Origin of the sequence: Citrobacter telavivensis, from assembly GCA_009363175.1 — a bacterium.
GTDB classification, from domain to species: Bacteria; Pseudomonadota; Gammaproteobacteria; order Enterobacterales; family Enterobacteriaceae; genus Citrobacter_A; species Citrobacter_A telavivensis.
The window spans coordinates 4,718,226-4,833,568 of record CP045205.1; the positions used below are offsets into that span (position 1 = coordinate 4,718,226).

103 protein-coding genes, 1 pseudogene and 1 riboswitch (1 of these 105 only partly in view) are annotated in these 115,343 nt (G+C 54.7%); of the genes and pseudogenes, 44 read left to right on the forward strand and 60 right to left on the reverse strand.

Annotated elements, in window-relative coordinates:
- Window positions 1-32, reverse strand: partial view of a dGTPase gene (locus tag GBC03_25015; protein ID QFS73233.1) — the beginning only. Its footprint begins 1,486 nt before the window's first position; 32 of the gene's 1,518 nt are visible here — the first part of the coding sequence; the start codon lies at window positions 30-32; the stop codon falls past the left edge of the window.
- Between the two features lie 82 nt (window positions 33-114).
- On the opposite strand from GBC03_25015, the gene mtnN reads away from it, so the two are divergent.
- Genes mtnN through GBC03_25030 form a run of 3 tightly spaced genes read left to right on the forward strand, consistent with a single transcriptional unit; the run spans window position 115 to window position 2,267 of the window.
- Window positions 115-813 (forward strand): 5'-methylthioadenosine/S-adenosylhomocysteine nucleosidase, encoded by a 699-nt coding sequence (gene mtnN / locus GBC03_25020; GenBank protein ID QFS73234.1) that lies wholly within the window; start codon window positions 115-117, stop codon window positions 811-813.
- Complete coding sequence (gene btuF / locus GBC03_25025) at window positions 806-1,606, forward strand: vitamin B12 ABC transporter substrate-binding protein BtuF (GenBank protein ID QFS73235.1); 801 nt, start codon at window positions 806-808, stop codon at window positions 1,604-1,606. Before mtnN ends, btuF begins: the two co-directional genes overlap by 8 nt.
- A 37-nt stretch (window positions 1,607-1,643) precedes the next feature.
- A complete protein-coding gene (locus GBC03_25030; GenBank protein QFS73236.1) occupies window positions 1,644-2,267 on the forward strand; it encodes a hypothetical protein in 624 nt (207 codons plus the stop codon).
- A gap of 102 nt (window positions 2,268-2,369) precedes the next feature.
- Here the strand turns inward: GBC03_25030 and erpA are convergent, their stop codons facing one another.
- Window positions 2,370-2,714, reverse strand: coding sequence for an iron-sulfur cluster insertion protein ErpA (gene erpA, locus GBC03_25035; protein ID QFS73237.1), 345 nt, complete (start codon window positions 2,712-2,714; stop codon window positions 2,370-2,372).
- Between the two features lie 81 nt (window positions 2,715-2,795).
- Window positions 2,796-4,217: a H(+)/Cl(-) exchange transporter ClcA gene (clcA, locus tag GBC03_25040; protein ID QFS73238.1), complete on the reverse strand. Its 1,422-nt coding sequence runs from the start codon at window positions 4,215-4,217 to the stop codon at window positions 2,796-2,798.
- 168 nt (window positions 4,218-4,385) lie between these two features.
- Here clcA and hemL point away from each other — a divergent pair, with 168 nt between their 5' ends.
- Window positions 4,386-5,666, forward strand: coding sequence for a glutamate-1-semialdehyde 2,1-aminomutase (gene hemL / locus GBC03_25045; protein QFS73239.1), 1,281 nt, complete (start codon window positions 4,386-4,388; stop codon window positions 5,664-5,666).
- Between the two features lie 111 nt (window positions 5,667-5,777).
- Here hemL and fhuB read toward each other — a convergent pair whose 3' ends face one another.
- The 6 genes from fhuB to hrpB form a co-directional block, all read right to left on the reverse strand.
- Window positions 5,778-7,760, reverse strand: a complete 1,983-nt coding sequence (fhuB, locus tag GBC03_25050; GenBank protein ID QFS73240.1) for a Fe(3+)-hydroxamate ABC transporter permease FhuB — start codon at window positions 7,758-7,760, stop codon at window positions 5,778-5,780.
- Complete coding sequence (gene fhuD, locus GBC03_25055; GenBank protein ID QFS73241.1) at window positions 7,757-8,647, reverse strand: Fe(3+)-hydroxamate ABC transporter substrate-binding protein FhuD; 891 nt, start codon at window positions 8,645-8,647, stop codon at window positions 7,757-7,759. Before fhuD ends, fhuB begins: the two co-directional genes overlap by 4 nt.
- Window positions 8,647-9,444: a Fe3+-hydroxamate ABC transporter ATP-binding protein FhuC gene (gene fhuC, locus GBC03_25060; protein ID QFS73242.1), complete on the reverse strand. Its 798-nt coding sequence runs from the start codon at window positions 9,442-9,444 to the stop codon at window positions 8,647-8,649. The genes fhuD and fhuC overlap by 1 nt, the downstream gene beginning before the upstream one ends.
- 47 nt (window positions 9,445-9,491) lie before the next feature.
- Window positions 9,492-11,669: a ferrichrome porin FhuA gene (gene fhuA / locus GBC03_25065; protein ID QFS73243.1), complete on the reverse strand. Its 2,178-nt coding sequence runs from the start codon at window positions 11,667-11,669 to the stop codon at window positions 9,492-9,494.
- A gap of 283 nt (window positions 11,670-11,952) precedes the next feature.
- Window positions 11,953-14,481, reverse strand: coding sequence for a bifunctional glycosyl transferase/transpeptidase (gene mrcB / locus GBC03_25070; protein ID QFS73244.1), 2,529 nt, complete (start codon window positions 14,479-14,481; stop codon window positions 11,953-11,955).
- 124 nt (window positions 14,482-14,605) lie between these two features.
- A complete protein-coding gene (gene hrpB, locus GBC03_25075) occupies window positions 14,606-17,080 on the reverse strand; it encodes an ATP-dependent helicase HrpB (GenBank protein ID QFS73245.1) in 2,475 nt (824 codons plus the stop codon).
- A gap of 28 nt (window positions 17,081-17,108) precedes the next feature.
- On the opposite strand from hrpB, the gene thpR reads away from it, so the two are divergent.
- The 9 genes from thpR (at window position 17,109) to panD (ending at window position 24,216) form a co-directional block, all read left to right on the forward strand.
- A complete protein-coding gene (gene thpR, locus GBC03_25080; GenBank protein ID QFS73246.1) occupies window positions 17,109-17,639 on the forward strand; it encodes an RNA 2',3'-cyclic phosphodiesterase in 531 nt (176 codons plus the stop codon).
- A gap of 15 nt (window positions 17,640-17,654) precedes the next feature.
- On the forward strand, window positions 17,655-18,359 hold the full coding sequence (sfsA, locus tag GBC03_25085) for a DNA/RNA nuclease SfsA (GenBank protein QFS73247.1): 705 nt from the start codon (window positions 17,655-17,657) through the stop codon (window positions 18,357-18,359).
- 177 nt (window positions 18,360-18,536) lie between these two features.
- The gene (dksA, locus tag GBC03_25090) at window positions 18,537-18,992 is read left to right on the forward strand and encodes an RNA polymerase-binding protein DksA (protein QFS73248.1); all 456 of its coding nucleotides are present in this window, start codon (window positions 18,537-18,539) and stop codon (window positions 18,990-18,992) included.
- A gap of 64 nt (window positions 18,993-19,056) precedes the next feature.
- Entirely contained in the window at window positions 19,057-19,953 is an 897-nt protein-coding gene (gene gluQRS, locus GBC03_25095; GenBank protein QFS74123.1) for a tRNA glutamyl-Q(34) synthetase GluQRS, read from the forward strand.
- Between the two features lie 59 nt (window positions 19,954-20,012).
- The gene (gene pcnB, locus GBC03_25100) at window positions 20,013-21,431 is read left to right on the forward strand and encodes a polynucleotide adenylyltransferase PcnB (protein QFS73249.1); all 1,419 of its coding nucleotides are present in this window, start codon (window positions 20,013-20,015) and stop codon (window positions 21,429-21,431) included.
- Window positions 21,428-21,907, forward strand: coding sequence for a 2-amino-4-hydroxy-6-hydroxymethyldihydropteridine diphosphokinase (gene folK, locus GBC03_25105; GenBank protein ID QFS73250.1), 480 nt, complete (start codon window positions 21,428-21,430; stop codon window positions 21,905-21,907). Before pcnB ends, folK begins: the two co-directional genes overlap by 4 nt.
- Before the next feature lie 120 nt (window positions 21,908-22,027).
- On the forward strand, window positions 22,028-22,819 hold the full coding sequence (gene panB / locus GBC03_25110; protein ID QFS73251.1) for a 3-methyl-2-oxobutanoate hydroxymethyltransferase: 792 nt from the start codon (window positions 22,028-22,030) through the stop codon (window positions 22,817-22,819).
- A gap of 11 nt (window positions 22,820-22,830) precedes the next feature.
- Window positions 22,831-23,685 (forward strand): pantoate--beta-alanine ligase, encoded by an 855-nt coding sequence (gene panC, locus GBC03_25115; GenBank protein QFS73252.1) that lies wholly within the window; start codon window positions 22,831-22,833, stop codon window positions 23,683-23,685.
- Between the two features lie 150 nt (window positions 23,686-23,835).
- Window positions 23,836-24,216 carry an aspartate 1-decarboxylase gene (gene panD, locus GBC03_25120; GenBank protein QFS73253.1) on the forward strand — a complete coding sequence of 127 codons (381 nt, stop codon included), beginning with the start codon at window positions 23,836-23,838 and terminating at the stop codon, window positions 24,214-24,216.
- A 5-nt stretch (window positions 24,217-24,221) separates the two neighbouring features.
- Here the strand turns inward: panD and GBC03_25125 are convergent, their stop codons facing one another.
- The 4 genes from GBC03_25125 to GBC03_25140 form a co-directional block, all read right to left on the reverse strand.
- Window positions 24,222-25,445 (reverse strand): polysaccharide deacetylase family protein, encoded by a 1,224-nt coding sequence (locus GBC03_25125; GenBank protein QFS74124.1) that lies wholly within the window; start codon window positions 25,443-25,445, stop codon window positions 24,222-24,224.
- 67 nt (window positions 25,446-25,512) lie between these two features.
- The gene (locus GBC03_25130; protein ID QFS73254.1) at window positions 25,513-25,953 is read right to left on the reverse strand and encodes a PTS sugar transporter subunit IIA; all 441 of its coding nucleotides are present in this window, start codon (window positions 25,951-25,953) and stop codon (window positions 25,513-25,515) included.
- 106 nt (window positions 25,954-26,059) lie between these two features.
- On the reverse strand, window positions 26,060-26,830 hold the full coding sequence (locus GBC03_25135) for an ABC transporter permease (protein ID QFS73255.1): 771 nt from the start codon (window positions 26,828-26,830) through the stop codon (window positions 26,060-26,062).
- Complete coding sequence (locus GBC03_25140; protein QFS73256.1) at window positions 26,827-27,753, reverse strand: ATP-binding cassette domain-containing protein; 927 nt, start codon at window positions 27,751-27,753, stop codon at window positions 26,827-26,829. Before GBC03_25140 ends, GBC03_25135 begins: the two co-directional genes overlap by 4 nt.
- 108 nt (window positions 27,754-27,861) lie before the next feature.
- On the opposite strand from GBC03_25140, the gene GBC03_25145 reads away from it, so the two are divergent.
- Complete coding sequence (locus tag GBC03_25145; protein ID QFS73257.1) at window positions 27,862-28,524, forward strand: carbonate dehydratase; 663 nt, start codon at window positions 27,862-27,864, stop codon at window positions 28,522-28,524.
- A gap of 65 nt (window positions 28,525-28,589) precedes the next feature.
- Here the strand turns inward: GBC03_25145 and GBC03_25150 are convergent, their stop codons facing one another.
- A complete protein-coding gene (locus GBC03_25150) occupies window positions 28,590-29,126 on the reverse strand; it encodes a hypoxanthine phosphoribosyltransferase (GenBank protein ID QFS73258.1) in 537 nt (178 codons plus the stop codon).
- A 205-nt stretch (window positions 29,127-29,331) separates the two neighbouring features.
- Between GBC03_25150 and GBC03_25155 the strand changes: the two genes are divergently transcribed.
- Window positions 29,332-31,722, forward strand: coding sequence for a membrane-bound PQQ-dependent dehydrogenase, glucose/quinate/shikimate family (locus tag GBC03_25155; protein ID QFS73259.1), 2,391 nt, complete (start codon window positions 29,332-29,334; stop codon window positions 31,720-31,722).
- Between the two features lie 55 nt (window positions 31,723-31,777).
- Here the strand turns inward: GBC03_25155 and GBC03_25160 are convergent, their stop codons facing one another.
- The 3 genes from GBC03_25160 to cueO all read right to left on the reverse strand — a co-directional run bounded on the left by GBC03_25160 (window position 31,778) and on the right by cueO (window position 35,603).
- Window positions 31,778-33,082, reverse strand: coding sequence for a glycoside hydrolase family 28 protein (locus GBC03_25160; protein ID QFS73260.1), 1,305 nt, complete (start codon window positions 33,080-33,082; stop codon window positions 31,778-31,780).
- Window positions 33,083-33,358: 276 nt separating this feature from the next.
- Window positions 33,359-33,880, reverse strand: coding sequence for a hypothetical protein (locus GBC03_25165; protein ID QFS73261.1), 522 nt, complete (start codon window positions 33,878-33,880; stop codon window positions 33,359-33,361).
- A 163-nt stretch (window positions 33,881-34,043) separates the two neighbouring features.
- On the reverse strand, window positions 34,044-35,603 hold the full coding sequence (cueO, locus tag GBC03_25170) for a multicopper oxidase CueO (GenBank protein QFS73262.1): 1,560 nt from the start codon (window positions 35,601-35,603) through the stop codon (window positions 34,044-34,046).
- Window positions 35,604-35,768: 165 nt separating this feature from the next.
- Here cueO and GBC03_25175 point away from each other — a divergent pair, with 165 nt between their 5' ends.
- The 3 genes from GBC03_25175 to speD all read left to right on the forward strand — a co-directional run bounded on the left by GBC03_25175 (window position 35,769) and on the right by speD (window position 37,897).
- On the forward strand, window positions 35,769-36,116 hold the full coding sequence (locus GBC03_25175) for a hypothetical protein (GenBank protein ID QFS73263.1): 348 nt from the start codon (window positions 35,769-35,771) through the stop codon (window positions 36,114-36,116).
- Window positions 36,117-36,220: 104 nt separating this feature from the next.
- On the forward strand, window positions 36,221-37,087 hold the full coding sequence (speE, locus tag GBC03_25180) for a polyamine aminopropyltransferase (protein QFS73264.1): 867 nt from the start codon (window positions 36,221-36,223) through the stop codon (window positions 37,085-37,087).
- Window positions 37,088-37,102: 15 nt separating this feature from the next.
- A complete protein-coding gene (gene speD, locus GBC03_25185) occupies window positions 37,103-37,897 on the forward strand; it encodes an adenosylmethionine decarboxylase (GenBank protein ID QFS73265.1) in 795 nt (264 codons plus the stop codon).
- Window positions 37,898-37,970: 73 nt separating this feature from the next.
- Here the strand turns inward: speD and GBC03_25190 are convergent.
- Window positions 37,971-38,102, reverse strand: a pseudogene (locus tag GBC03_25190) (alpha/beta hydrolase).
- A gap of 7 nt (window positions 38,103-38,109) precedes the next feature.
- Between GBC03_25190 and GBC03_25195 the strand changes: the two are divergent.
- Both GBC03_25195 and GBC03_25200 read left to right on the forward strand, forming a co-directional pair.
- Window positions 38,110-38,553 (forward strand): NUDIX domain-containing protein, encoded by a 444-nt coding sequence (locus tag GBC03_25195; GenBank protein QFS73266.1) that lies wholly within the window; start codon window positions 38,110-38,112, stop codon window positions 38,551-38,553.
- 194 nt (window positions 38,554-38,747) lie between these two features.
- Window positions 38,748-39,557 carry a chaperonin gene (locus tag GBC03_25200; GenBank protein QFS73267.1) on the forward strand — a complete coding sequence of 270 codons (810 nt, stop codon included), beginning with the start codon at window positions 38,748-38,750 and terminating at the stop codon, window positions 39,555-39,557.
- Between the two features lie 201 nt (window positions 39,558-39,758).
- On the opposite strand, the gene GBC03_25205 is transcribed toward GBC03_25200, so the two are convergent.
- From GBC03_25205 to acnB, 7 genes are all read right to left on the reverse strand, one after another.
- Complete coding sequence (locus tag GBC03_25205) at window positions 39,759-40,004, reverse strand: DUF2543 family protein (protein QFS73268.1); 246 nt, start codon at window positions 40,002-40,004, stop codon at window positions 39,759-39,761.
- A gap of 39 nt (window positions 40,005-40,043) precedes the next feature.
- Window positions 40,044-40,811, reverse strand: a complete 768-nt coding sequence (locus GBC03_25210) for a DeoR family transcriptional regulator (protein ID QFS73269.1) — start codon at window positions 40,809-40,811, stop codon at window positions 40,044-40,046.
- Between the two features lie 9 nt (window positions 40,812-40,820).
- The gene (locus GBC03_25215; protein QFS73270.1) at window positions 40,821-41,804 is read right to left on the reverse strand and encodes a D-threonate 4-phosphate dehydrogenase; all 984 of its coding nucleotides are present in this window, start codon (window positions 41,802-41,804) and stop codon (window positions 40,821-40,823) included.
- Window positions 41,794-43,065, reverse strand: coding sequence for a D-threonate kinase (locus tag GBC03_25220; GenBank protein QFS73271.1), 1,272 nt, complete (start codon window positions 43,063-43,065; stop codon window positions 41,794-41,796). The genes GBC03_25215 and GBC03_25220 overlap by 11 nt, the downstream gene beginning before the upstream one ends.
- Window positions 43,062-44,015 carry a 2-keto-3-deoxygluconate permease 1 gene (locus GBC03_25225; protein QFS73272.1) on the reverse strand — a complete coding sequence of 318 codons (954 nt, stop codon included), beginning with the start codon at window positions 44,013-44,015 and terminating at the stop codon, window positions 43,062-43,064. Before GBC03_25225 ends, GBC03_25220 begins: the two co-directional genes overlap by 4 nt.
- Window positions 44,016-44,196: 181 nt before the next feature.
- Window positions 44,197-44,559: a UPF0231 family protein gene (locus tag GBC03_25230; GenBank protein ID QFS73273.1), complete on the reverse strand. Its 363-nt coding sequence runs from the start codon at window positions 44,557-44,559 to the stop codon at window positions 44,197-44,199.
- A 174-nt stretch (window positions 44,560-44,733) separates the two neighbouring features.
- Window positions 44,734-47,331, reverse strand: a complete 2,598-nt coding sequence (gene acnB / locus GBC03_25235; protein ID QFS73274.1) for a bifunctional aconitate hydratase 2/2-methylisocitrate dehydratase — start codon at window positions 47,329-47,331, stop codon at window positions 44,734-44,736.
- A 399-nt stretch (window positions 47,332-47,730) separates the two neighbouring features.
- On the opposite strand from acnB, the gene GBC03_25240 reads away from it, so the two are divergent.
- Window positions 47,731-49,374 carry a DUF3300 domain-containing protein gene (locus tag GBC03_25240; GenBank protein QFS73275.1) on the forward strand — a complete coding sequence of 548 codons (1,644 nt, stop codon included), beginning with the start codon at window positions 47,731-47,733 and terminating at the stop codon, window positions 49,372-49,374.
- A gap of 12 nt (window positions 49,375-49,386) precedes the next feature.
- A complete protein-coding gene (locus tag GBC03_25245; protein ID QFS73276.1) occupies window positions 49,387-50,178 on the forward strand; it encodes a DUF2950 family protein in 792 nt (263 codons plus the stop codon).
- A gap of 56 nt (window positions 50,179-50,234) precedes the next feature.
- Here GBC03_25245 and lpdA read toward each other — a convergent pair whose 3' ends face one another.
- The 4 genes from lpdA to pdhR all read right to left on the reverse strand — a co-directional run bounded on the left by lpdA (window position 50,235) and on the right by pdhR (window position 57,353).
- Window positions 50,235-51,662: a dihydrolipoyl dehydrogenase gene (lpdA, locus tag GBC03_25250; GenBank protein QFS74125.1), complete on the reverse strand. Its 1,428-nt coding sequence runs from the start codon at window positions 51,660-51,662 to the stop codon at window positions 50,235-50,237.
- A gap of 199 nt (window positions 51,663-51,861) precedes the next feature.
- A complete protein-coding gene (gene aceF, locus GBC03_25255; GenBank protein ID QFS73277.1) occupies window positions 51,862-53,748 on the reverse strand; it encodes a pyruvate dehydrogenase complex dihydrolipoyllysine-residue acetyltransferase in 1,887 nt (628 codons plus the stop codon).
- Window positions 53,749-53,762: 14 nt separating this feature from the next.
- The gene (gene aceE, locus GBC03_25260; protein ID QFS73278.1) at window positions 53,763-56,426 is read right to left on the reverse strand and encodes a pyruvate dehydrogenase (acetyl-transferring), homodimeric type; all 2,664 of its coding nucleotides are present in this window, start codon (window positions 56,424-56,426) and stop codon (window positions 53,763-53,765) included.
- 162 nt (window positions 56,427-56,588) lie between these two features.
- Window positions 56,589-57,353 carry a pyruvate dehydrogenase complex transcriptional repressor PdhR gene (gene pdhR, locus GBC03_25265; protein ID QFS73279.1) on the reverse strand — a complete coding sequence of 255 codons (765 nt, stop codon included), beginning with the start codon at window positions 57,351-57,353 and terminating at the stop codon, window positions 56,589-56,591.
- Window positions 57,354-57,658: 305 nt separating this feature from the next.
- Here pdhR and GBC03_25270 point away from each other — a divergent pair, with 305 nt between their 5' ends.
- The 4 genes from GBC03_25270 to GBC03_25285 all read left to right on the forward strand — a co-directional run bounded on the left by GBC03_25270 (window position 57,659) and on the right by GBC03_25285 (window position 61,837).
- Window positions 57,659-57,931 (forward strand): hypothetical protein, encoded by a 273-nt coding sequence (locus GBC03_25270; GenBank protein ID QFS73280.1) that lies wholly within the window; start codon window positions 57,659-57,661, stop codon window positions 57,929-57,931.
- Window positions 57,932-57,951: 20 nt separating this feature from the next.
- Window positions 57,952-59,322 (forward strand): aromatic amino acid transporter AroP, encoded by a 1,371-nt coding sequence (gene aroP, locus GBC03_25275; GenBank protein ID QFS74126.1) that lies wholly within the window; start codon window positions 57,952-57,954, stop codon window positions 59,320-59,322.
- 158 nt (window positions 59,323-59,480) lie between these two features.
- The gene (locus GBC03_25280) at window positions 59,481-60,887 is read left to right on the forward strand and encodes an MFS transporter (protein ID QFS73281.1); all 1,407 of its coding nucleotides are present in this window, start codon (window positions 59,481-59,483) and stop codon (window positions 60,885-60,887) included.
- Window positions 60,887-61,837 (forward strand): family 43 glycosylhydrolase, encoded by a 951-nt coding sequence (locus tag GBC03_25285; protein QFS73282.1) that lies wholly within the window; start codon window positions 60,887-60,889, stop codon window positions 61,835-61,837. The genes GBC03_25280 and GBC03_25285 overlap by 1 nt, the downstream gene beginning before the upstream one ends.
- A gap of 43 nt (window positions 61,838-61,880) precedes the next feature.
- Here the strand turns inward: GBC03_25285 and ampE are convergent, their stop codons facing one another.
- On the reverse strand, window positions 61,881-62,735 hold the full coding sequence (gene ampE / locus GBC03_25290) for a beta-lactamase regulator AmpE (GenBank protein QFS73283.1): 855 nt from the start codon (window positions 62,733-62,735) through the stop codon (window positions 61,881-61,883).
- Window positions 62,732-63,295: a 1,6-anhydro-N-acetylmuramyl-L-alanine amidase AmpD gene (ampD, locus tag GBC03_25295; protein QFS73284.1), complete on the reverse strand. Its 564-nt coding sequence runs from the start codon at window positions 63,293-63,295 to the stop codon at window positions 62,732-62,734. Before ampD ends, ampE begins: the two co-directional genes overlap by 4 nt.
- An 87-nt stretch (window positions 63,296-63,382) precedes the next feature.
- Between ampD and nadC the strand changes: the two genes are divergently transcribed.
- The 4 genes from nadC (at window position 63,383) to hofC (ending at window position 67,513) form a co-directional block, all read left to right on the forward strand.
- Window positions 63,383-64,282, forward strand: a complete 900-nt coding sequence (gene nadC / locus GBC03_25300; protein QFS73285.1) for a carboxylating nicotinate-nucleotide diphosphorylase — start codon at window positions 63,383-63,385, stop codon at window positions 64,280-64,282.
- 206 nt (window positions 64,283-64,488) lie between these two features.
- Window positions 64,489-64,926, forward strand: coding sequence for a prepilin peptidase-dependent pilin (gene ppdD / locus GBC03_25305; protein ID QFS73286.1), 438 nt, complete (start codon window positions 64,489-64,491; stop codon window positions 64,924-64,926).
- A gap of 9 nt (window positions 64,927-64,935) precedes the next feature.
- Complete coding sequence (gene gspE / locus GBC03_25310; GenBank protein QFS73287.1) at window positions 64,936-66,321, forward strand: type II secretion system protein GspE; 1,386 nt, start codon at window positions 64,936-64,938, stop codon at window positions 66,319-66,321.
- Complete coding sequence (gene hofC / locus GBC03_25315; protein QFS73288.1) at window positions 66,311-67,513, forward strand: protein transport protein HofC; 1,203 nt, start codon at window positions 66,311-66,313, stop codon at window positions 67,511-67,513. Before gspE ends, hofC begins: the two co-directional genes overlap by 11 nt.
- Before the next feature lie 53 nt (window positions 67,514-67,566).
- Here hofC and GBC03_25320 read toward each other — a convergent pair whose 3' ends face one another.
- The gene (locus tag GBC03_25320; protein ID QFS73289.1) at window positions 67,567-68,610 is read right to left on the reverse strand and encodes a GMP reductase; all 1,044 of its coding nucleotides are present in this window, start codon (window positions 68,608-68,610) and stop codon (window positions 67,567-67,569) included.
- A 225-nt stretch (window positions 68,611-68,835) separates the two neighbouring features.
- Here GBC03_25320 and coaE point away from each other — a divergent pair, with 225 nt between their 5' ends.
- Genes coaE through yacG form a run of 3 tightly spaced genes read left to right on the forward strand, consistent with a single transcriptional unit; the run spans window position 68,836 to window position 70,403 of the window.
- Window positions 68,836-69,456 (forward strand): dephospho-CoA kinase, encoded by a 621-nt coding sequence (coaE, locus tag GBC03_25325; protein QFS73290.1) that lies wholly within the window; start codon window positions 68,836-68,838, stop codon window positions 69,454-69,456.
- Window positions 69,456-70,199, forward strand: coding sequence for a cell division protein ZapD (gene zapD / locus GBC03_25330; GenBank protein QFS73291.1), 744 nt, complete (start codon window positions 69,456-69,458; stop codon window positions 70,197-70,199). The genes coaE and zapD overlap by 1 nt, the downstream gene beginning before the upstream one ends.
- Before the next feature lie 9 nt (window positions 70,200-70,208).
- Entirely contained in the window at window positions 70,209-70,403 is a 195-nt protein-coding gene (gene yacG, locus GBC03_25335) for a DNA gyrase inhibitor YacG (GenBank protein QFS73292.1), read from the forward strand.
- Window positions 70,404-70,466: 63 nt separating this feature from the next.
- On the opposite strand, the gene mutT is transcribed toward yacG, so the two are convergent.
- The 24 genes from mutT to leuO form a co-directional block, all read right to left on the reverse strand.
- The gene (mutT, locus tag GBC03_25340; GenBank protein ID QFS73293.1) at window positions 70,467-70,865 is read right to left on the reverse strand and encodes an 8-oxo-dGTP diphosphatase MutT; all 399 of its coding nucleotides are present in this window, start codon (window positions 70,863-70,865) and stop codon (window positions 70,467-70,469) included.
- Between the two features lie 58 nt (window positions 70,866-70,923).
- Window positions 70,924-73,629 carry a preprotein translocase subunit SecA gene (secA, locus tag GBC03_25345; GenBank protein QFS73294.1) on the reverse strand — a complete coding sequence of 902 codons (2,706 nt, stop codon included), beginning with the start codon at window positions 73,627-73,629 and terminating at the stop codon, window positions 70,924-70,926.
- A gap of 63 nt (window positions 73,630-73,692) precedes the next feature.
- Window positions 73,693-74,199: a secA regulator SecM gene (gene secM, locus GBC03_25350; GenBank protein ID QFS73295.1), complete on the reverse strand. Its 507-nt coding sequence runs from the start codon at window positions 74,197-74,199 to the stop codon at window positions 73,693-73,695.
- Window positions 74,200-74,477: 278 nt separating this feature from the next.
- Window positions 74,478-75,395 (reverse strand): UDP-3-O-acyl-N-acetylglucosamine deacetylase, encoded by a 918-nt coding sequence (lpxC, locus tag GBC03_25355; protein ID QFS73296.1) that lies wholly within the window; start codon window positions 75,393-75,395, stop codon window positions 74,478-74,480.
- Between the two features lie 100 nt (window positions 75,396-75,495).
- Window positions 75,496-76,647 carry a cell division protein FtsZ gene (ftsZ, locus tag GBC03_25360; protein ID QFS73297.1) on the reverse strand — a complete coding sequence of 384 codons (1,152 nt, stop codon included), beginning with the start codon at window positions 76,645-76,647 and terminating at the stop codon, window positions 75,496-75,498.
- A 61-nt stretch (window positions 76,648-76,708) separates the two neighbouring features.
- Window positions 76,709-77,971 (reverse strand): cell division protein FtsA, encoded by a 1,263-nt coding sequence (gene ftsA, locus GBC03_25365; protein ID QFS73298.1) that lies wholly within the window; start codon window positions 77,969-77,971, stop codon window positions 76,709-76,711.
- Entirely contained in the window at window positions 77,968-78,798 is an 831-nt protein-coding gene (ftsQ, locus tag GBC03_25370; GenBank protein QFS73299.1) for a cell division protein FtsQ, read from the reverse strand. Before ftsQ ends, ftsA begins: the two co-directional genes overlap by 4 nt.
- Before the next feature lies 1 nt (window position 78,799).
- Entirely contained in the window at window positions 78,800-79,720 is a 921-nt protein-coding gene (locus GBC03_25375; protein ID QFS73300.1) for a D-alanine--D-alanine ligase, read from the reverse strand.
- Entirely contained in the window at window positions 79,713-81,188 is a 1,476-nt protein-coding gene (gene murC, locus GBC03_25380; protein ID QFS73301.1) for a UDP-N-acetylmuramate--L-alanine ligase, read from the reverse strand. The genes GBC03_25375 and murC overlap by 8 nt, the downstream gene beginning before the upstream one ends.
- A gap of 53 nt (window positions 81,189-81,241) precedes the next feature.
- On the reverse strand, window positions 81,242-82,309 hold the full coding sequence (gene murG / locus GBC03_25385) for an undecaprenyldiphospho-muramoylpentapeptide beta-N-acetylglucosaminyltransferase (protein QFS73302.1): 1,068 nt from the start codon (window positions 82,307-82,309) through the stop codon (window positions 81,242-81,244).
- The gene (gene ftsW / locus GBC03_25390; GenBank protein QFS73303.1) at window positions 82,306-83,550 is read right to left on the reverse strand and encodes a cell division protein FtsW; all 1,245 of its coding nucleotides are present in this window, start codon (window positions 83,548-83,550) and stop codon (window positions 82,306-82,308) included. Before ftsW ends, murG begins: the two co-directional genes overlap by 4 nt.
- Window positions 83,550-84,866 (reverse strand): UDP-N-acetylmuramoyl-L-alanine--D-glutamate ligase, encoded by a 1,317-nt coding sequence (murD, locus tag GBC03_25395; protein QFS73304.1) that lies wholly within the window; start codon window positions 84,864-84,866, stop codon window positions 83,550-83,552. The genes ftsW and murD overlap by 1 nt, the downstream gene beginning before the upstream one ends.
- 2 nt (window positions 84,867-84,868) lie before the next feature.
- Complete coding sequence (gene mraY / locus GBC03_25400; GenBank protein ID QFS73305.1) at window positions 84,869-85,951, reverse strand: phospho-N-acetylmuramoyl-pentapeptide-transferase; 1,083 nt, start codon at window positions 85,949-85,951, stop codon at window positions 84,869-84,871.
- Window positions 85,945-87,303, reverse strand: a complete 1,359-nt coding sequence (gene murF / locus GBC03_25405) for a UDP-N-acetylmuramoyl-tripeptide--D-alanyl-D-alanine ligase (GenBank protein QFS73306.1) — start codon at window positions 87,301-87,303, stop codon at window positions 85,945-85,947. Before murF ends, mraY begins: the two co-directional genes overlap by 7 nt.
- Complete coding sequence (murE, locus tag GBC03_25410; protein ID QFS73307.1) at window positions 87,300-88,787, reverse strand: UDP-N-acetylmuramoyl-L-alanyl-D-glutamate--2,6-diaminopimelate ligase; 1,488 nt, start codon at window positions 88,785-88,787, stop codon at window positions 87,300-87,302. Before murE ends, murF begins: the two co-directional genes overlap by 4 nt.
- Window positions 88,774-90,540: a peptidoglycan glycosyltransferase FtsI gene (gene ftsI, locus GBC03_25415; GenBank protein QFS73308.1), complete on the reverse strand. Its 1,767-nt coding sequence runs from the start codon at window positions 90,538-90,540 to the stop codon at window positions 88,774-88,776. Before ftsI ends, murE begins: the two co-directional genes overlap by 14 nt.
- Before the next feature lie 15 nt (window positions 90,541-90,555).
- Window positions 90,556-90,921 carry a cell division protein FtsL gene (gene ftsL / locus GBC03_25420; protein QFS73309.1) on the reverse strand — a complete coding sequence of 122 codons (366 nt, stop codon included), beginning with the start codon at window positions 90,919-90,921 and terminating at the stop codon, window positions 90,556-90,558.
- Window positions 90,918-91,859 carry a 16S rRNA (cytosine(1402)-N(4))-methyltransferase RsmH gene (rsmH, locus tag GBC03_25425; GenBank protein QFS74127.1) on the reverse strand — a complete coding sequence of 314 codons (942 nt, stop codon included), beginning with the start codon at window positions 91,857-91,859 and terminating at the stop codon, window positions 90,918-90,920. The genes ftsL and rsmH overlap by 4 nt, the downstream gene beginning before the upstream one ends.
- Before the next feature lie 2 nt (window positions 91,860-91,861).
- Window positions 91,862-92,320 carry a division/cell wall cluster transcriptional repressor MraZ gene (mraZ, locus tag GBC03_25430; GenBank protein ID QFS73310.1) on the reverse strand — a complete coding sequence of 153 codons (459 nt, stop codon included), beginning with the start codon at window positions 92,318-92,320 and terminating at the stop codon, window positions 91,862-91,864.
- Window positions 92,321-92,451: 131 nt separating this feature from the next.
- A complete protein-coding gene (locus GBC03_25435) occupies window positions 92,452-92,679 on the reverse strand; it encodes a hypothetical protein (protein QFS73311.1) in 228 nt (75 codons plus the stop codon).
- 252 nt (window positions 92,680-92,931) lie between these two features.
- Entirely contained in the window at window positions 92,932-93,936 is a 1,005-nt protein-coding gene (gene cra / locus GBC03_25440) for a catabolite repressor/activator (protein QFS73312.1), read from the reverse strand.
- 180 nt (window positions 93,937-94,116) lie between these two features.
- Complete coding sequence (ilvN, locus tag GBC03_25445; protein QFS73313.1) at window positions 94,117-94,608, reverse strand: acetolactate synthase small subunit; 492 nt, start codon at window positions 94,606-94,608, stop codon at window positions 94,117-94,119.
- 2 nt (window positions 94,609-94,610) lie between these two features.
- Complete coding sequence (gene ilvI, locus GBC03_25450) at window positions 94,611-96,335, reverse strand: acetolactate synthase 3 large subunit (protein QFS73314.1); 1,725 nt, start codon at window positions 96,333-96,335, stop codon at window positions 94,611-94,613.
- A gap of 318 nt (window positions 96,336-96,653) precedes the next feature.
- The gene (gene leuO / locus GBC03_25455; protein ID QFS73315.1) at window positions 96,654-97,604 is read right to left on the reverse strand and encodes a transcriptional regulator LeuO; all 951 of its coding nucleotides are present in this window, start codon (window positions 97,602-97,604) and stop codon (window positions 96,654-96,656) included.
- Window positions 97,605-98,260: 656 nt separating this feature from the next.
- On the opposite strand from leuO, the gene leuL reads away from it, so the two are divergent.
- The 5 genes from leuL (at window position 98,261) to leuD (ending at window position 103,118) form a co-directional block, all read left to right on the forward strand.
- Complete coding sequence (gene leuL, locus GBC03_25460) at window positions 98,261-98,347, forward strand: leu operon leader peptide (protein QFS74128.1); 87 nt, start codon at window positions 98,261-98,263, stop codon at window positions 98,345-98,347.
- Between the two features lie 89 nt (window positions 98,348-98,436).
- The gene (leuA, locus tag GBC03_25465) at window positions 98,437-100,008 is read left to right on the forward strand and encodes a 2-isopropylmalate synthase (GenBank protein ID QFS73316.1); all 1,572 of its coding nucleotides are present in this window, start codon (window positions 98,437-98,439) and stop codon (window positions 100,006-100,008) included.
- Window positions 100,008-101,099 (forward strand): 3-isopropylmalate dehydrogenase, encoded by a 1,092-nt coding sequence (gene leuB, locus GBC03_25470; protein QFS73317.1) that lies wholly within the window; start codon window positions 100,008-100,010, stop codon window positions 101,097-101,099. Before leuA ends, leuB begins: the two co-directional genes overlap by 1 nt.
- A gap of 2 nt (window positions 101,100-101,101) precedes the next feature.
- Window positions 101,102-102,502, forward strand: coding sequence for a 3-isopropylmalate dehydratase large subunit (gene leuC / locus GBC03_25475; GenBank protein QFS73318.1), 1,401 nt, complete (start codon window positions 101,102-101,104; stop codon window positions 102,500-102,502).
- A 10-nt stretch (window positions 102,503-102,512) separates the two neighbouring features.
- Window positions 102,513-103,118 carry a 3-isopropylmalate dehydratase small subunit gene (leuD, locus tag GBC03_25480; GenBank protein QFS73319.1) on the forward strand — a complete coding sequence of 202 codons (606 nt, stop codon included), beginning with the start codon at window positions 102,513-102,515 and terminating at the stop codon, window positions 103,116-103,118.
- An 89-nt stretch (window positions 103,119-103,207) separates the two neighbouring features.
- Here the strand turns inward: leuD and GBC03_25485 are convergent, their stop codons facing one another.
- A complete protein-coding gene (locus GBC03_25485; GenBank protein ID QFS73320.1) occupies window positions 103,208-104,386 on the reverse strand; it encodes a sugar efflux transporter in 1,179 nt (392 codons plus the stop codon).
- A 220-nt stretch (window positions 104,387-104,606) separates the two neighbouring features.
- Window positions 104,607-104,729, reverse strand: a complete 123-nt coding sequence (gene sgrT, locus GBC03_25490) for a glucose uptake inhibitor SgrT (GenBank protein ID QFS73321.1) — start codon at window positions 104,727-104,729, stop codon at window positions 104,607-104,609.
- A 93-nt stretch (window positions 104,730-104,822) separates the two neighbouring features.
- Here sgrT and sgrR point away from each other — a divergent pair, with 93 nt between their 5' ends.
- The 4 genes from sgrR to thiQ all read left to right on the forward strand — a co-directional run bounded on the left by sgrR (window position 104,823) and on the right by thiQ (window position 109,901).
- Window positions 104,823-106,478: an HTH-type transcriptional regulator SgrR gene (gene sgrR, locus GBC03_25495; GenBank protein QFS73322.1), complete on the forward strand. Its 1,656-nt coding sequence runs from the start codon at window positions 104,823-104,825 to the stop codon at window positions 106,476-106,478.
- Window positions 106,479-106,513: 35 nt separating this feature from the next.
- Window positions 106,514-106,614, forward strand: a riboswitch (TPP riboswitch).
- 32 nt (window positions 106,615-106,646) lie between these two features.
- Window positions 106,647-107,630 carry a thiamine ABC transporter substrate binding subunit gene (locus tag GBC03_25500; protein QFS73323.1) on the forward strand — a complete coding sequence of 328 codons (984 nt, stop codon included), beginning with the start codon at window positions 106,647-106,649 and terminating at the stop codon, window positions 107,628-107,630.
- Entirely contained in the window at window positions 107,606-109,216 is a 1,611-nt protein-coding gene (gene thiP / locus GBC03_25505; protein ID QFS73324.1) for a thiamine/thiamine pyrophosphate ABC transporter permease ThiP, read from the forward strand. The genes GBC03_25500 and thiP overlap by 25 nt, the downstream gene beginning before the upstream one ends.
- Window positions 109,200-109,901 (forward strand): thiamine ABC transporter ATP-binding protein ThiQ, encoded by a 702-nt coding sequence (gene thiQ, locus GBC03_25510; protein QFS73325.1) that lies wholly within the window; start codon window positions 109,200-109,202, stop codon window positions 109,899-109,901. Before thiP ends, thiQ begins: the two co-directional genes overlap by 17 nt.
- A 112-nt stretch (window positions 109,902-110,013) precedes the next feature.
- On the opposite strand, the gene GBC03_25515 is transcribed toward thiQ, so the two are convergent.
- Both GBC03_25515 and araC read right to left on the reverse strand, forming a co-directional pair.
- Entirely contained in the window at window positions 110,014-110,781 is a 768-nt protein-coding gene (locus GBC03_25515) for a DedA family protein (protein ID QFS73326.1), read from the reverse strand.
- A gap of 85 nt (window positions 110,782-110,866) precedes the next feature.
- A complete protein-coding gene (gene araC / locus GBC03_25520) occupies window positions 110,867-111,745 on the reverse strand; it encodes an arabinose operon transcriptional regulator AraC (protein ID QFS73327.1) in 879 nt (292 codons plus the stop codon).
- 339 nt (window positions 111,746-112,084) lie between these two features.
- Here araC and araB point away from each other — a divergent pair, with 339 nt between their 5' ends.
- The gene (araB, locus tag GBC03_25525) at window positions 112,085-113,794 is read left to right on the forward strand and encodes a ribulokinase (protein QFS73328.1); all 1,710 of its coding nucleotides are present in this window, start codon (window positions 112,085-112,087) and stop codon (window positions 113,792-113,794) included.
- A gap of 10 nt (window positions 113,795-113,804) precedes the next feature.
- Complete coding sequence (gene araA / locus GBC03_25530; GenBank protein QFS73329.1) at window positions 113,805-115,307, forward strand: L-arabinose isomerase; 1,503 nt, start codon at window positions 113,805-113,807, stop codon at window positions 115,305-115,307.
- Window positions 115,308-115,343 lie beyond the last annotated feature (36 nt).

Consider the following 115,343-nt stretch of genomic DNA (forward strand, 5'->3'; position numbering starts at 1 on the left):
TTTATTTTTTTCCGGAAATCAATCTGTGACATGTCCTCTCCCGCGTGAGAATGCACTTCGCCTTAAGCGCATGATAGACTATGCCTTTAAATCTCACCTGGCGCGAGTAAATCTATGAAAATCGGCATCATTGGTGCAATGGAAGAAGAGGTTACGCTGCTGCGTGACAAAATCGAAAACCGTCAAACTCTCACCCTGGGCGGTTGCGAAATTTACACCGGTCAGTTAAACGGAACCGACGTTGCGCTGCTGAAATCCGGTATTGGTAAAGTGGCGGCGGCGCTGGGCGCAACGCTGCTGCTGGAACGCTGCAAGCCGGACGTCATTATTAACACCGGTTCCGCAGGCGGCCTCGCACCGACCCTGAAAGTGGGCGACATTGTGGTCTCTGACGAAGCGCGCTATCACGACGCTGACGTCACCGCATTTGGTTATGAGTTCGGTCAACTGCCGGGCTGCCCGGCCGGCTTTAAAGCCGATGAAAAACTGATCGCCGCAGCGGAGTCCTGCATTGCGCAACTGAACCTGAACGCGGTGCGTGGTCTGATCGTCAGCGGCGATGCCTTTATCAACGGTTCCGTGGGTTTGGCCAAAATCCAGCATAACTTCCCGCAGGCAATTGCCGTTGAAATGGAAGCCACTGCGATTGCCCACGTTTGCCATAACTTCAAGGTGCCGTTTGTCGTGGTCCGCGCGATCTCTGACGTCGCCGATCAACAGTCCCATCTCAGCTTTGATGAATTCCTGGCCGTTGCCGCGAAACAATCCACGCTGATGGTCGAATCGCTGGTACAGAAACTGGCGCATGGCTAAATCCCTCTCCAGGGCGCTTGTCGCCCTGCTGTTAGCCCTTCCGGTGTGGCTGCATGCCACACCTCGCGTGATCTCACTCTCTCCAGCCAATACGGAGCTCGCCTTTGCCGCCGGGATCACGCCCGTTGGCGTCAGCAGCTATTCTGACTATCCGCCGCAGGCGCAACGCATTGAACAGGTCTCGACCTGGCAAGGCATGAATCTGGAACGGATTGTGGCGCTGAAGCCGGATCTGGTCCTCGCCTGGCGCGGCGGCAATGCCGAACGGCAGGTGAATCAACTCACCTCGCTGGGCATCAAGGTCATGTGGATCGATGCCGTCACTATTGAGCAGATTGCCGATACGTTGCGGAAACTGGCCGCCTTTAGCCCGCATCCCGAAATAGCAAAGCGCGCCGCGCAAACCTTGCTGGACGACTATTCGCAGCTAAAATCTCAGTATGCAGGCAAAGCGAAAAAACGCGTGTTTTTGCAGTTTGGCATCAATCCTCCCTTTACCAGCGGAAAAGGGTCAATTCAAAACGAGGTTATTGAGCTCTGCGGCGGAGAAAACATCTTTGCCGGTAGCCGGGTTCCCTGGCCGCAGGTCAGTCGCGAACAGGTGCTAGCGCGCGCGCCGCAGGCGATCGTTGTCGCCGGAGATGCGGGGGAAATTCTCAAAATTAAACAATACTGGGGTGATCAGCTACAAATTCCGGTAATTCCCCTCACCAGTGACTGGTTTGAACGCGCAAGCCCGCGTATTATCCTCGCCGCAAAACAACTCTGTAATGCGCTTTCACAGATGAATTAGCGTCTGCCCCCACCAGGTTTGTTGTGAGGTTTTGAGAATGCTCGTCTATTGGCTGGATATTGTAGGTACCGCGGTATTTGCCATCTCTGGCGTGTTACTGGCCGGAAAACTGCGTATGGACCCGTTTGGCGTGCTGGTTTTGGGTGTGGTTACCGCCGTGGGTGGCGGGACAATCCGCGATATGGCATTAGATAACGGGCCCGTTTTCTGGGTCAAAGATCCGACCGATCTGGTGGTAGCGATGGTCACGAGCATGCTGACAATCCTGTTGGTGCGTCAGCCCAGACGCTTACCCAAATGGATGCTGCCGGTGCTGGACGCCGTCGGCCTGGCGGTCTTTGTGGGTATCGGCGTCAACAAAGCATTTATTGCGGGCACCGGCCCCCTGGTGGCTATCTGTATGGGCGTCATTACCGGCGTGGGCGGCGGCATCATTCGCGATGTGCTGGCGCGGGAAATCCCGATGATCCTGCGTACGGAAATCTACGCTACGGCCTGTATCATCGGCGGGATCGTCCATGCCACCGCGCATTACACCTTCGCGATGCCGTTAGAAGCCGCCAGTATGTTGGGGATGGTTGTCACGCTGGTGATTCGCCTCGCGGCGATCCGCTGGCATCTGAAGCTGCCGACGTTTGCGTTAGATGAGAATGGTCGTTGACTTGATTTTGCCCGATGGCGCTGCGCTTATCGGGCCTACAACAGAACAACACCGTAGGCCGGATAAGGCTTTTATGCCGTCATCCGGCATGACAGACAGCACTCAGATGCTGAAGGAAGAACCACACCCGCAGGTGCTTTTCGCATTCGGGTTGGTGACTACGAAGCGGGAACCTTCCAGACCTTCGGTGTAGTCAACGGAACCGCCGACCAGATACTGCAGGCTCATTGGGTCAACCACCAGGCCAACACCCTGTTTCTCGATGGTCATATCGCCTTCGTTGATCTGATCATCAAAGGTAAAACCATACTGGAAACCGCTGCATCCCCCTCCGGTGATATACACACGCAGTTTCAGGTTCGGGTTTTCTTCGTCAGCGATCAGGCTTTTTACTTTATTGGCTGCTGCTTCAGTAAATTGCAGTGGCAGCGCTACGTCATCACTCATATTTTTGCTCCAAACGACATCGGCAATTGGGCAAATTCTGACCCAATATTAACGCCATTATCTAATACCCTGGTATTTCATTCAAGTATTCTCGCCAGCGGTGGTCGTCTGACTTTTTGCCGCCTGCTCTGCTTCCTGCTTCGCCAGCGTGCGGGCAAGAATAGTGGAGTATAGCGGTTTTCCGCCCAGGAATTGTGCCAATAGTGTTGCGCCAAGACAGGTAATAATCATTGGCAAAATGAGCTGATAGTTATCGGTCATCTCCAGCACCAGCACAATCCCGGTCAACGGCGCGCGCACCGAAGCCGCCAGCAGTGCGCCCATTCCGGCGATGGCGAACGTCCCGGCCTCAAGCTGATAATGCGGAAAACCGGCGGCGGCTGCCATGCCAAATGCCGTCCCCAACAGCGTACCCAACGCTAGCATCGGCGCAAAAATGCCGCCCGGCGCGCCAGAAGAGAAACAGAGCAAGGTGGTGATCACCCGCGCGATAAAGATAAACAGCAGCAGCCCGACGCTAAAATTGCCCGCCGCCGCAATCGGGATAAGGTTAAAACCGCCACCCGCCGCCGCGGGTTCAATCAGTCCCAGAATGCCGCACAGACCGCCAATCGACCCGCCCATGAGCACCCATTTGGTCATATTACCGTGATGAAAACGCTGGAACATATCCTGGGTACCCAGCACCAGCTTATTGAAAACTGGCCCCACGCAGCCGAAAATCATCCCGAGGATCAGGTACAGCCACAGCGTATTGACCGGCGCGTTGGACAGTTTCCCCACCTCGATAATCGGCGATTCACCATTGAAGATGCGAAAAACAATGCTCGACATAATCACACCAGTGAAGACGGCTTTGATCGAGATAAGGTTGTAGCGAAACTGCGGGCGCATCTCCTCAATGATAAACAGAATGCCCGCCAGCGGCGCATTGAAGGCGGCGGAAAGCCCCGCAGCCGCCCCGGTCGCCAACAGGGTATGGCGTGCTTCGGCGCTGCGCATACGAAAGATATCCAGCACCATACGACCTATATTCCCGCCGATTTGTACCGTTGGCCCTTCGCGACCCAGTACCATCCCCGCCCCCAGCGTACCCATCCCGCCGATAAACTTGACCGGCAACACGCGCCACCAGCGAACGGGGCGCAGCTCTTCCAGTGCCCCTTCAATCTCTGGGATCCCCGAGCCACCGGCTTCCGGCGCAAATTTACGCACCAAAAAATAGCCGACCATTGCCAGTAATGCGGAGAGAATAAACGCCAGCGGCCAGAGCAGAAGCGGATGATCGGCCGCATTCACCAGCGCACCGATACGCAGGTTTTGCACCCCGCTCACCGCTTTTTCGAACGCCACGCCCACCAGGCCGGTGAGCGTCCCCACCACTGCCGCCATCATTAAGATCGCCAGCGGCGTTTTATCACGCTCCAACAGTCGACGGATTTGGTCCCTGCGCCGTAAGCGCACAATTTGCTGTGCTTCAAAAGAGGGAGTTTCTGTCTTCATCAGATGATCATTAATTGGTAATACAAATGCAGAGGCGGCATTGTACTCGCCTCTTCCCCGAAAATCCCCTGCAAATCGTACTGTTTCAAATGCGCAAAACTTTCATAACCTTCTCTGAATAACTAGAATAGCGACCATTCACATTTTCTACGAATCAGGAACCCATCCATGAGTAAGTCTGAAAACCTCTACAGCGCAGCACGCGAGCTAATTCCCGGCGGCGTTAACTCCCCTGTTCGCGCCTTTACTGGCGTGGGTGGTACTCCGCTGTTTATCGAAAAAGCTGACGGGGCCTATTTGTACGATGTCGATGGTAAAGCCTATATCGATTACGTCGGCTCCTGGGGCCCCATGGTGCTGGGACACAACCATCCGGCAATCCGCAACGCGGTAATCGAGGCGGCAGAGCGGGGCTTAAGCTTCGGCGCGCCAACCGAGATGGAAGTCAAAATGGCGGAACTGGTGACCGAACTGGTGCCGACGATGGATATGGTGCGAATGGTCAACTCCGGTACCGAAGCGACCATGAGCGCTATTCGTCTGGCGCGCGGCTTCACTGGCCGCGATAAGATCATCAAATTTGAAGGCTGCTACCACGGCCACGCGGACTGTCTGCTGGTGAAAGCCGGCTCCGGCGCGCTGACGCTGGGCCAACCGAACTCTCCGGGCGTACCGGCAGATTTCGCGAAGCACACCCTGACCTGTACCTATAACGATCTCAATTCCGTGCGTGCCGCGTTCGAGCAGTTCCCGCAGGAGATCGCCTGTATCATCGTAGAGCCGGTGGCGGGCAACATGAACTGCATCCCGCCGCTGCCGGAATTCCTGCCGGGTCTGCGCGCGCTGTGCGATGAGTTCGGCGCGCTGCTGATTATCGACGAAGTGATGACCGGCTTCCGCGTCGCCCTGGCAGGCGCGCAGGACTACTACAGCGTGGTACCGGATCTGACCTGTCTGGGCAAAATCATCGGCGGCGGGATGCCTGTGGGCGCGTTTGGCGGTCGTCGCGACGTGATGGACGCGCTGGCGCCCACTGGCCCGGTCTATCAGGCGGGCACCCTCTCCGGCAACCCGATTGCGATGGCGGCAGGTTTTGCCTGTCTGACTGAAGTGGCGCAGCCGGGCATTCACGAAACGCTGGATGACCTGACGACGCGCCTGGCGGAAGGTCTGCTGGAAGCGGCACAAGAAACCGCGATCCCGCTGGTCGTTAACCACGTTGGCGGCATGTTCGGGATTTTCTTCACCGACGCGAAAACCGTCACCTGCTATCAGGACGTGATGGCCTGCGACGTGGAACGCTTTAAGCGCTTCTTCCACATGATGCTGGACGAGGGAATTTACCTTGCGCCATCCGCGTTTGAAGCGGGATTTATGTCCGTGGCGCACAGCATGGAAGACATCAATAACACCATCGACGCCGCGCGTCGGGTGTTTGCGAAGCTGTAACAGAGTACGTTTTAAACCGTAGGCCGGGTAAGGCGAAGCCGCCACCCGGCTTTTTTATTGCCGGATGGCGACGCGAAGCGTCTTATCCGGCCTACACGAAAAACAACCGAATCAACGACTCTGCTTACGTAACAGATAAATAAAGTACGGCGCGCCGATAAACGTCGACAGTATCCCTGCCGGGATCTGGTACGGAAACAGCACCATCCGCCCGCACCAGTCGGCGAAAATCAGCAATAATCCCCCCGCCAGCGCCGACATCACAATATGCGGCATCGTTCGACGAAAACCCAACATCCGCGCGATATGCGGCGCCATCAGTCCGACAAAGCTCAGCGGGCCAATCGTCATTGTGGCGGTGGCTGTCAGACTGGCCGCCAGCAACAGCAGAGCCACCCGCGACGGTGTCAACGCGATACCGACTGCGCGGGCGGTATCGCCGCCCAGCGGTAAAATCGTCAACCAACGACGACAGAGCGGCGTGATGGCCAGCAGGATCACCATCACAATCCCGGTGTGCAGCACCTGCTCGCCCGACACGTTATAGGTCGAACCGGAGATCCAGGTCAATACCCCTGCCATGCGCGGATCGCCGCTCGCCTGCAACATCATCAGCAGCATGGTAAACGCGGTACTGAGCGCCATCCCGGCCAGCAGCATACGGTGGGGTGAGAACCCTCCCCGTCCGGCGGCGATCATAATGATCAACAGCGTGGCGGCAGCGCCGAGACTCCCGGCGGGCAGCAGCCAGCCAAACGCATTGCCCGGCACCAGAAACAGCATCAGTACAACACCGAATGCCGCGCCGGAACTGATCCCCAGCACCTCAGGACTCGCCATCGGGTTACCGGTCAGCCGTTGAATAATGCACCCCGCCACCGCCAGCATCACCCCGGCGATCGCCGCCGCCAGGATGCGCGGCCAGCGCCAGGGCATCAGCTCTTCCAACTGCACGCCGCTAGCCCAACTCCAGCCCTGAGCGTCACGACCCAACGACAGCGCGGCATACACCCCAATCAACAACAGCAGGCCGCCGATCAGCGCATAGCCCAGCACATGCTGACGTTCTGTCGCCCCCCGATCGCTGACGTTCATGTCCGGCGCGCTCATGCTTCGCAGGCGCGGCAATAGCCACAGCAGCAGCGGTGCGCCGATCAGCGCCGTCACGGAACCGGTGGACACTTCCATCCATACCCGGGTCAGCCAGAGAATGATCTGATCGGAAAGCCAGAGAATCAGCGCCCCGATCAGCGGAGCCAGCATCAGACGCGCCAGCAGACGACGCGCGCCTAGCATTTTCGCCAGCAACGGTGCAAACAGGCCGATAAAACCGATAATCCCCACCGCGTTAACCAGCAGCGCGCTGAGCACAATCGCCAGCGTCAGCGCCGCCAGACGCGCCAGCGACAGCGCCAGCCCTAAATTACGCGCAACGCCGTCGTCCAGCCCCATCAGGGTCAGCGGACGCAGCAACAGCAGGGTGAGCATCACGCCGCCCAGCAGTTGCGGCCACAGACGCTGCACGCCGCCCCAATCGGTTTGCGTCAGCGTTCCGGTACTCCACAGGAACATGCTTTGCAACTGATCGTGGTGGAAGATAACCAACAGCTGATTGATTGCCCCACAGTACAAACTGACCACCAGACCGGCGAGGATCAGCGTCACGGGAGAAAGACGTTTGCCCCAGGCGACGCCAAACACCAGCGCCCCGACAATACAGGCTCCCGCCAGAGCAGCGAACTGCGCGGCCAGTACGCCCGGGATCGCCCATAACGTTGTGACCGTCATCCCCAGTTGCGCACCTGTCGCCACGCCCAGCGTGGTCGGCTCCGCCAGCGGGTTACGCAGCACCTGCTGAAAGAGCACGCCAACCAGCCCCAGCCCGGCACCCACCAGCAGGGAAATCACCAGGCGGGGAAGAAGGCTGTAGTGGAAAATCATCTGCTCGATGATGTCGATATTGGGTGACCATAGCGCCTGTTGCCACTGAGCGCGGGGCAGCGCAATAGAGAAATTCGTCCAGGTTAAGCCCACCGCAGCAACAAACAGCAGCACCAGCAATAACGCCGGGAAGCGTGTAATACGTTTGCTCACGCTTTCCCCCCCAGCGCAGTATCCAAAATGCGCACAAAGTTCATGGTCGACAATGTGGCACCATAGAACCACACGGGCGGTACGCGCTGGAAACGCCCTTCGCGCACAAACGGCATTGCCTGCCAGAGCGGTGTCGCCATCAGTGCCGCCATCTCTTTGTTATTGCCATGATCAAAGCAGAGCACATCGGCATCTTTGTAGGCCGCAAGACGATCGATCCCTACTGCCGTACTGCCCCAGAAGTTGGTTTCCCCCTGCCAGGCGTTGCGAATACCGTACTCATCCAGCACGTCCTGGAACAGGCAGTTCGGGCCAAAGACCAGCATATGACGGGGATCAAGCAGGGTGACCAACAGCAGCGGACGCTCGCCGCGCTGCGCAAAGCGCGGTTTCCGGCTGGCAATAAACTGATCATATTCCGCCAGATGCCGCTCGGCTGCCGGTTCCAGATTCAGCATCTGCGCCATCTCGATCAAAGACCGGCGGGCCACCGCTAAGGGCTGTTTGCCATCGCTGAAGTTGAAACCGCGTCCGGGGGCTATCCGCGCCAGCGTCTCGGGGGAAGGACCATACCCTGTCGACCAGAACATATACGAGGGTTTCATTTCGGTCAGCAGTTCAAGATTCGGCTCGGTGCGTAAGCCGACATCAATCACCGACGCCGGCAGTGGGGGGTCATTCACCCACAGGCGATAATTGGGAATGTCCGCCACGCCGTAAGGCGTCACGCCAAGCGCCAGCAACAGCTCGACCGGCAGCCACTCCAGCGCCACAATGCGATGCGGATCGACCGAGGCCGCGCGCGCCGGTTTCATCTGCCAGAGCAGCGGGGAAAGTGCCATCGCCGTTAATAAACGACGACGCGTTATGTGGGGTAAGCCGCTCATCAATACACAAAACTCACAGGTGCAGCGCCTGCCGGATGCGGCAGGATCCCCATCGGGATGCCATAAATCCGCTCCAGGGTTTCGCTACGCATCAGGTCGGCAGGCGTTCCCTGGGCAATCATTTCGCCACCGCGTAGCGCGACTAAGTAGTCGCAGTAGCGGGCAGCCATGTTGATATCATGCAGCACGGCGATCACCGTCAGGCCACGCTCCTGGCTGAGGCGATGCACCAGCGCCAGCACATCAACCTGATGGGCGATATCCAGCGCCGAGGTGGGTTCATCCAGCAGCAGACAGCGGCTGTCCTGCGCCACCAGCATCGCAATCCACGCGCGCTGACGTTCACCGCCGGAAAGGCTGTCAACCAGACGATGCGCCAGCGGTTTCAACCCCACCAGCGCGATCGCTTCTTCCACTTTTTCTCTGTCCGCGACGCCAAAACGACCCAGCGCCCCGTGCCACGGATAGCGACCAATCGCCACCAGTTCACGTACGGTCATCCCTTCCGCCTGCGGCAACTGCTGCGGTAAATACGCCACCTTACGGGCAAACGCTTTGCTGTTCCAGCTGTTCAGCGGCTGGGCGTCCAGCAGGATATCCCCTTCTGACGGCGGCTGATGGCGACCCAGCATTTTTAACAACGTGGATTTACCTGAACCGTTGTGGCCGATAAGGCCAGTCACTTTACCGACGGGAAAGGTTAACGACAGAGGATGCAGAAGCGTGCGACCAGGCACGCGAAAGGAGACATCACGCAGTGCAAACGTGGTATCGGGATGATGGGTCTGTTCCTGCATAGCGGCCAACTTGTAAAGCGGGCACGCCATGCGTGCCCAAAGAAAAATTAGAAGCGGAAAGTTGCGGTAGCAACGACCTGACGTTCCGCGCCCCAGAAGCAGCCATAAGTATCGAAGCAGCTGGCGACGTATTCGCGGTCAAACAGGTTGGTAACGTTAACTGCAACGCTAGAACCCGCCATACCCAGGCGTGCGAGATCGTATTTAACGACAGCATCCATCACTGTTGAACTACCTACTTTGAAGGAGTTCGCTGGATCACCATAGCTGGAACCGACATAACGACCACCTGTTCCCAGAGTTAAACCAGACAGCGGGCCTTCATTGAAGGTGTAATCGCCCCACAAAGAAGCCATATTTTTTGGTACTTGAACAGGCGTTTTACCTTTAAGCGTCGTGTCTTCCGTATATTCAGCATCGGTATACGTATAAGACGCTGTCACGTTAATGTTCGCATTCACTGCGGCTTTCGCTTCTAACTCAACGCCACGAGAACGTATTTCACCGGCTGGGACCTGTGCAAACGGATTCAGCGGGTCGGTGGTCAGGTTATTTGTTTTTGTCAGCTCATACACAGCAGCAGTAACAACAACCGGCAGATCTTTTGGAACGTATTTCACACCAGCTTCATATTGCTTACCTTTTGACGGCGCATAAGCAACATTGTCAGCAGGCGTTGCAGCCCACGCTTTAGATGGGTTCGGCTCGAAAGATTCGCTGTAGCTAAAGTACGGTGTAATACCGTTGTCAAAGAGATAGTTTATCCCACCGCGCCAGGTGAATTGCTCATCATTACGCTCAACTTTCTGATTGCTGGCTCGAATGGTTGTTGCCTGCTGGGACCAGTCATAACGACCTCCCAATGTTGCAACCCATTTATTCCATTCCAACTGATCCTGGACATATACACCAGTTTGGTGCTGGGTATTGAGCTGGAACGGTTTCGCGTCCGGGAAATCAACATCCGTATACACGGGGTTATTCATATCTAACGACGGTGCAGTTCCGTAGGCGTTATCGATATCATTACGCAAACGTGAATAATCGATACCGGTCAGCAGAGTATGTCCGACGTCTCCCGTCGCAAACTTGCTTTCCAACTGGGTATCCACACCGAAATCATTGTAGCGTTCATTGGCTACGATGCTTGAGCGGGTCAATTGATTACCCACAGCCCCAAAACCGTACACGCTCTGCTGGGATGTCTTTATTTGGCTATAGCGTAAATTTTGGCGCACAGTGAAAGTATCATCAAAACTGTGTTCAAAGCTGTAACCAACCATACGCTCATAACGTGAATAAGTATTGTTCGGAGCGTAGTCAGTAAAGCTCACTGGCAAACGGGAACCATCAGGCAACGGTACTACAGTACCTTCTTTCGGCAACCATCCGTAATAACCCGTTGAAGGTTCATTCTGAATGTTTGCCCGCAACGTCAGATTGGTTCTGTCATCAGGTTTCCAGCTAAACACCGGCGCAATGGCATAGCGCTTCTGCTTCGCGAAATCCTGTTGTTCGTCATTAGAACGTGCCAGCCCTGTTAAACGATAGGAATAGACGCCGTCATCATCCAGAGAATCACTGAAATCAAAACCGGTCTGGAACAGATTATCTGTACCCATTTTGAATTGAATTTCTTTTAACGGCTCTGATGTTGGGCTTTTGCTGACCATAGAGATCAGGCCACCTGGGTTACTTTTCCCATAAAGAACAGAAGTTGGCCCACGCATCATCTCTACACGTTCAAGCATGTAAGGGTCAACAACGGCAGAACTGTAGTAATCACCCTGTAGTTTAATGCCATCAAGGTAATTGTTCGGGGTCGGACCAGGTGTGTAGAAGCCGCGAATGATAACGAAATCATACGTACTGGAAGCGCCACGTGTCGAAACTGCTGCGCCGGGCGTATAGGCTAAAGCCTCTTTCACCGACCCAGGCTGATGCATATCCATTTCTTCACGCGTCACTACCGAAACAGACTGTGGAGTCTTTTCGATAGGCGTATCTGTTTTGGTGGCAGTGGCGGAGCGCTTCGCGGCAATAGTCGGAGATGGGCCCCACGCACTTTCCTGCGGAGCAGGTGCAGCGGTTACGGTGATAGTGTCTTCTTTTTTCGGTTCAACCGCCGCCTGTGCATAGACAGACATGCCGCTAACCGCTGTGGCTACTACAACTGCGATTTTACGCAGCGAGTGTTTTGGCTGAGCAGTTTTTTGACGCGCCATTGGTATATCTCTGATGAAAAGTGAATGATAACGTAAACGAGAATTATTATTATGCCGGCAGAATAATATTCGAAACGCGGGCGCGATAGCAAGCGATACGCGTCCCCACCAAAACTAAGGGGTTAAGAAATATCCAGATGAAAAGAAAGGGTTAAGAAAGTGGTGTGAAATGTTTTTGTAGGGGAATTGCCGGATGGCGGCAAAAACGCCTTATCCGGCCTACAAGCCCAATGCCGTATTGATCCTGTAGGCCGGATAAACGAAGTGCCATCCGGCACGATGGTTAGTTACTGCCGAACATGTCTTTAATCCACCCCGCCACGCCGTCGCCGTCTTTCTTCTCTTCCTTCGGCGGCTGTTGCGGCTGTTGCTGCGGCTGAGAAGATTGATCGAACGGGTTCCCGGTCGGCTGCTGCTGCATTTCACCCTGCTGGCAGAGCGAATCTGGGTCTGATGTCCAGACCGGCAGCGTGCGCATGCCGCCGCTGCAGACAAAGTTGCCGTCATAGTCGACGCCCATCTCCGCAATATCCTCCGGCGGCGTCAGCGTCAGCGGCGTCGGCGTCTGGTTTGCCAGATAACGCTGATAAATAGACATCGCCCCGCTCGCACCGTACAGCTTCGTTGGCTGGTTGTTATCGCGGCCCACCCAGGTGATGGTCACCTGGCTGCCGTCAATACCGGCAAACCAGGTATCGACGTTGTTGTTCGTGGTCCCGGTTTTACCCGCCAGATGCAGATTCGGATACTTCGCGCCAAGCTGACGACCGGTGCCGCGCTGCACAACCTGCTGCATCGTCCACAGCGTCATGTAGGCAGCCTGAGCCGGAACGGCGCGTTCCGCCTGCGGGAAGCTCTGGTACAGCACGGTGCCATCTTCGGCAATAACCGAACGCAGCGCGGAAAGCGGCGCACGGTTACCGCCGCTGGCGATCGTCTGGAACGCCTGCGTCACTTCGATTGGCGTCAGGTTCAGCGCCCCCAGCAGCATGGCCGGAACCGGATGCAACTGCTCTTTTGGCACGCCCAGCTTCAGCCAGGTATCGGTGACGGCTGGCAGACCCAGTGCCATCCCCAGATTGACCGTCGGTACGTTCATGGAGCGCGTCAGCGCATCCACTAACATGACTTTGCCGCTTTCGCTGTAACGACGATCGTCGTTCTGCGGCGACCACACCTGACCGTTTGGCTGGCGCAGCGCAATTGGCGCATCGGCAATCCAGGTGTTCAGACGATAGATTTTCGGCTGGCTCAGCGCGGTCAGATAGGTCGCCGGTTTGGCCAGAGAACCAATCGAACGACGCGCCTGCATCGCGCGGTTATAGCCAGCAAACTGCGGTTCAGCGCCACCGACCATGGCCCGGACTTCGCCACTGAAGCGGTCCACCACCACAATCGCGGTTTCCAGATCGCTCAGCTTGCGCTGTTTTTTCAGTTCCGGAATCCCGTCAACCGCCGCTTTCTCGGCAGCATCCTGGGCAACAGAGTCAAAGGTGGTGAAGATCTTCACGCCGGAGAGATCTTTCACTTTATCGCCCAGCTTCGCCTGCAACTCCTGACGCACCATCTGCATAAACGCGGGCTGTGGTGAGATCACCCCACCGCGCGGCTGCACGCCTAACGGGCGCGCGCTCAGCATGTCGTACAGTTCCTGATCGATCACCTGCTGTTGCTGCAGCAGACGCAGCACCAGGTTACGACGTTCAAGCGCCAGTTTCGGGTTACGCCACGGGTTGTAGATTGACGCCCCTTTCACCATCCCCACCAGCAGCGCCTGCTGGTCCAGGCTCAGCTCTTCCACCGGGCGGCCAAAGTAGTACAAGCTCGCCAGCGGGAAGCCGCGAATTTCGTTATCGCCGCTCTGACCGAGATACACCTCGTTCATATACAGCTCAAGAATGCGATCTTTGCTGTAGCGCGCATCCATCAGCAGCGCCATGTAGGCTTCGTTGGCCTTACGCCAGTACGAACGCTCGCTGGAGAGGAACAGGTTTTTCACCAGCTGTTGGGTCAGGGTACTTGCCCCCTGTACCGTGCGTCCGGCGGTCAGGTTTGCCAGCACCGCGCGGCCGATAGAGTACAAACTCACCCCGTCATGCTCATAGAAATGACGGTCTTCGGTCGCCAGCAGCGTATCCACCAGCAGATCCGGGAAACCGCTGCGCGGAACAAACAGACGCTGTTCGCCGTTTGGCGACGAGAGCATGGTGATCAAGCGCGGATCGAGACGGAAGAAACCGAACTGGCGGTTGTTATCCATGTTGACGATCGTGTCCAGACGGCCGCTATCGAACGTCAGACGCGCGCGCACCTGACCCTCTTTGCTGTCCGGAAAATCAAACGGACGGCGGATCATCTCAATGCTGTTGGCCTGCACGGTAAACTCGCCAGGACGCGTCATCTTGCTGACCTGACGATACTGGGTGGCTTCCAGCAATTTGACCATTTCGTTTTTGCTGACCGACATTTCCGGCTCAAGGTTGACCATCCGGCCATACACCGCCGCCGGCAACTGCCAGACTTTGCCATCAATACGGCTACGGATTTTTTGATCCAGATAGACGCCATAGATGGCAAGCAGTACCGCAAATACAATCGCTATTTTCAGCAGCAGCCACATCCAGCCGCGCTTGCCACGAGGCTTACGCCCTTTGCCTTTACCCTTACGCGGCATCGGTTCTTCATCCTCATAGTCATCATCATAATCGTCGTCGTACTCATCATCTCTGAGTTGGCGACGGCTCACCTTTTGTTTCACCGGACGCGTAGGTTTCCCTTTGCGTCCAATTGGCTCGCGGTCATTCCCGGCCATGCTTTTTCTCCGCTACATTCAGGCGCAAGGGCCTGATTCTCTGTTCTTCCGTCAGAAGACAAAAGAAGAAATCTCTCAATTTTACGGCTCTTTTGTCGGACAGGGCGTAAATGCCCTCTCCGGCTTACGAATACTTTTTGGTCCGCCGCGTCGGTGCCGTGTTCGCCGGATCGTCCGGCCAGACATGTTTGGGATAGCGCCCTTTCATCTCTTTTTGCACGTCGCGATACGAACCCTGCCAGAACGCAGCCAAATCCTGGGTTATCTGCAACGGTCGCTGCGCGGGGGACAAGAGCTCCAGAACCAGCGGCACGCGGCCCTCGGCGATGGTCGGCGTACGGGCCTCGCCAAACATCTCCTGCATTCTGACCGCCAGCGCCGGCGGATTATCGTCGTGATAACGAATGGCTATCCGGCTTCCCGTCGGCACAGTGTAATGTGTGGGTAACGAACTCACCAGACGTTGCTGCAGGGAATAATCCAGTAACCCGCTCAATGCCTGGTGAACATCCAGCGATTTCAGGCCGCGCAGCGAATGAACGCCGCTCATATGCGGCAGCAGCCAGTTCTCCAGCGTGGCCAGTAATGTCCTGTCGTCCACCGCAGGCCAGTCATACTCCGGCAGCCATTTCGCCGCACAGTGCAGGCGTAACCGCAGTTGTTCTGCCGCAGGCGTCCAGTTGAGCACGCTCAGGCCTTTATCGCGGATGCCGTTAAGCATCGCCAGATGCAGTTCTTCTTCGGACGGTTTTGCCAACGGCTGGACTTTGACCGTCAACTCCCCGACTCGCAGTCTGCGCCAGGCTTTCAGCGTCCCTTGCGCCTCATCCCACTCGACAGTATCAGACTGCTGTAACAACTCAGGACAACGCTGGATAAGCGCATCGATATCGAGCGGCAGCGCCAGCAGGATCCGCGCATCCGGCGACGCGCTGCCCTGTAATAACAGAGGCGCGATCAGCCATTCGTGCCGCCCCAGCGCATCATCAGCGTCCAGCGCCGCCCCCATACCATTTGCCAGTTGATAACGCCCGTCCTGGCTGCGTCGACGCGCAATGCGGTCGGCAAAGGCCTGAGCCAGCAACGGGGCTATACGTGACGCATCCGCTTCGCCGTTGCGAACATTCAGACGCTTGAGAAGCTGCTGACTACGCTGTTGCCAGGCGGGCTGATGGCGGGAAAACGCCACGCCAAGATCGGTATTGCCCATCCGCGGTGGTTCCTCAAGAATCGCCGCCAGCTTTGCCGCCGTAGCCGCATCGTCGGGTGTGGAAGCACTGACTAACATCGCGGCCAGCCGCGGATCGTTACCCAACGCCGCCATTTTTTGCCCCGTCGTACTGAGCTGCTCGCCCTCCAGCGCCCCCAGCATGTGCAGTAATCGTTTCGCCGCCTGTAAGTTGACAGCAGGCGGTAGATCCAGCCAGGTGAGTTGCGCGGGATCGCGACATCCCCACAGCAGCAATTCCATCAGTAGACCGGAGAGATCGCTGTGCAAAATTTCAGGATCCCCTTGTACTGCAGCGCGTTCCGCCTGCTCTTTGGCAATCAGATGCAGACAGATACCCGGCTCCAGACGTCCAGCCCGCCCGGCGCGCTGGGTCATGGAAGCATGACTGATGCGCTGGGTGATAAGCCGGGTCAACCCGGTGCGCGCGTCAAACCGCGCCACCCGCTCCTGCGCGCAGTCAACCACCAGGCGAATCCCCTCAATGGTCAGACTGGTCTCCGCAATATTGGTCGCCAGCACAACTTTACGCATGCCTTGCGGAGCAGGCAAAATCGCTTTGCGCTGCTCGCTAAGCGACAGTGCGCCATAGAGCGGACACAGCATTACATCACTACCGACTCGCGCACTTAATTGCTCCTGTACGCGCAGGATCTCCCCGACGCCGGGTAAAAACAGCAGCAGCGAGCCGGGCTCTTTGCGCAGCAGTTCGGCACAAGCGACCGCCACGGCTTCGTCGAAACGCAACTGCGATGCCAGCGGCTGATAACGGCGCTCAACGGGAAAGGCACGCCCTTCAGAAACGATCGCCGGCGCATCCGGCAGGCACTGTTGCAGGCGATCGTTATCCAGCGTGGCGGACATGATCAGCAGCTTAAGATCGTCGCGCAGTCCTTGCTGCACGTCCAGCAGCAGCGCCAGCGCGAGATCTGCCTGCACGCTGCGTTCGTGAAATTCGTCGAGGATCACCAGTCCCACACCGCTGAGCTCCGGATCGCGCTGGATCATACGCGTCAGTACCCCTTCGGTGACCACCTCAAGCCGCGTTGCTGGCCCGACGCAGGATTGCGCCCGCATCCGGTAGCCAACCGTCTCACCGGGCTTTTCATCGAGCAGTTCCGCAAGCCTTTGTGCCACGTTACGCGCTGCCAGACGACGCGGCTCCAGCAGGATAATCCGCCCTTCGATACCCTTATGCGCCAGAAACTGTAGCGGCAACCAGGTTGACTTACCGGCTCCCGTCGGCGCGCTCAGCAGTACCTGTGGCGCAGAATCCAGGGCAGTAAGCAATTCAGGCAGTACAGCAGCAACAGGTAACGACGTCACAAATGGCTCCAGAGGGTTAACATTCTTCGCGCCGCATTGTAGCATCGCGTTAATTCATAACCGAGTACCTAAGATGTCTGAGCCGAAACGGCTGTTTTTTGCCATCGAACTGCCCGCCACGGTACGTGAGCAACTTATCTCGTGGCGGGCGGCTAATTTCCTCCCGGAGGCGGGGCGCCCCGTCGCGGCCGAGAACCTGCATTTAACGCTGGCGTTTTTAGGCGATGTGAGCGCTGACAAACAACAGGCGCTGATTGCCCTTGCCGGTCGCATTCGTCAGCCCGGGTTTACGCTCAGTCTGGATGATGCCGGACAGTGGTTACGCTCTCGCGTAGTCTGGCTGGGGACACGTCAGTCCCCGCGCGGGCTGTTGCAACTGGCAAATATTCTGCGGGCCCAGGCGGCGCGCAGCGGGTGTTATCAAAGTCCGCAGCCGTTTCATCCACACGTGACGCTACTGCGCGACGCCAGTCACGCCGTGGCGATCCCGCCGCCTGGCTTTTGCTGGTCATTTCCGGTGACGGAATTTGCCCTGTATGCCTCCTCTTTTTCCCGAGGACGCACGCGTTACGCCAAACTTCAGCGCTGGACGCTCACCGAATAATCAAGGACATGCGCGATGCAATTTACTCCCCCTCTCCAGCGCGCGACGCTGGTTCAGCGATATAAACGCTTTTTAGCCGATGTGATCACACCTGACGGGACTGAACTCACGCTACACTGCCCCAATACCGGGGCGATGACGGGGTGTGCAACGCCCGGTGATACGATCTGGTATTCGACGTCGGAGAATATCAAACGCAAATATCCACACACCTGGGAATTAACCCAAACCCAGACGGGCGCGTTAATTTGTGTTAATACGCTATGGGCTAACAGACTGACGAAAGAGGCCATTGAACAGGGACGAGTTTCAGAACTTTCAGGTTATTCCACGCTGAAAAGCGAAGTAAAATACGGCGCCGAACGGAGCCGCATTGATTTTATGTTACAGGCAGATTCACGGCCTGACTGCTATATTGAAGTGAAATCGGTAACGTTAGCGGAAAAGGATTTTGGTTATTTTCCCGATGCCATCACTGAACGAGGTCAGAAACATCTTCGGGAACTGATGAGCGTAGCGGCTGAGGGCAAACGCGCAGTGATTTTCTTTGCCGTCCTGCACTCCGCCATTACACGGTTTTCACCCGCGCGCCATATTGACGCGAAATATGCGCAACTATTGTTCGAAGCACAGCGTAAGGGGGTAGAAATTCTGGTTTATAAAGCGGAACTTTCTGCCGATAGTATGACTCTGATAGAGCCATTAACTGTCACTTTATAGTGTTGTAAACAATTGGTTATTTAGTATTCTGGTCGCGTGCGCAAATACGCTTTTCCTCACAGGGTTGTCAAGTGTTACGTTTAGTTAATTGCTATCCGGAAAAGCATCTGCTATTTATAGCGACCTGATTTTTCCCCCGAACATGGGGATCGATAGTGCGTGTTAAGGAGAAGCAACATGCAAGAAGGGCAAAACCGTAAAACATCGTCCCTGAGTATTCTCGCCATCGCTGGGGTGGAGCCGTACCAGGAGAAACCGGGCGAAGAGTATATGAACGAAGCCCAGCTGTCGCACTTCAGGCGTATTCTTGAAGCATGGCGTAATCAACTTAGGGATGAAGTCGATCGCACCGTTACTCATATGCAGGATGAAGCTGCCAACTTCCCGGACCCGGTAGACCGTGCCGCACAGGAAGAAGAGTTCAGCCTCGAACTGCGTAACCGTGACCGTGAGCGCAAACTGATCAAAAAGATCGAGAAAACGCTGAAGAAGGTTGAAGACGAAGATTTCGGCTACTGCGAATCCTGCGGTGTAGAAATTGGTATTCGTCGCCTGGAAGCGCGTCCAACAGCCGATCTGTGCATCGACTGCAAAACGCTGGCTGAAATTCGCGAAAAACAAATGGCTGGCTAAGGCCTGGCGTTTGAAACGTTTACAACAGGCGGGGCTTTCCCCGCCTGTTCATTTTTACGCAAAGATGACTGACTCACACTACATTGGCCGATTCGCCCCGTCACCTTCTGGTGAACTGCACTTTGGCTCCCTCATTGCTGCGCTGGGCAGTTACTTACAGGCTCGCGCCCGTCAGGGAATATGGCGAGTACGTATAGAAGATATTGATCCTCCTCGTGAAGTTCCCGGTGCCGCAGACACGATTCTGCGTCAACTGGAACATTACGGCCTGCACTGGGATGGCGACATTTTATGGCAGTCACAGCGCCATGACGCCTACCGCGACGCGCTCGCCTGGTTATACGACCGGGGGCTGAGCTACTACTGCACCTGTACCCGTGCGCGCGTCCAGAGCATTGGCGGAATTTATGATGGTCACTGCCGCGAGTTGCATAACGGACCGGCGCAAGCGGCGGTTCGTATCAAACAGCAGCATCCCGTCACCCGTTTTTACGATCGACTTCGCGGTGACATTCAGGCTGACGAACGTCTGGCGAGAGAAGATTTTATTATCCATCGCCGTGATGGACTGTTCGCCTATAACCTGGCGGTGGTGGTGGACGATCACTTTCAGGGTGTCAGCGAAATCGTGCGCGGCGCCGATTTGATAGAACCGACGGTACGACAAATCTCGCTGTACCAGCAGTTCGGCTGGACGCCTCCGGACTATATTCATCTGCCGCTGGCGCTCAATGAACAAGGCGCTAAACTGTCCAAACAGAATCATGCCCCTGCCTTGCCGCAAGGCGATCCGCGTCCCGTTCTCATGGACGCGCTGCGCTTTCTTGGGCAGCAGGGTGATGTGCCGTGGCAGGAGATGCACGTCGACGAGATCCTGGCATCCGCCGTGGCAAACTGGACGCTTTCGACGGTACCTGAATCGGCGATTGTAAATCCGGCATTCTCAAATACGTCGTGCTGAGCTATGATTAGCCGCTATTTTTACACAGCAAATGATTTGAACTGAATTCTGAATATTGTTTGACACTACCGAGGTGCACTATTTTTACCCGAGTCGCTAATTTTTGCCGCAAGGTGCTAAGCCGCGAAGAGAGCGAGGCCGAAATTGCCGTCGCCCGTCCGCGTATGACGGTCATCCCGCGCGAGCAGCACGCTATTTCACGCAAAGATATCAGTGAAAATGCCCTGAAGGTAATGTACAGGCTGAATAAAGCGGGATACGAAGCCTGGCTGGTTGGCGGAGGCGTCCGCGACCTTCTGCTTGGCAAAAAACCGAAAGATTTTGACGTCACGACCAATGCGACGCCAGACCAGGTGCGCAAACTGTTCCGTAACTGCCGCCTTGTAGGCCGCCGTTTCCGTCTGGCGCACGTCATGTTTGGCCCGGAAATTATTGAAGTCGCCACCTTTCGTGGTCATCACGAAGGCAGCGAAAGCGACCGTACCACGTCCCAACGCGGACAAAACGGTATGCTGCTGCGCGACAACATTTTCGGCTCCATCGAAGAAGACGCCCAGCGCCGTGACTTCACCATTAACAGCCTTTATTACAGCGTCGCTGATTTTACCGTTCGCGACTATGTCGGCGGTATGCAGGATCTGGAAGATGGTGTGATTCGCCTGATCGGCAATCCGGAAACCCGCTACCGCGAAGATCCGGTGCGGATGCTGCGCGCCGTGCGTTTCGCAGCGAAGCTCGACATGAAGATTAGCCCGGAAACGGCAGAGCCGATCCCGCGCCTGGCCACGCTGCTCAACGATATCCCGCCCGCGCGCCTGTTCGAAGAGGCGTTGAAGCTATTGCAGGCGGGCTACGGCTATGAAACCTATAAAAAACTGCGCGAATACAGCCTGTTCCAGCCACTGTTCCCGACCATCACTCGTTATTTCACCGAGAATGGCGACAGCGCAATGGAACGCATCATCGCGCAGGTGCTGAAAAATACCGATAACCGCATCCATAACGACATGCGCGTTAATCCGGCCTTCCTGTTTGCCGCGATGTTCTGGTATCCGCTGCTGGAAATGGCGCAGAAAATCGCCCAGGAAAGCGGTCTGGCCTACTATGACGCGTTCGCGCTGGCGATGAACGAAGTGCTGGATGAGGCCTGCCGTTCGCTGGCGATCCCGAAACGTCTCACCTCGCTGACGCGCGATATCTGGCAGTTGCAACTGCGGATGTCCCGTCGCCAGGGTAAGCGCGCGTGGAAGCTGATGGAACATCCGAAATTCCGCGCCGCGTATGATTTACTCGCCCTGCGTGCCGAAGTGGAAAACAATGCCGAACTGCAGCGTCTGGCGCAGTGGTGGGGCGAATTCCAGGTTTCTGCACCACCAGAGCAAAAAGGCATGCTGAACGAGCTGGATGAAGATCCGTCACCGCGCCGTCGGCACCGTCGTCCGCGCAAGCGCGCGCCGCGTCGTGAAGGAACGGCATGACCCTCGTTTATATCGCGCTGGGCAGCAACCTGGCCTCTCCTCTGGAGCAGGTCAATGCTGCCGTCAACGCGATACGTGAGCTCCCTGAAAGCCGGGTCGTTGCCGTCTCTTCCTTTTACCGAACCCCGCCGCTGGGTCCGCAGGATCAGCCCGATTACCTGAACGCCGCCGTGGCGCTGGAAACGACGCTTGAGCCAGAAACATTGCTCGATCACACCCAGCGCATTGAACTTCAGCAAGGCCGGGTACGTAAAGCCGAACGCTGGGGACCACGCACGTTAGATCTGGACATCATGTTGTTTGGCGATCGCATCATCAACAGCGAGCGGTTAACCGTGCCGCACTACGACATGAAAAACCGTGGTTTTATGCTCTGGCCGCTGTTTGAAATCGCCCCTGACCTGCACTTCCCTGACGGCATCTCACTGCAACAGGTACTCACTCACCTCGGCGCAGAAAAACCCGCTCGCTGGTAATCACGCGCGTCTTTCTTCACGTTTGTTCTTTTCACGCCTGACTGCTGCTTAAATCAATTGCCCCACTGAATGTGACTGTTAAAATGCCGGTAAATATGACGTTCACCATCAGGAAATGTTATGAAACCGACCACCATCTCACTGTTGCAGAAGTGCAAACAAGAGAAAAAACGCTTCGCCACCATTACTGCCTATGACTACAGCTTCGCCAGACTGTTTGCCGACGAAGGGATCAATGTGATGCTGGTCGGAGATTCCCTGGGGATGACGGTGCAAGGGCATGACTCCACCCTGCCGGTTACCGTTGAAGATATCGCTTACCACACGCGTGCGGTGCGTCGCGGCGCGCCGAATTGCCTGCTGCTCGCCGATCTGCCGTTTATGGCTTATGCGACGCCGGAACAGGCCTTTGAAAATTCGGCCATCGTCATGCGCGCGGGCGCGAACATGGTCAAGATTGAAGGCGGCGCCTGGCTGGTAGATACCGTGAAAATGCTCACCGAGCGCGCGGTACCCGTCTGCGGACACTTAGGGTTGACGCCACAGTCGGTCAATATCTTTGGTGGCTATAAAATTCAGGGCCGTGGCGATGCCGGACAGGTTTTGCTGGACGATGCCCTGGCGCTGGAAGCCGCAGGCGCGCAACTCATTGTGCTGGAATGCGTCCCGGTTGAGTTGGCCAGGCGCGTGACTGACGCGCTTTCCATTCCGGTCATCGGCATCGGTGCCGGTAACGTCACCGACGGACAAATCTTAGTGATGCACGACGCCTTTGGCATCACCGGCGGCCATATTCCGAAATTTGCCAAAAATTTCCTTACGGAAGCAGGCGACATGCGCGCCGCGGTACGGCAGTATATTGCCGAGGTTGAGTCCGGCGTCTATCCGGGCGAAGAACACAGTTTCCATTAAGGAGTCTTGTTGTGCTGATTATTGAAACCCTGCCACTGCTGCGTCAGCATATCCGCAGAGCCCGTCAGGAAGGTAAGCGCATTGCGCTGGTGCCGACGATGGGCAACCTGCATGATGGTCACATGAAGCTGGTTGATGAAGCGACAGCCCGTGCGGACATCGTGGTGGTGAGTATTTTCGTTAACCCGATGCAGTTTGACCGTCCGGACGATCTGGTGCGCTACCCGCGCACGCTGCAGGAAGACTGCGAAAAACTGAACAAGCGTAAAGTGGATTTCGTCTTTGCCCCCGCGCCGGACCAAATCTATCCCCAGGGCACCGACGGGCAGACGTACGTTGATGTCCCCGGCCTCTCGACGATGCTGGAAGGCGCTAGCCGTCCGGGTCATTTCCGTGGTGTTTCAACCATCGTCAGCAAGCTGTTCAATCTGGTACAGCCGGACGTCGCTTGCTTTGGCGAGAAGGACTTCCAGCAACTGGCGCTGATCCGCAAAATGGTTGCCGATATGGGCTACGACATCGACATCGTCGGTGTACCGATTATTCGCGCCAAAGACGGTTTAGCCCTGAGTTCGCGTAACGGTTATCTGACGGCCGAACAACGTAAAATCGCCCCCGGTTTGTACAAAGTGATGAGCCGCATCGGTGAAAAGTTGCAGGCCGGCGAGCGTGAACTGGAAGAGATTATTGCCATCGCTGAACAGGAATTGACGGAAAAAGGCTTCCGCCCCGATGATATTCAGATCCGCGATGCTGACACGCTGCTTGAACTGACCGAAAGCAGCCAGCGAGCCGTGATTCTGGTTGCTGCGTGGCTCGGTCAGGCTCGGTTAATCGACAATCAGACGGTTGCATTAACCCAGTAGACAGGGGTTAAAAATCAGGCAATACTGCCTGAGAAAATTCTCAAAGCAGGTTTCGACCTGCTTCGTTAACAACTGAACACACTCGGAATGACTCAGGCGCACCCAATACAGAGGCGGCCTGAATGATGAAGAGTCTTTAAGGTAGACGTTATGATTCGCACAATGCTGCAGGGCAAACTCCACCGCGTGAAAGTGACTCAGGCGGACCTGCACTATGAAGGTTCCTGCGCCATCGATCAGGATTTCCTGGATGCCGCCGGGATCCTCGAAAATGAAGCCATTGATATCTGGAACGTGAGCAACGGCAAGCGTTTCTCCACCTATGCCATTGCCGCCGAACGCGGTTCCAGAATCATCTCCGTCAATGGCGCGGCGGCACACTGTGCCAGCGTGGGCGATATTGTGATCATCGCCAGCTTCGTCACCATGTCTGACGAAGAAGCTCGCCGCTGGCAGCCGAAGGTCGCTTACTTCGAAGGCGACAACGAAATGAAACGCACCGCGAAAGCGATTCCGGTTCAGGTTGCGTAAGCGAACTACCCCTGCGGCTGATTGCTGATCAGCCGCGACATGGTTTCCAGTGAGTCCGTCCTTAAGATGTATAACCGTTTGAGTAAGAACGGATTATCCCCCGGTTTTACCTTCCCTTTCACCGTGGTCACCGCTAGGTGAAATCCAGCCTCTTCTGCCGCTTTCACTGCCGTCGCGTTATAACTGCCAAACGGATATGAAAGATAGAGCACGTGCGGATTAAACGGGGCCAGCGCACGCCGGGAGCGTTCAAAATCATACAGAATATTATGATGGCTACGGCTGAGCAGGATTGGGCGACGATTGCCATCGACCCGATGCAAAAAGTGCGTATGGGACTGAAAATCAAACACATCGCGGATGCCGTTGAGTTCTGAAATACTCATAAACTGCAGCGATTTGGGATCCCATTTTTGCGGACGAACTTTAATTCTCGACGAGATAATAAAGGCCGTGGCCTTCATCCCATACTGCTTCAGTACCGGATAGGCATAGCGGCTCACCGACTTCAGGCCGTCATCAAAGGTAATCACCACCGCCCGCGCAGGCAGGTTCAATTTATTGCGCACATAACCTTCCAGTTGAGTCATCGTCAGCGTGCTGTAACCGCGATCGCGCAGCCAGGTCATCTGGTTGCTGAAGGCGCGGACTGACGTGGTGGTGGAGGTATGACGAAAGCGCGTGTTCTCTTCATCGCGCAGAATATGGTGATAGGTCAGCACCGGCAGCCCGCGATCTTCCTGGGCGTCGAGCGCGCTTATCCAGGCCAGTCGGTCACCAATGCGGATCTGATACCAGGTTTGATTCAGCCGGTCTTTGAGCTTACTGATGATGGGATAACGCAGGTTATCCGCCAGTACGCCAAACGGCGCGCTGCCAACGTTCGGCGCATTATAGACGGGGGTGGCTTGCCAGGTGATCAGATTCTGGTTGCTGAGCGGTTTGTTGAGATCGCCGAGGCTGTCCTCAACGCGCTGTTTACCCTGCACCGGTTCCAGATGCCCCTTGTCGATAAACCCGGTGCCGAAGCCAAATTTGAATTCGTAATAGTCAGCAGCGACCGGAATGACAGAAATAATCTGTCCGGCGCGAATATTTCCCACGGTCACCATGTCATCACCAATTTGCGCCCAAATAGCCGCATCTTCCGTGGTTTGCATATAGCGAGCAGGCAACGCCGCACTGACTACTGTAGAGAGGGACAGCAGCAGCAGGAACAGATATTTCATCATTAACGATAACCGGGGCAAGAAACAACGCAACGATTGTACCAATTCATCTCATTAATAAGAATGATTAATACTCATACAAATCGTGCAGCAGAACAAAGGGGGGATTTTTCTGTTGCTGATGCCAAAGGCTGGTAACTTCTGGCCCGCCGAGGGCAACAATCTGGTCGCGAAACGCCGGACTACTCATTGAGTCTCGTGATGAAATCATGTCCCCCAGCAGCGTCTCATTAATGCCGGAGATCACTTCACATTGCGGATGTTTATGGCTCATCAATGACGCCACGCGATACGGCGCCGCACCGGGGAGATCGGTCAGAAAGATGACGCCATCACCGGAATCAGTGGCATGCAGGGCGTCACACATCATCCGACTCAGCATGTTCGCGCTCAACCCACGCCAAAAATTCACCGCCCGGCATTGCGCCAGCGGGCCGTGTTTTTTTTCCAGAAGGCTCAGGAGTTCCTCAGCCTTATCGTCATGACAGGTAATGACCCAACCTAGCATTTCTCACCTCATTAGCAGGCAAGTAGTTTATCAATGTAACAAATGGAGAATGATGACAATGGTCAAAAATCGCCCTCTCCTCACGCGGAGGAGAGGATAAAAACGCTCAGCTACGCAACCCGCGTCCGCGCTGGATTAAGGACCAGCACAGCAGATAGAACGCCACAATAAAGACAACCAGCACGCCAAACGTGGTCACCAGCGGCACGTCGTGAATGCCGAGGAAGCCGTAGCGAAAGCCGCTTATCATGTAGACGATCGGGTTTAACTGCGATAAGCCCTGCCAGAACGGCGGCAGCAGCGTCAGAGAATAGAACACCCCGCCAAGATAGGTCAGCGGCGTCAGCACAAAGGTCGGAATCAGGCTGATATCGTCAAAAGTTTTCGCGAACACGGCGTTCAACAGGCCCGCCAGCGAAAACAGAATCGCCGTCAGAACCAGCGTCAACGCAACAAACAGCCACGAATGCACCTGGAACGGAACAAAGAACAGCGAAATGGCCGTCACCAGAATCCCGACACACAGTCCGCGCGCTACGCCACCGCCGACAAAACCGGCGATGATCACGTGCGTGGGCACCGGCGCAACCAGCAGTTCTTCGATGTTGCGCTGGAACTTGGCGCTAAAGAACGACGACGCGACGTTAGCATAAGCATTGGTGATCACCGCCATCATGATCAGACCCGGCACGATGAACTGCATGTAGCTGAAACCGTGCATCTCGCCAATGCGGGAGCCAATCAGGTTACCGAAGATAATGAAATAGAGCGTCATGGTGATGACGGGCGGCACCAGCGTCTGGATCCAGATCCGCATAAAGCGGTTGATCTCTTTCGCCCAGATGCTTTTAAGCGCGACCCAGTAAAGCTGCATCATGTGCGATCTCCTTGTTTTTCATGAACCAGTGACACAAACAGCTCTTCAAGGCGGTTCGCTTTGTTACGCATACTCAGTACCTGAATGCCCTGCGCGCTAAGCTGGCTGAACACGCTATTAATTCCTTGCTCACGCAGCACTTCGACTTCCAGCGTTGAGGTATCCACCAGCCGATACTGATAGCCCTCCAGCTTCGGCAGCGGACTTTTCGCCGCCAGATCGAGAATAAAGGTTTCAGATTTGAGCTTAGAGAGCAGGTTTTTCATCGAGGTGTTTTCGACCAGTTCGCCGTGCTGAATAATCCCGATGTTGCGGCAGAGCATTTCCGCCTCTTCCAGGTAGTGAGTCGTCAGAATGATCGTGGTGCCTTTGTCGTTTAAATCCTTCAAAAAGCCCCACATTGAGCGGCGAAGTTCGATATCAACGCCTGCTGTCGGTTCATCGAGAATCAGCAGCTTCGGCTCGTGCATCAGCGCACGAGCAATCATCAGACGTCGCTTCATCCCACCGGATAACATCCGTGCACGTTCGTTGCGTTTTTCCCACAGATCGAGCTGTTTTAAATACTTTTCGCTGCGCTCGATCGCTTCTTTTCGCTCCACGCCGTAGTAGCCCGCCTGATTGACCACGATCTGCTGCACGGTCTCAAACGGGTTGAAGTTAAATTCTTGCGGCACCAGTCCCAACTGACGTTTGGCGTTAACGACATCTTTTTCGAGATCGTAGCCAAAGACGCTGACGCGCCCGGAAGATTTGTTCACCAGCGAGCTGATGATACCGATAGTGGTCGACTTTCCTGCCCCGTTCGGTCCCAGAAGCGCGTAAAAATCACCCGCCTCGACCTGTAAATCTATCCCGCGCAACGCCTGAACGCCGCCAGGATAAGTTTTTTTAAGTTGTTGAAGTTCCAGTGCAATGGTCATAAATTTTTACTTACCTTACGTTCTTACACTTTATATGTGGTTTAAATAATCCCGGAGTTGCCCTATATTAGCCCAACGCACTTATTTGGTTACAGGTCGTTAACCTCCATGAAAGACATAGATACACTCATCAGCAACAATGCACTATGGTCAAAAATGCTGGTGGAAGAGGATTCCGGATTTTTTGAGAAACTGGCGCAAGCGCAGAAACCACGCTTTCTATGGATTGGATGTTCCGACAGTCGCGTTCCCGCAGAACGTTTAACCGGTCTTGAACCGGGCGAATTATTTGTCCACCGTAATGTGGCCAACCTGGTCATCCACACAGACCTCAACTGCCTCTCCGTTGTTCAGTATGCCGTTGATGTCCTCGAAGTTGAACACATTATTATCTGTGGTCACTACGGGTGTGGCGGCGTACAGGCGGCGGTCGATAACCCGGAACTGGGCCTCATCGACAACTGGCTGCTGCATATCCGTGATATCTGGTTCAAACATAGCTCATTGCTTGGCGATATGCCGCAAGAGCGTCGTATGGATACGCTGTGTGAGCTGAACGTGATGGAACAGGTGTACAACCTGGGCCACTCCACCATCATGCAGTCAGCCTGGAAACGGGGTCAGAAAGTGACCATCCACGGCTGGGCATACGGTATTCACGATGGTCTGCTGCGCGATCTGGAAGTAACCGCGACCAGTCGCGCCACCCTGGAGCAGCGCTATCGCCAGGGCGTTTCTAACCTCAGCCAGAAACACGTCAACCACAAATAAAAATCCCCGGTCATGCACCGGGGACGTATCCAGTCAACGCCGGGATTTTCCCGGCTTTTTTACGCTTACTCGTCCAGCAGCACCACTTTGCCGACATACGGCAGATGGCGATAGCGCTGAGCGTAGTCAATACCGTAGCCCACCACGAACTCATCCGGGATGGAGAAACCGATGAACTCGACCGGGACGTTCACTTCACGGCGGGAGGGTTTATCCAGCAGGGTGCAAATCGCCAGAGATTTCGGTTCACGCAGGCTCAGAATTTCACGCACTTTCGACAGCGTGTTGCCGGAGTCGATAATGTCTTCCACAATCAGCACGTCTTTGCCGCGAATGTCTTCATCGAGATCTTTGAGGATCTTGACGTCTCGGGTGGTGGACATGCCGCTACCGTAGCTGGAGGCGGTCATAAAATCGACTTCATGAGATACCTGCACTTCACGGCACAGATCCGCCATAAACATAAATGAGCCACGCAGCAGACCAACCAGCACCATGTCACTGCCGCTGTCTTTGTAACGTTCAGTAATCTGACGACCCAGTTCGGCAATCCGCGCTTTGATCTCCGCTTCGGGGATCATTACTTCTACAGTATGTTTCATAACTCTAACCATATGATTTAAAAACAAATCACTCAATGCCTGCTTCTACCGGAACAGCATCGAAGTGCAAGGCATGCAGTATACCAGTAAAAGTATTTATTCGCGGCATCTCTTAATAAAGCTCATTTTGTGATGACGATCACACTTGTTAAATCCTATAATTAATTGCTACTAAAAAATTAACAAATTGAGATGGTGTATTTTTATGGCAGATAACAACGCACGTTCACCGCGACTCCTCGTGGTGTTAACGGCCCTCTTTGCAGCGCTTAGCGGGTTGTATCTCCTGATCGGCGGAGGCTGGCTGGTCGCCATTGGCGGCTCCTGGTACTATCCGATCGCCGGTCTTGTCATGCTGGGTGTCGCCGTTATGCTCTGGCGCAGTCAGCGTTCCGCACTGTGGCTCTACGCCGCCCTGCTCCTCGCAACCCTGCTCTGGGGCGTCTGGGAAGTCGGCTTCGACTTTTGGGCACTCACGCCGCGCAGTGACATCCTGGTCTTCTTCGGCATCTGGCTGATTTTACCGTTTGTCTGGCATCGCCTGATTGTTCCTTCCCGTGGTGCCGTAGCGGCACTGGTGGTGGCCCTGCTGATTAGCGGAGGGATCCTGACCTGGGCGGGTTTCCATGACCCACAGGAAATCAACGGCACCCTGAGCGCAGACACCACTCCGGCCGACGCTATCTCCACTATCTCCGACAACGACTGGCCGGCGTATGGTCGTAATCAGGAAGGTCAACGCTTCTCGCCGCTCAAGCAGATCAACGCCGACAATGTCCACAACCTGAAAGAGGCGTGGGTGTTCCGCACCGGTGACCTGAAGCAGCCTAACGATCCTGGTGAGATAACCAATGAAGTCACGCCGATTAAAGTCGGCGATACGCTGTATCTCTGTACTGCCCACCAGCGTCTGTTCGCGCTTGATGCGGCCACCGGGAAAGAGAAGTGGCATTTCGATCCGCAACTGAATACCAACACCAGCTTCCAGCACGTTACCTGCCGTGGCGTGTCGTATCATGAAGCGAAAGCCGATAATGCCACACCAGAAGTCATTGCCGACTGTCCGCGCCGCATCATCCTGCCGGTGAACGATGGTCGTCTGTTTGCGGTGAATGCGGAAACCGGCAAGCTGTGCGAAACCTTTGCCAACAAAGGTATTCTGAATCTGCAAACCAATATGCCGGATACGACGCCGGGGCTGTATGAGCCAACGTCACCGCCCATCATCACCGATAAAACCATCGTGATTGCCGGTTCGGTTACCGATAACTTCTCCACGCGCGAAACCTCGGGTGTGATCCGCGGTTTTGACGTCAATAACGGCACGCTGCTGTGGGCCTTCGATCCCGGTGCGAAAGACCCGAATGCCATCCCGTCCGACGAACACGCGTTTACCTTTAACTCGCCCAACTCCTGGGCCCCGGCGGCTTATGACGCGAAGCTGGATCTGGTCTATCTGCCGATGGGCGTGACCACACCGGATATCTGGGGCGGTAACCGCACGCCGGAGCAGGAACGCTATGCCAGTTCGATTGTGGCGCTGAACGCCACCACCGGTAAGCTTGCCTGGAGCTATCAGACCGTACACCACGACCTGTGGGATATGGACATGCCGTCCCAGCCGACGCTGGCGGATATCACCGTCAAAGGTGAGAAAATCCCGGTCATCTACGCGCCAGCCAAAACCGGTAACATCTTTGTTCTCGATCGCCGTAACGGCGAGCTGGTCGTTCCGGCCCCCGAAAAACCGGTTCCGCAGGGTGCCGCCAAAGGGGATTACGTCAGCAAAACGCAGCCGTTCTCTGAACTGAGTTTCCGCCCGAAAAAAGATCTGACCGGGGCAGATATGTGGGGCGCTACCATGTTCGACCAACTGGTGTGCCGCGTGATGTTCCACCAGATGCGCTATGAGGGCATCTTTACCCCGCCGTCTGAACAGGGCACGCTGGTGTTCCCGGGCAACCTCGGGATGTTCGAATGGGGCGGTATTTCGGTCGATCCCAACCGTCAGGTGGCGATAGCTAACCCGATGGCGCTGCCGTTCGTTTCTAAGCTGATCCCACGTGGTCCGGGTAATCCGATGGAACCGCCGAAAGATGCGCAAGGCACGGGTAGCGAATCCGGTATTCAGCCACAGTACGGCGTGCCGTTTGGCGTCACGCTGAACCCGTTCCTGTCGCCGTTTGGTCTGCCGTGTAAGCAACCGGCCTGGGGGTATATCTCCGCGCTAGATCTGAAAACCAACGACGTGGTCTGGAAAAAACGCATTGGTACGCCGCAGGACAGCATGCCGTTCCCGATGCCGGTTCCGGTACCGTTCAATATGGGTATGCCGATGCTGGGCGGTCCTATCTCCACGGCAGGCAATGTGCTGTTTATTGCTGCCACGGCGGATAACTACCTGCGCGCTTACAACATGAGCAACGGTGAGAAACTGTGGCAGGGACGTCTGCCAGCCGGTGGACAAGCCACGCCGATGACCTATGAGGTGAACGGCAAACAGTATGTCGTGATTTCGGCCGGAGGCCACGGCTCGTTTGGTACGAAGATGGGCGACTATATCGTGGCTTACGCGCTGCCTGACGACGCGAAGTAACGCAGTCTATTTTGTAGCAGAGACAGCGTGGAGACCCCACGCTGTCTTTTTTATGTTAGCGATTATCAAACGTATCATTCACACCGTCATTTTCACCCGCCGCAGAGACAACAACGTCATCAAAGCGCAAATGATTGACCGCCACAATACGGCCAAACTCTTTCGCCTCGATCCGACAATGGCTAAACCGAATGTCCTCCATCGGTTTCTCCGCAAAGGCCACCAGATCAAACGCGCGCGCCGGTAAGCGATAATCCGCCGCCAGCGTGGCATCGACATGGCTGATACGGATATTACGCACTTTGGTCATCTGTAAATTTTCCGGGATCTGCCTCGCCACCGCCTGCCAGGCTTCGGGCAACTCAGCAATATTGTCGAACCGTTTGCGGTTATAGGCGTTGTGCCAGTCCATAATCCAGGAGAAAGGAAATTGCACATTACGCATCCGCAGGTTTTCCACGACCACATCTTCAACAAACCCTCCCCGCTCCTTCGACGACTTCATGCGCAGCCCGCAGTCAGAGTTTTCGAAGGTAATATCGTGCACGTAGACGTTACGTATACCGCCGCTGACTTCACTGCCCAGCGTCACGCCATAGCCCGAGCGAATCACACAGTGGTCAATTTCAATGTGTTCGGCGATCCGCCCCACCCGATACCCATCCCCATCGCGACCCGACTTGATCACGATGCAATCGTCGCCGCATGACACATCACATTGCGTGACGCGGACGTGGCTTGAGGAGTCAATGTCAATGCCGTCCGTGCTTGGCCCGTGGTTATCACGAATGGTGACCCCGCTGACGATTACGTTATCTGCATAGGTTATCTGTAAATTCCAGAACCCGGCACGCTCAAAGGTTAAATCGGTAATCGAGACATGCTCTGCTTTGTAAATCAGGCAGGCGCGCGGTCGCTTAATGAGATAGTCCGCAATCCAGCGCAGCCCTTTGTTATCATAATCAACCCGCAGACCGCTCGCTTTATCCGGGCCGCAGTAGAGATCCCACCAGTGGGCGCCCTGACCATCGATCCTGCCATGTCCTGAAATAGCAATGTTGTTCACCTCAATGGCATTCACGATCGCCGCAGGCCACATCATCTCAACGCCTGCCACACGCGTCGGGATCTCCGGATAGTCGGCAATATCAGTCGACCCCAGTAGCGTCGCTCCCTGTGCGAAATGGAGTCGGCTGCCTTCCTTCAGGAATAACGAACCGACCAGGTAAGTTCCCGGAGAAATCACAACGGGAACCCCCTGTACCGCCCCGCTATCGATGGCGCTTTGCAGCGCCCGGGTGTCTTTGACGAGGCCATCGCCCCTTGCCCCAAAATCTTTGACATCAAGTTGTACGGACATGAATTCAATCCTTCTCTCTCATGGCGTGATGGGCTAATGCCACTGAATTTATTCAGCGTCGCTTCCCTTTCCCGCATTTATCCACAATTTAACGAATAGAGATATATCAAATAACGGCAGGAATCACCATTTACGAGGGTAACAATGTCTTATGCAGGTGAATGATAAATATGATGAATAATAAGAAAAAAGGGGAGGATTATCAGAAGCGAATATTCAGGAAAAACAAAACGCCCGCAATAATCGCGGGCGCTTGTTGATATTCAGCAATAATGATTAGTCAAACTTCAGCGACATTAGCGACGCTTTTGCAACATCCTGATACTGATCAACCAAATCCTTCGTCATATTAAAGGCGACCTGGACGGCTTTATTGTCTTCGCTGGTAATCAGCATCAGATTCAGAATTTCACTGTCTGCGGCCTGGGAGCGGAAAGTCAGTAACCATGCTTTATGCCCGTCAACCGTAACCGATTCTGCCTCCGGTTTGTAGTTGGCTAACATTTTCAGCAACGCATCTTTCATCATATCCACCTGTGCGGCTGGCAGCGCGCTGCGGCCAGCAGTCACACCCAGAGAGACTTTACCTCTTTCATCGCCATAAATGATCTGTGGACGATTCTCGGACGGATACTTAATTTTCGCCATTTCAGCCGACATTGGCGTTAGCGTTTGCGGAATTTCAATGCTTAACTTCAGCTCAGGAAAGTTTTTACGCTCCATGTCCATTCCAGCATGGGCTGAAATCGCCACTAACATAGCAAAAGATGCTGCCACCATTTTACGGAAAATATCCATTTTTCACCTCAGAGTTCACGATTAGTTTGCGCAAGTATATCCGGTGACATCTGTAAAGATAACGACCAAAATCTATTTTCAGAGATTACAGATGAGAATGGTATTATTCCTATCTCTATTGGAGAGCGATATCCGAAAAAAACAGAATCGCCCTCCGTACCGCTTATACCGTAAAGCCTAACATCATTCCGGTATCTTCATGCTCCAGCAGGTGACAATGCGCCATATAGGCGTGTTCTTTCGGCGCAGCGTGTTCAAATTTTACTAACACCTCGCTAATGCCGCCTTCCACCCGAACGGTATCTTTCCAGCCCGTACGATGTGCTGCTGGTGTCTGACCATTCTCAGACAAAATACGGAACTGCGTGCCGTGAATATGGAACGGATGCAGCATCATATCGCCCACGCCAGAAATCACCCAGCGTTCAACCGTTCCTCTGCTCGCCGCAAACATCGGTTTGTTCATATCAAAAGCGATATCGTTAATCTTATTGGCATTGTGGAAATCAAATTGACCGCCGTGATTCATATGACCCATGTCACCGTGCTGCATGTTGCCCATATGTCCCTGCATCTGCCCGTGCGCCATCCCGCTCATCGCCTGGTCGCCGTACTTTTTCATCAGCGACTGCATTCCCATCATGTCGAGCATCGGGTCCATTGACAGTTGCAGATTACGCACCGTCAGCCCGTCAACGGAAGGCAACGCGGGCATTACGCTGAGAGTGTCCGGCAATGTACCAGAGGCGTTTACGGCAATCGGCTGAATACGCATGACCGGATGCGGCTTATCAAACGGCGCAATCGCCATCCCCATCTGACTAACCGGCAGAGTCAACAGATCAAACGGTTTACCGTCGCTGACGTCCACCAACACTTCAAAACGCTCGCCCATCAGCACGGGCAGTTCGTTGACTTTTACCGGTTCCGCCAGCAATCCACCGTCACTGGCGATGACGTACAATGGACGTTGATCGCTGGCAGCAAAATTGAGTGAACGGGCGTTACAGCCGTTGAGCAAGCGCAGACGCAGCCAGCCACGCGGCGCAGCATGTTGAGGATAAAGGGCTCCGTTGGTCAGCAGCGTATCGCCAAACCAGCCTACGGCAGCCGCCATCACATCAAGCTGATAATCAATCTGCCCGGCAGCATTAAACCGTTTGTCCTGCACGATGACCGGTACATCGTCGATCCCCCACTGCTTCGGGAGCAGCAGCTTGTGAATCTCTTCATCCTCAATCAGAACCAGACCCGCTAAGCCCATTGCCACCTGACGCCCGGTTTTCCCATGTTGATGGGGGTGAAACCAGCAGGTCGCCGCCCGTTGTTGCGGCGTAAACGTGACGGTACGCTTCCCGCCCGCCGGGATAATCCCCTGCGGCCCGCCATCCACTTCACCCGGCACTTCCAGTCCATGCCAGTGCAGCGTGGTCTCTTCATTAAGCTGGTTATGGATATCCACCGTTACCGCCTTGCCTTTTTGCAGCTTCAGCGCGGGCCCGAGCAGATTGCCGTTATAGCCCCAGGTGGTTGCCGTTTTTCCAAAGAAGGTCGACTGGCCAGTCTTCGCCATCAGCGAGATATGGTTACGCGCGTCGGCGGTAAGCAGTTCGGGAATGGGTAGTGCGGGGCGTTCGGCGGCAAAGACGGCGCGGCTCCAGAGCGGTAAGGCTGACGACAGCCCCAGTGCCACAGAATATTTTAAGAAATCACGACGTTGCATAATTATTTCCTTATTTTGCTGCAGGCGAAATAAAGCTAATCTCTGAGCATAGACCCTCCCCTTACGGCAAGGTCAAGCCAGGAATATGACTTAATACATAATAAAAGTCGTCGCTTCGCCTCCAGTATGCTAACGTTTACTTTCCGTGATGCAGTGGTAGAAGCAATGAAGACGTTTTTCAGAACCGTGTTGTTCGGCAGCCTGATGGCCGTATGCGCAAATAGCTATGCGCTTAGTGAATCTGAAGCCGAAGATATGGCCGATTTGACGGCCGTTTTTGTCTTTCTGAAAAATGACTGCGGCTACCAGAATTTACCCAACGGGCAGATTCGTCGCGCACTGGTCTTTTTTGCTCAGCAAAACCAGTGGGACCTCAGCAACTACGACACCTTCGATATGAAAGCCCTTGGCGAAGACAGCTATCGCGATTTAAGCGGCATCGGTATTCCTGTTGCAAAAAAATGCAAAGCGCTGGCGCGCGATTCCCTGAGCCTGCTGGCTTACGTCAAATAACCTCCCGTCCATATTGCTGAAATAATGACCGTGCATCAACGGTCATTGTTAGCTATGATGTTGCGCCCTTTTTTTACGGGTGTTAACAAAGGAGGCATCACCCCATGGCCGAAAAAAAACAGTGGCACGAAACGCTACACGACCAGTTTGGGCAGTACTTTGCCGTCGATAATATTCTCTATCACGAGAAGACCGATCATCAGGATCTCATCATTTTTGAAAACGCCGCCTTTGGTCGCGTGATGGCGCTGGACGGCGTGGTGCAGACCACAGAGCGCGATGAATTTATTTATCATGAGATGATGACTCACGTTCCGTTGATGGCTCACGGTCATGCAAAGCACGTGCTGATTATTGGCGGCGGTGACGGTGCGATGCTGCGTGAAGTCACCCGGCACAAAAACATCGAAACCATCACGATGGTGGAAATCGATGCGGGCGTCGTCTCGTTCTGCCGCCAGTATTTACCCAACCACAATGCCGGCAGCTATGACGACCCACGCTTTACGCTGGTGATCGACGACGGCGTGAATTTCGTCAACCAGACACAGAACACGTTTGATGTGATCATCTCCGACTGCACCGATCCGATCGGCCCCGGCGAGAGTCTGTTCACCTCGGCATTCTACGAAGGCTGCAAGCGTTGCCTGAATCCAGGTGGGATCTTTGTCGCTCAGAACGGCGTCTGCTTCCTGCAACAGGATGAAGCCCTCGACAGCCACCGCAAGCTCAGCCATTACTTTGCCGATGTCGGCTTCTACCAGGCGGCGATCCCAACCTACTACGGCGGCATAATGACCTTCGCGTGGGCGACGGATAATGAAGCGCTGCGCCATCTGTCGACCGAAATCATTCAGGCGCGTTTTCACTCGTCCGGCCTGAAGTGTCGCTATTACAACCCGGCAATCCACACGGCAGCGTTTGCCTTACCTCAGTATCTGCAAGATGCGCTGGCGACAGCGTCGTCCTAAGGAGAAGATAAGAAATTGAAAAAACTGAAACTGCATGGTTTTAACAATCTGACCAAAAGTCTGAGTTTTTGTATTTACGATATCTGCTATGCCAAAACCGCCGAAGAGCGCGACGGATACATCGCCTATATCGACGAACTCTACAACGCCAACCGCCTGACCGAAATTCTGTCAGAAACCTGCTCCATCATCGGCGCCAATATCCTGAACATCGCCCGTCAGGATTACGAACCTCAGGGTGCCAGCGTCACTATTCTGGTGAGCGAAGAACCTGTCGATCCACGACTTATTGATACAACCGAGCATCCCGGCCCGTTGCCGGAAGCGGTGGTCGCCCATCTCGATAAGAGCCATATCTGTGTGCATACCTATCCGGAGAGCCACCCGGAAGGCGGATTATGCACCTTCCGGGCCGACATTGAGGTCTCAACCTGCGGCGTGATTTCCCCGCTGAAGGCGCTGAATTACCTGATCCACCAGCTTGAATCCGACATCGTGACCATCGATTACCGCGTGCGCGGCTTTACCCGTGATATCAACGGGATGAAGCACTTTATCGATCATGAGATTAACTCCATCCAGAACTTTATGTCCGAAGATATGAAGTCGCTGTATGACATGGTGGATGTGAACGTGTATCAGGAAAATATCTTCCATACCAAAATGCTGCTCAAAGAGTTCGATCTTAAGCACTACATGTTCCACACCCGGCCGGAAGAGTTAACTGAGGCAGAGCGTAAAGAGATTACCGCTGCGCTATGGAAAGAGATGCGTGAGATTTACTACGCGCGCAATATTCCGGGCGTTTAAGAAAACCATCAGGAGCGCGTCGGCGCTCCTGAACTTGAAATAATAGAATCAGCCGGTCTCTGAAAAGAGGCTGTCATTGGCTCAATAGACGGTGTAACACAGCCGCCAGTGCCGACGGATTTTCCCAGGACATTGAATGTCCGGCTTCTGGCACGATGGCGACAGACATCCCCCTATCGCTGACATACTGAAAGTCACTGTAAGGAAACATAATGCGTACGCGTCCATCATCACGACTTATTATTCTCTCTTCCGAGAACAGGGTTCTGCTTTTTCGTTTTCATCATGAAGATGATGCGCTGAGCGGACGTACCTACTGGGCAACACCGGGTGGCGGCGTTGAGGAAATGGAAACGTTTGAACACGCCGCATTACGGGAGCTGCGTGAAGAAACAGGGTTGATAAGAGGATCCGCTGGGCCGCAAATTGCCTCCCAAACCTTCACCATGATGTTACCTAACGGAGAGACCGTACTGGCAGATGAACGTTTCTTCATTATCCGTGTAGAAAGTCAGGAGACCGATGACTCCGGATGGAGTGGCAATGAACAAAAAGTGATTCGCGGGCAGCACTGGTGGTCGATAGAAGAGCTCAGGGAAACAAAAGAGACCGTATTTCCTCGCGAGTTAATCATCGAGGTACTTGAGATGTATTAGCTCAAACTTGATCTGACAGTTTTCACTGGCAGCACACAATCAAATCTGACAGTCTGCTGTGAGCGAGAAGCGGACTGTTACGAGTTGAAGTTAATTGTATCACTTAGGTAAACATTATCATTTCCTGACATTAAGTTGTATCTTTGATAGGATTAAAAAAGGTATAGATAGCTTATGCTACTGAAGGAATAAAAATGACAAAAATTAGTGAACGATGGAAGCACAATGGCATTACTAAAGGTTATTGCAATATTTGTGGAAAATATGACTTGCTCACAAAAGATCATGTCCCTCCAAAGTGCGCCATAACCTTAGGTCCTGTCCTTCAGAAAACAGTTAGCGAATTTTTTAATACTCAGGAACCAGTTAAACCATTAAATGCTAAAAACGGTTCTTATTTCAGAACTATTTGCAGCCACTGCAACAATAAGGTGTTGGGTGGGCTCGATGTTGCAATTGAAAATGTAGCAAACTCCTTTAAAGAACAGTTGAGTCAATATATGAATGGTATGAATGTATATCCATTCATTAGAATACCTTTTGATAGCATATCTTTCACTAAGGCTATGATTGGACACGTATTATCAGCAACTTCCGTTGAAGATTGTAAAAAAGAACCCGTAGATAGCCCCTTCTATACACCTTTAAAGGATTATGTATTGGGTAAAAATCCAAGTTTTGAGGAGACTCATGATATTTACTACTGGTTCTACCCACACAGAATGCACATATCCGCTCAAAGTGTAGCATTTATGAACGAAGGACATGTGGCATTTATTTGTGCTTTACATTTTTTCCCTATCGGTTTTATTATCACAATGAAAAATGAAGGAACATACCCTGCCCACTCAACAAAATTAGATCTTGAAGATAAATTCCTTACATTTAATATGACCTCTATAAATTATGAGTATACGACATTTCCATTTGTAAATCTTAAGGGAAACCAAATGTATGCTATAAGCAACGGCCATACTTGTGTGAGTTATCCAATAATTAAGTGACTGCTAAATCATACAATCGACGCATGTTCACTTTCTACATATACCATCTATAATGTCCGCTCTTGGTACAGAGCCGCCTGTCAGATTAGGTTTAGATCTGTGCCATAGCGGTGCCAGGTCAAATCTGAGCTAATACACTTAAGAAGCGCGGACACGACGAACATCATTGCGTGTCCTTATCCAAATAGACCTCAACGGGGACTATTCATTCCCCCATTGATTAAGGAATTCCGCGATCTCATCAATGCGAAGCGCATCAATGCCGGCTTCGCTGGCCATCTCTTGTTGCGCGTCTTCGCTGATCTCTTCGTTATTCATCAAACGCGTAATCAGTAGCTGAAAATAGAGCGCCAGGGGTTCACGTTCTGAATCCTCTACGGGTTTCGCACACTCCGTCGAATACTCATCCACAATGTCATAATATTTCAGCGGTATTTCATTACCCATCACTCATCTCCTGGGGTTATCCCAACGTCGGTTACGGTGTTACTCAGGCTGTACCAGCGTCAGGGCGACGGATTGCGCCTTCAGTTCGGCCTGCACGGCTTGCGGTAAATTAACATCGGTCACAACGTCGGTAAAGCGACTGAGCGAAGCAACATTAAACAAGGAATGCGCGCCATATTTGCTGCTGTCGGCGAGTAACACCTTACGTTGGGCGTTGGCGATAATTTCCTGCTTCAGCCCCGCTTTGTCCTCTGTCGGCGTGGTCACGCCCTTTTCCATACTCCAGGTATTACAGCTCATAAAGGCGATATCCGGGTAGACGCTGCGCAGCATTTTGCGGCCAAACTCGCCGATACAGGACTGACTGCTATCATCAATCCGCCCACCGACAATCGTGACCTCTATCTGGCGAAACTCGGATAAAAACAGGGCGATATGCAGATCAACGGTGATCACTCTGAGAGGAAGATGGGTTAAACATTTTGCCAGCTCCAGCATGGTGGTGCCGGCATCGAGCACCACGGCATCGCCCGCATGTACCATCGAAGCCGCATAACGCGCAATCGCCCTTTTTTCAGCGGGCGATCGCAGTTGCTTCTCGTTAGTCGTCGGTTGTGCAGGTTCAAAGCGCCGTAACGCAACACCGCCGTGGCTGCGGCTGATCACACCTTGTTCATCCAGTTTGATCAGATCGCGTCGTATCGTTGCCGGAGATGCATCAACGGCATCCACCAGTTGCTCCACGGTAACCAGCGTATGATTTTTCAAATACGCCACAATCTTATCCAGACGGTGTTGTCCTTTCATAACAGGAAATTACGCCAGTTGCATTGCCAGTTTAATCGATACGGCCATGCTCTCAGATTTTGCTTTTCCCGTCCAGGCGATATCAAACGCCGTTCCGTGATCGGCAGAGGTGCGGATAAACGGCAAACCCGCCGTGATATTGACGCCATCATAAAAACCCAGCAGCTTCAGCGGGATATGGCCCTGGTCGTGGTACATCGCCACCACCATGTCATATTGACCTTCATACGCCTGTAAAAACACCGTATCCGGCGGGCATGGGCCATAAACCGCCATCCCCTTCGCCTTCATGTGCTCAATCGCCGGTCCGACAATGCGAATCTCCTCATCGCCAAACAATCCGTTCTCACCGGCATGCGGGTTCACCCCTGCCACCGCAATACGTGGATGCGCATACCCTACGCGCTTGAGGAAGGTATCAGCGATGCCAATCACGGTCTCCACACGCTGACCGTTCAGGGTATCGAGGAACTTACGCAGGGCGATGTGGGTGGAAACATGAATGACTTTCAGCTTATCGGTATAAAGCACCATCGCGTAATCGCGGCTTTCCGTCAGCGTCGCCAGCAGCTCGGTGTGTCCCGGGAAATTGTGTCCACCAAGATGCAGCGCTTCTTTGTTCAACGGTGCGGTGGCGATGGCGTGGACGTCGCCTTTCATCGCCAGTTCCGTCGCCCGTTTTACGCAGCGATAGGCCAGATCGCCCGCCTGCGCCTGTACTTTGCCCGGCTCCAGCGCCTCCGGTTGCGCCAGCGGTTCATCAATCACATGAATGATGCCAGGCGCGAATCGGGCATCCGCAACCCGCGTAATGGCGCGGAACGTCACGCCTTCAGCCAGACCATTGGCCTGCAGCCGCTTCAGAGTTTGCAGGCATCCCACCACCACCAGCGGCGCGCCGTTAAGTTCATCTTCGCTGAGCGCTTTAACAATAATTTCCGGACCGATCCCCGCGGGGTCGCCCATCGTAATCGCAATTGTTTTAGTTACCACTGTACATCTCCTCAATAAAATAAAGCGCATCACAAAGGGTACTGTCGGAGCCGAATCCGCCCGCTTTGGTGATCACCGGCAGATCGTCAATCTCGCTGTTCACAAACGTTCCGCACGGAATACAGGGGGCCACCTCGCGTTGAATGCGATAGCCTTCCGCCCCCAGCGCACTGGCAACAGCGGTCGCGATATCCCCCCCGGTCAGGAACAGACCGCCAATGCGCGCCTGCTCAATAATGTGCAACGTGATTGTCCCAAGACGCTGGCTCAACCGTTCGCCAAGCGCCTGACGACGCATCCCCACGCTGGCACACAGCGTGTCGATCATCTGCCGGTCTTGCGCACACCGGCTGGTACGTAAAATCGTATGGTGCTGGCGGCTCAACAGCGTGCAGGCCTGCTCCACGACGGACGCAATTTCCTGTTCGAAATGGGCAGAGGCCAACCGTGAAACATCGATATCGACAACCTTCGCCCTGTCCTGACACAGCGCTTTGTCTACCTGACGCCGCGTGGCTTCACTCATCGAACCCGCGACAACCAGCACCGGAAGCTCCTGCTTTTCCTGCATGAACATTCTGACGGGTAGGGCATTGGCAAGCCCGGCGGCACCGACCAGTAACGGCAGTACCTCCTGCTCGCAGACGGCATGCGCAATCAGCGACAAATCGCGGTCATCAACCGCATCCACTACCACCATGCACTCACCTTCTGCCGCGAAAGCGACTAACCGCGCGCTCAGTCGTCCCTGTCGGACATCGTCGAGCGACACTTCATGCACCGGAATGTCACTTTGCAGCGTGACCAGTTCCGCAATGCGCGAAGAGATAATCGGCGTTTTGGGATCGCTGGCAAATTCAGTCTCCAGTAGCGGTGTTCCATTGACCAGGCACAGTCCATCACGCGTCGTGCGCCCTGCGGCGGGGATTGCTGCGGCAATCACGGCCAGTTTCCGGTTGGCGGCGCGCATCGCCGCAGTTACCTCGGCCCCCACGTTGCCACGAAACGTAGAATCGATTTTTTTATACACCAGCGGCGTGGCGGCCCCTTCACACCAGGGGACTAACGCCTGTTGAACCGCCTGCGCGGCTTGCGCCGCTGGGATTGCCCGGCTCTCTGTGTTGATAACCAGCACATCGGCACGCCGTGAAGGCTTCTGTGCCGGGGTGAGCATCACCTCCGTACGTGCGCCTTTTTTTGCCAGTTGCACGCCGGTATCGTTAGAGCCCGTAAAATCATCGGCGATAACGATCATTTTCATGCTTTATTCTCCTGAGCAACCTGACGCGCCTGCTTTTTGGCCACCCACGAGGTGAGGATCGGGGTCAGGATCGCAGTGGTAATCACGGAGGCGGCAATCAGCGGCGCGGCAGCGGCGGCGACTTCCGCCAATGAAGGATCGGCCTGGGCAATAGCCAGTGGCGTCGCGACGGCGTTACCGGCGGTACTGGAGGCTGCCGCTCCGGCAATCCCGCTTCCTCCCACCAGACGGTCTGCGCGGATGTTAAAGAAACCGCCAATGAACGTGGTCAGTACACCAAGCAGAATGCCCGCCAGACCGCCCTGCAACAGCATTTCAAGGTTGATGCCGGCGCCGAGCGCAAAGGCAAAAAACGGAATCAATAGCGGTCCGCCTTTGGTCAGGAAGTCACGCATGTTGTGATCGAGATTACCGAGGATCATGCCGACCACCAGGGGAACCAGTACCGCCACCAGCGCCATAATTGGAATGTTGGCCATCCCTGCGGCACCCAGCGCGATCATCGTAAAGAACGGACCGTCATTAAGAGACAGAATAGAGATTGCGCCGACATCACGTTCGTTGCCGAACTCACCGACTAACGCCGCGTACAGCCCCCCGTTCGAGTTGCTCATGGCGGCAATAATGGCCAGGCCGCTTAAGCCAAAGATCCCTTCCGCTCCGAACAGGTGTTCAACCCCCAGGCCGATCGCGATGGCCACCAGCAACTTGGTCAGGGTGATCGTGCCCCCTTGCAGCAAAGCCTGAGGCGCTGCTTTTACGCTGATCCCTGCGCCCATACACAGCAGGAATGCGCCGATCAACGGCGCAGCGCCGTTTTTAAACAGCGCGGTGGTAAAGCCGCCGATTTCCAGCGCCTGCGGGGCAAAGGTATTAATAATGGCACCGATAACCAATGGCACGACCATCATGCCGCCGGGTATGCGTTCTATTGCCTTTTTGATGTTCATGGTCTTCCCGCCTGTTGTTATGTTGTGATTAAAAAAAATCATAGCGATTATATTTAATCAATTTTAGATCACAAACGCGCCAGATCACAGTTTTAAAATGATTAATAAAAATCAACCAATCATTTTTCTGCAAAAAAAAAGCCGGACGCAGACGCCCGGCTTCATTGATGATTGAAATAACTCAGGATTGACGCAGAAATTCCCGGTATGCGTTTACCACCTGAAGAAAATCCTCAACGCCACACAGCGACAGGCTCTCTTCATCGTAGTAACTCATCCCCTCTTCCATTTCGTCGCCGGTAAACTCCAGCTGATTGGCGCGGATCATCACCTCTTCGCCATCCATCCAGAGCGTATATTCGTGCCCCGCCCGTTGCCAGGAACGTTCGCTGCCTTTCACCGCGTGTGCCGCCTGTTCCACTTCGTCCAGCAGGGCCAGGTTTTCTTTCACTTCTTCATTAAACCAGTGCCCGACCACTTCGTGACCCATGGACATGCGCACCTTGACCACTCCGGTAACATCGCGCAGAAATTCGTAATCCATAATGTAATCCTCTGCTCCCGGCAATGCGCCATTACCGCATTGCGCCTTGTTTTAATTATCGCAGCCTGGGCGCAGAAAAAAAGCGGATCGCGTATAAGGAATGGAAATAAAAATGCCCGGAGAAGCGCGCTTCTCCGGGCATTGATGCGTTTTTACGCGAAATGCGTTAGCGCATTACACCGCTGTCTGGAAAATCACACCGTCTGCTTTCTCAGTGTACTGAGAAAGCTGGTCGAAGTTCAGATAACGATAGGTGTCGACTGCCGTTTTATCGACCTGCGCCACATAGGTCTGGTACTCTTCCGGCGTCGGCAGTTTGCCGATCAGTGCCGCAACCGCCGCCAGCTCCGCAGACGCCAGATAGACGTTCGCACCGGTCCCTAAACGGTTCGGGAAGTTACGCGTGGAAGTTGATACCACCGTCGCCCCGTCTGCCACACGCGCCTGGTTACCCATGCACAGTGAACAGCCCGGGATTTCAATACGCGCACCGCTCTTACCAAAGACGCTGTAGTAGCCTTCTTCGGTCAGCTGTGCCGCATCCATACGGGTTGGCGGTGCCACCCACAGACGCGTCGGCAATTGACCTTTGTGCGCATCCAGCAGCTTACCGGCCGCACGGAAGTGACCGATGTTGGTCATACAGGAACCGATGAACACTTCGTCGATTTTATCGCCCTGAACATCAGAGAGCAGACGCGCGTCATCCGGATCGTTTGGCGCGCACAGGATAGGCTCTTTGATATCGGCCAGATCGATGTCGATTACTGCGGCATATTCAGCATCCGCATCGCCTTCCAGCAGTTCAGGTTCCGCCAGCCATTTTTCCATGCCCTGCACACGACGTTCCAGCGTACGACGGTCGCCGTAGCCTTCCGCGATCATCCACTTCAGCAGAACAATGTTGGAGGTCAGGTATTCAACGATCGGCTCTTTGTTCAGCTTGATGGTACATCCTGCTGCTGAACGTTCGGCGGAAGCATCGGTCAGCTCAAACGCCTGCTCGACTTTCAGATCCGGCAGACCTTCGATTTCGAGAATACGGCCAGAGAAGATGTTCTTCTTGCCTTTCTTCTCGACGGTCAGCAGACCCTGTTTGATCGCGTACAGCGGAATAGCGTGTACCAGATCGCGCAGGGTAATCCCCGGCTGCATTTTGCCTTTAAAGCGCACCAGTACCGATTCCGGCATGTCCAGCGGCATCACGCCGGTCGCAGCAGCAAACGCGACCAGGCCTGAACCTGCCGGGAAGGAAATCCCGATCGGGAAGCGGGTGTGGGAGTCACCACCGGTACCGACGGTATCCGGCAGCAGCATACGGTTCAGCCAGGAGTGGATCACGCCATCGCCCGGACGCAGCGACACACCGCCACGGTTCATAATGAAGTCCGGCAGCGTGTGGTGCGTGGTGACGTCAACCGGCTTCGGATAAGCCGCAGTGTGACAGAAAGACTGCATCACCAGGTCAGAAGAGAAGCCCAGGCACGCCAGGTCCTTCAGTTCGTCACGGGTCATTGGGCCGGTGGTATCCTGGGAACCCACGGAGGTCATCTTCGGTTCGCAGTACGCGCCCGGACGGATACCGGCTACGCCGCACGCACGGCCGACCATTTTCTGTGCCAGTGAGTAACCACGGTTGCTTTCCGCCACATCTTTCGCCTGACGGAACACGTCGCTGTGCGGCAGGCCCAGCGCTTCACGCGCTTTGGTGGTCAGACCGCGACCGATGATCAGCGGAATACGACCGCCCGCGCGCACTTCATCTACCAGCACGTCGGTTTTCAGTTCAAAGCTCGCCAGCAGTTCGCCGGTTTCATGGTTACGGACTTCACCTTTGAACGGGTAAACGTCAATCACATCACCCATATTCAGGTTGCTGACGTCAACTTCGATTGGCAGCGCGCCCGCATCTTCCATGGTGTTGAAGAAGATAGGTGCGATTTTACCGCCGAGGCACAGACCGCCGCCGCGTTTGTTCGGCACGTGCGGAATGTCATCGCCCATAAACCACAACACGGAGTTGGTGGCAGATTTACGCGAAGAACCGGTACCGACAACGTCACCGACGTAAGCCAACGGATAGCCTTTACTTGCCAGGGCTTCGATCTGTTTGATCGGACCCACTACGCCAGGCTGATCCGGCTCAATGCCTTCACGGGCGTTTTTCAACATTGCTAACGCGTGAAGTGGAATATCCGGACGAGACCAGGCATCCGGCGCCGGAGACAGATCATCGGTGTTGGTTTCACCGGTCACTTTGAAGACGGTGACGGTCATTTTTTCAGCCAGCGGCGGACGGCTCAGGAACCATTCGGCATCAGCCCAGGAATGCATCACCTGCTTCGCAAATTCGTTACCCGCTTTGGCTTTTTCTTCTACGTCATAGAAGTTATCGAACATCAGCAGAGTATGGGAGAGCGCTTTGGCGGCAATCGGCGCCAGTTTTGCATCGTCCAGGGCGTCGATCAGCGGATGGATGTTGTAACCACCCTGCATGGTGCCGAGCAATTCAATCGCTTTTTCAGGCGTAATCAGTGGGGAAGTTGTTTCGCCTTTAGCGATGGCTGCGAGGAAACCCGCTTTGACATAGGCGGCTTCATCGACGCCTGGGGGAACACGGTTGATCAACAGGTCTAACAGGAATTCTTCTTCGCCCGCAGGCGGTGCTTTCAGCAGCTCGACGAGCGCGGCCATTTGGGTTGCATCTAAGGGTTTGGGCACAATCCCCTCGGCGGCACGTTCTGCTACGTGCTTACGGTATTCTTCTAGCACGACGGTTCTCCTCGCTCTCATTGTCATAGTGCGGCGCTTTATCGATGGGCGATTCTCTTCACGCTCCTGTGAGACAGCAGTTTGTAGGGTAAATGCCCGGTACCGCAATGGGCAGAATAACAGGATTTTAGTGAGGTGTTAATCTGTTTACAAAAAAGCAACATAAAAAAGTGGCTGAATCGTTAAGGATGGTCTAATGCCCTTTTCGATTTCAGAAACGGGGAATTAATCGCTGTTACGAATCGTCACACTATTTCGCATTCTTATAATCACTCTGCTGTACCGATCCCAAGATTAGTCAAAAATTAAACTATCGTCTCTTTATACTCACGCAACACTGCACCTGCGGGTGGCAGCACTTCGACCATTGCGATTTCAAGGCAAATCGGGAGTAAGAATATGACGTTGCCCTTTAAACCCCACGTGCTTGCGCTGATCTGTAGCGCCGGGCTACTTGCTGCTTCAGGCATGCTGTATGTCAAAAGCCGCACACCGGAAGCCCCGACGCCCGTCGCGGTACAACCGCCCGCGCCAGCCGAAGCCCCTCCGGCTCCGGTTGCAAAAGCGAGCTTTACCACGGCGCAAATCGATCAATGGGTTGCGCCGATTGCCCTCTATCCGGACCCGCTACTTTCTCAGGTTCTGATGGCGGCGACCTATCCGGCTAACGTCGTTCAGGCGGTGCAATGGTCGCGTGATAATCCAACACAACAGGGCGATGCCGCCATTCAGGCGGTTGCAAACCAGCCATGGGACCCCAGCGTGAAGTCGTTGGTTGCCTTTCCGCAACTCATGACGCTGATGGGGGAAAATCCGGAGTGGGTACAAAACCTCGGTGATGCGTTTCTGGCGCAACCGCAGGATGTCATGGATTCAGTTCAGCGCCTGCGCTTACTGGCCCAGCAAACCGGCTCGCTGAAATCCACCCCGCAGCAGACGGTAACCAGCACGCCGAAAAAGAGCGTGACTCCAGCGCCCTCAGCCACCGCCTCCACGACGCAATCCAGCGCCGTTTCTACGGCACCGGCCTCCACGGTGATTAAAATTGAACCTGCCGATCCGCAGGTGGTGTACGTCCCCAGCTATAACCCTTCCACGGTTTATGGTACCTGGCCCAACACCGCGTATCCGCCGGTATATCTCCCCCCTACGCCAGGCGAACAGTTTGCCGGGAGTTTTGTTAAGGGATTCGGCTACAGCCTTGGCGTTGCCACCACTTATGCACTGTTCAGCAATATCGACTGGGATGACGATGATCATCACCACGATGACGATCACCATCATGACGACGATCGTCATGGCGGTAATGGCTATCAGCACAATGGCGATAACATCAATATCAACGTTAATAACTTCAACCGCATCTCCGGGCAGAATCTGAAAACGCAGAACATGACCTGGCAGCACAACCCGGCCTATCGCGGCGGAGTGCCGTATCAAAACGCCTCAACGGCGCAGCGTTTCCATCCGACCAACGTCAGCGGCGGTCTCAGCGCCACACAGCAACCTGCCGCGACGGCTTCCCGCGACAGCCAGCGCCAGGCGGCGATGGCGCAACTACAACAGCGTCATCCGGATGCGTCTAAAGCGCTGCCTCAGCAACCCACTGCGACAACGCGCGATGCCCAGCGTAAAGCGGCCTCTCAACAGTTGAATCAGGTTGCCCAGCGCAATAATTATCGCGGCTATGACGACAACAACACACGTCGTCAGAGTGCACAGCAGACGTTGAAACAATCAACCACGCCAGCACAACAACAGCATCGTGACGATCTCAGGGCCAAAGCGCAGCAACACCCGGTCTCACAACAGCAGCGGGATACGGTACGTCAGCACGTCGGGTCCTCGTCACCACAGCAGCGTCAGCAGGTATTCCAGCAAAACCGGGCAAATGCCCTTAGCGGCAATGACAGTCGGTCGCCGACCTGGCAGTCGCAGCAGCAGCGCGGTCAGGAAAGTCGTCGTCTGAGTAATGTCAGCCATGGGCAACCTGCCCCCGCGCGCGATCGCGCTTCTGAACACCATCAATTTCGCCATCGCTAACGGGAGCCCATAATGAAAAAAATACTGTTAAGCACCCTGCTGCTCTCGTTGCCATTAATGAGCTACGCCCAGCAGATGTTTGCCACGCCAGACGAAGCTGCTAACGCCTTTTCCCGTGCGATTGCCGGGAATAACGACGCACACCTGACCGCTCTGTTAGGTGATGACTGGCGACAATTTTTACCCCCGGAAGGTGCGGACCCGGAAGCCGTCGCGCGCTTTAACCGCGACTGGAAGGTCAGCCATCAGATTGTGCAGCAAGGTAACGTGGCCCATCTGAACGTCGGTCAGGAGAACTGGCAGTTGCCCATCCCCATCGTGAAGGCAAGCAAGGGCTGGCATTTTGATATGTCTGCCGCGCAGGATGAGATCCTCACGCGAACGGTAGGTCGCAATGAACTCTCGGCGATTCAGGCCATGCGTGCCTATGTCGATGCCCAGTACGACTACTGGCAGCGCAAACAGGCTTTCGCCACCCGGATTATCAGCCATAACGGTCAACAGGATGGTTTGTACTGGCCCGTAAAACCCGGCGAAACGCCAAGCCCGTTAGGACCGGCCTTCAGCCCTGACTCGCCTGGTGAAGGGTATCACGGCTACTATTTTCGCATTATTGCCAGCGACAACGAGAAAGGGTTCGCGCTGTTCGCCTGGCCCGTCAGCTGGGGTGAAACAGGCGTGATGAGCTTTATGGTAAGCCAGGATGACCGCGTGTATCAGACGGATTTGGGGGAAGATAGTGGGCTAAAAGCCATCGCCATAGAAAAATTTACGCCACACGATCCCTGGAAACCGGTGGAGTGACAGGCATAAAAAAAGCGGCATTTACGCCGCTTTTTTTGTCGCTGGAAGGCTGAAGATTACTTCTTCTTCTTCGCTTTCGCGTTCGGCAGGTCAGTGATGCTACCTTCGAACACTTCTGCCGCCAGACCAACAGACTCGTGCAGAGTCGGGTGCGCATGGATGGTCAGCGCGATATCTTCTGCATCACAACCCATTTCGATCGCCAGACCAATTTCACCCAGCAGTTCGCCGCCGTTGGTGCCGACAATCGCACCACCGATCACACGGTGAGTTTCTTTGTCGAAAATCAGTTTGGTCATACCGTCTGCGCAGTCAGAAGCGATAGCACGGCCAGAAGCAGCCCACGGGAAGGTGGCGGTTTCATAGCTGATGCCTTTCTCTTTCGCTTCTTTCTCCGTCAGACCTACCCACGCCACTTCTGGTTCAGTGTAAGCAATGGATGGGATCACTTTCGGATCGAAGTAGTGTTTCATGCCGGCGATAACTTCAGCGGCAACGTGACCTTCGTGAACACCTTTGTGCGCCAGCATTGGCTGACCGACGATATCGCCGATAGCAAAGATGTGCGGCACGTTGGTGCGCAACTGTTTGTCAACGCGGATGAAGCCACGGTCGTCCACTTCCACGCCAGCTTTGCCCGCGTCGAGGTTTTTACCGTTCGGTACACGACCGATGGCGACCAGCACCGCGTCATAACGCTGTGCTTCAGCCGGGGCTTTTTTGCCTTCCATGGAAACGTAAATACCGTCTTTTTTCGCTTCAACGGCAGTCACTTTGGTTTCCAGCATCAGGTTGAATTTCTTACCGATACGTTTGGTGAAGACTTTAACGATGTCTTTGTCAGCCGCCGGGATAACCTGGTCGAACATTTCAACCACGTCAATCTCTGAACCCAGCGCATGGTACACGGTCCCCATTTCCAGACCGATGATACCGCCACCCATGACCAGCAGACGCTTCGGTACGGATTTCAGTTCCAGGGCGTCGGTGGAGTCCCATACACGCGGATCTTCATGCGGAATGAACGGCAACTGGATCGGACGGGAACCCGCCGCGATGATCGCGTTGTCGAAGTTGATCACGGTTTTGCCGTTGTCACCTTCAACTTCCAGGGTGTTCGCCCCGGTGAATTTACCCAGACCGGTAACCACTTTCACTTTACGGCCTTTTGCCATACCCGCCAGACCACCGGTCAGCTGAGTGATTACTTTTTCTTTCCAGGTACGAATTTTGTCGATATCGGTTTTCGGCTCGCCGAAGACGATACCGTGTTCAGCCAGCGCTTTGGCTTCTTCGATAACTTTCGCAACGTGCAGCAGTGCTTTAGAAGGGATACAGCCGACGTTCAGACAAACACCACCGAGGGTGCTGTAACGTTCTACGATTACGGTTTCCAGACCTAAATCAGCGCAACGGAAGGCTGCAGAGTAACCTGCGGGGCCTGCCCCAAGTACCACGACCTGAGTTTTGATTTCAGTACTCATCATGACCTCTTAATTTATTTCCGGCGATCCCTGGTCTTGTCGCCCATCGTCCACCGGGTCGTTCTATCCGTCCGTATTTTACAAAATTGTTAACAATTTTGAAACAACAAAACGGCAACGATTTATCTTTAGCACCAATAACCCCAAAACCATCATGAGATTACCAGAAAAAAGCCGGCCGTCGGGCCGGCTTTTTTGCTTACATCACCAGGCGGCGAATGTCAGACAGCATATTGTTGATGATGGTAATGAAACGCGCACCATCAGCACCGTCAATCACACGGTGGTCGAAGGACAGAGAGATAGGCATCATCAGACGCGGTACAAACTCTTTACCGTTCCACACCGGCTCCATCGCTGACTTGGACACACCGAGGATAGCCACTTCCGGCGCGTTCACAATCGGTGCAAAGTGGGTGGTACCCAGGCCGCCGATGCTGGAGATGGTGAAGCAACCGCCCTGCATTTCGCCCGCGGTCAGCTTACCGTCACGCGCTTTTTTAGAGATAACCGTCAGTTCGCGAGACAGTTCGGTAACGCTCTTCTTGTTCACGTCTTTAAAGACCGGAACAACCAGACCGTTTGGCGTATCAACCGCCACACCGATATTGATGTATTTCTTCAGCGTCAGACGCTGACCGTCTTCCGACAGCGAACTGTTAAAGCGTGGCATCTGCTCAAGCGCCGCAGCAACCGCTTTCATGATGAAGACCACCGGGGTGAATTTCACATCCAGTTTGCGCTTCTCAGCTTCAGCGTTCTGCTGTTTACGGAACGCTTCCAGATCGGTGATATCGGTTTTGTCGAAGTGCGTAACGTGCGGGATCATCACCCAGTTACGGCTCAGGTTAGCACCAGAGATTTTCTGGATGCGGCCCAGTTCCACTTCTTCGATTTCACCAAACTTGCTGAAGTCGACCTTCGGCCACGGCAGCATGCCCGGAATACCGCCACCTGCTGCGGCTGCCGGAGCGGCTTCCGCACGCTTAATAGCGTCTTTCACGTAAGTCTGAACGTCTTCGCGCAGGATGCGACCTTTACGGCCTGTACCCTTCACTTTCGCCAGGTTCACACCGAACTCGCGCGCCAGACGGCGAATCAGCGGGGTCGCATGGACGTAAGCGTCGTTCTCAGCAAACTCAGATTTGCCTTCGGCTTTCGCTGCTGGAGCAGCGGCAGCTGGTGCAGGTGCAGAGGCCGCCGGTGCTGGAGCCTGCTGTGGCGTGGCAGCAGCAGGCGCTGCACCTTCCACTTCGAAGACCATAATCAGAGAGCCGGTTTTAACTTTATCGCCGGTGCTGATTTTGATTTCTTTAACGGTACCCGCGAACGGCGCCGGGACTTCCATTGACGCTTTATCGCCTTCAACGGTGATCAGTGACTGCTCAGCGGCCACTTTGTCGCCCACTTTCACCATCACCTCGGTCACTTCAACTTCGTCACCGCCGATATCCGGTACGTTAACGTCTTTCGCGCCAGAAGCGGCAGGTGCCGCCGCCGCTGCCGGAGCAGCCGCCTGTGCTGGAGCCGCAGCCGGGGCCGCGCCCGCCACTTCGAAGACCATGATAAGCGACCCGGTGGACACTTTGTCACCGGTGTTGATTTTGATCTCTTTCACGGTACCCGCGAACGGGGCCGGGACTTCCATCGAAGCCTTGTCGCCTTCAACGGTGATCAGGGACTGTTCAGCCGCAACGGTGTCGCCCACTTTAACCATGATTTCAGTGACTTCAACTTCGTCGCCGCCGATATCCGGTACGTGTACTTCTTTCGCTGCCGCAGCAGCCGGTGCCGCAGCCGGAGCCGCTTCTTTCTTCTCTTCTGCCGGAGCAGGTGCAGCGGCTGCTGCACCGTCAGCGGAATCGAATATCATGATAAGTGCGCCGGTCTCGGTTTTGTCGCCAACAGAGACTTTGATCTCTTTAACAACGCCAGCCTGCGGAGACGGGACTTCCATAGAGGCTTTATCGCCTTCTACGGTGATCAGCGACTGTTCTGCTTCAACCTTGTCGCCCACTTTGACCAGGATCTCGGTGATTTCAACTTCATCTGCCCCGATGTCCGGTACTTTGATTTCGATAGCCATTATTCTTTTACCTCTTACGCCAGACGCGGGTTAACTTTTTCTGCATCGATGTTGAATTTGGTAATTGCATCCGCAACCACTTTCTTATCGATTTCGCCACGTTTAGCCAGTTCGCCCAGTGCCGCTACAACCACGTAGGAAGCATCCACTTCGAAGTGGTGACGCAGGTTTTCACGGCTGTCAGAGCGACCGAAACCGTCGGTACCCAGTACGCGATAATCATCAGCCGGTACATAAGTACGAACCTGTTCGGCAAACAGTTTCATATAGTCAGTTGAGGCTACAGCCGGCGCGTCGTTCATCACCTGAGCGATGTACGGAACGCGCGGCGTTTCCAGCGGGTGCAGCATGTTCCAGCGTTCACAGTCCTGACCATCACGCGCCAGTTCAGTGAAGGAGGTGACGCTGTACACGTCAGAGCCCACGCCGTAGTCTTTCGCCAGGATCTGTGCCGCTTCACGAACGTGACGCAGGATAGAACCGGAGCCCAGCAGCTGAACTTTACCTTTGCTACCTTCCAGGGTTTCGAGTTTGTAGATACCTTTACGGATACCTTCCTCAGCACCTTCCGGCATGGCTGGCATGTGGTAGTTTTCGTTCAGCGTGGTGATGTAGTAGTAAACGTTCTCTTGTTTCTCACCGTACATACGCTCCAGACCATCGTGCATGATGACCGCAACTTCGTACGCGTAAGACGGATCGTAAGAGATACAGTTCGGGATAGTCAGAGACTGAATATGGCTGTGACCATCTTCGTGCTGCAGACCTTCGCCGTTCAGCGTTGTACGACCAGACGTCCCGCCAATCAGGAAGCCACGCGCCTGCTGGTCACCTGCTGCCCAGCACAGGTCGCCAATACGCTGGAACCCGAACATGGAGTAGTAGATGTAGAACGGAATCATCGGCAGGTTGTTGGTGCTGTAAGAGGTCGCCGCAGCCAGCCAGGAAGACCCTGCACCCAGCTCGTTGATCCCTTCCTGCAGAATCTGACCTTTCTCGTCTTCTTTGTAGTATGCAACCTGCTCACGGTCCTGCGGGGTGTACTGCTGACCGTTCGGGCTGTAAATACCGATCTGACGGAACAGACCTTCCATACCGAAAGTACGCGCTTCGTCGGCGATGATCGGAACCAGTCTGTCTTTGATCGATTTGTTCTTCAGCATCACGTTCAGGGCACGAACGAAAGCGATAGTGGTGGAGATTTCTTTGTTCTGCTCTTCCAGCAGCGCGCCGAAGTCTTCCAGGGTCGGCAGTTCCAGCTTCTCAGTGAAGTTCGGCTGGCGGCTCGGCAGGTAGCCGTGCAGCGCCTGGCGACGTTCGTGCAGATACTTGTGTTCTTCAGAACCTTCCGGGAAGGTAATGTAGGACAGTTTTTCAACCTGCTCGTCAGTGACAGGAACATTGAAACGGTCGCGGATATGACGCACGCCGTCCATGTTCATTTTCTTCACCTGGTGCGCGATGTTTTTACCTTCGGCAGTGTCACCCATGCCATAACCTTTGATGGTATGAGCCAGGATTACCGTTGCTTTGCCTTTGGTTTCTTGCGCTTTTTTCAGTGCCGCGTAAACTTTCTTCGGATCGTGACCACCACGGTTCAGCGCCCAGATCTGCTCATCAGTCCAGTCTGCAACCAGTGCTGCGGTTTCCGGGTATTTACCGAAGAAGTGCTCGCGAACGTACGCGCCATCTTTGGATTTGAAGGTCTGGTAGTCGCCGTCAACGGTTTCGTTCATCAGTTGGATCAGTTTACCGCTGGTATCTTTACGCAGCAGCTCATCCCAACGACCGCCCCACATCACTTTAATTACGTTCCAGCCAGCGCCCTCGAAGATGCCTTCCAGTTCGTTAACGATTTTGCCGTTACCGGTGACCGGGCCATCCAGACGCTGCAGGTTACAGTTGATGACGAAGACCAGGTTGTCCAGTTTTTCACGGGTCGCGATGGTGATCGCCCCTTTGGATTCCGGTTCGTCCATTTCACCGTCGCCCAGGAAAGCGTAAACGGTCTGTTTGGAGGTGTCTTTCAGGCCACGGTGTTCCAGATATTTCAGGAATTTAGCCTGATAGATAGCACCGATTGGGCCCAGACCCATAGAAACGGTCGGGAACTGCCAGAATTCCGGCATCAGTTTCGGGTGCGGGTAGGAAGACAGGCCATTGCCATGAACTTCCTGACGGAAGTTGTCCATCTGCTCTTCAGTCAGACGGCCTTCCAGGAACGCACGGGCGTAAATGCCCGGGGAGATATGACCCTGGAAGTAAACCAGGTCGCCGCCATCCTGCTCATTGCGGGCGCGGAAGAAATGGTTGAAGCAAACATCGTACACCGTCGCAGAAGACTGGAAGGATGCCATGTGGCCGCCCAGCTCGAGGTCTTTTTTAGACGCACGCAGCACGGTCATGATGGCGTTCCAACGGATAGCAGAACGAATTCGACGCTCCAGCTCCAGATTGCCCGGGTATTCCGGCTCATCTTCAACGGCAATAGTGTTGATGTAATTGCTTGCCCCAGTACCTGCCGCTACTTTCACGCCGCCTTTGCGGGCTTCAGAAAGAAGCTGGTCAATCAGATACTGAGCGCGCTCAACACCTTCTTCACGGATGACCGATTCGATCGCCTGTAGCCAGTCGCGAGTTTCGATCGGATCCACGTCATTTGGGAAACGTTCTGACATGGGGGTATTCCTTATCTATCTAATACGTTGAGTTATCTGGAACCTGTCCCATTGAACTCTCGCCAGAGAACTCAATAAGACAGGTTCTGCGTTTAGTTGCCGCGCTTTAGAGTAGCGCTTGATTTACAACATCTTCTGGCTAACGAGCCACCAGAAAAATCACTAATTCTTTCGCTGCTCCAGACGACGTAAGGCGCGTTCACGGCGGCTCTCCTCACGACTTCGGTCGAGCAGAATTTCTTCGATAAACGCCAGGTGGCGATGTGATGCTTCACGCGCCTCTTCTGGCTTACCGGCAATAATCGCTTCGAAAATACGGGTGCGGTGACCACTCACCAGCGGAAGCATCTCGCGACGCGAATAGAGCAACTCGAAGTTCTGACGAACGTTCTGGGCCAGCATGGGTTCCATACACCTTAGCAGATGGAGTAAAACCACATTGTGTGCCGCTTCGGTGACAGCAATTTGATACTGGAGGACCGCATCGGACTCAGCATCGCGGTCACCTGACTCTTGCGCCAGTTCAATGGCATGGTGCAGTTCACGAATGCGTGTTTTGTCTTCATCGGTACTGCGCAGCGCTGCGTAGTATGCAGCAATGCCTTCCAGCGCATGGCGCGTCTCAAGCAGGTCAAACTGGGATTCAGGATGGTCGGAGAGCAGTTCTACCAGTGGATCGCTAAAGCTCTGCCACAGGCTACTCTGAACAAAAGTGCCGCCGCCCTGGCGACGAAGCAGCAATCCCTTCGCTTCGAGACGTTGAATCGCCTCACGCAAGGAGGGACGGGAGACGTCGAACTGTTTCGCCAGTTCGCGTTCCGGTGGGAGTTTTTCGCCTGGGCGCAGTGTACCCTCGAGAATCAAAAACTCCAGTTGTTGCTCAATCACATCGGATAATTTTGGTTGGCGGATTTTGCTGTAGGCCATGATGTCCTGTCTTAAGCCATTTGCCCGAAGTCAATTGGTCTTACCAATTTCATATCTGTGACGCTAAAGTAACAAAGTATTCACCTTATGTCCATACAGGTTTTGATTGAAATCAGTAAACCAGGCACATTTTAACAACATCACAGAAATAACGTTTCAAACATGTAACTATGCACAAATGTTAAATTTACCACCCTCGAGGTAGTTTTAACCTTATTGAAACGAAGAAAAATCCTGGTTGAACCGATTCAGATGCATTTTTATGCAAGCATTAATCATAAATAGTCATTTTACAGCTAACGGAAGTGTTATCAGGAGGTAAGAGGAGGGACACACAACTGCTCTCTTTTTATTCAACTCGTCATCATCCATTCACAAAGCAGGTGCATTCCCCGCCGCATACCATTATTCTGATCCGGACAAAAGAGTTTCGGCGACATTTTAAAAACCTTTGCTGTAAACATAATAATACAACAGACGGAATTGCAAACTTACACACGCATCACTGCGTAGTACAAATAATAATTACTCAAATAGTTCGGGTCGTCTTCGGCGGCAGCCTGAAATCTGAAGAGTAAACCACACACGAGGTTTCATGATGGACAGTCAGCAGCACGGCGAGCAGCTAAAGCGCGGCCTTAAGAACCGCCATATCCAGCTTATCGCGCTGGGCGGCGCGATAGGAACAGGCTTGTTCCTGGGAAGCGCCTCCGTTATCCAGTCCGCAGGCCCCGGTATTATTCTGGGTTATGCGATAGCGGGTTTTATTGCCTTCCTTATTATGCGTCAGTTGGGTGAGATGGTGGTTGAGGAGCCAGTTGCCGGTTCGTTCAGTCACTTTGCCTACAAGTACTGGGGGAGTTTTGCAGGCTTTGCGTCGGGCTGGAACTATTGGGTGCTGTACGTGCTGGTCGCGATGGCGGAACTGACCGCCGTCGGTAAGTACATTCAGTTCTGGTGGCCGGAGATCCCCACCTGGGTTTCGGCAGCCGTCTTCTTTATCGCTATCAACGCCATCAACCTGACCAACGTAAAAGTGTTTGGTGAGATGGAGTTCTGGTTTGCCATTATTAAAGTCATCGCCGTGGTGGCGATGATCATCTTCGGCGGCTGGTTGCTGTTCAGCGGCAACGGCGGCCCGCAGGCGACCGTACGTAACCTGTGGGAACAGGGCGGTTTCCTGCCTCACGGCATGACCGGGCTGGTGATGATGATGGCAATTATCATGTTCTCTTTCGGTGGGCTTGAGCTGGTCGGTATCACCGCCGCCGAAGCCGATAACCCGGAGCAGAGCATCCCCAAAGCCACCAACCAGGTTATCTACCGTATTCTGATCTTCTATGTGGGTTCACTGGCCGTTCTGCTTTCCCTGCTGCCGTGGACGCGCGTCACTGCCGACACCAGCCCGTTTGTCCTGATCTTCCACGAGCTCGGCGATACTTTCGTCGCAAACGCGCTGAACGTTGTGGTTCTGACGGCGGCGCTGTCGGTGTACAACAGCTGCGTTTACTGTAACAGCCGCATGCTGTTTGGTCTGGCGCAACAGGGTAACGCCCCAAAAATCCTGCTCACTATCGACAAACGCGGCGTGCCGGTGAATACCATCATCGTCTCGGCGCTGGTGACAGCACTGTGCGTGTTGATCAACTACATGGCACCGGAATCCGCCTTCGGTCTGCTGATGGCGCTGGTGGTCTCCGCACTGGTGATCAACTGGGCGATGATCAGTCTTGCACACATCAAGTTCCGCCGCGCCAAGCAGCAACAGGGAGTGAAGACTCGCTTCCCGGCGCTGTTCTATCCGTTGGGTAACTGGGTCTGCCTGCTCTTCATGGCGGCCGTACTGGTGATTATGCTGATAACACCGGGTATGGCGATTTCGGTCTACCTGATCCCGGTATGGCTGGTTGTTTTAGGTATCGGTTACCTGTGCAAACAGAAAACCGCAAAGACAGCGAAAGCGCATTAATCCCTCGGACCCTCACCCGTCCTGGGTGAGGGTTGTTACCTGCCTCACACTTTTCCTCCTGTAGCCATTTCGTCCATGTTCGCGGCGCTATCCTGCAACGCAAATAATCGATAGCAGACGAATAATTATTTCCATCACCTTGATGGAGAGACATCGCAATGGATACAGGTAAACTGTCGGTAAGAGAAAAGATTGGTTATGGCATGGGCGATGCCGGATGCAACATCATCTTTGGCGCTATCATGCTGTTTGTTAACTATTTTTACACAGATATTTTTGGTCTCGCCCCGGCGCTGGTAGGGGTGTTATTACTGTCAGTACGCGTTATCGATGCCGTTACCGATCCCATTATGGGCGCCATTGCCGACCGGACCCAAAGCAAATATGGCCGTTTTCGTCCGTGGCTACTGTGGATTGCCTTCCCCTACGCGCTGTTCAGCATTCTGATGTTCACCACCCCGGAGTGGACTTATAACAGCAAGGTTATCTATGCGTTTGTCACTTACTTCCTGTTATCGATTACCTATACGGCAATCAATATTCCTTACTGCTCGCTGGGCGGCGTGATCACCAACGACCCGAAAGAGCGTGTGGCCTGTCAGTCTTACCGCTTTGTGCTGGTCGGCATCGCGACGTTGCTGTTGTCGCTCACCCTGCTGCCCATGGTTGACTGGTTTGGCGGTGATAACAAAGCGAAGGGATATCAACTGGCGATGACCGTGCTGGCCATTATCGGCATGTGCATGTTCCTGTTTTGTTTTGCCACCGTTCGCGAGCGCGTGCGCCCTGCCGTTCCCACTCACGACGACATGAAGAATGACTTCAAAGACGTGTGGAAAAACGACCAGTGGGTACGCATTCTGCTGCTGACGCTGTGCAACGTCTGCCCGGGCTTCATCCGCATGGCGGCAACCATGTACTACGTCACCTGGGTAATGGGGCAAAGCACCCACTTCGCCACGCTTTTTATCAGCCTCGGCGTTGTCGGCATGATGATCGGCAGCGTGCTGGCAAAAGTGCTGACCGACCGCTGGTGCAAGCTGAAGGTGTTCTTCTGGACCAATATCGCGCTGGCCCTTTTCTCCTGCGCGTTTTACTTCTTCGATCCCAAAGCCACGATGCTGATTGTGGCGCTCTACTTCCTGCTCAATATTCTGCATCAGATCCCGTCGCCGCTGCACTGGTCGCTGATGGCGGATGTTGACGACTACGGCGAATGGAAAACGGGCAAACGTATTACCGGTATCAGCTTCTCCGGCAACCTGTTCTTCCTGAAGCTCGGTCTGGCGATTGCCGGCGCGATGGTCGGCTTTCTGCTCTCATGGTACGGCTACGATGCAGGGGCGAAAGCGCAAAGCGATTCCGCCATCAACGGCATCGTGCTGCTCTTTACCGTAATTCCGGGTATCGGATACCTGATTACCGCCGGCGTAGTGCGTCTGCTGAAAGTTGACCGGGAACTGATGAAACAGATTCAGAACGATCTGGAAAAACGCCGCGCCAACTACCGCGAACTCAATGATTATCAGGAACTGAACGCCACTGAAACCGTAAGGAAAGCCTGATGCAAAACTGGCCCAACCCGTTTATTGAACAACGCGCCGATCCGTTTATCCTGCGTGACGGCAGCGACTACTATTTTATTGCCTCCGTGCCGGAATATGACCGGCTGGAAATCCGCCGGGCGGATTCACTGGAAGGATTGCGCACGGCAACGCCCGTTGTCGTCTGGCGCAAACCCGAACACGGTCCGATGAGCGAACTTATCTGGGCACCGGAAATACATCACCTCGACGGCAGATGGGTCATCTACTTTGCCGCCGCCCATACACAGGCGCTCGACAAACTGGGCATGTTTCAGCACCGGATGTACGCGCTGGAGTGCACGCATACCGATCCGCTCACCGGTAACTGGGTCGAAAAAGGTCAGGTGAAAACGCCGTTTGATACCTTTGCACTCGATGCCACAACGTTTCGCCATCAGGGAAAGCAATGGTATCTGTGGGCGCAAAAATCGCCCGACATCACCGGGAATTCCAACATTTATCTGGCGGAGCTGGAAAATCCCTGGACGATTAAAGGCCAGCCAGTGATGCTCAGCAAGCCGGAGTACGACTGGGAGTGTCGGGGTTTTTGGGTCAATGAAGGGCCAGCGGTGTTAAGCCACGGTGACAGGCTGTTCATCAGCTACTCCGCCAGCGCCACGGACGAAAACTACTGCATGGGATTGTTATGGATTGATATTCACGCCGATCCGCAGAATCCGGCAAACTGGCACAAATTGCCGCATCCGATATTTACCACCAGCAAGGAAAATCGTCAGTATGGGCCCGGGCACAACAGCTTTACCCAAACGCCGGAGGGCGACGACGTGCTGGTGTATCACGCGCGCAACTACACCGAAATTGAAGGCGATCCGCTCTACGATCCTAATCGCCATACCCGCCTGAAGCGAATTCGTTGGGATGAAAACGGGATGCCGGACTTCGGCATCCCGCCTGCCGATACGCTTTGAGAGATTGCCCGGTAACCTGTTGCTTACCGGGCGTCCTGATTCGTTAAATCAACGTGCCATAAATGGTCAGCACGGCAATCACCACCACTAAGGCAAACGACGTTTTCTTCGCCATAGAAACCGCCGCTTTCGGCGTTTCAATCTTATCGGTATGCGGCTCGCGTGCCAGCGAGAACTGCGCCAGGCGCGTTAACACCTGATACTGCGAGATATGCAAATCCGCCAGCGAGGCAAACCACGCGGGCAGCGCTTTTTCGCCATGCCCGATCAGGGCGTACACCACGCCCGCCAGACGTACCGGGATCCAGTCCAGAACATGAAGAATGCCATCAATGCCGGACTGTAAACGCTCATGTGGCGTCTGATAGCGCGCCAGCCAGGACTGCCACGAGCGCAGAAAGGCGTAGCCCACCAGCAGAACCGGCCCCCACGGACCGCCGACGATCAGCCAGAACAACGGCGCGATATAAAAACGGAAGTTAATCCACAGTAGCGCGTTTTGCAGCTCACGCAAAAACTCACGCTCATTGCAATCCGGCGGGACGCCATGAATCATCGTCAGTTCGCTGGCCATCGCCGTTCTGGCATGTACATCATCACGCGCCGCCGCATTAAGATAGGCATGATAGTGCATCCGCACTTTACCCGCGCCAATACACAACAGCCCGATCAGAATCCACGCCACGATCGTCGGCACATTAAACAACAAACCTTCCAGCGCGCGCAGTAACAGGAACGTGACCACCATCGCGATCGTCATCATCCCCAGCGTACGCGCCACCGAGAAGCGTTTAACCCGACGGAAAAAAGCTTCTAACCGGTGATCCAACTGCCAGTGTTCGCCCAGCTTAAACAGGCGCTCGACGAGCAGCACCAGTAATGTCGTAAATAGCGTCATGTCATCTCCTTATCTGACGAGGCGGTGATCAGGGCGCGAAACCTTGCCCAGTCAAAAGCCGGACCGGGATCGGTCTTACGCTCAGGCGCAATATCACAGTGCCCGGTTATGTTGTCGGCAACGGCCGGGAAAATCTTTATCAACGCACGCGTGACGGCTGCCAGTTGTTGGTACTGAGCATCGGTGTAGGCCAGCGTGTCGGTCCCTTCCAGCTCAATGCCAATCGAAAAATCATTGCAGCGTTCACGCCCATGATAGCTCGACACACCGGCATGCCACGCGCGCTTATCGAAAGGAACATACTGAACGATTTCGCCATCGCGGCGAATCAGACAATGGGCGGAAACGCGCAGATGCGCAATTTCGGCAAAAAAAGGGTGGACGTTGGGATCAATCGTTCCGGTGAATAGTGCGTCAATCCACGGACCGCCAAACTCGCCGGGCGGCAGGCTGATATTATGCACCACCAGCAAAGAAGGGACTTCATCATCCGGGCGGCAATCGTAATGCGCAGAAGGAACGCGTCGCGCTTCTGCCAGCCAGCCCTTGTCTAACAACATGCTGAATCTCCTTTTGAGTGGTGCTTATAGCCGCATCAGAGTAGCATGTTTCTACCTTATGATTCGTTAGCAATTTGGAGTTTTCTTATGCCGCCTCGCCGCTATAACCCCGACTACCGACGTGACGCGCTGTTGGAACGTATTAACCTGGATATCCCAAACGTTGTCGCCCAGGCGCTGCGTGAAGATTTAGGCGGTGAAGTGGATGCCAGCAACGATATTACGACTCAACTGTTACCGGAGAACGCCCGTTCTCATGCCACCGTCATCACCCGTGAAGACGGCGTTTTTTGTGGCAAACGCTGGGTCGAAGAGGTCTTTATTCAACTGGCTGGCGACGATGTCAGCATCAACTGGCATGTGGATGACGGCGACAGCATCAACGCGAATCAACCGCTGTTTGAGCTCGACGGTCCTTCCCGCGTGTTGCTGACCGGCGAGCGCACCGCGCTGAACTTCGTGCAGACCCTGTCAGGTGTCGCCAGCGAAGTGCGTAAGTACGTTGATATCCTGGCGGGCACAAAGACCCAACTACTGGACACACGTAAAACCCTGCCTGGACTGCGTACCGCGCTGAAATATGCCGTGCTATGCGGCGGCGGCGCGAATCATCGTCTGGGTCTTTCCGATGCGTTCCTGATCAAAGAGAACCATATTATTGCTTCCGGCTCAGTGCGTCAGGCGGTAGAGAAAGCCTTCTGGCTGCATCCGGATGTCCCTGTGGAAGTCGAAGTGGAAAATCTGGATGAACTGGACGACGCGCTGAAAGCCGGTGCCGACATCATCATGCTGGACAACTTTGAAACGGCGCAGATGCGTGAAGCAGTCAAACGGACCAACGGCCAGGCGCGACTGGAAGTTTCTGGCAACGTGACGGACAAAACGCTGCGTGAATTTGCCGAAACCGGCGTCGACTTTATCTCCGTGGGCGCTCTCACCAAGCACCTCCGGGCGCTCGACCTGTCCATGCGCTTCGCTAACGCTTAATCATTATATGGCCCGATCGCGTACTGCTTATCGGGCCTGCTTGCCCCTTCCCGTCACTAAAATTCTCGTCGTGCCTCGCAACAACATTGCTGACGACTGCAAACCGATAACATTCCTCTGAACCCTCCTTCCTGATTCATTTTTTGCCGCTCGCCCGCCGCACCCGCGTTTGCCACAGTGACGTCCACTCACTCAAGGAGCGAACAATGGATAAACAACGCGGATTTACCCTTATTGAACTGATGGTCGTGATCGGCATTATCGCTATCCTCAGCGCCATCGGCATTCCGGCCTATCAAAACTATCTGCGCAAAGCGGCGCTGACCGACATGCTGCAAACTTTTGTCCCCTACCGCACCGCCGTCGAACTCTGCGCCCTGGAGCATGGCGGTACGGACACCTGCGACGCAGGAATCAACGGTATTCCCTCGGCAACGACGACACGCTATGTCTCAGAAATGAGCATTGAGAATGGGGTGGTTTCTCTTACCGGCCAGGAAAGCCTGAACGGACTTAGCGTCATCATGACGCCAGGGTGGGACAAAGCAGAGGGCATTACGGGCTGGACACGTAGCTGCAACATCCAGAATGACGGCACATTAAAACAGGCCTGCGAAGACGTCTTTCGCTTTGATAGCCACTAAGGAAGCGCAATGAACACGACGCAACTCAGCGCGCTATGTCAGCGCTACCAGGGAATATTACTGAATGCGAATAACGATACGGTACACATTGCCGTCGAAGATGCCCCTTCTCACGAACTGCTGGACGCCCTGCATTTCGCCACGACTCGCCGCATTGAGATTGCCTGCTGGACGCGTCAGCAGATGGAGCAACACCAGCATCCGTCCTCATCCACGCTGCCGTCAGTGGTTCCTGAAAACAGCGTCAGCGCTGCGGTTTTGCTGGATAAGACATTACAGAGCGCGCTGGCGAAACGGGCCTCAGACATCCACATAGAACCCGCAGAGCATCACGTTCGCCTCCGCTTACGGGTGGACGGTGTGCTGCATAGCTTACCCGATATTGCCAAAGAGACCGGCATTGCCCTGACAGCACGCCTGAAAGTGTTAAGCCATCTGGATATTGCGGAGCACCGCCTACCGCAGGATGGGCAATTCACCGTTGAGCTAAACGGCGCTGCCGTCTCGTTTCGTATCGCCACCCTTCCCTGCCGTTATGGCGAAAAAGTGGTGCTGCGGTTGCTGCATCAGGTGAATCAGGCTCTGGATGTCTCCATGCTGGGTATGCACGACACGCAGCTATCTGTCTTCATCGACGCCCTGCAACAACCACAAGGGCTGATCCTCGTCACCGGCCCCACGGGCAGCGGTAAAACGGTAACCCTTTATAGCGCGTTGCAAACACGAAACGCGCCGGAGGTGAACCTGTGTAGCGTTGAAGATCCCGTGGAAATTCCCCTCGACGGTATCAATCAGACGCAGATCCATCCGCGTGCCGGGCTGACCTTTCAGGGCGTATTGCGGGCACTACTACGTCAGGATCCCGATGTCATCATGGTGGGCGAGATCCGCGACGGCGAAACCGCAGAAATTGCTATTAAAGCCGCACAGACCGGGCATCTAGTACTTTCCACGCTGCATACCAACTCAACCTGCGAAGCGCTGGTGCGCTTGCAACAGATGGGCGTGGCCCGCTGGATGCTCTCTTCTGCGTTAACCCTGGTCGTGGCACAACGGCTGGTCAGAAAGCTGTGTCCATACTGCCGGCGGCTTATCGACGATCCGATTCGTTTGCCCCCAGCATGGTATCCCACGCCGCTACCCCGCTGGCAAGCGGTTGGCTGTGAACACTGCTATCACGGATTCTATGGTCGCACTGCGCTATTTGAACTGCTCGCGATCGCGGCCGAACTGCGTCATCAGATTGCCAACGACGCCTCAGTGGCAACGCTGGAAGCCCATGCGAAACAGGCAGGAATGAGCACACTCTTTGAAAGCGGGTGTCGCGCCGTCGATCAAGGACTGACGACCTTTGAAGAACTGGTGCGTATTCTGGGTATGCCAAATGACCACTAAACAACTGTGGTACTGGCAGGGGATGAATCGCGATGGACTGCCCGGAGAGGGAACCAATTGGGCAGAAAATCGACTCCTGCTGATGCAGGAACTGGAACAGCGTCAGGTAACGCCACTGCGTGTGAAATCCCTACGCGTGAAGCGAGCGCTCTGGCGCAGTGACCAATGCACAGAAGTGATTCACCAACTCGCAACGCTGCTAAAGGCGGGTTTAACACTCTCCGAAGGGCTGGAACTGCTTGCCGGACAGCAACCCAGCAAGCAATGGCAAGCCCTGTTGAGGGGTCTTGCGCAAGAACTGGAGCACGGTACGCCGCTCTCCAGCGCGCTGGCGCAATGGCCTGACGTTTTTCCGCCGCTGTATCAGGCGATGATACGCACCGGTGAACTGACCGGGAAACTGGATGAATGCTGCTTTGAACTCGCCCGACAGCAGAAGGCACAGAAACAACTCACCGATAAGGTCAAAAAAGCGCTGCGTTACCCCATCATTATTTTAACAATGGCGGTGATGGTGGTGCTGGCGATGCTCCACTTTGTTCTGCCCGAATTTGCCGCCATTTACCGAACCTTTAACACGCCGCTGCCTGCACTCACCCAGGGGATCATCGCGTTTGCCGACTGGAGTCAACGCTGGGGCGGGCTGATTGTCCTGATGACCATCATGCTGATCGCGGCCAACAATCTGTTATGCCGAAAGCCCGGTTGGCAAATTCTGCGCCAGCGCGGATTACTCCGCATGCCTGTCATGGGACCGTTGATCAGAGGCCAGAAGCTCACGCAAATCTTTACCATTCTCGCGCTGACGCAGACGGCGGGAATCGCATTTTTACCCGCGCTTGAGAGCGTGAAAGAGACGATTCAGTGCCCCTACTGGGCACTGCGTCTGGCACAGGTACAGCACGATATCAGTACCGGCGTTCCCGTCTGGCAGGCACTGAAAAATGCGGAAGAATTCAGCCCGCTGTGCTTGCAACTGGTCAGGACGGGTGAAGCCTCAGGCTCGCTGGATACCATGCTGCACAATCTTGCCCGACATCATGATGAACATACTCAGACAATGGCTGATAACCTGGCGGCGTTACTGGAACCAGCGCTGCTGGTGATTACCGGGCTTATCATCGGCACGCTGGTCGTGGCAATGTATTTGCCGATTTTTCATCTGGGCGATGCGATGAGTGGAGTGGGATAACGAAGGGAAATCGAAAGCAGAACTGGCGCTGAATGCAGCGCCAGTACAGGAGATTACAGGCTATTGAAAACGCGGTTTTCTTGTTCCTGAACCCGGATAAACGTCGTACGTTTGGTCAGTTCTTTCAGGCGAGAGGCACCAACGTAGGTACAGGCAGAACGCAGGCCGCCAAGAATATCACGCGCGGTGTTCTCTACCGGGCCACGCAGCGGCAGTTTGACGGTTTTACCTTCCGCAGCACGATACTGCGCAACGCCGCCGACATGACGGGTCATGGCGGATTCGGAACTCATACCGTAGAACAGCATGAATTTTTCGCCGTTTTCTTCAACGACTTTACCGCCGCTTTCTTCGTGACCGGCCAGCATACCACCGAGCATCACGAAATCTGCGCCGCCGCCGAACGCTTTCGCCACATCGCCAGGCATGGTGCAACCACCATCGCTGACAATCATTCCGCCCAGACCATGCGCCGCATCAGCACATTCGATCACCGCAGACAGTTGCGGATAACCGACACCGGTTTTCACACGGGTGGTGCAGACAGAACCCGGACCAATCCCGACTTTAACGATATCCGCGCCAGACAGAACCAGTTCTTCACACATTTCGCCCGTCACCACATTACCGGCGCAAATGGTTTTGGTCGGCCAGGCTTCACGCGCTTTCGATACGAACTGGACAAAGTGTTCAGAATAGCCGTTTGCGACATCGATGCAGACGAAGTTCAGTGCCGGATTCAGCGCCAGGATCTGTTGGGTCTTTTCGAAGTCCGCATCAGACGTACCGGTAGAGACCATAACGTGCTTGAGCACATTGGCCGACGCCGCGCCAACAAAGGCCGCCCAGTCTTCAACGGTGTAATGCTTATGAACGGCGGTCAGAACGTCGAAAGAGGCGAGGGCCGTTGCCATCGCGAATGTGCCGACGGTATCCATGTTTGCCGCAATAATAGGAACGCCGGACCAGGTCTGACCTGAGTGTTTAAAGGTGAATTGACGTTCCAGCTCAACATCGGAACGACTTTTAAGGGTAGAACGCTTAGGGCGGATAAGAACGTCTTTAAAACCTAACTTCAGATCTTCTTCAATACGCATGTGCGGATTCCTGGGGTTAAGGGCTATTAGTATGAGAGCGCAACTCCAGTGACGCTATCATACGCACTAATCAATGCCGCGCAAGACTGCGAAATTCTCTTTTTTTACGCTACAATCCCATAAATTTACCTGGCGAACGGCAGTCGATCTCTGAGTCATCGTCGCCAGTGTACGTTCAACTTTTAACCAATTGATTATCATAGCGAATTCCCGGGAAGCGAGATTATGAGGTATACAGTAGCCTTAACTGGCGGCATTGGCAGTGGTAAAAGCACTGTTGCGAATGCCTTTGCTGACCTCGGAATTCAGATAATTGATGCAGATATTATTGCCCGTCAGGTCGTCGAACCGGGCAAGCCTGCGCTGGATGCGATTGCAGAACATTTTGGCCCAGAGCTGATTTCCGCAGACGGCACGCTGCATCGTCGTCTGCTTCGCGAGCGGATTTTTGCCCATCCGCAAGAGAAAGCCTGGCTCAATGCCTTGCTTCATCCGCTCATCCAGCAGGAGACCCGACGTCAGTTTCAACAGGCGACGTCTGCGTATGTGCTGTGGGTGGTGCCATTACTGGTTGAAAACGGCCTTTATCGCCAGGCAAATCGCGTGCTCGTGGTAGATGTCACCCCCGAGACGCAGCTTTCCCGGACGATGCAGCGCGACGACGTTACGCGCGCGCACGTTGAACAGATTCTCGCTGCCCAGGCGTCGCGTGAAGCGCGCCTTGCCGTGGCAGACGATGTTATTGATAATAATGGCGCACCAGATTCCATCATGTCGGATGTCGCCCGCCTGCACGCACGTTATCTCCAGCTTGCGTCGCAGTTTGTCTCACAGGAAAAACCGTAATGCACACCCAGGTCCTTTTTGAACACCCACTCAATGAGAAGATGCGCACATGGTTGCGCATCGAGTTTTTGATTCAACAACTCTCCTCTCGCTTACCGATCGCAGATCATTCCGATGCCCTGCACTTCTTTCGTAATGCCGGAGATTTGTTGGACGTATTCGAACGTGGTGAAGTGCGTACAGAATTACTGAAAGAGCTTGAGCGCCAACAGCGTAAACTTCAGGCATGGATTGAAGTGCCGGGCGTCGACCAGAGCCGTATTGATGCACTGCGCCAGCAGTTAAAAACGGCCGGCAGCATTTTGATTTCCGCGCCACGCATGGGGCAATTTTTGCGTGAGGACCGGCTGATTGCCCTGGTGCGCCAGCGTCTGAGCATTCCTGGTGGCTGCTGTAGCTTTGATTTACCGACGCTGCATATCTGGCTGCATATGCCACAGGCGCAGCGCGATGCTCAGGTCGATAGCTGGCTTGCCAGTCTGAACCCGCTGAATCAGGCGTTGACCCTGATCCTTGATCTCATTCGCAACTCGGCACCGTTTCGTAAACAAACCAGTCTGAACGGATTTTATCAGGACAACGGGGAGGACGCGGATTTACTGCGCCTGCAGTTGCCGCTGGGTTTACAGCTTTATCCGCAGATTTCAGGCCACAAAAGCCGTTTTGCGATCCGTTTTATGCCGCTCGATAGCGACAATGGCGTGGTACCTGAACGCCTCGATTTCGAACTGGCCTGCTGTTAAGGAGTTAAAATGTCAGAGACGATCACCGTAAACTGCCCTACCTGCGGCAAAACGGTTGTATGGGGTGAAGTCAGTCCATTCCGCCCATTTTGTTCCAAGCGTTGCCAGTTGATCGATTTAGGTGAGTGGGCCGCTGAAGAGAAACGCATCGCCAGCAGTGGCGATCTGTCCGATAGCGACGACTGGAGTGAAACGAAAGAGTAAGCACAGACGGTATGGGGGACACTACGCCCCCGCCGTGATTTGCCGGAGCCCGGCGTCGCCTTATCAGGCCTGTGCGGTTTGAACTAACTTCATGATGACCGGTTCATTCGCCGGAGGGAAATCCTCCGCCTGCAACGTCCCGGCGGCAATCCATTTTCCGGGCTGCCCCTCTTTTCCCCACGGCTCGCCTTTCCAACTTTCGACCAGCCAGAACCACAGCGTGATATGCCTGTCCGGAAACTGATACTCCAGTTTCTCAAAAAGCGTGGCGCCTACCGGCGTAATTCCCACCTCTTCCTGTAGCTCGCGGCTCAGCGCCTGTTCCGGTGTCTCTCCGGCTTCAATCTTGCCGCCAGGAAATTCCAGTTTGTTCGCCATGTGCGCATCGGCCGCACGCTGGGTGATAAAGATTTCATTATACGGATTACGGATAATCCCGACGGCGATGTTCAGTTTTTTCATATTGTCGTATCCATAAAAAAGGCGCAGTTTCCTGCGCCTCATCGTTATTATTCAGATCTTAGCTCAGACGGCCGTGGCACTGTTTGTATTTTTTACCGGAACCACACGGACATGGATCGTTACGACCCACTTTACGTTCGCCCGTTTGCGCCGCCAGATCGGCCGCTGCGGCACTATCGTCGTCCTGATGGCTCAGTTGCTGCATCTGCGCTAAGCGTTCCGCTTCTTCACGACGCTGCTGTTCCATCGCTTCGACTTCTTCCGGCATGCGTACCTGAACTTTGCTCAGCGTACTGATCACTTCGTACTTCAGTGTTTCCAGCATGGAGGCAAACATCGAGAAGGATTCGCGCTTATATTCCTGCTTCGGATCTTTCTGCGCATAGCCACGCAGGTGGATACCCTGACGCAGGTAATCCATCGCCGCCAGGTGTTCTTTCCACAGGGAATCAAGCGTTTGCAGCATGACGCCTTTTTCGAAATGACGCATCATTTCTGCGCCAACCACCTCTTCTTTGCGCTGATACACTTCGATGGCCTGCGCCAGGATACGCTCACGCAGCGTCTCTTCATGCAGTTCCGGTTCTTTGTCCAGCCATTCAGCGATCGGCATCTCCAGATCGAAGTCATTTTTCAGGCGTTCCTGTAGACCCGGGATATCCCACATTTCTTCCAGAGACTGCGGCGGAATGTAAGCATCAATGGTGGCTTTGAACACGTCTTCACGAATGCTGTTGATCGTTTCGCTAACGTCGCTCACGTCCAGCAGTTCGTTACGCTGGGAATAGATAGCACGACGCTGGTCGTTAGCAACATCATCATATTCCAGCAGTTGCTTACGAATATCGAAGTTGCGGCTTTCCACTTTACGCTGCGCGTTGGCAATCGCTTTGGTGACCCACGGGTGCTCAATAGCTTCGCCCTGTTTCATTCCCAGTTTACGCATCATGCCGGACACGCGGTCAGAGGCAAAAATACGCATCAACGCATCTTCCATCGACAGGTAGAAACGCGAAGAACCCGCATCCCCCTGACGACCGGAACGACCGCGCAGCTGGTTATCGATACGACGAGATTCATGACGCTCAGTACCGATGATGTGCAGACCACCGGACGCCAGAACGGCTTCATGACGAACCTGCCAGTCAGCTTTAATCTGTGCAATCTGCTCAGGCGTTGGGTTTTCCAGCGCGGCCACTTCTGCCTGCCAGCTACCGCCCAGCACGATATCCGTACCACGACCAGCCATGTTAGTGGCGATGGTCACGGCTGCCGGATAGCCCGCTTGCGCGACGATAGCCGCTTCGTTGGCGTGGAATTTGGCGTTCAGAACGTTGTGTTTGATACCGGCTTTAGTCAGTTCGTTAGAAACCACTTCGGATTTCTCGATGGAGATAGTCCCCACCAGCACCGGCTGACCATTGGCGGAACGTTCTTTAATATCTTCAATGATGGCCTGAATTTTTTCCGCTTCGGTCATGTAGACCAGATCCGGCATGTCCTTACGGATCATCGGACGGTTGGTCGGCACCACCACGGTATCCAGTTTGTAGATTGAGCTGAACTCAAACGCTTCAGTATCTGCGGTACCGGTCATACCGGCCAGTTTTTCATACAGACGGAAGTAGTTCTGGAAGGTGATCGAGGCCAGCGTCTGGTTCTCGTTCTGGATTTCCACGCCCTCTTTCGCTTCAACAGCCTGGTGCAGACCATCAGACCAGCGACGGCCCTGCATGGTACGACCGGTATGTTCGTCAACGATGATGACTTCGCCGTCTTTCACGATATAGTCAACGTCGCGAGTGAACAGCGCGTGTGCGCGCAGTGCAGCGGTCACGTGGTGCATCAGCATGATGTTACCCGGCGAGTACAGAGACTCACCCTCATCCATAATGCCTTCTTTCACCAGCAGTTCTTCAATCAGCACCAGACCGCGTTCGGTCAGGTTGACCTGACGCGCTTTTTCATCCACAGAGAAGTGGCCTTCCCCCTGGAAGCTGTCGGAGTCTTCTTTCTCCTGGCGAATCAGATACGGGATGATTTTGTTCACTTTCTTGTACATTTCCGAGCTGTCTTCAGCCGGGCCGGAAATGATCAGCGGAGTACGCGCTTCATCGATCAGGATGGAGTCGACTTCATCCACCAGCGCATAGTGCAGTTTACGCTGTACGCGCTCTTCAGGGCTGAACGCCATGTTGTCACGCAGGTAGTCAAAGCCATATTCGTTGTTGGTGCCATAAGTGATGTCCGCGGCGTAAGCTTCGCGCTTGGCTGGCGCAGGCATGCCCGGCAGGTTGATGCCAACGGTCATACCGAGGAATTCGAACAGCGGACGGTTGTTTTCGGCGTCACGCTGCGCCAGATAGTCGTTCACGGTAACCACGTGAACGCCTTTGCCGCTCAGCGCGTTCAGGTAAGCGGGCAGGGTTGCGGTTAGGGTTTTACCTTCACCGGTACGCATTTCCGCGATGCAGCGCTCGTTAAGTACCATCCCCCCGAGCAACTGAACGTCGAAGTGACGCATACCAAAGACGCGTTTACTGGCTTCACGTACGACGGCAAAGGCTTCCGGGATCAGGCTCTCTACGCTTTCGCCTTTTTCCAGACGCGCGCGGAATTCACTGGTTTTTGCCTTCAGTTCGTCATCGGAGAGTTTTTCCATCTCCGGTTCCATGGCATTGATCGCTGCAACCGCTTTACGCATACGACGCAACGTACGATCGTTACGGCTACCGAATACTTTCGTTAATAATTTGATTAGCATATTGAAATCTCAAACGCCCCGCGATGTGGGGTCATAATAATTAGTTGAAGTTTATTGGTTTTTTTAGCTGAGGCGTTGAGGGCCGGCGCGAATCCCCTGCGCCTGACTGATCCAGGCGGGAACGGTGAATACGGCCTGAGGTGTAAAATGGGCATACGTTACGCACGGCGCACTTGCCGAAGGCGTACCTTCCTGAGTCAGCATCGCGCTGAGCGTATTCAGTAAGGCTAAATGATGCGCCTGAAGCGGTAACGGCTCTTCCGCAACGGGCAGCGCCTGCGGGGCCATTGCGAAGGAAAGATGACGGATGACCGTGCGAATAGCATGCTGATGCCAGTAGTCGACGGTAAAATTGGGGCGGCGGTTGCTCGTTTCCAGCAGCGCCAGCTGGCTGAAATTGACTTTAACGCGTTGCTCGTGGCTGCTTGCTGCCGCCTTTGCAGGCGTAGTCGGCTCAACGGTGCTTCCGAGCGCAGGCAGGCCAAAACTTGCCGCGACCATCCCTAATAAGAGATGCGGCCAGAAGTAGCGTCTACCTAACTGTCGCCAGCGCGTCAGTATTCCACTCACGTTATTGCCATCCCAATCGTATTATTCAAAACGTTTTTTTGCGCACAAATCTTATCATTAATGCGCAGGCACTACAGCAGTATTGATGAGAAGTTGCAGGTAAAAGTGCTTAAGAAAGCAGCGTTCGCACGGCATCGCGATTCAGCACGCTAAAGAACAATACCGAATGACGACTTTGACGACAGACAGGGCAAAAAGATGCCAAAAAAAACGACTGGCTCACCTGGCCGGAGAGAGTGCCAGATTAACCAGTCGAATTTATGCGACAACCTGTGTCGTTATGCCAGTACGGTCGAAGGCGCTTTGAAAGCCAGCGGCAGTTCTGCATCGTCCTGGAAGGTCACAAATTCCCAGGCTTCCTGTTTTGCCAGGACAGCCTGCAGCAATTTGTTATTCAATGCATGACCGGATTTATACGCGGTAAATGCACCGATAATGTTGTGACCACACATGAACAGGTCGCCAATAGCGTCGAGCATTTTGTGACGAACGAATTCATCTTCAAAACGCAGGCCGTCTTCGTTCAGTACGCGATAATCGTCAACAACGATGGCACAATCGAAGCTGCCGCCCAGGCACAGGCCACGGGACTGCAGATATTCGATATCACGCATGAAACCGAAAGTACGCGCGCGGCTAATCTGGCGCATGAACGCATCAGCAGAGAAGTTCATCGCATAGCGCTGAGTGCTGGAGTCGATCGCCGGATGGTTAAAGTCGATAGTGAAATCCAACGTAAAACCATTGTACGGTCTGAACTCGGCCCACTTGTCACCATCTTCGACTCGAACGGTCTCTTTGATGCGAACAAATTTCTTGGCGCTGTTCAGTTCTTCAATACCGGCGTCAAGCAGCAGGTAGACGAACGGAGCAGCACTGCCATCCATGATCGGGATTTCCGGAGCATCAACTTCGATAACGATGTTATCGATACCCAGACCCGCCAGAGCAGCATTAAGGTGCTCTACGGTTGAAATCCGTACATCATGCTCGTTAACCAGACACGTACAGAGCATGGTATCACGCACAGATTTGGCATCGGCCGGGAAATCTACCGGTGGATTCAAGTCGGTGCGACGATAGATGACCCCGGTGTTGGCCGGCGCAGGGCGTAATGTCAGGGTGACTTTCTTGCCGGTATGCAAACCGACGCCAGTCGCCTGAACGATACGTTTAAGTGTCCTTTGTTTGATCATCGTATAATCTCGCCAAATTACCTATCCAACCGAAGTGTACTATACATTCGGTGGGCCAGTTTAGCACAAAGAGCCTCGAATCCCAAATTCCAGCCTATTCTTAATCGGCTTGCTTACGCAGGAACGCAGGGATATCCAGATAATCCGGCTCTTTCGCGGTTTGCGGCGTATTGTCGTTCACCACTTTTGCGACCGGTTTCTGCTCTTGCGTCAACGGCGCCATGCCGTGCTGCTGGTAACGATCCATCACCGGCTGCTGCACCTGTTTGTTGGTGACCAGAGTGATTTCAGGACGCTTGTCCATACCAATACCGGTTGCTACCACGGTGACACGCAGTTCGTCGTTCATATCCGGGTCCAGGGAAGTACCGATCACCACGGTCGCGTTATCCGATGCAAAAGCACGGATGGTGTTACCCACAGTTTCGAACTCATCCAGACGCAGGTCGAAGCCCGCCGTGATGTTGACCAGCACGCCACGCGCCCCAGACAGATCGATATCTTCCAGCAACGGAGAGGAGATCGCCATTTCAGCGGCTTCTTCCGCGCGGTCTTCACCGCTCGCTACGCCAGAACCCATCATCGCGTAGCCCATTTCGGACATCACGGTGCGCACGTCTGCAAAGTCGACGTTCATCAGACCCGGACGGGTAATCAGTTCGGCGATACCCTGCACTGCGCCTTTCAGCACGTCGTTCGCCGCACCAAACGCGTCAAGCAATGAGATACCGCGACCCAGCACTTTCAGCAGTTTGTCGTTCGGGATGGTGATCAGCGAGTCCACATGCTTGGACAGCTCAGTGATCCCCTGTTCCGCGAAAGCCATACGCTTTTTGCCTTCAAAATTGAAAGGCTTGGTCACAACCGCAACGGTCAGGATCCCTAAATCTTTAGCCACTTCAGCAACCACTGGCGCTGCACCGGTGCCGGTACCGCCGCCCATGCCTGCTGCGATAAACACCATGTCTGCACCGTCAAGCGCTGCACGCAAAGCTTCACGATCTTCGTCCGCTGCATTGCGACCGACTTCCGGGTTTGCACCCGCCCCCAGACCTTTGGTAATCCCGCTACCGATCTGGATAGTCTGGCCAACCGCCGTCTTTCGCAACGCCTGAGCGTCGGTATTTACCGCGAAGAATTCAACACCCTCAATGCGCTCGCGCACCATGTGTTCAACGGCATTACCGCCGCCGCCACCGACGCCGATGACTTTAATCACCGCGTCGTTGGTCAGTTCCATAGGTTCAAACATAGTTTCTCTCTCCGTTGTGCCTGTCGCCTGAGGCCGTAATTTTCGCCGGCCTCATAAAAAATTAAAACTCTTTTCGCAGCCAGCTGTTAAGACGTTTAATCCAAGAGCCAACTGAAGCCGTAACACGTTTCTCTACTTCAGCTTCGCCACTTAAATGGGACTCTTTCCCGTAGTGAAGCAGCCCCACCGCCGTTGAGTAATACGGCTCCTGAGCGTAATCCGTCAAACCGGTAATATTCAGCGGCGCACCGATACGCACTTGCGTATGGAACACGCGCTGGGCACAGGCGGCAAGACCTTCAATTTGCGCCGCGCCACCGGTCAGTACAATCCCCGCCGCCAGATGATGTTTCACACCCTGCTGGCGAAGTTGTTCCTGTAATTGCAATATCTCTTCGTTGACCAGGTTGAGCAGTTCGGTATAACGCGGCTCAATCACCTCTGCCAACGTCTGTCGTTGCAGACTGCGCGGCGGACGTCCACCCACGCTTGGCACTTCAACGCTTTCATCTTTCCCGACGATGGATCCCAGCGCGCAGCCATGGCGAACTTTAATCGCTTCGGCATCACTCGGCGGCGTACCGAAGGCATACGCAATGTCGCTGGTAACCACATTCCCTGCATAAGGGATCACTTTGGTGTGGCGCAAAGCCCCGCCAGTATAAACGGCGATGTCCATTGTACCACCACCAATATCGACGACGCAGACGCCCAGTTCACGTTCATCTTCCGTCAATACGGAATAACTGGCCGCCAGTCCGGCAAATATCAGTTGGTCAACTTTCAGGCCACAACGTTCCACGGCTTTAACAATGTTTTTCGCCATATCGTTGTGGCAGGTGATCAAATGCACTTTTGCCTGCATACGAACACCGGAAAGACCGACAGGATTTTTGATGCCTTCCTGGTAGTCAATCGCATATTCCTGCGGGATCACGTGCAGTACACGGTGCTCATCGCGAACGCGCACTGACTTCGCGGTATGCACGACGTTTTCCACGTCTTCCTGCGTCACTTCTTCTTCTGAAATCGGCACCATGCCGATTTCATTCTGACAGCTAATATGTTTGCCCGAAAGCGCCAGATAGACCGAGGAGATTTGGCAATCCGCCATCAGTTCTGCCTGATCAATGGCGCGCTGCACACATTTCACCACGGATTCGAGGTCATTAACCCCGCCTTTATCCATCCCGCGTGACGGGCAACTGCCCACGCCAATGATATTGACCATACCGTCGGGCAGAACTTCCCCTACTAAAGCGGCAACCTTCGCGGTGCCAATCTCCAGTCCAACTACCAGTTTTCTGTCCGTCGCCTTGATCATTGTTGTTCTGCCTGTACCTGATTCTGTTGCTGATTAGATTCCTCAGGAGGTAAGGGAACCCACCCTACTGCCGCTCCTGAGTCATAACGCAAATCAACGTAGCTAATCCGTTTGCCATCGGTTTGCGCCTGCTGCTGTAAAACCGGGTAAAGTTCTACAAAGCGAGCCAAACGTTTCATCGTGTCACCCCGGCCAAGGTTGAGCTTAATATCGTTATTGAGCGTCAACTGCCAGGAGCGACGTGCGGTCATTGCCGCTTCCTTCAGGGTAAACCGGTCCTTCGCCAGCACCTGTGACATGTCACGATACCCCTGCAACACTTCACTCGCGCTGCCTTCCGGGCCAGATAACATGGGTAAAACCTGCTTGCTGGTGCGATCGGCCGGCACGCTGAAGGCATTTCCTTCGGCGTCTACCATATGCTGATCATTCCAACGCGCAATCGGCACATATTCAACCAGATGAATCTTCAATTCATCAGGCCATTGCTTTCTGACGCTGGCCTGCTTAATCCACGGCAAGCGTTCGATCTGACTCTGGATGATATTCACATCCTGAGTCATAAAAGTACCCGGTGCGCCTAACGCCAGAATCGACTGGCGAATATCATCATTCTTCGTGTAATGGCGTTCACCGGTTAACACCAGCTTTGACAGCGGCAAACGCTGCGCATCTTCCATCCACCCCAACACGACCCAGCCGCTGACCAGCACGGTACACAGCACCGTCAGCAGGAAGAAAATACCTGCAAGACGCATTCCATTATTGCGACGTGAGGAAGAAACCTCTTCTTCACTGTTTCGCGTGTTCAGCGCTGCCTGCGACATATCAGTCCGCCAACTCCAGAATTCGTACCACCAACTGCGAGAAATTCATCCCCGCCTGACGCGCCGCCATCGGCACCAGGCTGTGGCTGGTCATACCCGGAGAGGTATTTGCTTCCAGCAGATAAAACTGGCCATCGCTATCCTGCATGACGTCAATACGCCCCCAACCTTTACAGCCCAGGGTTGTCCACGCTTTCAGCACTAATGCCTGCAAAATAGCTTCTTGTTCACGTTCCAGACCTGCCGGGCAGAAATACTGTGTTTCATCAGACAGATACTTCGCCTCATAATCATAGAAGGTTCCAGCGGGTTGGATACGAATTGCGGGTAAAATTTCTTCACCCAGTATCGCTACCGTAAATTCCGGACCGCTGAGCCATTTCTCGATCAGAACGTCTTCATCATGCTGAAAAGCCAGCATTAATGCATCCTGTAAAGCGTCATATTCTGACACTTTCGACATTCCCACGCTGGAGCCTTCACGGCTGGGCTTCACAATCAGCGGTAAACCCAGCGCAGAAATTTGCGTAACCTGTTCTTCGTTAAGACCTTTTTCAAACTGAGCACGCTCTAACGCGACCCACGGCGCAACGGGTAACCCCGCGCCCTGCCACAGGAACTTGCTGCGCAGTTTATCCATGGAGATCGCCGATGCCATCACGCCGCTGCCGGTATAAGGCAAGCCAACCAGTTCCAGCAACCCCTGTAAGGTTCCATCTTCCCCGCCACGTCCATGCAGGGCGATAAAGACTTTCTGAAAGCCCATCGACTTCAACAGCGTAACGTCGACCTCTTTCGGATCGACCGGATGCGCATCCACGCCACCTTCACGTAATCCGGCCAGCACCGCCGTACCGGAATTCAGCGACACGTCACGTTCAGCGGAGGTACCGCCCAGCAGGACCGCGATTTTATCAGCCATGTTGTTCGTCCTCCTGAATTTGCGGCTTCAATTTGATTTCAGCTAAGGAACGCGCGATTTTGCCGATATTTCCCGCGCCCTGCACCAGAATCAAATCGTTGCCGGTCAATACCGGTGCCAGCATTTGCGCAACCTGCGCCGGATCGGAAACCAGAATCGGGTCGATTTTCCCGCGACCGCGAATGGTGCGGCACAGCGAGCGGCTGTCCGCCCCCGGAATCGGCGCTTCGCCCGCCGCGTACACATCCAGCATCAGCAACGCATCAACCTGGGTCAGCACGTTGGCAAAATCGTCATACAGGTCACGCGTACGCGTGAAACGGTGCGGCTGAAACAGCATCACCAGATTTTTGTCCGGCCAGCCCGCACGTGCAGCTTTAATTGTCGCGTCCACTTCCGTCGGGTGGTGACCGTAATCATCCACCAGCATTGCCGTACCGGCTTTGCCGTTAACCGGCTCAAGCGGGTATTCACCGAGGAAGTCGAAACGACGACCGGTACCCTGGAAGCTTTCCAACGCGCGCAGGATCGCGTCGTCTGCAATACCTTCTTCCGTTGCCACCGCCACGGCAGCCGCCGCGTTCAGGGCATTATGGCGACCTGGCGCATTCAGCGTTACGCGCAGGTCAGGCATCCCCTGGCGCAGCAGGATAAAGTGCCCCTGCGGGCCCACCTGCTGATAATCTTCGACGCGAACATCAGCATCATCGCTAAAGCCGTACGTCGTGGTCTGACGGCCCACGCGCGGCAGTAGCTCGCGGATCACCGGGTCGTCAACGCACATCACCGCACGACCATAAAACGGCAGGTTATGCAGGAAATTAATAAACGTCTGCTTAAGATTTTCGAAGTCGCCATGGTAGGTATCCATGTGATCGGCTTCGATGTTGGTGACAATCGCCACCATCGGTTGCAGATGCAGGAACGACGCATCGCTCTCATCCGCTTCCGCAATTAAGTAACGGCTATGGCCCAGGCGCGCGTGAACACCTGCCGCTTTCACCAGACCGCCGTTAACGAAGGTCGGATCCAGCCCCGCTTCCGCGTAAATACTGGAGACCATCGCAGTTGTGGTCGTCTTACCGTGCGTCCCGGCAATCGCGATGCCGTGGCGAAAACGCATCAACTCCGCCAGCATCTCCGCACGACGGATCACCGGAATACGCGCTTCGTGCGCCGCCATAATTTCCGGGTTATCGGCAGAGATGGCGCTGGAGACCACAACCACGCTCGCATCACGCACGTTTTCCGGGCGATGGTTGAAATAAATCGTTGCCCCCAGGTTCATCAACTGCTGCGTCACCGGGTTTGGCGCTAAATCGGAACCACTGATCTGATACCCTTCATTGGCCAGAACTTCGGCAATACCGCCCATACCGGCACCACCGATGCCGACAAAGTGAATGTGCCGAACGCGACGCATTTCGGGCACGATGGAACGCAGTTTTGCCAATTGTTGTGTATTCATTCTTTACGCCATTAACTTCAATAAATTCTGCGATGCAAAAGGCACCGCCACAATTACGCCCGGGCAGCCCGGCTCACTTCAGTTGCAACACGCTCGGTGGCATCCGGAATGGATGCAGCGCGGGCACGTTCTGCCATGGTTAACAAGCTTTCTCGCGACCACCCGGACAGGGTGCTGGCGACGGCATCCACAGTAAACTGCGGCTGCTCGAGAATTTTGGCGGCGCCCGCTTTCTCCAGCGGCAACGCATTCCAGTACTGCTGTCGGTCTTTATGTTGAAATGGCACAAACAGCGCAGGTAAACCGGCAGCGGCAATTTCACTCACCGTTAATGCGCCAGAACGGCAAACCACCACGTCGGCCCACGCATAGGCGGCCGCCATGTCATCAATAAATTCCGTCACCTTATGCTGCGGTTGTCCCGCGTCGGCATAGGCTTGTTCTACGGTCTGCTGTGCGCCTTTTCCGCTCTGATGCCAGATAGTCACCGCATCGCCCAGTCTGGCGGCAACCTGCGGCAGGGTCTGATTCAGCACGCGAGCGCCCTGCGATCCCCCGACCACCAACACGCGAATCGGACCTTCACGTCCGACCAGACGCGCCTGCGGCAGCGGCAACGCCAGCACGTCGGTGCGCACCGGGTTACCGACCACTTCCGCATTCGGGAACGCGCCAGGGAACGCCTGCATGACCTTAGTGGCAATTTTCGCCAGCCATTTGTTGGTTAACCCGGCGATACCGTTTTGCTCATGCAGCACGACCGGAATCCCCAGAGACCACGCGGCCAGACCGCCGGGACCGGAAACATAACCGCCCATCCCCAGCACAACGTCGGGTTTAAAACTTTTCATGATTGCGCGCGCCTGACGCCATGCGTTGAAAATACGCAAAGGGGCGGCCAACAGCGCTTTCACGCCTTTGCCGCGCAGTCCTGAGATGCGGATGAAGTCAATGTCGATGCCATGCTTAGGGACTAAATCCGCTTCCATACGGTCAGCGGTGCCGAGCCAGCGAACTTCCCAGCCCTGGTCCATTAAATGGTGCGCGACCGCCAGCCCCGGGAACACATGTCCACCGGTACCGCCCGCCATCACCATTAACCGCTTCGCTTGACCACTCATCGTGAACCTCGTGTAAACGCCTGTGCTTTTTCCAGACGCGTTTCATAATCAATTCGCAACAAAAACATGATGGCTGTCGACATAATCAGCAAACTCGAGCCACCATAACTGATGAGCGGCAGCGTCAGACCTTTAGTTGGCAGCATGCCTGCCGCCGCGCCGACGTTCACCAGTGCCTGAAAACTAAACCAAATACCGATGGAACAGGCCAAAAATCCGGAAAAACGGTGGTCGATCTCCAGCGCTTTGCGGCCAATCGACATCGCGCGAAAAGCGACGAAGAATACCATTAAAAGCGCCAATACCACACCGATATAACCCAGTTCTTCCCCAATGATGGCGAAGATGAAGTCGGTATGCGCTTCCGGCAGATACTCCAGTTTCTGTACCGAGTTGCCCAGTCCTTGTCCCCACATTTCACCGCGCCCGAACGCCATCAGTGACTGGGTGAGCTGGTATCCGCTACCAAACGGATCCTCCCACGGGTTCCAGAACGAGGTCACGCGGCGAATACGATAAGGCTCGGCGAGGATCAGCAGCACGACCGCTGAAATTCCCATGCCGATAATGGCAATGAACTGCCACAACTTCGCCCCGGCCAGAAACAGCATCGCCAGCGTGGTCACGAATAGCACCACCACCGTACCGAGATCGGGCTGTGCCAGCAGCAGGATCGCCAGCACCAGAATCACGCCCATCGGCTTAAGGAAGCCACGCAGGTTATTACGAACTTCGTCAACCTTGCGCACCAGATAGTTCGCGAGATAGCAAAACAGCGACAGCTTGGTAAATTCCGCAGGCTGAATACGCAGAGGACCTAATGCGATCCAACGCGATGCCCCATTCACCGAACTCCCCACCACCAGGACGATCAACAGCATGATTATCGAGGCGATCAGCATCGTGGTGCTGTACTTCTGCCAGAACTCCATGGGCAGACGCAGCGTGATCATCGCCAGACAAAATGCCAGAAAAATATAGAGCGCATCGCGCTTGGCAAACAGGAACGGATCGCCCGCCAGACGTTGTCCTACCGGCATGGATGCCGACGTCACCATGACAAAACCGATCGCCGCGAGGCCTAACGTCAGCCACAGCAGCACGCGATCGTACATGATCAGACTGTCGGAATCTTTGTCTCGCGAGCCCATCACCCAGCCCTTAAGCGCCGCAAAGATCCATCCCAGGATGCCAAATCCCGGCAGGCGCGGCAGTCTCAGGCGAGGGAGAGATAAACGCATCAACCCAACTCCTTCGCCAGACGGGTAAAGACATCGCCCCGTTGCTCAAAATTCTTAAACTGGTCGAGGCTGGCACAGGCCGGTGACAACAGCACCATATCGCCTGGTTTCACACGCGGCGCCAACAGACGCATCGCCTCTTCCATGGTCTCAGTTTGCTCTGCTATCTCCGGACGCAGCGCAGCCAGCTGCGCACCATCGCGGCCAAAGCAGTACAAACGCACGCGATCGCCTTCCAGATAGCGACTCAGCGAAGAGAAGTCCGCTGATTTACCATCGCCGCCCAACAGCAGATGCAGCGTACCGTCAACGTGCAGGCCGTTCAGCGCAGCTTCAGTGCTGCCGACGTTGGTCGCTTTTGAGTCGTTAATCCAGCGCACGCCGTTATGCTCCAGCGCCAACTGAAAACGATGCGCCAGACCGGTGAACGTCGTCAGCGCTTTCAGGCTGCTGGCGCGCGGTAAACCTACCGCATCCGCCAGCGCCAGCGCTGCCAGGGCGTTGGTGTAGTTATGCTGACCGGAAAGCTTCATCTCTTTCACATTCAGCACTTTCTCACCCTTCACCCGCAGCCAGGTTTCACCCTGTTGACGGTTAAGGTGATAATCACCCATGTTGACACCAAAACTCACGCAGCGCTCATCGGCACCACGGATCGGCATCGTTAACGCATCATCGGCATTGACCACACAGACTTTCGCATTCTCGTAAACACGCAGTTTTGCCGCGCGATACTGTTGTAAACCAAACGGATACCTGTCCATATGATCTTCGGTGACGTTCAGAATAGTGGCAGCTGCCGCCTGCAGGCTGAACGTGGTCTCTAGCTGGAAGCTGGAGAGCTCAAGGACATACAGTTCGCGTTCCGCATCCAGCAGCATCAGCGCGGGCAGCCCAATGTTGCCGCCAACGCCGACGTTCACACCTGCCGCTTTCGCCATTTCACCCACCAGCGTGGTGACGGTGCTTTTCCCGTTCGAACCGGTGATCGCGACAATCGGTGCCAACGCTTCACGGCAGAACAGTTCGATATCACCAACGATCTCAACGCCCGCATCAGCCGCAGCGCTCAGTGATGGATGCGCGAGGGCGATACCAGGGCTTGCCACAATCAGATCCGCAGCCAGCAACCAGTCGTCGTTCAGACTGCCGATATGGCGCTCTACGGCTTCCGGTAACTTATCCAGTCCCGGTGGTGTCGCACGGGTATCCATCACTCGAGGGGTTACGCCGCGGGCGAGGAAAAAGTCCACGCAAGAGAGTCCGGTTAACCCCAGACCGATAATGACGACGTTTTTACCCTGGTAATCAGCCATGATTAACGTACCTTCAGCGTTGCCAGGCCAATCAGGACCAGCATCAGCGAAATAATCCAGAAGCGCACAATCACACGCGGTTCCGGCCAGCCTTTCAGTTCATAGTGGTGATGAATCGGTGCCATGCGGAAGATACGTTGACCGCGCAGCTTGAAGGAGCCGACCTGCAATATGACCGACAGGGTCTCCACCACAAACACCCCGCCCATAATCACCAGCAGGAATTCCTGACGCAGCAGCACGGCGATAATGCCGAGCGCGCCGCCCAGCGCCAGCGATCCGACGTCGCCCATGAAGACCTGAGCCGGATAGGTGTTAAACCACAGAAAACCTAAGCCCGCGCCGACAATCGCCGTACAGACGATCACCAGTTCACCGGCATGGCGTAAGTAAGGAATATGCAGATAGCTGGCAAAATTCATGTTCCCGGTCGCCCACGCGACCAGCGCAAAGCCACCCGCGACGAAGACGGTTGGCATAATCGCCAGGCCATCCAGACCGTCGGTCAGGTTCACCGCGTTGCCGGTGCCGACAATCACAAAGTACGCCAGCAGAACGTAGAACAGTCCGAGTTGTGGCATGACGTCTTTGAAGAACGGCACCACCAGTTCCGTCGCCGGCGTATCTTTCCCGGCGAGATACAGTGCGAAGGCGACGCCCAGCGCAATGACCGACATCCAGAAGTATTTCCAGCGTGCGATCAGGCCTTTAGTGTCTTTACGGACCACTTTACGATAGTCATCAACGAAGCCGATAATGCCGTAGCCAATCAACACCACCAACACGCACCAGACGTACGGGTTTGACGGATAGGCCCATAGCAGAACAGAAATGACGATCGCGGTGAGGATCATGATCCCGCCCATCGTCGGCGTGCCCCGTTTGCTGAAGTGAGACTCCGGACCGTCGTTACGCACGACCTGGCCGAAGGAGAGCTTTTGCAGGCGGGCGATCATGCGCGGGCCCATCCACAATGAGATGAACAGCGCGGTCAGCAGGCTGACAATGGCGCGAAACGTCAGATAAGAAAAGACGTTAAAGCCGGAATAATATTTGACCAAATGTTCGGCCAGCCAAACTAACATGATCCTTTCTCCTGTAATGCGCGTACGACCTCTTCCATGGCGGCACTACGTGAACCCTTCACTAAAATGGTAATGATCTGTTGCTCTGCAATCAGCGCCTGCAGACGTGCGATCAGCGCGGGCTTATCCGCAAAATGTTCGCCGACGCCGCTCGCGTCGCTGATAGCCTTGCTCAGTTTCCCTGAACTCAATACGCAGTCGATGCCCGCCGCTTTCGCCGCCTCACCGACCTGCACATGACAGGCTTCGCTCTCTGCGCCCAGCTCGGCCATATCGCCGACAACCAGCACACGGTAACCCGGCATTTCGGACAGTACCTGTACCGCGGCGGTCATTGATCCGACGTTGGCGTTATACGAATCATCGAGCAGCAGTTGGTTTTCCGCCAACTGGACAGGGAACAGACGTCCCGGTACCGCTTTTAAATTCGCCAGACCGGTTTTAATCGCATCCAGTGTCGCGCCAACGGCCATCGACAGTGCAGCCGCCGCCAGCGCATTGGCGATATTGTGACGCCCCGGCAACGGCAGCAGTACATCAATGCTCCCGCCAGGCGTTTGCAGTAAAAACTCGGTGCCGTGTGACGTCACATGCACATTGGTCGCCGTGAAATCGCTGTTGGCGGCATTCGGTGAAAAACGCCAGACTTTACGATCGCCGATGATGCTCTGCCAGTTCAGCCAGTCATTGTTATCGGCATTCATAATGGCAATGCCGTTTTCAGGCAGGCCGGTAAAAATTTCACCTTTCGCTTTCGCCACTCCCGCCAGAGAGCCGAAGCCCTCCAGATGCGCCGCTGCCAGGTTGTTGACCAGCGCCGCTTCCGGACGTGTCAGACCGGCGGTCCAGGCAATTTCGCCCTGATGGTTAGCGCCTAATTCAATCACGGCGTAGTCGTCATCCTGGGTTAAGCGCAGCAACGTCATCGGCACACCGATGTCGTTATTAAGGTTGCCCGCGGTATAGAGCGTGTTGCCACACTGGCTAAGGATCGCCGCCGTCATCTCTTTCACGGAGGTTTTACCGGACGAACCGGTTAATGCCACCACGCGCGCCGGAACCTGCGCGCGCACCCATGCGGCCAATTCGCCAAAGGCCAGACGGGTGTCTTTCACAATCACCTGCGGCAAATCAATCGCCAGCGGACGGCTAACCAGCAGCGCACCCGCCCCACCCTCTTTTGCCTGAGCGGCAAAATCGTGGGCATCAAAACGCTCACCTTTGAGCGCCACAAACAGGCAGCCTGACGTCAGCTTACGCGTATCGGTGGTAACGGCATCAAGGGACAGATCGTTCCCTTTCAGTTCGCCGCCGAGAATACCGGCAAGTTGGCTGAGCGTTACGCGAATCATGCGATGACCCCCAGCAGACGTGCCGCGGTTACACGGTCGGAATAGTCCAGACGCTGAGTCCCGACAATCTGATAATCCTCGTGGCCTTTACCTGCCACCAGCACCACATCGTTATCTTTCGCCTGCATAATGGCGTTGGTCACCGCTTCAGCACGGCCTTCCATCACTTTTGCCCGACCGGCGTCCAGCATGCCTGCCAGAATGTCGTCAATAATGGCGCGCGGCTCTTCAGTACGCGGGTTGTCGTCCGTTACGACCACGATATCGGCGAACTCTTCGGCAATCGCCCCCATCAGCGGGCGCTTTCCTTTGTCGCGATCGCCGCCGCAACCAAAGACGCACCAGAGTTGTCCGGTACAGTGCAAACGCGCCGCCTGCAACGCTTTTTCCAGCGCATCAGGAGTATGGGCGTAGTCGACAACGACGGTGGTTTTACCCGGTGCGCTAAAGACCTCCATGCGCCCACAAACCGGCTGCAGACGCGCGGCGGTTTTCAGCAGGTCAGCCAGTGGATAGCCCAACGCCAGCAGCGTGGCCAGCGCCAACAGCAGATTGCTGACGTTAAACGCGCCCATCAGGCGGCTTTCAATCTCACCCTCACCCCAGCTTGAAGCAAAGCGGATGGTCGCGCCGCTGTCGTGATAATTGACCTCAACCGCTTTCAGCCAGCGGCCATGGCAGTTAGGGTTGATATGGTCTTCCATCGAAACGGCCACGGCATCCGGCAGATTCGCCAGCCAACGACGACCAACTTCATCATCCGCGTTGATAATCGCCTGTCCGCAATGGTGCGTGGAGAAAAGCAGCCATTTCGCGGCTTCGTAATGCTCCATATCACCGTGATAATCCAGATGATCGCGGCTTAAATTGGTAAACACCGAGGCGGCAAATTTCAGTGCCGCAACACGATGCTGGACCAGACCGTGGGAAGAGACTTCCATCGCGCATAAGGTCGCGCCCTGATCGACCAGTCCCGCCAGCACCTGCTGGACGTCAACGGCCGAGCCGGTGGTATTTTCCGTTGGGATCACTTTATCGAGCAGACCGTTGCCGACCGTGCCCATCACTGCGCTGGTTTCGCCGAGCAGTTGGCTCCACTGCGCCAGCAATTGAGTCGTGGTGGTTTTACCGTTAGTACCGGTTACGCCGACCAGACGCATATTTTCAGATGGCTCGTGATAAAAGCGGCCCGCCAGTGCAGATAAACGCTCGTTAAGCTGGCTGAGATAGATAACCGGTACGCCGTGCATTTCACGCACTTCACCGTCGGTTGCCTCATCTTTCGCCTCTGCAATAATGGCAGCCACACCTTGCGCTATCGCCTGCGGGATATATCGACGCCCGTCCGCCTGATGACCAACCACTGCCACAAAGAGATCGCCCGACGCAGCCACACGGCTGTCGAGTGTCATCTCTCGCAGTTCTCGCGCAGGTAAACCTGTTACCCACGGAGCAAGAAGGTCGCGCAAATTACGATCTGCCACCTGTTCCCTCGCCTTGATTAATTACGAATTCACTTTTTTCGCCCGTTGCCAGCGCGTCCGGTTCGATGTTCATGGTACGCAGAACGCCGCCCATGATGGCACCAAATACCGGCGCGGAAACGGCGCCGCCGTAGTATTTACCCGCCTGCGGATCGTTGATAACAACAACCAGCGCGAAGCGCGGCTGACTCGCAGGTGCAACGCCTGCGGTATAAGCAATGTATTTGTTGATGTAGCGGCCATCAGGGCCTACTTTTTTCGCCGTACCGGTTTTAATGGCGATACGATAGCCTTTAATCGCCGCCTTCACGCCACCACCACCCGGCAGCGCTACGCTTTCCATCATGTGCACAACGGTACGTACGGTCGATTCCGGGAAAATACGTTCACCGGGAACCGGGGGATCAACTTTGGTAATCGACAGCGGACGATAAACGCCATAGCTGCCAATCGTTGCGTAGACTCGCGCTAACTGTAACGGCGTTACCATTAGCCCGTAGCCGAAAGAGAAGGTGGCCCTCTCTATGTCAGACCACCGTTGTTTTTGAGGATATAAGCCACTGCGTTCTCCGACCAACCCCAAATTGGTCGCCTTTCCAAGCCCAAAACGTGAGTAAGTATCTACTAACGCTGAGGACGGCATCGCTAACGCCAGCTTAGAAACACCGACGTTACTCGACTTCTGTAAAACCCCGGTCAGGGTCAATTCGCTGTAGCGCGCCACGTCTTTAATTTCGTGGCCGTTAATTCGGTAGGGAACGGTATTGAGCACGCTGTTTTCCCGCACCACGCCACGCTGGAGCGCGGTCATTACCACCATCGGTTTGACGGTAGAACCCGGCTCAAACACGTCGGTGATGGTACGGTTACGCATGACATCTTTCTGCGTACCGCTCAGGTTGTTCGGGTTGTAGGACGGGCTGTTCGCCATTGCCAGCACTTCACCGGTATTCACATCCACCAGCACTGCGCTCCCGGATTCCGCCTTGTTAAATGCCACCGCATTATTCAGTTCGCGATACACCAGCGCCTGTAAGCGTTCGTCAATGCTCAGCGCGAGGTTATGCGCGGCCTGACTGTCGGTGGAAGAGATATCTTCAATGACGCGACCGTAGCGGTCTTTACGCACGATACGCTCACCCGGTTGACCGGTGAGCCATTTGTCAAAACTCTTCTCAACGCCTTCAATCCCCTGGCTATCCACGTTGGTGAAACCAATGAGGTGAGCGGTCACTTCGCCGGAAGGATAGTACCGACGGGATTCTTCGCGCAGATAAATCCCCGGCAGCTTCAGCTTTTTGATGTAATCCGCCATATCCGGGTTTAGCTGACGCGCCAGATAGATAAAGCGCCCTTTCGGGTTGGCGTTGATACGGGCAGCCAGTTGATCAAGCGGGATATTCAGCGCGGTAGAGAGCGCTCTCCAGCGATCGCCAACGCTAACGCCTCCGGCGGCATGGACTTCTTTCGGATCGGCCCAGATAGCCTTCACCGGTACGCTGACGGCCAGCGGACGCCCCGAACGGTCGGTGATCATACCGCGCGAGGTCGCCACTTCCTGTACACGCAGCGAGCGCATGTCCCCCTGACGTACCAGCATGTCCGGCGCGATAATCTGCAGCCAGGCGACACGACCCAGCAGGAAACCCAGCGCCAGTAAAATGCAGCCGCACAGCAACGCAAAACGCCAACTGATAAAGTTGGCCTGTTCTTCCTGGCGTTTTGGTTTTAGCGTTTTTGCCGCTGCTTTCATGCGTCGCGTTTTTCCTTATTTTTGCACTACGATATTTTCTTGTGAGGGATCAACATGCTGCATTTGCAGCTTCTCCGTTGCGATCCGTTCCACCCGGCTATGATCGCCGAGCGCGTTCTCCTCAAGGATCAGGTTGCGCCATTCGATATCCAGCGCATCACGCTCCAGAACCAGTTGTTCACGTTGCGCGGTCAGTAACCGTGTGTGGTGTGCGGTCGTTACCACCGTCACCGCCGTAACAATGATGCAAATGAACAGGCAGAGTGGCAGCTTCCCAAATCGCAAAAGATCGTCACCGATCACGCCAGGCAAGGCATGGCGCTCGTTGCTTCCAATCGATCCCTTAACTTTGCTGAGGGCTTCTGTCACTCTGCTGATCATGCGTTCGTCCTCTCTGCAATGCGCAGAACTGAACTACGGGCACGAGGATTCTCTGCAACCTCTTCTTCACCCGGCATCAACTTGCCTAGTGCTCTTAACTCACGGCCGCCCAGTTTTTTGAGCTGCTCTTCCGTCATCGGTAATCCGGCCGGAACCTGCGGACCGCGGCTTTGCTCACGCATAAAGCGTTTCACAATGCGGTCTTCCAGCGAGTGGAAACTGATGATGGAAAGCCGCCCACCTGGGGCCAGCACGCTGAGCGAGCTTTTTAGCGCCTGCTCTATCTCCTCCAGTTCACTGTTCACCCAGATGCGCACCGCCTGGAAGGTACGGGTCGCGGGATGTTTGAATTTGTCTTTCACCGGCGTTGCCGCCGCGACCACTTCCGCCAGTTCTTTGGTGCGGGTCATGGGCTGTTCACGGTTACGCTCAACGATGGCGCGGGCAATACGTTTCGCAAAACGCTCTTCGCCAAAGGTCTTCAGCACCCAGGCAATATCGGCTTCTTCTGCAGTTTGCAGCCACTCGGCAGCCGACTGGCCGCGAGTGGGGTCCATGCGCATATCCAACGGGCCATCGCGCATGAAAGAGAAACCGCGCTCAGCGTCGTCGAGCTGTGGTGAAGAAACGCCAAGATCGAGAAGAATCCCGTCGATCTTGCCGGTCAGTTTGCGCTCGCCGACATAATCAGCCAGCGCAGAGAAAGGTCCATGAATGATGGAGAAGCGGGGATCATTGATGGTCTGGGCGACGGCGATCGCCTGCGGATCGCGATCGATGGCCAGCAGACGTCCCTCTTCGCCAAGCTGCGAGAGAATGAGACGCGAGTGACCACCGCGACCAAATGTCCCATCAATGTAGATGCCGTCAGGGCGAATATTCAGGCCGTTTACGGCCTCGTCCAGCAGCACCGTGGTGTGTTTAAAATTTTCCATCATCATTATAGAGACAAGTCCTGCAGGCGCTCCGACAACGTCCCGGTCGCACTCTGCTCAGCGTCGATATCTTCCTTGACCTGTTGATACCAGGTCGTTTCATCCCACAGTTCAAACTTGTTGAACTGTCCAACCAGCATCACTTCTTTTGTCAGCCCGGCATGTTGCCGAAGGACAGGCGCAACCAGCAATCGCCCGGCGCTGTCCATCTGACATTCACTGGCATGCCCCAACAGTAAACGCTGCACGCGGCGCTCTACCGGGTTCATGCTCGACAGACGCGATAATTTTTGCTCGATAATTTCCCATTCAGGCAGGGGGTAAAGCAGCAGGCACGGGTGATGGATGTCAATGGTACAAACCATTTGACCGGTAGCACTCTCGATCAGTTGATCCCGGTAACGGGTAGGCACAGATAAGCGCCCTTTACTGTCGAGATTGACTAACGTTGCACCCCGGAACATGCCAGTCTCCCCCCTCATTACCACTTTGCCCCACAAATTCCCACTCAAAGGAGTTTACGGAGCGGAGGAAAAGCTTGTCAAGCGAGTCACAACGCTTACCTGAGTAAAAAACCCAATGTTTACGGCTAATATCAGCGTTGATTAAATTCTGTCCAACGAACGAAGCAAATTAACGTCATGAATATTTGTAAGAAAAAAATCTCAAAACTCATCACCGTTTTAAAACGAACAATTATTCTCAGGAGGGAATATAAAGTGTCAGTTTGCGACGCGAGCGGCATTTTAGGACATATTGCATCATGAATACAGTCCCTGTTTATGCCAGCTAACACCGCGCACCGACAAGCCCGCCGGGACATTCGTGCTGCGGCGACAAAAAGTGTTTGTTAATTCGGCAATTCACGACAAGCATGTAACAAAATAATACAAATCTAACCTACCGTTACGTCTCAATAACCTGAAACCGACTCTGTTTCGTTTAAATACGGATTATTTAGGTAAAGTTGAGAAAATTCTAAGGAATAATCTTAATTATGATGAGGGTATTGTGGAGAGGAACTCGTTAAGCTGCGTCAGAAAAATTGTCTTCTGACGCAGAATTCAGAAATTGACTAGCTGCGGCTCAATACGCCACGACGATAGAGATTACGTTTAATACGCGTTAAACCCGGTTTTGGTTTACGCGGTTCATCCAGACTCGCCAGGACAATTTCCAGCACGCGCTCAGCGACATCACGATGGCGCTGCGCCACCGCCAGGACCGGACACTGCAGGAAATCCAGCAGTTCGTTGTCACCAAAGGTCGCAATCGCCAGATCGGAAGGCAGCTTACCGTCGCGACGCAGCGTTACGTCCATCACCCCCTGTAACAGGGCGAATGAGGTGGTGAACAGCGCCTGCGGCATCGGATGCGTTTCCAGCCATTTTTCAAATAGCTGCGCCGCCGCTTCGCGCTCATAGCTGTTGGCATACAGGAAATTCACTTCACGCGGATCGTCTTTCCAGGCGGCACGGAAGCCCTGCTCGCGAAGGAAGCTGACGGACAACTCCGGCAGTGCGCCCAGATAGAGCACGGTGTCAGCCGGGAACTTACGCAATTCTCCGGCCAGCATTTCGGCATCGTCCTGATCGGCACCCACGACGCTGGTAAAATGCTCACGATCTAAGGCGCGATCCAGCGCCACAATTGGGAAGGAGTCATTGGCCCAGCGCTGATAGAACGGGTGTTCCGGCGGCAACGAGGTGGAGACAATGATCGCATCAACCTGACGCTGTAAAAGATGTTCAATGCAGCGCATTTCGTTATCGGGCTGATCTTCCGAACAGGCGATCAGCAGTTGATAACCACGCTGGCGCGCCTGGCGCTCAAGATAATTTGCAATACGGGTATAGCTCGTGTTCTCCAGATCCGGGATCACCAGACCAATAGAACGTGTGCGTCCAGCACGTAGCCCGGCAGCCACAGCATTCGGGTGGTAATTATGCTCACGCACCACCGCCATGACTTTTTCGACAGTCTTGTCGCTCACGCGGTATTGCTTTGCTTTTCCGTTAATTACGTAGCTTGCAGTCGTTCGCGATACACCAGCCAGCCGAGCGATTTCATCCAGTTTCACAATTGCCCCTTGCGTAAAATGTACAAACCATAACCATTGTAACGGCATGGGTTAAAATCGGTAACATCTAAGCGCAGAATAGTCACTGCGGCAACCGCTTTTATTCCGGGTTACCACGGATTTCGCAAAAAAATGCCCAACGGAAGACGTTGGGCATGTGAATTAACGAAAAGCGAAGGATTAGCGCATTATTTTGTCACCACGGGATAACCCCACCACGCCGGAACGAGCGACCTCAACGATTTTCGCGACTTCACGCAACGTTGCCAGAAAAGCGTCCAGCTTATCGCTGGTCCCTGCCAGTTGAACGGTATAGAGATTTGGCGTGACATCAATAATCTGCCCACGAAAGATCTCCGTGTTGCGTTTCACCTCTTCCCGACCATAGCCGCTGGCCTGAATCTTCACCAACATGATTTCGCGTTCGACGTGCGCACCGTGCCCAAGTTCGCTGACCCGCAACACATCCACCAGTTTGTGCAGTTGCTTTTCAATCTGCTCAAGCACTTTTTCGTCGCCCACCGTCTGAATGGTCATGCGAGAGAGCGTCGGATCGTCCGTCGGCGCGACGGTCAGGCTCTCAATGTTGTAACCCCGCTGCGCGAAAAGGCCGATCACGCGCGACAGCGCACCGGATTCGTTCTCCAGCAGTACTGATAATATCCGGCGCATAATCAGGTCCTCTCCGTTTTACTTAACCACATTTCATCCATCCCACCGCCGCGAATCTGCATCGGGTAGACGTGTTCGCTGCCATCAACGGTGACATCGACAAACACCAGATGACCGTTTTTCACCTGCGCCAGCGCTTCACTTAATTGACTTTCCAGCTCATCAGGACGGGAAATCTGAATGCCGACATGTCCGTAGGCTTCCGCCAGGCGAACAAAATCAGGCAGCGACTGCATATACGATTGAGAGTGACGACCCGAGTAGATCATGTCCTGCCACTGCTTCACCATCCCCAGATAACGGTTGTTCAGGTTTAGCACCAGCACCGGCAGTTTATACTGCAGCGCGGTCGACAACTCCTGAATGTTCATCTGAATGCTACCGTCCCCTGTCACACAAACCACCGTTTCCTCGGGCAGCGCCATTTTCACTCCCAGGGCTGCAGGCAGGCCAAAGCCCATCGTGCCAAGACCGCCAGAGTTGATCCAACGGCGCGGTTTATCGAAGGGGTAATAAAGAGCGGCAAACATCTGGTGTTGCCCCACATCGGAGGTCACATAAGCATCGCCGTGGGTCAGACGCCAGATAGCCTCAATGACCGCCTGCGGTTTGATACTCTCACTGTGCGTGTCATATTTCAGGCACTGACGAGCGCGCCAGTGTTCAATCTGTTGCCACCAGTCACGAATATCATCCAGCGGTTGGTGGGCGGATTCCTGCGGCAATAACTCCAGTAACTGTTCCAGCACCTGGCGCGCATCACCAACAATAGGGATATCCGCCGTCACCGTTTTAGAGATTGAAGTCGGGTCGATATCAATGTGCAGCACCGTCGCATTCGGGCAATACTTGGCCAGATTATTCGTCGTGCGATCGTCGAAACGTACCCCGACGGCAAAAATCACGTCGGCGTTATGCATCGTCATGTTGGCTTCATAAGTACCATGCATGCCCAGCATCCCGAGCGACTGACGGTGCGTAGCGGGAAATGCCCCTAGCCCCATCAGCGAAGAGACCACCGGCAGGTTGAGCGTTTCGATGGTCTGGCGCAGTTGTTCATGACAACCTGCCGTCACGGCCCCGCCGCCGACATAGACAACCGGTTTTTTGGCCGTCACCAGCGTTTGCAGGGCGCGCTTAATCTGCCCTTTATGGCCCGCAGTGGTCGGGTTATACGATCGCATGCTGACCGACTCAGGCCAGGAATAAGGCAGTTTTTTGCCGGGATTGAGAATATCCTTCGGCAAATCCACGACCACGGGTCCCGGACGGCCGCTTGCCGCCAGCCAGAAGGCTTTTTTCAGCACCTGCGGAATATCTTCCGTCTGCTTAACCAGAAAACTGTGTTTCACGACCGGGCGGGATATTCCCACCATGTCGCACTCCTGAAAGGCGTCATAGCCAATCAGCGAGGTCGCGACCTGACCGGAAAGAATCACTAACGGAATAGAATCCATATACGCCGTCGCGATCCCTGTAATCGCATTGGTGGCCCCAGGACCCGAAGTCACCAGTACTACACCAACTTCCCCCGTTGCCCGCGCCAGGCCATCGGCCATATGCACGGCCGCCTGTTCATGACGAACGAGCACGTGATCGATCCCACCGACCGTATGCAACGCATCATAAATATCGAGGACTGCGCCCCCGGGATAACCGAATACCTGCTTAACGCCCTGATCAATAAGCGATCGGACGACCATTTCGGCTCCAGATAACATCTCCATGGCTTGCCTCACTGAATGACGATTAATGATGTGTAAAACACCTTAACCGCTCCCCAGGATGCAGGCAATTCAGAGAAAGGGGCGAAGACGCCGTGAAATAAGCATAAATGAGAGGAAAATGACGGAGAACCGGCGAATAAAACTAAATTTAACTCAGGTATTGATAATTAATCGGCTGAAAATGGACACATACAGCGAATCATCAATTTTTTCGCGGACAGAAAAAAGAATGATCAACAAAATTCAGGATAAAATACCAGTTAATGAAAAATAGACAGGACAAACCGGATGTTTACACCCGGTTTATCTCATTCGCGTCTAACGCTTGCAGACAGAAGCTAACAACTCTTCCATCCATTGATGTCCTTTGTCCCGACCGGCAGCTTCATGCCATGAAAGATAACAGGTTCTGCTATTCAGTTTTAAAGGTAGCGGTAATATCTGTAGATCTAAAGAGGCGGTGAACTCTTCCGCTAACCAACGTGGGGCAATAGCCACCAGATGCGTTTGCGAAACAACATTAAGAACACTGATTAATGCCATCCCCTGATAGGCCACACACGCTTGTGCGTCAACCGTGTCGTACCAGGGTTGACTAAACGAGTCAAAACGATCCAGTGAAACAACAGCATGTTGTTCATTATAGATATCGCTTTCCAACAGGGGTCCGTTAATGCGCGGATGTTTACGGCTGGAGACCAGCACCATTTCGTCATTAAACAACGGAATACTCGTAAATTCAGGACGACGAAATTCTTCATAACTAATAACGAACTCAGTTTCCTGATAACGTAATTGGTGTTCAGTGTCCTTATTTAAGGATGACTTAAATACAACATGAATATTAGGCGCAATTTTTTCAACACGATTATAAATTAATGAGGTCAGGATATTATCCAGCGGACTGCAAACGCAAAGATGAAAAATGCGTTCACTGCTGCCAGGTTCAAAGCCGGATCCGGGCAATTCGTTCTGCACTAATTGCAGAGCCTGGCGGACGGAACCAAAAAGCTGGAAAGCCCGCGCGGTAGGTTGGATCCCACGACCGTAGCGCACAAAAAGCTCATCATTGAACATCACTTTAAGACGCGCCACGGCGTTACTTACGGCTGGCTGCGACATCCCGAGGGCATGCGCGGCACGGGTAATATTCTGCTCCTGCATTACCGCATCAAATACAGTCAATAGATTAAGATCAACCATACGAAGTTGCGGTTTATCCATCTCTAAATGATGGGGATTGGGTTTATCAACGGTTACTTCTGGCATAGTTAACTCCACTGTCACGCTTAACTCCCTTTTCTTGCCGGAATGCAGAGAAATAATCTCGGAAAATATGATTTACCATGCATATAAAATAAGAAAAAGAGTAAAGATTGAAATTAGGAAAACATAAAGGCACCGGGATAATGCGGAAGAAACGGGTGCCTGCGTGATGCGGTATTATTCACAGCACAATAAATCATAAATTTTTAATGACGAATGCAATATAAACATAAGAAACACCAACAAACAATCATGCGCTTAATGAATAAAAGTGTAAATTTTAATTGACTATTTATATTACTCACGCATTAACGCCTAACATTTGCTTATCAATAATATTCTTCAAGCAGATATCAATTGATTAACAATATCAATAAAACCATTAAAATCATGTGGATAAAAAATAAATCATAGTGCTCTGCGGACTCGCTTTCGTTATGTTAATTGAAAAAAATCATGCTCAATTATGTCAAACGATGAAAAGTGTGAATACGCTCCCATTTTTTAATAGGGAGTAATGGAAAAAGTTCAGCACAATTAGCTAAAGTTCTCTGTCCGTTTCCTTCTTCCCTTGAGGGTGTTTTCGCGCAGCGGGGTTGACATCAGCCATCGTATCCAGTACCACTAAAAGCATATCGCATTCGCCTGGAGTTGATTTAATGATTCGTATCGCTCGCTTTAACGGTCTACTACTACTAAACGCATCTTCGTTGCGCGGTAGACTGGTGAGCGGCATACAGCATTAAGTCGTATCCAGTAAGATAAAAAACCCGCGCCGTTGCGCGGGTTTTTTTATGCTCGAAGCAAGGCGCCCTAAAGACTAAGGACCTAAAACATGAGCCAGCAAGTCATTATTTTCGATACCACTTTACGCGACGGTGAACAGGCGTTACAGGCAAGCCTGAGTGTGAAAGAGAAGCTGCAGATTGCGCTGGCCCTTGAGCGTATGGGTGTTGACGTCATGGAAGTCGGTTTCCCGGTCTCGTCTCCCGGCGACTTCGAATCCGTACAAACCATCGCCCGCCAGGTCAAGAACAGTCGGGTTTGTGCATTAGCCCGCTGCGTGGAAAAAGATATCGACGTCGCGGCTGAGTCGCTGAAGGTCGCCGAAGCTTTCCGTATTCATACCTTTATTGCCACCTCACCGATGCATATCGCCACCAAACTGCGCAGCACGCTGGATGAAGTGATTGAGCGTGCTGTCTATATGGTGAAACGCGCACGTAATTATACTGACGACGTCGAATTCTCGTGTGAGGATGCTGGCCGTACGCCTATTGCCGATCTGGCTCGCGTCGTGGAAGCCGCCATCAATGCTGGCGCAAAAACGATCAATATTCCTGACACCGTCGGCTACACCATGCCCTTCGAGTTCGCCGGCATTATCTCTGGCCTGTATGAGCGCGTGCCAAACATCGATAAAGCGATCATCTCTGTCCATACCCATGACGACTTAGGTCTGGGTGTCGGCAACGCGCTGGCTGCGGTCCACGCGGGTGCGCGCCAGGTTGAAGGCGCGATGAACGGGATTGGTGAGCGTGCGGGCAACTGCTCGCTGGAAGAGGTGATCATGGCGATTAAAGTTCGTCAGGACATCCTGAACGTCAACACCCGCATTAACCATCAGGAGATCTGGCGTACCAGCCAGTTAGTCAGCCAGATCTGCAACATGCCGATCCCGGCGAACAAAGCCATTGTCGGTAGCGGCGCGTTTGCCCACTCCTCCGGGATCCACCAGGATGGCGTGCTGAAGAACCGAGAAAACTACGAAATCATGACGCCGGAATCCATCGGTCTGAATCAGGTGCAACTGAACCTGACCTCCCGTTCCGGGCGCGCGGCGGTGAAACACCGTATGGATGAGATGGGCTATAAAGAGAGTGAATACAGCCTGGACAACCTGTACGACGCCTTCCTGAAGCTGGCCGATAAGAAAGGTCAGGTGTTCGACTACGATCTGGAAGCGCTGGCGTTTATTGGCAAGCAACAGGAAGAACCCGAGCACTTCCGCCTGGATTATTTCAGCGTCCAGTCCGGTTCTAACGATATTGCCACCGCCTCCGTCAGGCTGGCCTGCGGCAGTGACGTAAAAGCCGAAGCGGCTAACGGTAACGGTCCAGTCGATGCGATTTACCAGGCGATCAACCGTATTACCGATTACGACATTGAGCTGGTGAAATACAGCCTGTCCGCCAAAGGGCACGGTAAAGACGCTCTGGGTCAGGTGGATATCGTCGCGAACTATAACGGACGTCGCTTCCACGGCGTCGGTCTGGCGACAGACATTGTTGAATCTTCCGCGAAAGCGATGGTGCACGTGCTGAACAACATCTGGCGTGCGGCAGAAGTCGAAAAAGAGTTGCAACGTAAAGCTCAGAACAACGAGAACAACAAGGAAACCGTGTGATGTCGAAGAATTACCATATTGCTGTTTTGCCGGGCGACGGTATTGGTCCGGAAGTGATGGCGCAAGCCCTGAAAGTCCTGGAAGCGGTTCGCCATCGATTTGAGATGCGCATTACCACCAGTCGTTATGACGTCGGCGGCGCGGCGATCGACAACCACGGTCAACCGCTGCCGAAGGCGACGGTTGAAGGGTGCGAACAGGCCGACGCCGTTCTGTTTGGCTCCGTAGGCGGCCCGAAATGGGAACATCTGCCGCCTGACAGTCAGCCGGAGCGCGGCGCGCTGCTGCCGCTGCGTAAACACTTCAAACTGTTCAGCAACCTGCGTCCGGCAAAACTGTATCAGGGGCTGGAAGCCTTCTGCCCACTGCGCGCCGACATCGCCGCAAATGGCTTCGACATTCTGTGCGTCCGCGAACTGACCGGTGGCATCTACTTCGGTCAACCAAAAGGTCGCGAAGGCAGCGGCCAGCATGAAAAAGCGTTTGATACCGAAGTCTATCACCGCTTTGAAATTGAACGTATCGCGCGCATCGCGTTTGAATCCGCGCGTAAACGCCACCGTAAGGTGACTTCTATCGACAAAGCGAACGTTCTGCAAACCTCTATTTTGTGGCGTGAAATCGTCAATGAAATCGCCAAAGAGTATCCGGACGTTGAGCTGGCGCATATGTATATCGACAACGCCACCATGCAGTTGATTAAAGACCCGTCACAGTTCGATGTGCTGCTGTGCTCTAACCTGTTTGGCGACATTTTGTCTGACGAATGTGCAATGATCACCGGCTCAATGGGCATGTTGCCCTCCGCCAGTCTGAACGAGCAGGGCTTTGGTTTGTATGAACCCGCGGGCGGCTCCGCGCCGGATATTGCCGGCAAGAATATCGCCAATCCGATTGCGCAAATTTTGTCGCTGGCGCTGCTGCTGCGCTACAGCCTTGATGCCGATGACGCAGCATCCGCCATTGAACGTGCGGTTAACCGCGCATTAGAAGAAGGTATCCGCACCGGTGATTTAGCCCGTGGCGCGGCGGCCGTCGGTACTGATGAGATGGGCGACATCATTGCTCGCTACGTCGCACAAGGGGTGTAATCATGGCTAAAACGTTATACGAAAAATTGTTTGATGCGCACGTAGTCTATGAAGCGCACAACGAAACCCCGCTGCTGTATATCGACCGACATCTGGTGCATGAAGTGACCTCTCCGCAGGCGTTCGACGGTCTGCGTGCACATGGTCGTCCGGTTCGTCAGCCGGGCAAAACCTTTGCCACGATGGATCACAACGTCTCTACGCAGACCAAAGATATCAATGCGTCCGGTGAAATGGCGCGTATCCAGATGCAGGAGTTGATTAAAAACTGCAACGAGTTTGGCGTTGAATTGTACGATCTGAACCACCCGTATCAGGGTATCGTTCACGTGATGGGGCCGGAACAAGGCGTGACCCTGCCGGGAATGACCATCGTTTGTGGCGACTCGCATACCGCAACCCACGGTGCCTTCGGTGCACTGGCGTTCGGTATTGGCACCTCCGAAGTGGAGCACGTCCTGGCGACCCAGACCCTGAAACAGGGCCGCGCCAAAACCATGAAGATTGAAGTCAACGGCACCGCCGCGCCGGGGATCACTGCGAAAGATATCGTGCTGGCGATTATCGGTAAAACCGGTAGCGCCGGTGGGACCGGTCACGTCGTTGAGTTTTGCGGTGATGCCATCCGAGCCCTGAGCATGGAAGGCCGTATGACCCTGTGCAACATGGCTATCGAAATGGGTGCCAAAGCCGGATTAGTTGCCCCGGATGAAACCACCTTCAATTACGTCAAAGGTCGTCTGCACGCGCCGAAAGGCAACGATTTTGATGACGCAGTCGCGTACTGGAAAACACTGCAAACCGACGCTGATGCAAGCTTTGATACGGTTGTGACCTTACAGGCAGAAGAGATTGCCCCGCAGGTAACCTGGGGAACCAACCCGGGCCAGGTCATCGCCGTTACCGACAACATTCCCGATCCGGCGTCCTTTACCGATCCGGTTGAACGCGCCAGTGCCGAGAAAGCGCTGGCCTATATGGGCCTGAAGTCCGGCGTACCGTTAACGGAAGTGGCGATTGATAAAGTGTTCATCGGCTCGTGCACCAACTCGCGTATTGAAGATTTGCGCGCCGCCGCGGAAGTCGCCAGAGGCCGTAAAGTCGCGCCGGGCGTCCAGGCTCTGGTGGTTCCAGGCTCCGGTCCGGTGAAGGCGCAGGCAGAAGCAGAAGGGCTGGATAAGATCTTTATCGAAGCCGGTTTCGAGTGGCGTCTGCCGGGTTGCTCCATGTGTCTGGCAATGAACAATGACCGCCTGAATCCAGGTGAGCGCTGCGCGTCGACCAGCAACCGTAACTTTGAAGGTCGTCAGGGTCGTGGTGGGCGTACCCATCTGGTCAGCCCGGCGATGGCCGCTGCCGCTGCCGTTACCGGTCATTTTGCCGATATTCGCAGCATCAAATAAGGAGACTCCCATGGCAGAGAAATTTACCCAACATCAAGGCCTGGTTGTCCCACTGGATGCCGCCAACGTCGATACCGACGCCATCATTCCTAAGCAGTTCTTGCAGAAGGTTACCCGCACCGGTTTTGGCGCGCACCTGTTCAATGACTGGCGTTTTCTGGATGAGAACGGCCAACAGCCGAATCCGGAGTTCGTCCTGAATTTCCCGGAGTATCAAGGGGCCTCGATTCTGTTGGCGCGTGAGAACTTCGGCTGCGGCTCTTCCCGTGAGCACGCGCCGTGGGCGCTGACGGACTATGGCTTCAAAGTAGTGATTGCGCCGAGCTTCGCGGACATCTTCTATGGCAACAGCTTTAACAATCAGCTGTTGCCTGTGAAGCTGAGCGACGATGAGGTGGATGAGCTGTTCAACCTGGTCAAAGCCAATCCGGGGATTACATTTGAAGTGGACCTGGTCGCGCAGGTAGTGAAAGCAGGCGATAAGTCTTACAGCTTTAAGATCGACGACTTCCGCCGCCACTGCATGTTGAACGGTCTGGACAGCATCGGGTTGACGCTGCAGCACGAAGATGCGATCGCCACCTACGAAGAGAAACAGCCCGCGTTTATGCGCTAAGCCCGCCATGCCGGATGCGCTGCGCTTATCCGGCCTACGAATTTCTGTAGGTCGGATAAGGCGTTAGCCGCCATCCGGCAATCCATAAATCAAACGTCTTTCACCCGCCCGGTCATCACCAGCGTCACCAGCGAAATCGCCGCAATCACCCAGTACACCGCGAAGTGACCGTAGCTCTGCGCGACAGCCCCCTGGATAACCCCTGCCAGAATGACGCCAGTCGAAATGCTGTTGGTAAATAACGTTGTCGCCGATCCGGCCCTGCCCGGCATCAGATCCTGAAACCAGAGCATTCCAATACCGGCAATAATGCCGATAAACACGGCATTGAACAGCTGCAGGATAAGCAGCGCCCGATGGCTATGGAAGAAAATCAGCCCGAGATAAAACAGCACGCCCGCCGCCACGGCGGTAACCATCATCCGTCGCTTGCCGAAGCGTTTGACGTAAAAGCCAGCAAGGATCATCGCCGGGATTTCCAGCCCTGCAGCGGTCCCCATCAGGATCCCGGCAAGCTTATCCGGCAGTCCAAGCTCTGCGCTAATCCATAGCGGCATATCGATGATGTACATGGTGTTGCAGGTCCACATCAGCGTGGAGGCAATAAACAGCATGCGGACGTTTTTATCCTGCCAGCCACCGGCCTGGCTGACCGGCACATCCGCAGGTTGTTCAACGCGGGCGACGGATGGCAGCATAAAGGCAATCAGGATGAAACTGAGCGCAAAAATCGTGGCGGCAATCGAAAACATCATCATGAAGCCATAATTCAGCGCCAACATGAATGCCAGCGGCGGGCCAATCACCCACGCCAGTGAAAGCTGTGCACGCATCACCGAACTGAACATCACCACTTCACGCGCCGAGCTGTCGGCATATTCCCGTGCCAGGGCGAACAGTTGCGGCATCGCGGTATTTGCCAGCGACGCCAGCAGTACGCCGCAGGTAATCAACGTCAGATAGTGACGATTAAAGGCAAACAACAGCGCATTACCGACTGCCATCAGACAACAGAACAGAATCAGCTTGCGGCGGTCTCCCTGGCTGTCGGAGCGTTTTGCCAGCGCAAGACTCACGCCAATCCCGGCGATGGCGTTAACGGTATAGAACAGTCCCACCCAGAACGGCTGCGCCCCGACCTCGCGACTGAGAAACAGGCTCAGCGTCGGGGCCTGTAGCGCCCCTGCCACGCCCATCATAAATGCGACCAGCATAAACGCCGCGTACACACCGTTGAGACGTCGTCCCATCGTGATCAACCAGAGCATATTTATCCCTTAATACACACGTCATCCTTCAGGCTGCCTCTGCGTTAATTACGCGCGCTCACCCCCAGTCACATACTTCTGGGGATTCACTCACTTGCCGTCTGGCCTGAATGATTTCGTATATAAACGAAGTCAAAACGAAAAAAGCCAGCAGATAATACCTGCTGGCGCGGTGATTAACACCAATACTCAGTCACACATGATGTCTGCTACTCCAGGGTCAGGCTGTCACCTCCCACTGCATCAGTTCTTCCAGCATCTTTAAGCGCTGCGGCGCGCTCAGGCAAGCCAACCAAGACAACCCTTCTGTCGCGGCAAAGTACTTCTGATAAAACTGGCGCATAGATGACCCCTTCATAGTGCTTCATCGGAATGTATTATTGGCCTAATATAGGGATAATAAAATTGCTGAGTTTTCCGCAGGAGTTCCCCTTTTATGTCTTCTGGCCGTCTGCAACAACAGTTCATCCGCTTGTGGCAATGCTGCGACGGCAAAACGCAGGACACCACGCTTAACGAACTGGCGGATCTCCTGAGCTGCTCCCGTCGCCATATGCGTACGCTGCTCAATACTATGCAGGAACGCGGTTGGCTAACGTGGGAAGCAGAGGTTGGACGCGGAAAACGTTCACGCTTAACTTTCCTGTATACCGGACTGGCGCTCCAGCAGCAGCGCGCGGAAGATCTACTGGAGCAGGATCGCATCGATCAACTGGTGCAACTGGTGGGTGACAAAACGGCCGTACGGCAGATGCTGGTCTCCCATCTGGGCCGCAGTTTCCGTCAGGGTCGTCATATTCTTCGTGTTCTTTACTACCGCCCGATGCAAAATCTACTGCCGGGCAGCGCGCTGCGACGCTCAGAAACCCATATTGCCCGCCAAATCTTCAGCGCCCTGACCCGCGTAAATGAGGAAAATGGGGAACTGGAAGCGGATATCGCCCATCACTGGCAACAAATTTCTCCCCTGCACTGGCGCTTTTTTCTGCGTCCGGGGATCCATTTTCATCACGGTCGTGAACTGGAAATGGACGATGTGGTGTCGTCCCTGACGCGCATTAACGTCTTACCGCTCTATTCCCATATCAGCGAGATCGTCTCGCCAACATCCTGGACGCTGGACATTCACCTGTCTCAGCCCGATCGCTGGCTGCCGTGGTTGCTGGGCCAGGTCCCGGCGATGATCCTGCCACGCGAATGGGAAACCCTGAGCAATTTCTCCAGCCATCCGATTGGCACCGGCCCTTACGCCGTGATACGAAATACACGTAATCAGCTGAAAATCCACGCCTTTGACGATTTCTTCGGTTTTCGGGCACTGATTGATGAAGTGAACGTCTGGGTACTGCCGGATATTGGTGACGAGCCGAACGGCGGTCTGACGTTGAAAGGTCCCACAGAAGATGAGAAGGCCATCGAAAGCCGCCTGGAAGAAGGGTGCTATTACCTGCTGTTCGACGCCCGTACCCATCGCGGCGCCAATCAGGAGGTCAGAGAGTGGGTCAGTCGCGTACTGTCACCGAGCAACCTGCTTTACTATGCCGATGAACAGTATCAGCGCCACTGGTTCCCGGCCTACGGTTTGCTGCCCCGCTGGCATCACGCTCGACCGGGCCACGGCGAGAAACCCGCCGGGCTGGAAACGCTCACGCTGACCTATTATCACGAACACATCGAACACCAAGTGATTGCGCAGATCATGAGTCAGCTGCTGGCTGAACATCAGGTGACGCTGGAAATTCAGGAGATCGACTACGATCAGTGGCATGCAGGGGAAATTGAGAGCGACATCTGGCTTAACAGCGCCAACTTCACCCTGCCGCTCGACTTCTCCTTGTTCGCGCATCTGTGCGAAGTCCCGCTGTTGCAGCACTGCATTCCGCTGGACTGGGAAGCCGACGCCGCACGATGGCGCACCGGCGAGATGAATCTGGCCGCGTGGTGCCAGCAACTACTCGCCAGCAAAGCGATTGTCCCGCTTATTCACCACTGGCTGATTATTCAGGGGCAGCGCAGTATGCGTGGCTTGCGCATGAACACCCTCGGCTGGTTCGACTTTAAATCCGCGTGGTTTGCCCCGCCAGATCCTTAGTCCTTTTGATCTCTTCACGTAATCATTACAATGTGGCGTTCTCAACGGGGTGCTGCGCCAGAGGCGTGGGCTGAGAAAATACCCGTCGAACCTGATCCGGATAACGCCGGCGAAGGGATTTGAGGCTACCGCTCAAAATCCTTTGCCACTCTTCTATTGAGGTGCAAAGTGTTAAAAAAATGTCTTCCTTTACTGGTGCTGTGCGCAGCGCCTGCCTTCGCAAAACCGGTCCTGACCGTCTATACCTACGACTCGTTCGCCGCTGACTGGGGCCCTGGCCCGGCGGTGAAAAAAGCCTTTGAAGCCGACTGCAACTGTGAGCTGAAACTGGTGGCGCTGGAAGATGGCGTTTCACTCCTCAACCGTCTGCGGATGGAAGGGAAAAACAGCAAAGCCGACGTGGTGCTTGGGCTGGATAACAACCTGCTGGAAGCGGCGACGCAAACCCAGTTGTTCGCGAAAAGCGGTGTCGCCAGCGAGGCGGTCAATGTCCCTGGCGGCTGGAAGAATGACACCTTCGTTCCGTTTGATTACGGCTACTTCGCTTTCGTGTATGACAAAAACAAACTCAAAAACCCACCGAAGAACCTGAAGGAACTGGTCGAGAGCGATCAGAAATGGCGAGTGATTTATCAGGATCCGCGCACCAGTACGCCAGGACTTGGGCTGATGCTGTGGATGCAGAAAGTGTATGGCGATAAAACACCGCAGGCATGGCAGAAACTGGCGGCAAAAACTGTCACCGTCACCAAAGGCTGGAGCGAAGCCTATGGCCTGTTCCTGAAAGGGGAAAGCGATCTGGTGCTGAGCTATACCACCTCTCCGGCGTATCACATCATCGAAGAGAAAAAAGAGAACTACGCGGCGGCCAACTTTAGCGAGGGCCATTACCTGCAGGTGGAAGTTGCCGCGCGTACCGCGGCCAGTAAGCAACCTGAACTGGCGGAAAAGTTTCTCAAATTCATGGTCTCGCCCGCGTTTCAGACTGCAATCCCGACCGGCAACTGGATGTATCCGGTGGTGAATGTCCCCCTGCCCGCCGGGTTCGAACAACTGACTAAACCCGCGACCACGCTGGAGTTCACGCCCGCAGAAGTGGCGGCACAACGTCAGGCATGGATTAGCGAATGGCAACGCGCCGTCAGCCGTTAATTGCTGGCTGGCTGGCTCCCGGCCTTTCCGCCGCCATGCTGATGGTGGCGGTAGCGCTGGCGGCCTTTCTGGCCCTGTGGTTCAACGCGCCGCAGGCGGCATGGTCCTCGCTCTGGCAGGACAGCTACCTGTGGCACGTGGTGCGCTTTTCCTTCTGGCAGGCTTTCCTGTCGGCGGTGCTTTCTGTCGTTCCGGCCATCTTCCTTGCTCGTGCGCTGTACCGACGCCGCTTTCCGGGGCGTCTGGCCCTGCTGCGCCTGTGCGCCATGACGCTAATCCTCCCGGTGCTGGTCGCAGTATTTGGTATTCTCAGCGTCTATGGACGCCAGGGGTGGTTAGCCACGCTCTGGCACATGCTCGGGATGGAGTGGACCTTCTCGCCTTACGGATTGCAGGGCATTCTGCTGGCCCACGTCTTTTTTAATATGCCGATGGCAAGCCGCCTGCTGTTGCAGTCGCTGGAAAATATCCCCGGTGAACAGCGTCAGTTGGCCGCACAATTGGGTATTCGCGGCTGGCAGTTCTTCCGTTTTGTTGAGTGGCCGTGGCTACGCCGCCAGATACCACCGGTCGCCGCGTTGATTTTTATGCTCTGTTTTGCCAGCTTCGCTACCGTCCTGTCGCTGGGCGGCGGGCCGCAGGCGACGACCATCGAACTGGCGATTTATCAGGCGCTGAATTTCGACTACGATCCCGCCCGCGCCGCCATGCTGGCGCTGATCCAGATGGTGTGCTGTCTGGGGCTGATGCTCCTCAGTCAACGATTGAGTAAAGCTATCGCGCCAGGCACCACGCTGGTTCAGGGTTGGTGCGATCCGGACGATCGGCTGTACAGCCGTTTAACCGATGCCTTGCTGATCGGTATCGCGCTTCTGCTGTTGCTCCCCCCCCTGCTGGCCGTGATGGTCGACGGGGTGAATCGCCATCTGTTGGACGTGCTTGCGCAGCCCATTTTGTGGCAGGCGGTGTGGACCTCGCTGCGCATTGCGCTGGCTGCGGGTCTGCTGTGCGTGATCCTGACAATGATGCTGCTGTGGAGCAGTCGCGAACTGCGCGCCCGTCAGCAACTACTGGCAGGACAAGCGCTGGAGCTAAGCGGTATGCTTATTCTCGCGATGCCGGGCATTGTGCTGGCCACCGGTTTCTTCCTGTTGCTCAACAACAGCATCGGCCTGCCGGAGTCCGCAGACGGTATCGTGATTTTCACCAATGCGCTGATGGCCATTCCCTACGCCCTGAAAGTGCTGGAAAACCCGATGCGCGATATTACCGCCCGCTACACGATGCTGTGTCAGTCGCTGGGGGTTGAAGGCTGGCGGCGGCTAAAAATCGTAGAACTGCGGGCATTGAAACGCCCGCTGGCGCAGGCGCTGGCCTTTGCCTGCGTACTGTCTATCGGTGATTTTGGCGTGGTGGCGCTGTTCGGCAACGATGACTTCCGCACCCTACCGTTTTATCTGTATCAGCAAATTGGCTCTTATCGCAGTCAGGACGGCGCCGTCACTGCGCTCTTACTGCTGATCCTGTGCTTTATTTTATTTACCGTTATTGAGACGTTACCGGGGCGAAATGTTAAAACTGACTGATATCACCTGGCTTTATCACCACCTGCCCATGCGCTTTACGCTGTCCGTGGCACGCGGTGAACAGGTGGCAATTCTGGGGCCGAGTGGCGCTGGGAAAAGTACATTGCTGAGTCTGATCGCTGGTTTTCTCACGCCTGCCCGCGGCACCCTGCTGATCGAAGGGGAAGACCACACCACCACGCCGCCGTCACGCCGCCCGGTTTCGATGCTGTTTCAGGAAAATAATCTGTTCAGCCATTTAAACGTTGAGCAAAACATCGGGCTGGGGCTGGATCCCGGACTGAAATTAAGCGCTGAACAGAAAGAGAAGCGCCGGCATATCGCGCAACAAATGGGGATCGAGACGTTGATGGCTCGCCTGCCCGGCGAGCTTTCCGGCGGCCAGCGCCAGCGTGTGGCGCTGGCACGTTGTCTGGTGCGTGAACAGCCGGTTCTGCTGCTGGACGAACCGTTTTCAGCCCTTGACCCCGCCCTGCGCCAGGAGATGCTGACCCTGGTGAGCGATATCTGCCACGCCCGCCAACTGACGCTACTGATGGTTTCACACAGCGTCGAAGATGCGGCGCGCATCGCCCCGCGCTCAGTCGTCGTGGCCGACGGTCGCATCGCGTGGCAGGGCAAAACCAATGAATTGCTGAGCGGTAGAGCCAGCGCCTCAGCGCTGTTGGGGATTAAGGCTAACTGAAAGGTGTTGCTGAAAGGTGTTGCCGGATGGCGCTGACGCTTATCCGGCCTACGAGATACACGCCATCCGCCAGGAATATCACCTATGAGATACACGCCATCCGCCAGGAATATCAGTGTCCCACCACTTTTTGCAGAATATCGATATACACCGGCATCAGCGGGTGGCGGATCAACGTCACCAGCGCGACAATCCCCATCCCCAGCACCATTGGCGCCAGCCAGAGCAGACGTCCTTTTGGCAGGTAGTGGGTTAAACGGTCCGTCGCGGCTTTTCCGCTGCGCCACAGGCGCCAGCACAGCCAGCCGCCAAGCCATAGCAGAACGGCTGTCGCCAGCAGCAGCCACTTAAACTCGCCGCTTTGCATTCCCGCCGGAATATCAATTGCCGCACCGGCCAGAATCCCCGGCAGAAAGTAAAACGGCGGCCAGAGTACGCAACCAATAATATTTGGCGTGATGAATTTCGCCACCGGCAGATCCAGCATCCCGGCGACCATCGGCACCAGCGGGCGCGTCGGTCCGACAAAACGCCCCACAAGAATCGTGAACATACTGTGCTGATGCAGCGCGTGCTCGGTTTTATCCAACAGCGCCTTGTTCTTTTTCATGAACGACCAGCGATGCAGCGGTTTTTTGAAGCGCCAGCCCAGCCAGAACGAGATCCAGTCGCCAAGCAGACAGCCGATAATTCCCGCCAGCCAGGCATGCCAGAAGTTAAGCTCCCCGCTGCCGATCAGGGCACCCAGCCCGGCCATCATTACCGTTCCCGGTAAAATCAACCCCACCAGCGCCAGCGATTCCAGGAAAGCCACCAGCGCCACAGCAATCAAAGAGTACATGGCGGACTGGAGAATGAAATGTTCCAGCAATGCTTGCATAATGCGTCCGTCAGATTTACGAAGCAGGGATTCTGCTAACCCATCCCTGCTTCGTCAAGCCATCAATTGTCTGAATCGTTACAGGTTATGACATCTTTACGGGCACATCATTCACTTTTTCTTCACAACCCGCGCGGAACTCGCTTGGGCTGGCACCGGTACATTTTTTAAAGACGCGGGAGAAATAGAGCTGATCGTCGAACCCGACATTGCGTCCGACGGTGGCAATCGGCATACGTGTCGTACTGAGCAGCAGTTTCGCCTGGCTAATGCGCTGATCCTCACGCCAGCTCAGCACGCTAATGCCCAACTGTTGACGGAACAGGTGCGACAGGCGCGACGGCGACAGGCAGACGTGCTGAGCAACGCTGGCAATATCAAAATGGCTGTCCGCCAGATGATCGCTGATGTACTGACAGGCATCGCGCACGCGGTTATCCATCGGCGGGTGCAGCGACGCATTGATCGCTTCCATACGCCGCAGCAGTAGCTGCTCCAGCAGGTTGATCGCCAGCAGCTCGCAGTAGCGACCTTCCCCCTGTCCGGCGCTGATAATCTGGCCGAACAGTTCATTAAAGTGCGGCTGGTGCACCTCGTCCGGGCGAAAAAAACCGGTCTGCGCAAAGATGGACGGCCAGGTCAACCACTCCTGCCAGTAAGCGCGAGGACGAAAGTAAACCCACTGGTGATACCACTCGCTGGCATCCGGGTGGCGCCCGTAGTGATGAATTTCGCCCGGCGGAAACAGCAAAATATCGCCTGGTCGGCAGACAAACTCTCTGCCGTGATTTTTAATCACCCCTTCCCCCCGAATCGTGAGGTTAAGGATATAGCCTTTCATCCCCAACGGCCTGTCGATAAAAAAATCCAGATATCCGTTGGCATCTATCGGCGTTAAACCAGCAACCAGATGCGCGTTAAACGAGTACCCCGGCAGGAGAGGGTCATTTTGCGGTTCAGCCATAATTTCACGACTCCCGAGGTTCAGTGAGGAAACAAATTGTCCATATTACGCAAGGCGGCATTGTTTGCGCCCTGCCTCGCCACCGCAATGTCATTGGCAGACCATCAATCCCGCGTGTGAAAAGCATTATGTAACAACTCTGCTCGGTGACTGCGACAAAAACGGGTAACAAAAGTGTCTATAACTAGAGCAGAAATGTCCACATTGATTATTTGCACGGCGTCACACTTTGCGATGCCATAGCATTTTAATCCATAAGATTAGCGGATCCTACCTGACGGTTTTTATCCCCACTCACTACTGTTTCTCCATACCCGTATTTCTGGATGGAGTAAGAGGATGGCAATTGCAATTGGCCTCGATTTTGGCAGTGATTCTGTGCGCGCGCTGGCAGTGGAATGCGCCACCGGCGAAGAGATCGCCACCAGCGTTGAGTGGTACCCGCGCTGGCAGGAAGGGCGTTACTGTGACGCGCCGAACAACCGGTTCCGCCATCATCCGCGCGACTACATGGAGTCGATGGAAGCAGCGCTGAAAAGCGTACTGGCTGAACTGAGCGCGGCGCAGCGCGCGGAGGTCGTTGGGATTGGCGTCGACAGTACGGGCTCAACGCCAGCGCCGATTGACGCCGATGGCAACGTGCTGGCGCTCCGGGAAGAGTTCGCGGAAAACCCGAATGCGATGTTCGTCCTGTGGAAAGATCACACATCGGTGGAAGAAGCCGAAGCGATTACCCGTCTGTGCCATACGCCGGGCAAGGTCGATTACTCCCGCTACATCGGCGGCATTTACTCCAGCGAATGGTTTTGGGCAAAGATCCTTCATGTTACCCGCGAAGACAGCGCGATCGCCGAGGCCGCCGTCTCCTGGATTGAACTGTGCGACTGGGTGCCTGCCCTGCTTTCTGGCACCACGCGTCCACAGGATCTCCGCCGGGGTCGCTGTAGCGCCGGGCATAAATCACTGTGGCATGAAAGCTGGGGCGGTCTGCCGCCCGCCGGCTTCTTCGACGAACTCGACCCACTGATTAACCAGCATTTGCAGTATCCCCTGTTCACAGACACGTTCACCGCCGATCTGCCGGTTGGGACATTGTGCGCCGAGTGGGCGCAGCGCCTCGGTCTGCCGGAAAATGTCGTCATCTCCGGTGGCGCGTTCGACTGCCACATGGGTGCCGTCGGCGCGGGTGCGCAGCCCAACGCGCTGGTGAAAGTGATTGGTACCTCAACCTGCGACATCCTGATTGCGGATAAACAAAGCGTCGGCGAGCGCGCCGTGAAAGGCATTTGCGGGCAAGTCGACGGCAGCGTGGTGCCCGGTTTCATCGGTCTGGAGGCGGGGCAATCTGCCTTTGGCGATATCTATGCATGGTTTGGCCGCATTCTCGGCTGGCCGCTGGAGCAACTCGCCGCGCAGCACCCGGAACTGAAAGCGCAGATTAACGCCAGTCAGAAGCAACTGCTGCCGGCATTAACCGAAGCCTGGGCGAAGAACCCGTCGCTGGATCACCTGCCGGTGGTGCTTGACTGGTTTAACGGTCGCCGTACGCCGAACGCAAACCAGCGTCTGAAAGGGGTGATGACCGATCTGAATCTGGCCACAGACGCCCCGGCGATGTTTGGCGGGCTGATCGCGGCGACCGCCTTTGGCGCGCGGGCCATTATGGAATGCTTTACCGAACAAGGCATTGCGGTCAACAACGTGATGGCGCTGGGCGGCATCGCCCGGAAAAACAAAGTCATTATGCAGGCCTGCTGCGATGTGCTGAACCGTCCGCTACAAATCGTCGCCTCCGATCAGTGCTGTGCACTCGGTGCAGCCATCTTCGCCGCCGTGGCGGCCAACGTGTATGCCGATATTCCTGCGGCCCAGCGGAAAATGGCCAGCGCAGTGGAAAACACACTGCAACCTCGCCCCGAACAGGCGCAACGTTTCGAACAGCTCTATCGTCGCTACCAGCAGTGGGCGGTAAGCGCTGAACAACATTATCTTCCGACTGCCACCCCGGTAAATACTGCGCCGGCTGACCAGGCAACCCTGACTCACTAAGGACACGACAATGACTATTTTTGATAACTATGAAGTGTGGTTTGTAATTGGCAGCCAGCACTTGTACGGCCCTGAGACGCTGCGTCAGGTGACTCAGCACGCTGAGCACGTCGTCAAGGCGCTGAATACCGAAGCCAAACTGCCCTGCAAGCTGGTGTTAAAACCGCTGGGGACCACACCGGATGAGATCACCGCCATTTGCCGTGACGCAAACTATGACGAACGCTGTGCGGGTCTGGTGGTCTGGTTGCATACCTTCTCTCCGGCCAAAATGTGGATCAACGGCCTGACGACGCTCAACAAACCTCTGCTGCAATTCCACACCCAGTTCAATGCCGCCCTGCCGTGGGACAGTATCGATATGGACTTTATGAACCTGAACCAGACCGCGCACGGCGGTCGTGAGTTTGGCTTCATCGGCGCGCGTATGCGTCAACAGCACGCGGTCGTAACCGGTCACTGGCAGGACCCACAGGCGCAGCAGCGCATCGGTTCCTGGATGCGCCATGCGGTATCGAAACAGGATACCCGTCATCTGAAAGTGTGCCGCTTTGGCGATAACATGCGTGAAGTGGCGGTCACCGATGGCGATAAAGTCGCCGCGCAGATCAAGTTCGGCTTCTCGGTTAACACCTGGGCGGTCGGCGATCTGGTGCAGGTGGTCAATTCCATCAGCGATGGTGACATCAACGCCCTGATTGATGAATACGAAAGCAGCTATACCCTGACCGCCGCCACTCAGGTTCACGGCGAAAAACGCCAGAACGTGCTGGAAGCAGCGCGGATCGAGTTGGGTATGAAGCGCTTTCTGGAACAGGGTGGCTTCCACGCGTTCACCACCACCTTTGAAGATTTACACGGTCTGAAACAGCTTCCGGGTCTGGCCGTACAGCGTCTGATGCAGCAAGGCTATGGCTTTGCCGGCGAAGGCGACTGGAAAACTGCCGCTCTGCTTCGCATCATGAAAGTGATGTCAACCGGTCTGCAGGGCGGCACCTCTTTTATGGAGGATTACACCTATCACTTCGAAAAAGGCAACGATCTGGTACTCGGCTCCCATATGCTGGAAGTCTGCCCGACCATCGCCGTGGAAGACAAACCGATCCTCGACGTCCAGCATCTCGGCATTGGCGGTAAAGACGCCCCTGCTCGCCTGATCTTCAACACCCAAACCGGTCCGGCGATCGTTGCCAGCCTGATCGACCTCGGCGATCGCTACCGTCTGCTGGTCAACGGCATCGACACCGTGAAGACCCCGCACGCGCTGCCAAAACTGCCCGTCGCGAACGCACTGTGGAAAGCGCAGCCGGATCTACCGACCGCGTCTGAAGCATGGATCCTGGCCGGCGGTGCGCACCATACCGTCTTCAGTCATGCGCTGGATCTGAACGACATGCGTCAGTTCGCCGAAATGCACGATATCGAAATCACCGTGATTGATAACGATACGCGCCTGCCCGCCTTCAAGGACGCGCTGCGCTGGAACGAAGTGTATTACGGCTTTAAACGTTAAGCGAATGGTTGCCTGATGGCGCTTTGCTTATCAGGT

Excerpts from the sequence above, each read along its gene's own strand:
- mtnN (QFS73234.1), top strand. The coding sequence starts at position 115 with ATGAAAATCGGCATCATTGGTGCAATGGAAGAAGAGGTTACGCTGCTG.
- btuF (QFS73235.1), top strand. The coding sequence starts at position 806 with ATGGCTAAATCCCTCTCCAGGGCGCTTGTCGCCCTGCTGTTAGCCCTT.
- GBC03_25030 (QFS73236.1), top strand. The coding sequence starts at position 1,644 with ATGCTCGTCTATTGGCTGGATATTGTAGGTACCGCGGTATTTGCCATC.
- erpA (QFS73237.1), bottom strand. The coding sequence starts at position 2,714 with ATGAGTGATGACGTAGCGCTGCCACTGCAATTTACTGAAGCAGCAGCC.
- clcA (QFS73238.1), bottom strand. The coding sequence starts at position 4,217 with ATGAAGACAGAAACTCCCTCTTTTGAAGCACAGCAAATTGTGCGCTTA.
- hemL (QFS73239.1), top strand. The coding sequence starts at position 4,386 with ATGAGTAAGTCTGAAAACCTCTACAGCGCAGCACGCGAGCTAATTCCC.
- fhuD (QFS73241.1), bottom strand. The coding sequence starts at position 8,647 with ATGAGCGGCTTACCCCACATAACGCGTCGTCGTTTATTAACGGCGATG.
- fhuC (QFS73242.1), bottom strand. The coding sequence starts at position 9,444 with ATGCAGGAACAGACCCATCATCCCGATACCACGTTTGCACTGCGTGAT.
- fhuA (QFS73243.1), bottom strand. The coding sequence starts at position 11,669 with ATGGCGCGTCAAAAAACTGCTCAGCCAAAACACTCGCTGCGTAAAATC.
- mrcB (QFS73244.1), bottom strand. The coding sequence starts at position 14,481 with ATGGCCGGGAATGACCGCGAGCCAATTGGACGCAAAGGGAAACCTACG.
- hrpB (QFS73245.1), bottom strand. The coding sequence starts at position 17,080 with ATGCTACAATGCGGCGCGAAGAATGTTAACCCTCTGGAGCCATTTGTG.
- thpR (QFS73246.1), top strand. The coding sequence starts at position 17,109 with ATGTCTGAGCCGAAACGGCTGTTTTTTGCCATCGAACTGCCCGCCACG.
- sfsA (QFS73247.1), top strand. The coding sequence starts at position 17,655 with ATGCAATTTACTCCCCCTCTCCAGCGCGCGACGCTGGTTCAGCGATAT.
- dksA (QFS73248.1), top strand. The coding sequence starts at position 18,537 with ATGCAAGAAGGGCAAAACCGTAAAACATCGTCCCTGAGTATTCTCGCC.
- gluQRS (QFS74123.1), top strand. The coding sequence starts at position 19,057 with ATGACTGACTCACACTACATTGGCCGATTCGCCCCGTCACCTTCTGGT.
- folK (QFS73250.1), top strand. The coding sequence starts at position 21,428 with ATGACCCTCGTTTATATCGCGCTGGGCAGCAACCTGGCCTCTCCTCTG.
- panB (QFS73251.1), top strand. The coding sequence starts at position 22,028 with ATGAAACCGACCACCATCTCACTGTTGCAGAAGTGCAAACAAGAGAAA.
- panD (QFS73253.1), top strand. The coding sequence starts at position 23,836 with ATGATTCGCACAATGCTGCAGGGCAAACTCCACCGCGTGAAAGTGACT.
- GBC03_25125 (QFS74124.1), bottom strand. The coding sequence starts at position 25,445 with ATGAAATATCTGTTCCTGCTGCTGCTGTCCCTCTCTACAGTAGTCAGT.
- GBC03_25130 (QFS73254.1), bottom strand. The coding sequence starts at position 25,953 with ATGCTAGGTTGGGTCATTACCTGTCATGACGATAAGGCTGAGGAACTC.
- GBC03_25135 (QFS73255.1), bottom strand. The coding sequence starts at position 26,830 with ATGATGCAGCTTTACTGGGTCGCGCTTAAAAGCATCTGGGCGAAAGAG.
- GBC03_25140 (QFS73256.1), bottom strand. The coding sequence starts at position 27,753 with ATGACCATTGCACTGGAACTTCAACAACTTAAAAAAACTTATCCTGGC.
- GBC03_25145 (QFS73257.1), top strand. The coding sequence starts at position 27,862 with ATGAAAGACATAGATACACTCATCAGCAACAATGCACTATGGTCAAAA.
- GBC03_25150 (QFS73258.1), bottom strand. The coding sequence starts at position 29,126 with ATGAAACATACTGTAGAAGTAATGATCCCCGAAGCGGAGATCAAAGCG.
- GBC03_25155 (QFS73259.1), top strand. The coding sequence starts at position 29,332 with ATGGCAGATAACAACGCACGTTCACCGCGACTCCTCGTGGTGTTAACG.
- GBC03_25160 (QFS73260.1), bottom strand. The coding sequence starts at position 33,082 with ATGTCCGTACAACTTGATGTCAAAGATTTTGGGGCAAGGGGCGATGGC.
- GBC03_25165 (QFS73261.1), bottom strand. The coding sequence starts at position 33,880 with ATGGATATTTTCCGTAAAATGGTGGCAGCATCTTTTGCTATGTTAGTG.
- cueO (QFS73262.1), bottom strand. The coding sequence starts at position 35,603 with ATGCAACGTCGTGATTTCTTAAAATATTCTGTGGCACTGGGGCTGTCG.
- GBC03_25175 (QFS73263.1), top strand. The coding sequence starts at position 35,769 with ATGAAGACGTTTTTCAGAACCGTGTTGTTCGGCAGCCTGATGGCCGTA.
- speE (QFS73264.1), top strand. The coding sequence starts at position 36,221 with ATGGCCGAAAAAAAACAGTGGCACGAAACGCTACACGACCAGTTTGGG.
- GBC03_25195 (QFS73266.1), top strand. The coding sequence starts at position 38,110 with ATGCGTACGCGTCCATCATCACGACTTATTATTCTCTCTTCCGAGAAC.
- GBC03_25200 (QFS73267.1), top strand. The coding sequence starts at position 38,748 with ATGACAAAAATTAGTGAACGATGGAAGCACAATGGCATTACTAAAGGT.
- GBC03_25205 (QFS73268.1), bottom strand. The coding sequence starts at position 40,004 with ATGGGTAATGAAATACCGCTGAAATATTATGACATTGTGGATGAGTAT.
- GBC03_25210 (QFS73269.1), bottom strand. The coding sequence starts at position 40,811 with ATGAAAGGACAACACCGTCTGGATAAGATTGTGGCGTATTTGAAAAAT.
- GBC03_25220 (QFS73271.1), bottom strand. The coding sequence starts at position 43,065 with ATGAAAATGATCGTTATCGCCGATGATTTTACGGGCTCTAACGATACC.
- GBC03_25225 (QFS73272.1), bottom strand. The coding sequence starts at position 44,015 with ATGAACATCAAAAAGGCAATAGAACGCATACCCGGCGGCATGATGGTC.
- GBC03_25230 (QFS73273.1), bottom strand. The coding sequence starts at position 44,559 with ATGGATTACGAATTTCTGCGCGATGTTACCGGAGTGGTCAAGGTGCGC.
- GBC03_25240 (QFS73275.1), top strand. The coding sequence starts at position 47,731 with ATGACGTTGCCCTTTAAACCCCACGTGCTTGCGCTGATCTGTAGCGCC.
- GBC03_25245 (QFS73276.1), top strand. The coding sequence starts at position 49,387 with ATGAAAAAAATACTGTTAAGCACCCTGCTGCTCTCGTTGCCATTAATG.
- lpdA (QFS74125.1), bottom strand. The coding sequence starts at position 51,662 with ATGAGTACTGAAATCAAAACTCAGGTCGTGGTACTTGGGGCAGGCCCC.
- aceF (QFS73277.1), bottom strand. The coding sequence starts at position 53,748 with ATGGCTATCGAAATCAAAGTACCGGACATCGGGGCAGATGAAGTTGAA.
- aceE (QFS73278.1), bottom strand. The coding sequence starts at position 56,426 with ATGTCAGAACGTTTCCCAAATGACGTGGATCCGATCGAAACTCGCGAC.
- pdhR (QFS73279.1), bottom strand. The coding sequence starts at position 57,353 with ATGGCCTACAGCAAAATCCGCCAACCAAAATTATCCGATGTGATTGAG.
- aroP (QFS74126.1), top strand. The coding sequence starts at position 57,952 with ATGGACAGTCAGCAGCACGGCGAGCAGCTAAAGCGCGGCCTTAAGAAC.
- GBC03_25280 (QFS73281.1), top strand. The coding sequence starts at position 59,481 with ATGGATACAGGTAAACTGTCGGTAAGAGAAAAGATTGGTTATGGCATG.
- GBC03_25285 (QFS73282.1), top strand. The coding sequence starts at position 60,887 with ATGCAAAACTGGCCCAACCCGTTTATTGAACAACGCGCCGATCCGTTT.
- ampE (QFS73283.1), bottom strand. The coding sequence starts at position 62,735 with ATGACGCTATTTACGACATTACTGGTGCTGCTCGTCGAGCGCCTGTTT.
- ampD (QFS73284.1), bottom strand. The coding sequence starts at position 63,295 with ATGTTGTTAGACAAGGGCTGGCTGGCAGAAGCGCGACGCGTTCCTTCT.
- nadC (QFS73285.1), top strand. The coding sequence starts at position 63,383 with ATGCCGCCTCGCCGCTATAACCCCGACTACCGACGTGACGCGCTGTTG.
- ppdD (QFS73286.1), top strand. The coding sequence starts at position 64,489 with ATGGATAAACAACGCGGATTTACCCTTATTGAACTGATGGTCGTGATC.
- gspE (QFS73287.1), top strand. The coding sequence starts at position 64,936 with ATGAACACGACGCAACTCAGCGCGCTATGTCAGCGCTACCAGGGAATA.
- hofC (QFS73288.1), top strand. The coding sequence starts at position 66,311 with ATGACCACTAAACAACTGTGGTACTGGCAGGGGATGAATCGCGATGGA.
- GBC03_25320 (QFS73289.1), bottom strand. The coding sequence starts at position 68,610 with ATGCGTATTGAAGAAGATCTGAAGTTAGGTTTTAAAGACGTTCTTATC.
- coaE (QFS73290.1), top strand. The coding sequence starts at position 68,836 with ATGAGGTATACAGTAGCCTTAACTGGCGGCATTGGCAGTGGTAAAAGC.
- zapD (QFS73291.1), top strand. The coding sequence starts at position 69,456 with ATGCACACCCAGGTCCTTTTTGAACACCCACTCAATGAGAAGATGCGC.
- yacG (QFS73292.1), top strand. The coding sequence starts at position 70,209 with ATGTCAGAGACGATCACCGTAAACTGCCCTACCTGCGGCAAAACGGTT.
- mutT (QFS73293.1), bottom strand. The coding sequence starts at position 70,865 with ATGAAAAAACTGAACATCGCCGTCGGGATTATCCGTAATCCGTATAAT.
- secA (QFS73294.1), bottom strand. The coding sequence starts at position 73,629 with ATGCTAATCAAATTATTAACGAAAGTATTCGGTAGCCGTAACGATCGT.
- lpxC (QFS73296.1), bottom strand. The coding sequence starts at position 75,395 with ATGATCAAACAAAGGACACTTAAACGTATCGTTCAGGCGACTGGCGTC.
- ftsZ (QFS73297.1), bottom strand. The coding sequence starts at position 76,647 with ATGTTTGAACCTATGGAACTGACCAACGACGCGGTGATTAAAGTCATC.
- ftsA (QFS73298.1), bottom strand. The coding sequence starts at position 77,971 with ATGATCAAGGCGACGGACAGAAAACTGGTAGTTGGACTGGAGATTGGC.
- ftsQ (QFS73299.1), bottom strand. The coding sequence starts at position 78,798 with ATGTCGCAGGCAGCGCTGAACACGCGAAACAGTGAAGAAGAGGTTTCT.
- GBC03_25375 (QFS73300.1), bottom strand. The coding sequence starts at position 79,720 with ATGGCTGATAAAATCGCGGTCCTGCTGGGCGGTACCTCCGCTGAACGT.
- murC (QFS73301.1), bottom strand. The coding sequence starts at position 81,188 with ATGAATACACAACAATTGGCAAAACTGCGTTCCATCGTGCCCGAAATG.
- murG (QFS73302.1), bottom strand. The coding sequence starts at position 82,309 with ATGAGTGGTCAAGCGAAGCGGTTAATGGTGATGGCGGGCGGTACCGGT.
- ftsW (QFS73303.1), bottom strand. The coding sequence starts at position 83,550 with ATGCGTTTATCTCTCCCTCGCCTGAGACTGCCGCGCCTGCCGGGATTT.
- murD (QFS73304.1), bottom strand. The coding sequence starts at position 84,866 with ATGGCTGATTACCAGGGTAAAAACGTCGTCATTATCGGTCTGGGGTTA.
- mraY (QFS73305.1), bottom strand. The coding sequence starts at position 85,951 with ATGTTAGTTTGGCTGGCCGAACATTTGGTCAAATATTATTCCGGCTTT.
- murF (QFS73306.1), bottom strand. The coding sequence starts at position 87,303 with ATGATTCGCGTAACGCTCAGCCAACTTGCCGGTATTCTCGGCGGCGAA.
- ftsI (QFS73308.1), bottom strand. The coding sequence starts at position 90,540 with ATGAAAGCAGCGGCAAAAACGCTAAAACCAAAACGCCAGGAAGAACAG.
- ftsL (QFS73309.1), bottom strand. The coding sequence starts at position 90,921 with ATGATCAGCAGAGTGACAGAAGCCCTCAGCAAAGTTAAGGGATCGATT.
- rsmH (QFS74127.1), bottom strand. The coding sequence starts at position 91,859 with ATGATGGAAAATTTTAAACACACCACGGTGCTGCTGGACGAGGCCGTA.
- mraZ (QFS73310.1), bottom strand. The coding sequence starts at position 92,320 with ATGTTCCGGGGTGCAACGTTAGTCAATCTCGACAGTAAAGGGCGCTTA.
- GBC03_25435 (QFS73311.1), bottom strand. The coding sequence starts at position 92,679 with ATGTCCCGGCGGGCTTGTCGGTGCGCGGTGTTAGCTGGCATAAACAGG.
- ilvN (QFS73313.1), bottom strand. The coding sequence starts at position 94,608 with ATGCGCCGGATATTATCAGTACTGCTGGAGAACGAATCCGGTGCGCTG.
- ilvI (QFS73314.1), bottom strand. The coding sequence starts at position 96,335 with ATGGAGATGTTATCTGGAGCCGAAATGGTCGTCCGATCGCTTATTGAT.
- leuO (QFS73315.1), bottom strand. The coding sequence starts at position 97,604 with ATGCCAGAAGTAACCGTTGATAAACCCAATCCCCATCATTTAGAGATG.
- leuL (QFS74128.1), top strand. The coding sequence starts at position 98,261 with ATGATTCGTATCGCTCGCTTTAACGGTCTACTACTACTAAACGCATCT.
- leuA (QFS73316.1), top strand. The coding sequence starts at position 98,437 with ATGAGCCAGCAAGTCATTATTTTCGATACCACTTTACGCGACGGTGAA.
- leuB (QFS73317.1), top strand. The coding sequence starts at position 100,008 with ATGTCGAAGAATTACCATATTGCTGTTTTGCCGGGCGACGGTATTGGT.
- leuC (QFS73318.1), top strand. The coding sequence starts at position 101,102 with ATGGCTAAAACGTTATACGAAAAATTGTTTGATGCGCACGTAGTCTAT.
- leuD (QFS73319.1), top strand. The coding sequence starts at position 102,513 with ATGGCAGAGAAATTTACCCAACATCAAGGCCTGGTTGTCCCACTGGAT.
- GBC03_25485 (QFS73320.1), bottom strand. The coding sequence starts at position 104,386 with ATGCTCTGGTTGATCACGATGGGACGACGTCTCAACGGTGTGTACGCG.
- sgrT (QFS73321.1), bottom strand. The coding sequence starts at position 104,729 with ATGCGCCAGTTTTATCAGAAGTACTTTGCCGCGACAGAAGGGTTGTCT.
- sgrR (QFS73322.1), top strand. The coding sequence starts at position 104,823 with ATGTCTTCTGGCCGTCTGCAACAACAGTTCATCCGCTTGTGGCAATGC.
- thiP (QFS73324.1), top strand. The coding sequence starts at position 107,606 with ATGGCAACGCGCCGTCAGCCGTTAATTGCTGGCTGGCTGGCTCCCGGC.
- thiQ (QFS73325.1), top strand. The coding sequence starts at position 109,200 with ATGTTAAAACTGACTGATATCACCTGGCTTTATCACCACCTGCCCATG.
- GBC03_25515 (QFS73326.1), bottom strand. The coding sequence starts at position 110,781 with ATGCAAGCATTGCTGGAACATTTCATTCTCCAGTCCGCCATGTACTCT.
- araC (QFS73327.1), bottom strand. The coding sequence starts at position 111,745 with ATGGCTGAACCGCAAAATGACCCTCTCCTGCCGGGGTACTCGTTTAAC.
- araB (QFS73328.1), top strand. The coding sequence starts at position 112,085 with ATGGCAATTGCAATTGGCCTCGATTTTGGCAGTGATTCTGTGCGCGCG.
- araA (QFS73329.1), top strand. The coding sequence starts at position 113,805 with ATGACTATTTTTGATAACTATGAAGTGTGGTTTGTAATTGGCAGCCAG.